The 113,463-nt window shown below is 68.2% G+C and carries 96 protein-coding genes, 1 tRNA gene and 1 pseudogene (2 of these 98 running past the window's edge); 50 read left to right on the forward strand and 48 right to left on the reverse strand.

What is annotated here, in order from left to right; translation table 11 throughout:
• On the reverse strand, window positions 1-2,122 hold the 5' portion of the coding sequence (locus AC3A3Q_RS05035) for a Tex family protein (RefSeq protein WP_487585177.1). 239 nt of this gene lie to the left of the window's left edge; the window shows 2,122 of its 2,361 coding nt (coding positions 1-2,122); the start codon lies at window positions 2,120-2,122; its stop codon lies beyond the left edge, outside the window.
• Window positions 2,123-2,274: 152 nt separating this feature from the next.
• On the opposite strand from AC3A3Q_RS05035, the gene AC3A3Q_RS05040 reads away from it, so the two are divergent.
• Complete coding sequence (locus AC3A3Q_RS05040; RefSeq protein ID WP_487585178.1) at window positions 2,275-3,003, forward strand: ThuA domain-containing protein; 729 nt, start codon at window positions 2,275-2,277, stop codon at window positions 3,001-3,003.
• A gap of 57 nt (window positions 3,004-3,060) precedes the next feature.
• Here the strand turns inward: AC3A3Q_RS05040 and AC3A3Q_RS05045 are convergent, their stop codons facing one another.
• The 7 genes from AC3A3Q_RS05045 to AC3A3Q_RS05075 all read right to left on the reverse strand — a co-directional run bounded on the left by AC3A3Q_RS05045 (window position 3,061) and on the right by AC3A3Q_RS05075 (window position 12,192).
• Window positions 3,061-4,155, reverse strand: a complete 1,095-nt coding sequence (locus AC3A3Q_RS05045) for an efflux RND transporter periplasmic adaptor subunit (protein WP_487585179.1) — start codon at window positions 4,153-4,155, stop codon at window positions 3,061-3,063.
• 26 nt (window positions 4,156-4,181) lie between these two features.
• Window positions 4,182-7,280, reverse strand: a complete 3,099-nt coding sequence (locus AC3A3Q_RS05050; RefSeq protein ID WP_487585180.1) for an efflux RND transporter permease subunit — start codon at window positions 7,278-7,280, stop codon at window positions 4,182-4,184.
• 220 nt (window positions 7,281-7,500) lie between these two features.
• A complete protein-coding gene (locus tag AC3A3Q_RS05055) occupies window positions 7,501-8,364 on the reverse strand; it encodes a LytR/AlgR family response regulator transcription factor (RefSeq protein WP_487585181.1) in 864 nt (287 codons plus the stop codon).
• A gap of 8 nt (window positions 8,365-8,372) precedes the next feature.
• Window positions 8,373-9,458: a sensor histidine kinase gene (locus AC3A3Q_RS05060; protein ID WP_487585182.1), complete on the reverse strand. Its 1,086-nt coding sequence runs from the start codon at window positions 9,456-9,458 to the stop codon at window positions 8,373-8,375.
• Window positions 9,459-9,564: 106 nt separating this feature from the next.
• Complete coding sequence (locus AC3A3Q_RS05065; protein WP_487585183.1) at window positions 9,565-9,912, reverse strand: EF-hand domain-containing protein; 348 nt, start codon at window positions 9,910-9,912, stop codon at window positions 9,565-9,567.
• A 44-nt stretch (window positions 9,913-9,956) separates the two neighbouring features.
• Window positions 9,957-11,144 (reverse strand): DesA family fatty acid desaturase, encoded by a 1,188-nt coding sequence (locus tag AC3A3Q_RS05070; protein WP_487585184.1) that lies wholly within the window; start codon window positions 11,142-11,144, stop codon window positions 9,957-9,959.
• A 172-nt stretch (window positions 11,145-11,316) separates the two neighbouring features.
• Window positions 11,317-12,192: a CHAD domain-containing protein gene (locus AC3A3Q_RS05075; protein WP_487585185.1), complete on the reverse strand. Its 876-nt coding sequence runs from the start codon at window positions 12,190-12,192 to the stop codon at window positions 11,317-11,319.
• A 63-nt stretch (window positions 12,193-12,255) separates the two neighbouring features.
• Here AC3A3Q_RS05075 and mutM point away from each other — a divergent pair, with 63 nt between their 5' ends.
• The 3 genes from mutM (at window position 12,256) to AC3A3Q_RS05090 (ending at window position 16,653) form a co-directional block, all read left to right on the forward strand.
• Complete coding sequence (mutM, locus tag AC3A3Q_RS05080) at window positions 12,256-13,068, forward strand: bifunctional DNA-formamidopyrimidine glycosylase/DNA-(apurinic or apyrimidinic site) lyase (RefSeq protein WP_487585186.1); 813 nt, start codon at window positions 12,256-12,258, stop codon at window positions 13,066-13,068.
• Between the two features lie 168 nt (window positions 13,069-13,236).
• Window positions 13,237-13,800 (forward strand): ECF-type sigma factor, encoded by a 564-nt coding sequence (locus AC3A3Q_RS05085; RefSeq protein ID WP_158731879.1) that lies wholly within the window; start codon window positions 13,237-13,239, stop codon window positions 13,798-13,800.
• Between the two features lie 21 nt (window positions 13,801-13,821).
• Window positions 13,822-16,653 carry a serine/threonine-protein kinase gene (locus AC3A3Q_RS05090; protein WP_487585187.1) on the forward strand — a complete coding sequence of 944 codons (2,832 nt, stop codon included), beginning with the start codon at window positions 13,822-13,824 and terminating at the stop codon, window positions 16,651-16,653.
• A 74-nt stretch (window positions 16,654-16,727) separates the two neighbouring features.
• Here AC3A3Q_RS05090 and AC3A3Q_RS05095 read toward each other — a convergent pair whose 3' ends face one another.
• The 4 genes from AC3A3Q_RS05095 to AC3A3Q_RS05110 all read right to left on the reverse strand — a co-directional run bounded on the left by AC3A3Q_RS05095 (window position 16,728) and on the right by AC3A3Q_RS05110 (window position 19,954).
• Window positions 16,728-17,351 carry a thymidine kinase gene (locus tag AC3A3Q_RS05095; RefSeq protein ID WP_487585188.1) on the reverse strand — a complete coding sequence of 208 codons (624 nt, stop codon included), beginning with the start codon at window positions 17,349-17,351 and terminating at the stop codon, window positions 16,728-16,730.
• Window positions 17,352-17,422: 71 nt separating this feature from the next.
• On the reverse strand, window positions 17,423-18,298 hold the full coding sequence (locus tag AC3A3Q_RS05100; protein WP_487585189.1) for a methylglyoxal synthase: 876 nt from the start codon (window positions 18,296-18,298) through the stop codon (window positions 17,423-17,425).
• Between the two features lie 113 nt (window positions 18,299-18,411).
• Window positions 18,412-19,134, reverse strand: a complete 723-nt coding sequence (locus AC3A3Q_RS05105) for an SEL1-like repeat protein (protein WP_487585190.1) — start codon at window positions 19,132-19,134, stop codon at window positions 18,412-18,414.
• Window positions 19,135-19,174: 40 nt separating this feature from the next.
• The gene (locus AC3A3Q_RS05110; protein ID WP_487585191.1) at window positions 19,175-19,954 is read right to left on the reverse strand and encodes a hypothetical protein; all 780 of its coding nucleotides are present in this window, start codon (window positions 19,952-19,954) and stop codon (window positions 19,175-19,177) included.
• A gap of 171 nt (window positions 19,955-20,125) precedes the next feature.
• On the opposite strand from AC3A3Q_RS05110, the gene AC3A3Q_RS05115 reads away from it, so the two are divergent.
• The 4 genes from AC3A3Q_RS05115 (at window position 20,126) to AC3A3Q_RS05130 (ending at window position 24,162) form a co-directional block, all read left to right on the forward strand.
• Window positions 20,126-22,105, forward strand: a complete 1,980-nt coding sequence (locus AC3A3Q_RS05115) for a UvrD-helicase domain-containing protein (RefSeq protein WP_487585192.1) — start codon at window positions 20,126-20,128, stop codon at window positions 22,103-22,105.
• An 8-nt stretch (window positions 22,106-22,113) separates the two neighbouring features.
• Window positions 22,114-22,503 (forward strand): SMU1112c/YaeR family gloxylase I-like metalloprotein, encoded by a 390-nt coding sequence (gloA2, locus tag AC3A3Q_RS05120; protein ID WP_487585193.1) that lies wholly within the window; start codon window positions 22,114-22,116, stop codon window positions 22,501-22,503.
• Between the two features lie 178 nt (window positions 22,504-22,681).
• On the forward strand, window positions 22,682-23,173 hold the full coding sequence (locus tag AC3A3Q_RS05125; RefSeq protein WP_487585194.1) for a GNAT family N-acetyltransferase: 492 nt from the start codon (window positions 22,682-22,684) through the stop codon (window positions 23,171-23,173).
• Window positions 23,174-23,241: 68 nt separating this feature from the next.
• On the forward strand, window positions 23,242-24,162 hold the full coding sequence (locus tag AC3A3Q_RS05130) for a 5'-nucleotidase, lipoprotein e(P4) family (protein ID WP_487585195.1): 921 nt from the start codon (window positions 23,242-23,244) through the stop codon (window positions 24,160-24,162).
• Window positions 24,163-24,400: 238 nt separating this feature from the next.
• Here AC3A3Q_RS05130 and AC3A3Q_RS05135 read toward each other — a convergent pair whose 3' ends face one another.
• From AC3A3Q_RS05135 to AC3A3Q_RS05150, 4 genes are read right to left on the reverse strand one after another with little or no spacing between them, the layout of a single operon-like run.
• Window positions 24,401-25,366 carry a Csu type fimbrial protein gene (locus AC3A3Q_RS05135; protein WP_487585196.1) on the reverse strand — a complete coding sequence of 322 codons (966 nt, stop codon included), beginning with the start codon at window positions 25,364-25,366 and terminating at the stop codon, window positions 24,401-24,403.
• A complete protein-coding gene (locus AC3A3Q_RS05140) occupies window positions 25,366-27,723 on the reverse strand; it encodes a fimbria/pilus outer membrane usher protein (RefSeq protein WP_487585197.1) in 2,358 nt (785 codons plus the stop codon). The genes AC3A3Q_RS05135 and AC3A3Q_RS05140 overlap by 1 nt, the downstream gene beginning before the upstream one ends.
• The gene (locus AC3A3Q_RS05145; RefSeq protein ID WP_487585198.1) at window positions 27,701-28,414 is read right to left on the reverse strand and encodes a fimbrial biogenesis chaperone; all 714 of its coding nucleotides are present in this window, start codon (window positions 28,412-28,414) and stop codon (window positions 27,701-27,703) included. The genes AC3A3Q_RS05140 and AC3A3Q_RS05145 overlap by 23 nt, the downstream gene beginning before the upstream one ends.
• The gene (locus tag AC3A3Q_RS05150) at window positions 28,414-28,911 is read right to left on the reverse strand and encodes a Csu type fimbrial protein (protein ID WP_487585199.1); all 498 of its coding nucleotides are present in this window, start codon (window positions 28,909-28,911) and stop codon (window positions 28,414-28,416) included. Before AC3A3Q_RS05150 ends, AC3A3Q_RS05145 begins: the two co-directional genes overlap by 1 nt.
• A 340-nt stretch (window positions 28,912-29,251) precedes the next feature.
• On the opposite strand from AC3A3Q_RS05150, the gene AC3A3Q_RS05155 reads away from it, so the two are divergent.
• The gene (locus tag AC3A3Q_RS05155) at window positions 29,252-30,148 is read left to right on the forward strand and encodes a hypothetical protein (RefSeq protein ID WP_487585200.1); all 897 of its coding nucleotides are present in this window, start codon (window positions 29,252-29,254) and stop codon (window positions 30,146-30,148) included.
• Window positions 30,149-30,174: 26 nt separating this feature from the next.
• On the forward strand, window positions 30,175-32,994 hold the full coding sequence (plsB, locus tag AC3A3Q_RS05160) for a glycerol-3-phosphate 1-O-acyltransferase PlsB (RefSeq protein WP_487585201.1): 2,820 nt from the start codon (window positions 30,175-30,177) through the stop codon (window positions 32,992-32,994).
• Here plsB and AC3A3Q_RS05165 read toward each other — a convergent pair.
• A complete protein-coding gene (locus AC3A3Q_RS05165) occupies window positions 32,978-33,670 on the reverse strand; it encodes a hypothetical protein (RefSeq protein WP_487585202.1) in 693 nt (230 codons plus the stop codon). The genes plsB and AC3A3Q_RS05165 overlap by 17 nt on opposite strands.
• A 244-nt stretch (window positions 33,671-33,914) precedes the next feature.
• On the opposite strand from AC3A3Q_RS05165, the gene AC3A3Q_RS05170 reads away from it, so the two are divergent.
• Entirely contained in the window at window positions 33,915-36,698 is a 2,784-nt protein-coding gene (locus tag AC3A3Q_RS05170) for a tetratricopeptide repeat protein (protein WP_487585203.1), read from the forward strand.
• A gap of 12 nt (window positions 36,699-36,710) precedes the next feature.
• Here the strand turns inward: AC3A3Q_RS05170 and AC3A3Q_RS05175 are convergent, their stop codons facing one another.
• Entirely contained in the window at window positions 36,711-36,920 is a 210-nt protein-coding gene (locus AC3A3Q_RS05175; protein WP_487585204.1) for a YdcH family protein, read from the reverse strand.
• Between the two features lie 105 nt (window positions 36,921-37,025).
• Here AC3A3Q_RS05175 and ttcA point away from each other — a divergent pair, with 105 nt between their 5' ends.
• The 3 genes from ttcA (at window position 37,026) to AC3A3Q_RS05190 (ending at window position 39,891) form a co-directional block, all read left to right on the forward strand.
• Window positions 37,026-37,928, forward strand: a complete 903-nt coding sequence (gene ttcA, locus AC3A3Q_RS05180; RefSeq protein ID WP_487585205.1) for a tRNA 2-thiocytidine(32) synthetase TtcA — start codon at window positions 37,026-37,028, stop codon at window positions 37,926-37,928.
• Window positions 37,929-38,085: 157 nt separating this feature from the next.
• Window positions 38,086-38,991, forward strand: coding sequence for a recombination-associated protein RdgC (locus tag AC3A3Q_RS05185; protein WP_487585206.1), 906 nt, complete (start codon window positions 38,086-38,088; stop codon window positions 38,989-38,991).
• A gap of 99 nt (window positions 38,992-39,090) precedes the next feature.
• On the forward strand, window positions 39,091-39,891 hold the full coding sequence (locus AC3A3Q_RS05190) for a M48 family metallopeptidase (RefSeq protein ID WP_487585207.1): 801 nt from the start codon (window positions 39,091-39,093) through the stop codon (window positions 39,889-39,891).
• Between the two features lie 65 nt (window positions 39,892-39,956).
• Here AC3A3Q_RS05190 and AC3A3Q_RS05195 read toward each other — a convergent pair whose 3' ends face one another.
• Together AC3A3Q_RS05195 and hemH are read right to left on the reverse strand one after the other, a co-directional pair.
• Window positions 39,957-40,826, reverse strand: coding sequence for an alpha/beta fold hydrolase (locus tag AC3A3Q_RS05195; RefSeq protein WP_487585512.1), 870 nt, complete (start codon window positions 40,824-40,826; stop codon window positions 39,957-39,959).
• 14 nt (window positions 40,827-40,840) lie between these two features.
• A complete protein-coding gene (gene hemH / locus AC3A3Q_RS05200; RefSeq protein WP_487585208.1) occupies window positions 40,841-41,866 on the reverse strand; it encodes a ferrochelatase in 1,026 nt (341 codons plus the stop codon).
• A 239-nt stretch (window positions 41,867-42,105) separates the two neighbouring features.
• Here hemH and AC3A3Q_RS05205 point away from each other — a divergent pair, with 239 nt between their 5' ends.
• From AC3A3Q_RS05205 to tatC, 4 genes are all read left to right on the forward strand, one after another.
• Complete coding sequence (locus AC3A3Q_RS05205) at window positions 42,106-42,993, forward strand: lipid-binding SYLF domain-containing protein (RefSeq protein ID WP_487585513.1); 888 nt, start codon at window positions 42,106-42,108, stop codon at window positions 42,991-42,993.
• Window positions 42,994-43,105: 112 nt separating this feature from the next.
• Window positions 43,106-43,342 carry a Sec-independent protein translocase subunit TatA gene (gene tatA, locus AC3A3Q_RS05210; protein ID WP_200607839.1) on the forward strand — a complete coding sequence of 79 codons (237 nt, stop codon included), beginning with the start codon at window positions 43,106-43,108 and terminating at the stop codon, window positions 43,340-43,342.
• Window positions 43,343-43,376: 34 nt separating this feature from the next.
• Window positions 43,377-43,865: a Sec-independent protein translocase protein TatB gene (gene tatB, locus AC3A3Q_RS05215; RefSeq protein ID WP_487585209.1), complete on the forward strand. Its 489-nt coding sequence runs from the start codon at window positions 43,377-43,379 to the stop codon at window positions 43,863-43,865.
• On the forward strand, window positions 43,862-44,638 hold the full coding sequence (gene tatC, locus AC3A3Q_RS05220) for a twin-arginine translocase subunit TatC (RefSeq protein ID WP_487585210.1): 777 nt from the start codon (window positions 43,862-43,864) through the stop codon (window positions 44,636-44,638). The genes tatB and tatC overlap by 4 nt, the downstream gene beginning before the upstream one ends.
• A 78-nt stretch (window positions 44,639-44,716) precedes the next feature.
• Here the strand turns inward: tatC and AC3A3Q_RS05225 are convergent, their stop codons facing one another.
• Together AC3A3Q_RS05225 and AC3A3Q_RS05230 are read right to left on the reverse strand one after the other, a co-directional pair.
• Window positions 44,717-45,619, reverse strand: a complete 903-nt coding sequence (locus AC3A3Q_RS05225) for a hypothetical protein (protein ID WP_487585211.1) — start codon at window positions 45,617-45,619, stop codon at window positions 44,717-44,719.
• Window positions 45,620-45,681: 62 nt separating this feature from the next.
• On the reverse strand, window positions 45,682-46,419 hold the full coding sequence (locus AC3A3Q_RS05230) for a glutamine amidotransferase (RefSeq protein WP_487585212.1): 738 nt from the start codon (window positions 46,417-46,419) through the stop codon (window positions 45,682-45,684).
• A gap of 136 nt (window positions 46,420-46,555) precedes the next feature.
• Between AC3A3Q_RS05230 and glyQ the strand changes: the two genes are divergently transcribed.
• The 5 genes from glyQ (at window position 46,556) to AC3A3Q_RS05255 (ending at window position 55,829) form a co-directional block, all read left to right on the forward strand.
• Complete coding sequence (glyQ, locus tag AC3A3Q_RS05235; protein ID WP_200607848.1) at window positions 46,556-47,464, forward strand: glycine--tRNA ligase subunit alpha; 909 nt, start codon at window positions 46,556-46,558, stop codon at window positions 47,462-47,464.
• A gap of 22 nt (window positions 47,465-47,486) precedes the next feature.
• Complete coding sequence (gene glyS, locus AC3A3Q_RS05240) at window positions 47,487-49,553, forward strand: glycine--tRNA ligase subunit beta (protein ID WP_487585213.1); 2,067 nt, start codon at window positions 47,487-47,489, stop codon at window positions 49,551-49,553.
• A gap of 80 nt (window positions 49,554-49,633) precedes the next feature.
• The gene (locus AC3A3Q_RS05245) at window positions 49,634-51,421 is read left to right on the forward strand and encodes an autotransporter assembly complex protein TamA (protein ID WP_487585214.1); all 1,788 of its coding nucleotides are present in this window, start codon (window positions 49,634-49,636) and stop codon (window positions 51,419-51,421) included.
• 7 nt (window positions 51,422-51,428) lie between these two features.
• On the forward strand, window positions 51,429-55,310 hold the full coding sequence (locus AC3A3Q_RS05250) for a translocation/assembly module TamB domain-containing protein (RefSeq protein WP_487585215.1): 3,882 nt from the start codon (window positions 51,429-51,431) through the stop codon (window positions 55,308-55,310).
• A 6-nt stretch (window positions 55,311-55,316) separates the two neighbouring features.
• The gene (locus AC3A3Q_RS05255; protein ID WP_487585216.1) at window positions 55,317-55,829 is read left to right on the forward strand and encodes a GNAT family N-acetyltransferase; all 513 of its coding nucleotides are present in this window, start codon (window positions 55,317-55,319) and stop codon (window positions 55,827-55,829) included.
• 256 nt (window positions 55,830-56,085) lie between these two features.
• Here AC3A3Q_RS05255 and AC3A3Q_RS05260 read toward each other — a convergent pair whose 3' ends face one another.
• On the reverse strand, window positions 56,086-56,652 hold the full coding sequence (locus AC3A3Q_RS05260; RefSeq protein WP_487585217.1) for a M48 metallopeptidase family protein: 567 nt from the start codon (window positions 56,650-56,652) through the stop codon (window positions 56,086-56,088).
• On the opposite strand from AC3A3Q_RS05260, the gene AC3A3Q_RS05265 reads away from it, so the two are divergent.
• A complete protein-coding gene (locus tag AC3A3Q_RS05265) occupies window positions 56,651-57,205 on the forward strand; it encodes a DUF2058 domain-containing protein (RefSeq protein WP_487585218.1) in 555 nt (184 codons plus the stop codon). The genes AC3A3Q_RS05260 and AC3A3Q_RS05265 overlap by 2 nt on opposite strands.
• 18 nt (window positions 57,206-57,223) lie before the next feature.
• Here AC3A3Q_RS05265 and AC3A3Q_RS05270 read toward each other — a convergent pair whose 3' ends face one another.
• On the reverse strand, window positions 57,224-57,871 hold the full coding sequence (locus tag AC3A3Q_RS05270; protein ID WP_487585219.1) for an alternative oxidase: 648 nt from the start codon (window positions 57,869-57,871) through the stop codon (window positions 57,224-57,226).
• A 139-nt stretch (window positions 57,872-58,010) separates the two neighbouring features.
• Complete coding sequence (locus tag AC3A3Q_RS05275; RefSeq protein ID WP_487585220.1) at window positions 58,011-58,679, reverse strand: TetR/AcrR family transcriptional regulator; 669 nt, start codon at window positions 58,677-58,679, stop codon at window positions 58,011-58,013.
• A 208-nt stretch (window positions 58,680-58,887) separates the two neighbouring features.
• Here AC3A3Q_RS05275 and AC3A3Q_RS05280 point away from each other — a divergent pair, with 208 nt between their 5' ends.
• The 5 genes from AC3A3Q_RS05280 to AC3A3Q_RS05300 are packed head-to-tail and all read left to right on the forward strand — an operon-like array spanning window position 58,888 to window position 64,929.
• Window positions 58,888-60,372 carry an efflux transporter outer membrane subunit gene (locus AC3A3Q_RS05280; protein ID WP_487585221.1) on the forward strand — a complete coding sequence of 495 codons (1,485 nt, stop codon included), beginning with the start codon at window positions 58,888-58,890 and terminating at the stop codon, window positions 60,370-60,372.
• 11 nt (window positions 60,373-60,383) lie between these two features.
• The gene (locus AC3A3Q_RS05285) at window positions 60,384-61,967 is read left to right on the forward strand and encodes an MFS transporter (RefSeq protein ID WP_487585222.1); all 1,584 of its coding nucleotides are present in this window, start codon (window positions 60,384-60,386) and stop codon (window positions 61,965-61,967) included.
• 4 nt (window positions 61,968-61,971) lie between these two features.
• Entirely contained in the window at window positions 61,972-63,012 is a 1,041-nt protein-coding gene (locus AC3A3Q_RS05290) for an HlyD family secretion protein (RefSeq protein ID WP_487585223.1), read from the forward strand.
• Window positions 63,013-63,041: 29 nt separating this feature from the next.
• Window positions 63,042-63,695, forward strand: coding sequence for a TetR/AcrR family transcriptional regulator C-terminal domain-containing protein (locus AC3A3Q_RS05295; RefSeq protein WP_487585224.1), 654 nt, complete (start codon window positions 63,042-63,044; stop codon window positions 63,693-63,695).
• Window positions 63,667-64,929, forward strand: a complete 1,263-nt coding sequence (locus AC3A3Q_RS05300) for a TetR/AcrR family transcriptional regulator C-terminal domain-containing protein (protein ID WP_487585225.1) — start codon at window positions 63,667-63,669, stop codon at window positions 64,927-64,929. The genes AC3A3Q_RS05295 and AC3A3Q_RS05300 overlap by 29 nt, the downstream gene beginning before the upstream one ends.
• Here the strand turns inward: AC3A3Q_RS05300 and AC3A3Q_RS05305 are convergent.
• From AC3A3Q_RS05305 to AC3A3Q_RS05320, 4 genes are all read right to left on the reverse strand, one after another.
• The gene (locus AC3A3Q_RS05305) at window positions 64,881-65,567 is read right to left on the reverse strand and encodes a class I SAM-dependent methyltransferase (protein ID WP_487585226.1); all 687 of its coding nucleotides are present in this window, start codon (window positions 65,565-65,567) and stop codon (window positions 64,881-64,883) included. The two genes, AC3A3Q_RS05300 and AC3A3Q_RS05305, sit on opposite strands and share 49 nt — an antisense overlap.
• Window positions 65,568-65,721: 154 nt before the next feature.
• On the reverse strand, window positions 65,722-66,153 hold the full coding sequence (locus AC3A3Q_RS05310; protein ID WP_487585227.1) for a GFA family protein: 432 nt from the start codon (window positions 66,151-66,153) through the stop codon (window positions 65,722-65,724).
• On the reverse strand, window positions 66,150-67,463 hold the full coding sequence (locus AC3A3Q_RS05315) for a hypothetical protein (protein ID WP_487585228.1): 1,314 nt from the start codon (window positions 67,461-67,463) through the stop codon (window positions 66,150-66,152). Before AC3A3Q_RS05315 ends, AC3A3Q_RS05310 begins: the two co-directional genes overlap by 4 nt.
• Window positions 67,464-67,507: 44 nt before the next feature.
• On the reverse strand, window positions 67,508-68,275 hold the full coding sequence (locus tag AC3A3Q_RS05320; protein WP_487585229.1) for a nuclear transport factor 2 family protein: 768 nt from the start codon (window positions 68,273-68,275) through the stop codon (window positions 67,508-67,510).
• Window positions 68,276-68,406: 131 nt separating this feature from the next.
• On the opposite strand from AC3A3Q_RS05320, the gene AC3A3Q_RS05325 reads away from it, so the two are divergent.
• Window positions 68,407-69,276, forward strand: a complete 870-nt coding sequence (locus AC3A3Q_RS05325; protein ID WP_487585230.1) for an AraC family transcriptional regulator — start codon at window positions 68,407-68,409, stop codon at window positions 69,274-69,276.
• A gap of 2 nt (window positions 69,277-69,278) precedes the next feature.
• Here AC3A3Q_RS05325 and mnmG read toward each other — a convergent pair whose 3' ends face one another.
• Together mnmG and AC3A3Q_RS05335 are read right to left on the reverse strand one after the other, a co-directional pair.
• The gene (mnmG, locus tag AC3A3Q_RS05330) at window positions 69,279-71,168 is read right to left on the reverse strand and encodes a tRNA uridine-5-carboxymethylaminomethyl(34) synthesis enzyme MnmG (protein WP_487585231.1); all 1,890 of its coding nucleotides are present in this window, start codon (window positions 71,166-71,168) and stop codon (window positions 69,279-69,281) included.
• Window positions 71,169-71,839: 671 nt separating this feature from the next.
• A complete protein-coding gene (locus AC3A3Q_RS05335; protein ID WP_487585232.1) occupies window positions 71,840-72,412 on the reverse strand; it encodes a hypothetical protein in 573 nt (190 codons plus the stop codon).
• A 176-nt stretch (window positions 72,413-72,588) separates the two neighbouring features.
• Between AC3A3Q_RS05335 and AC3A3Q_RS05340 the strand changes: the two genes are divergently transcribed.
• The 4 genes from AC3A3Q_RS05340 (at window position 72,589) to AC3A3Q_RS05355 (ending at window position 76,745) form a co-directional block, all read left to right on the forward strand.
• A complete protein-coding gene (locus AC3A3Q_RS05340) occupies window positions 72,589-73,518 on the forward strand; it encodes a DMT family transporter (RefSeq protein WP_487585233.1) in 930 nt (309 codons plus the stop codon).
• Between the two features lie 9 nt (window positions 73,519-73,527).
• Window positions 73,528-74,526, forward strand: a complete 999-nt coding sequence (locus tag AC3A3Q_RS05345) for a pyridoxal-phosphate dependent enzyme (RefSeq protein WP_487585234.1) — start codon at window positions 73,528-73,530, stop codon at window positions 74,524-74,526.
• Between the two features lie 160 nt (window positions 74,527-74,686).
• Window positions 74,687-75,115 (forward strand): ketosteroid isomerase-related protein, encoded by a 429-nt coding sequence (locus tag AC3A3Q_RS05350; RefSeq protein ID WP_200607886.1) that lies wholly within the window; start codon window positions 74,687-74,689, stop codon window positions 75,113-75,115.
• A gap of 100 nt (window positions 75,116-75,215) precedes the next feature.
• Window positions 75,216-76,745, forward strand: a complete 1,530-nt coding sequence (locus AC3A3Q_RS05355) for an ArnT family glycosyltransferase (protein WP_487585235.1) — start codon at window positions 75,216-75,218, stop codon at window positions 76,743-76,745.
• Here the strand turns inward: AC3A3Q_RS05355 and AC3A3Q_RS05360 are convergent.
• The 7 genes and pseudogenes from AC3A3Q_RS05360 to bioB all read right to left on the reverse strand — a co-directional run bounded on the left by AC3A3Q_RS05360 (window position 76,715) and on the right by bioB (window position 83,014).
• Window positions 76,715-77,335 (reverse strand): hypothetical protein, encoded by a 621-nt coding sequence (locus tag AC3A3Q_RS05360; RefSeq protein ID WP_487585236.1) that lies wholly within the window; start codon window positions 77,333-77,335, stop codon window positions 76,715-76,717. The genes AC3A3Q_RS05355 and AC3A3Q_RS05360 overlap by 31 nt on opposite strands.
• Before the next feature lie 61 nt (window positions 77,336-77,396).
• Entirely contained in the window at window positions 77,397-78,389 is a 993-nt protein-coding gene (locus AC3A3Q_RS05365) for a multidrug resistance efflux transporter family protein (protein ID WP_487585237.1), read from the reverse strand.
• Window positions 78,386-79,300: a malonyl-ACP O-methyltransferase BioC gene (gene bioC, locus AC3A3Q_RS05370; protein ID WP_487585238.1), complete on the reverse strand. Its 915-nt coding sequence runs from the start codon at window positions 79,298-79,300 to the stop codon at window positions 78,386-78,388. Before bioC ends, AC3A3Q_RS05365 begins: the two co-directional genes overlap by 4 nt.
• Window positions 79,301-79,422: 122 nt before the next feature.
• Window positions 79,423-80,181 (reverse strand): annotated as a pseudogene (gene bioH / locus AC3A3Q_RS05375) (pimeloyl-ACP methyl ester esterase BioH); the annotation flags it as partial.
• A 66-nt stretch (window positions 80,182-80,247) separates the two neighbouring features.
• A complete protein-coding gene (locus AC3A3Q_RS05380; RefSeq protein WP_487585239.1) occupies window positions 80,248-80,679 on the reverse strand; it encodes an ACT domain-containing protein in 432 nt (143 codons plus the stop codon).
• Complete coding sequence (bioF, locus tag AC3A3Q_RS05385) at window positions 80,676-81,899, reverse strand: 8-amino-7-oxononanoate synthase (protein ID WP_487585240.1); 1,224 nt, start codon at window positions 81,897-81,899, stop codon at window positions 80,676-80,678. Before bioF ends, AC3A3Q_RS05380 begins: the two co-directional genes overlap by 4 nt.
• 2 nt (window positions 81,900-81,901) lie before the next feature.
• On the reverse strand, window positions 81,902-83,014 hold the full coding sequence (gene bioB, locus AC3A3Q_RS05390; protein ID WP_487585241.1) for a biotin synthase BioB: 1,113 nt from the start codon (window positions 83,012-83,014) through the stop codon (window positions 81,902-81,904).
• An 82-nt stretch (window positions 83,015-83,096) separates the two neighbouring features.
• Here bioB and AC3A3Q_RS05395 point away from each other — a divergent pair, with 82 nt between their 5' ends.
• The 3 genes from AC3A3Q_RS05395 (at window position 83,097) to AC3A3Q_RS05405 (ending at window position 85,958) form a co-directional block, all read left to right on the forward strand.
• Window positions 83,097-83,807, forward strand: coding sequence for a ComF family protein (locus AC3A3Q_RS05395; protein ID WP_487585242.1), 711 nt, complete (start codon window positions 83,097-83,099; stop codon window positions 83,805-83,807).
• Between the two features lie 81 nt (window positions 83,808-83,888).
• Window positions 83,889-85,334, forward strand: coding sequence for an Hsp70 family protein (locus AC3A3Q_RS05400; protein WP_487585243.1), 1,446 nt, complete (start codon window positions 83,889-83,891; stop codon window positions 85,332-85,334).
• A 72-nt stretch (window positions 85,335-85,406) separates the two neighbouring features.
• Window positions 85,407-85,958: an HdeD family acid-resistance protein gene (locus tag AC3A3Q_RS05405; protein WP_487585244.1), complete on the forward strand. Its 552-nt coding sequence runs from the start codon at window positions 85,407-85,409 to the stop codon at window positions 85,956-85,958.
• 4 nt (window positions 85,959-85,962) lie between these two features.
• Here AC3A3Q_RS05405 and AC3A3Q_RS05410 read toward each other — a convergent pair whose 3' ends face one another.
• Window positions 85,963-86,487, reverse strand: coding sequence for a Rid family hydrolase (locus AC3A3Q_RS05410; RefSeq protein WP_487585245.1), 525 nt, complete (start codon window positions 86,485-86,487; stop codon window positions 85,963-85,965).
• A 144-nt stretch (window positions 86,488-86,631) separates the two neighbouring features.
• Between AC3A3Q_RS05410 and AC3A3Q_RS05415 the strand changes: the two genes are divergently transcribed.
• Entirely contained in the window at window positions 86,632-87,186 is a 555-nt protein-coding gene (locus AC3A3Q_RS05415; protein WP_487585246.1) for an HdeD family acid-resistance protein, read from the forward strand.
• 82 nt (window positions 87,187-87,268) lie between these two features.
• On the opposite strand, the gene ubiA is transcribed toward AC3A3Q_RS05415, so the two are convergent.
• On the reverse strand, window positions 87,269-88,165 hold the full coding sequence (ubiA, locus tag AC3A3Q_RS05420) for a 4-hydroxybenzoate octaprenyltransferase (protein WP_487585247.1): 897 nt from the start codon (window positions 88,163-88,165) through the stop codon (window positions 87,269-87,271).
• A gap of 201 nt (window positions 88,166-88,366) precedes the next feature.
• Here ubiA and AC3A3Q_RS05425 point away from each other — a divergent pair.
• From AC3A3Q_RS05425 to zapE, 5 genes are all read left to right on the forward strand, one after another.
• Window positions 88,367-88,443 (forward strand) — tRNA-Arg (locus tag AC3A3Q_RS05425).
• Between the two features lie 103 nt (window positions 88,444-88,546).
• Entirely contained in the window at window positions 88,547-89,062 is a 516-nt protein-coding gene (locus AC3A3Q_RS05430) for a c-type cytochrome (RefSeq protein ID WP_487585248.1), read from the forward strand.
• A 149-nt stretch (window positions 89,063-89,211) separates the two neighbouring features.
• On the forward strand, window positions 89,212-90,936 hold the full coding sequence (locus AC3A3Q_RS05435) for an ExeM/NucH family extracellular endonuclease (protein ID WP_487585249.1): 1,725 nt from the start codon (window positions 89,212-89,214) through the stop codon (window positions 90,934-90,936).
• Between the two features lie 55 nt (window positions 90,937-90,991).
• Entirely contained in the window at window positions 90,992-91,684 is a 693-nt protein-coding gene (locus AC3A3Q_RS05440) for an alpha/beta hydrolase (protein WP_487585250.1), read from the forward strand.
• The gene (zapE, locus tag AC3A3Q_RS05445) at window positions 91,681-92,808 is read left to right on the forward strand and encodes a cell division protein ZapE (RefSeq protein WP_487585251.1); all 1,128 of its coding nucleotides are present in this window, start codon (window positions 91,681-91,683) and stop codon (window positions 92,806-92,808) included. The genes AC3A3Q_RS05440 and zapE overlap by 4 nt, the downstream gene beginning before the upstream one ends.
• Window positions 92,809-92,826: 18 nt before the next feature.
• Here the strand turns inward: zapE and AC3A3Q_RS05450 are convergent, their stop codons facing one another.
• On the reverse strand, window positions 92,827-94,176 hold the full coding sequence (locus AC3A3Q_RS05450) for an APC family permease (RefSeq protein WP_487585252.1): 1,350 nt from the start codon (window positions 94,174-94,176) through the stop codon (window positions 92,827-92,829).
• A gap of 125 nt (window positions 94,177-94,301) precedes the next feature.
• Between AC3A3Q_RS05450 and AC3A3Q_RS05455 the strand changes: the two genes are divergently transcribed.
• Window positions 94,302-94,895: an HAD family hydrolase gene (locus tag AC3A3Q_RS05455; protein ID WP_487585253.1), complete on the forward strand. Its 594-nt coding sequence runs from the start codon at window positions 94,302-94,304 to the stop codon at window positions 94,893-94,895.
• Between the two features lie 78 nt (window positions 94,896-94,973).
• Here AC3A3Q_RS05455 and AC3A3Q_RS05460 read toward each other — a convergent pair whose 3' ends face one another.
• Both AC3A3Q_RS05460 and AC3A3Q_RS05465 read right to left on the reverse strand, forming a co-directional pair.
• Window positions 94,974-96,884 carry a M61 family metallopeptidase gene (locus tag AC3A3Q_RS05460; protein ID WP_487585254.1) on the reverse strand — a complete coding sequence of 637 codons (1,911 nt, stop codon included), beginning with the start codon at window positions 96,882-96,884 and terminating at the stop codon, window positions 94,974-94,976.
• 137 nt (window positions 96,885-97,021) lie between these two features.
• Window positions 97,022-97,633, reverse strand: a complete 612-nt coding sequence (locus AC3A3Q_RS05465; protein ID WP_487585255.1) for a DUF938 domain-containing protein — start codon at window positions 97,631-97,633, stop codon at window positions 97,022-97,024.
• 141 nt (window positions 97,634-97,774) lie between these two features.
• On the opposite strand from AC3A3Q_RS05465, the gene AC3A3Q_RS05470 reads away from it, so the two are divergent.
• The 3 genes from AC3A3Q_RS05470 to AC3A3Q_RS05480 are packed head-to-tail and all read left to right on the forward strand — an operon-like array spanning window position 97,775 to window position 98,966.
• Window positions 97,775-98,071, forward strand: coding sequence for an I78 family peptidase inhibitor (locus AC3A3Q_RS05470; protein ID WP_487585256.1), 297 nt, complete (start codon window positions 97,775-97,777; stop codon window positions 98,069-98,071).
• A gap of 11 nt (window positions 98,072-98,082) precedes the next feature.
• Window positions 98,083-98,529, forward strand: a complete 447-nt coding sequence (locus AC3A3Q_RS05475; RefSeq protein ID WP_487585257.1) for a guanyl-specific ribonuclease — start codon at window positions 98,083-98,085, stop codon at window positions 98,527-98,529.
• Complete coding sequence (locus AC3A3Q_RS05480; RefSeq protein ID WP_487585258.1) at window positions 98,526-98,966, forward strand: barstar family protein; 441 nt, start codon at window positions 98,526-98,528, stop codon at window positions 98,964-98,966. The genes AC3A3Q_RS05475 and AC3A3Q_RS05480 overlap by 4 nt, the downstream gene beginning before the upstream one ends.
• A 3-nt stretch (window positions 98,967-98,969) precedes the next feature.
• Here the strand turns inward: AC3A3Q_RS05480 and AC3A3Q_RS05485 are convergent, their stop codons facing one another.
• A complete protein-coding gene (locus tag AC3A3Q_RS05485) occupies window positions 98,970-100,238 on the reverse strand; it encodes a TCR/Tet family MFS transporter (RefSeq protein ID WP_487585259.1) in 1,269 nt (422 codons plus the stop codon).
• Window positions 100,239-100,718: 480 nt separating this feature from the next.
• On the opposite strand from AC3A3Q_RS05485, the gene gltB reads away from it, so the two are divergent.
• From gltB to AC3A3Q_RS05500, 3 genes are all read left to right on the forward strand, one after another.
• A complete protein-coding gene (gltB, locus tag AC3A3Q_RS05490; RefSeq protein ID WP_487585260.1) occupies window positions 100,719-105,185 on the forward strand; it encodes a glutamate synthase large subunit in 4,467 nt (1,488 codons plus the stop codon).
• Window positions 105,186-105,190: 5 nt separating this feature from the next.
• Complete coding sequence (locus AC3A3Q_RS05495; RefSeq protein ID WP_487585514.1) at window positions 105,191-106,681, forward strand: FAD-dependent oxidoreductase; 1,491 nt, start codon at window positions 105,191-105,193, stop codon at window positions 106,679-106,681.
• Between the two features lie 173 nt (window positions 106,682-106,854).
• A complete protein-coding gene (locus tag AC3A3Q_RS05500) occupies window positions 106,855-107,244 on the forward strand; it encodes an endonuclease domain-containing protein (protein WP_487585261.1) in 390 nt (129 codons plus the stop codon).
• A 69-nt stretch (window positions 107,245-107,313) separates the two neighbouring features.
• Here AC3A3Q_RS05500 and folE read toward each other — a convergent pair whose 3' ends face one another.
• From folE to AC3A3Q_RS05520, 4 genes are all read right to left on the reverse strand, one after another.
• Window positions 107,314-107,904 (reverse strand): GTP cyclohydrolase I FolE, encoded by a 591-nt coding sequence (folE, locus tag AC3A3Q_RS05505; protein WP_487585262.1) that lies wholly within the window; start codon window positions 107,902-107,904, stop codon window positions 107,314-107,316.
• A gap of 217 nt (window positions 107,905-108,121) precedes the next feature.
• Window positions 108,122-109,630 carry an efflux transporter outer membrane subunit gene (locus tag AC3A3Q_RS05510; protein WP_487585515.1) on the reverse strand — a complete coding sequence of 503 codons (1,509 nt, stop codon included), beginning with the start codon at window positions 109,628-109,630 and terminating at the stop codon, window positions 108,122-108,124.
• Between the two features lie 49 nt (window positions 109,631-109,679).
• Window positions 109,680-112,850, reverse strand: a complete 3,171-nt coding sequence (locus AC3A3Q_RS05515; RefSeq protein WP_487585263.1) for an efflux RND transporter permease subunit — start codon at window positions 112,848-112,850, stop codon at window positions 109,680-109,682.
• Between the two features lie 116 nt (window positions 112,851-112,966).
• A protein-coding gene (locus tag AC3A3Q_RS05520) for an efflux RND transporter periplasmic adaptor subunit (protein ID WP_487585264.1) crosses the window boundary here: on the reverse strand, window positions 112,967-113,463 show its final stretch. It continues 697 nt past the right edge of the window; only the last 497 of its 1,194 coding nucleotides appear in the window; its start codon lies beyond the right edge, outside the window; it ends in the stop codon at window positions 112,967-112,969.

Here is a 113,463-nt window from a genome sequence, read left to right on the forward strand (position 1 = left end):
CGCCGGCCTTCACCACTTCGCGCGGATCCTTGACGTACTTGTCCGACAGCGCCGAGATGTGGATCAGGCCGTCCTGGTGCACGCCGATGTCGACGAACGCGCCGAATGCAGCGACGTTGCTGACCACGCCTTCCAGGATCATGCCTTCGCGCAGGTCCTTGATGTCCTCCACGCCGTCGGCGAAGCGCGCGGCCTTGAACTCGGGGCGCGGGTCGCGGCCGGGCTTCTCGAGTTCCTTGAGGATGTCGCGCACGGTCGGCACGCCGAAACGTTCGTCGGTGAACTGCTCGGGCTTGAGCCCGCGCAGCAGGGAGGCATCGCCGATGACCTGCTTCACTTCGCGACCGCACTGCTTGAGGATGCGCTCGACCACCGGATAGGCCTCCGGGTGCACCGAGGAGGCATCCAGCGGCTGGTCGCCGTCGCTGATGCGCAGGAAGCCTGCGCACTGTTCGAACGTCTTGTCGCCCAGGCGCGGCACCTTCAGCAGCTCCTTGCGGCTCTTGAAGGCACCGTTGCTGTCCCGGTAGACGACGATGTTCTCGGCCACCGTCGACGACAGGCCGGACACGCGCGTGAGCAGTGCCGCCGAGGCGGTGTTGACATCGACGCCGACGGCGTTCACGCAGTCCTCCACGCGCGCATCAAGCGTGCGCGCCAGGCGGAACTGGTCGACGTCGTGCTGGTACTGGCCCACGCCAATGGCCTTGGGCTCGATCTTGACCAGCTCGGCCAGCGGATCCTGCAGGCGTCGTGCAATCGACACCGCGCCGCGGATCGATACGTCGAGGTTGGGGAACTCCTTGGCCGCGAACTCGGAGGCCGAGTACACCGACGCGCCGGCTTCGCTGACCACGATCTTCTGCATCGACAGCGTCGGTGCGAGCTTGATCAGGTCACCAGCGAGCTTGTCGGTCTCGCGCGATGCAGTGCCGTTGCCGATCGCGATCAGTTCGACCTGGTGCTTGATGCACAGCTGGCGCAGCAACGCCAGCGACTGGTCCCACTGGCGCTTGGGCTCGTGCGGGTAGATCGTCGCGTGGTCGACGAACTTGCCGGTGCGGTCGACCACGGCAACTTTGACACCGGTGCGCAGGCCCGGGTCGAGGCCGAGCACGGCCTTGGCGCCGGCCGGTGCGGCGAGCATCAGGTCCTTGAGGTTGTCGCCGAAGACATCGATGGCTTCGGCTTCGGCCTTCTCGCGTGCCTGCGCGAACAGGTCGAGCAGCAGGTGCAGGTGCAGCTTGGCCTTCCAGGTCAGGCGGCAGCAATCGAGCAGCCACTTGTCGGCGGGGCGGCCCTGCGCCTTGATGCCGGCGTGCACGGCGACGCGGCCTTCTGCCTGCAGATGACCGGCCGCGGCATCGGTGCCCGGGTCGAGGTCGAGGAACAGGAACTCTTCGCGACGGCCGCGGAACAGCGCGAGCAGACGGTGCGAAGGAATCTTCGCCAGCGGTTCGGCATGGTCGAAGTAGTCGCGGAACTTCTCGCCGGCCAGCTCCTTGCCCTCGGCGACCTTGGCGCGGATCACGCCGACTTCGTGCAGCCAGCCGCGCAGTTCACCGACCAGTGCCGCGTCTTCGCCCCAGCGTTCCATCAGGATCGCGCGTGCGCCGTCGAGCGCGGCCTTGACGTCGGCCACGCCCTTTTCGGCGTCGACGAAGCCGGCGGCGAATTCTTCAGGCACCTGCGTCGGATCGGCCAGCAGGCCATCGGCGAGCGGCTCCAAGCCGGCTTCCCGCGCGATCTGCGCCTTGGTGCGGCGCTTGGGCTTGTATGGCAGGTAGAGGTCTTCCAGGCGCGACTTGCTGTCGGCCGCCTCGATCTCGCCGCGCAGTTCGTCGCTCAGCTTGCCCTGCTCCTCGATGCTGGCCAGCACCGCGGCGCGGCGGTCCTCGAGTTCGCGCAGGTAGGTCAGGCGCGTTTCGAGGTTGCGCAGCTGGGTGTCGTCGAGGCCGCCGGTGACTTCCTTGCGGTAGCGCGCGATGAACGGCACGGTCGCGCCTTCGTCGAGCAGCGCGATGGCGGACTGGGCCTGTTGCGTCAGGGCGCCGATTTCCTCGGCAATCAGGCGGGCGATCTTGCCCGCGACTTGGGCGGCGACTTGCTTGTGGTCCTGCATTGCATCCAATCGTGAAAACCCGGAATGCCGGGGAGAAGGCGATTGTCGCAATGCGGGCGCTGGCGCGTAACCCGTTGACACGGCGTCGCTGGAGTGCGTGCGCCCTCTCTGCCCTGTTCAGATGCGCCGGGTCGGCATGGCATGATCCGCGAATGCGCCGACTTACCCTTGCCTGGCTGTGCACGTCCATCTTGCTGCTTGCCGGTTTCGCGTCCGCCGCGACGCCGGAGCGGGCACTGGTGTTCACAAAGACCACCGGATGGCGGCATACGTCGATTCCGACTGCGGTGGCCACGCTGCAGCAGCTGGCGGGCGCAGAAGGCCTCGCCGTCGACCACAGCGAGAATGCGGCGGACTTCAACGCCGCCAACCTGGCGCGCTACAAGGTGGTTGTGTTCGCCAGCACCACCGGCGACATCCTCGATTCCGATCAGAAGCTGGCGCTGCAGGCCTTCATGCAAAGTGGCGGCGGCTTTGTCGGCGTGCACTCGGCCGCGGATACCGAACACGACTGGCCCTGGTATGGGCAGCTGGTCGGCGCCTGGTTCAAGTCGCACCCGAAAGGCCTGCAGGCCACGCTGGTGCGGCCGGAGCTGGACGGCAGGCGCAAGGGCAAGACCTGGCCGATCACCGACGAGATCTACAACTACGACCGCAATCCGCGCGACCAAGTGCGCGTGATCGCCACGGTCGACGAGTCGTTGTACGAAGGCGGCACGATGGGCACGGACCACCCGATCAGCTGGTGCCACGCCTTTGAAGGCGGGCGCAGCTGGTATACCGGCTTGGGCCATGACGAGGCCGTTTACACCGACGCGAACTTCCTGCAGCAGCTTCGGGCCGGCCTGCGTTACGCGACGGGGAAATCAGACGACTGCTGATGCGCTCCGCGTTCGGCAACGAACACGCTAGTTGCGGGCCAGGGCGAACTTGCGTGGCTAGCGGACCGACACCGCCCGCGACAGGTCCTGGATCGTCACCGACTGGCCGGGTTCGACGCGCTCGCCGCCGCGCACGATCAGGCGATCGCCCGCTTTGACGTTGCCGCTGACCTCGACGAGGTCGCCAACTTCGGTGCCGGTCTTCACCGGCAGTCGCTCTGCCTTGTTGTCGCCGCCCACGCGCAGGACGAAGTCGCCCTCGCGGCGCAGGATCACCGCATCACGGGGAACCGCCACGACCGCGCGCCTGGCCGCGCTCGGCATGCCCACTTCCACCGCGGTGCCGACCGGGAACTCGCTCGCATCCATCTTGATGCGCAGCTCCAGCTGCCGCGAGGCTTCGTCACCGACCGGAACCAGCGCGCTCACCGGATGCCCGCGCTCGCTGTCGCCCACGCGCACCTGCACCGGCGTACCGACGGAGAGATGGCGGGCAAGGTCGACCGGAGCGCGCACGCGAACTTCCTGCTCCGCGGTGTCGACGACGCGTGCCACCGCATCACCGGTGTTCACGAACTCGCCAAGCTCCACTTCGCGCTCGGCGACGACACCGTCGAACGGCGCGCGCACCAGCATCTGCGTGCGCTGGTGGCGGGTCTGTTCGAGCAGCGCCTGGGCGCGGGCGCGTTCCTGCACCAGCATTTCGCGGTCGGCCTGCAGCTGTTCGTGCTGGGCGCGGGCGATGTTCTGCTGCTGCGCCAGCAACGCATAGCGCTGCTCCTGGCGCGTGGCCATGTCGAGCTGCGCCTGGATGCGCGCGAGGTCGGCCTGCCCCTGGCGCTCGCTCAGGCGCAGCGCGGTGTCGTCGAGCACGGCGATGGGCTCGCCGGCGCGCACGTTCTGCCCGACCTCGGCGACCTGGATCACGCGGCCGTCCTGTTCGCTGGCCACGTGGGCGTCCTGGCGGCTGATCACGCTGCCCGGGGCCCAGTGCCGCGGCGCCAGCTCGGTACTGACCGCGGCGGCCACGCTGACGATCGCGGGCGGCGCCTCGGGGGGAGGTGCGCTGGCGCCGGCATCCAGGTCAAGCAGCGGGACGGTCAGGACCACGGCCAGCGCCGCGGCAATCAGGGTTTTGTGCAGGGTGCGCATGACGATCTCCGGGGGAGGAGTGGCATTCAGGGGGAGGTTTGCGGAACAGGCATGGCGTTGATGCCGTCGACAGCCGTCGCGGCCTGGCGACGCGAGTCGGCCAGTCGCAGCAGCGCGGGAATCAACACCACCAGGAAGACCAGGCTCAGTGCGACGCCGCCGACCGACACCGCGGCGAGGCCACGGTAGATCACCGCGCCAGGACCGGGATTGATCGCCATCGGCAGTGCGCCGAGCACGCCGGTCAGCGCGCCGATCAGGATCGGCCGCAAGCGCTGGTCGAGCGCCTGGTGCAGGGCGGCGTCGAGCGTGGCGCCGGCGGCCTGCGCATCGCGCGTCTGCGCGACCAGCAGGATCGCGTTGTTGATCACCATGCCCAGCAGCATGATGAAACCGATCATCGACAGCAGGTCGAGCGTCTGCCCCACGGCCAGATCGAGCACGCGCAGGCCGAGCACGCCGCCGAGCACCGCCATCGGCAAGGTCGCCATGACGAACGCGCTGTCGCGCACCGAGCGGAACATCGCCGCCATCAGCATGAACAGCACCACCAGCGCCATCGCGAAGTTGATGCCCATGCTGCGCACCACTTCACCGAGACGGTCGGCGCTGCCGGAGACGCGGATCTCGGCATCGGCCGGCAGCGATTTGCGAAGCGCGGGGACGACATCGGCATCGACGATGTCGAGCGCTTCCTGCAGCGACATCGCCGCCGGCGGATCGATGGTCAGCGTCACCGTGCGACGGCGGTCGATGCGGCGCAACTGATTGGGGGCAAGCACGGTGTCGACCTTGGCCAGCTCGGCCAGGCTGAGCACGCCGCCCTGCGGCGTCGCCAGCGGCGCGGCGCCCAGGCGCGAGATGCTGCTGTCGCGGTCGGTGCGCAGGATGATCGCCAGCCGCCGGTCGCCGTCGAAGTGTTCGCCCAGCCATTGGCCATCGCCGAGCGTGCGCACGACGGTGCCCAGTTCCGGACGGCGCCAGCCGACTTCGGCGAGGCGGCGGTCATCGGGATTGATGCGCAGCTCCGGCGTGCCGGCATCGGCGCTGGGCCATGCCTGCACGTTGGCACCGGGGAAACGTTCGGCCAGCAACTTGCGGCCGGCCTCGGCGGCGCGCGTGAGGGCGTCGCCGTCGGCGTGCTGCAGGTGGATCGCGATCGCTCGCGCCGAGCCGCCGAAGCTGCCGAACAACTCGCCTTCGCTGGCGAAGGCGCGGGTATCCGGGAATCCGACTACCACCTCGTCGCGGACGATGCGCTCGAGTTCGCCGATGTCGTCCGGGTCGACCACGCGCGCACCGATCGTGCCGCCGCCGGGCCACAGCAGCAGGTACCAGTTGCTCAGTTGCGGGCCCTTCTCGCCGTCCATGTACGGACGCATGCGCTCGAGCACGCTCGGTGCGATCTCGCGGTCGACGCGCTCCGGGCCCATGCCGGGCGGGAAGTTGAAGATCGCATCGACGGCGGCACGCTTCACCGGCGGCAGGTAGTCGATCTTCGGCATCAGCACCGCCGCCAACAGCGCCGGCGCGAGCACGAGGCCACCGACCCAGGCCAGCTGGCGCTGGCGACCGGCGGTCACGCGCATCGCCCAGTCGCTGACGCGCGACCATGCACGGTGTTGTTCGCGGGCGTCCTTGCGTTCGCGCAGCCAGCTGCCCGCGGCGGCCGGCAGTACGGTCACCGCAACCAGCAACGAAATGCCGACCGCGATGGAGATGGTCAAGGCGAGGTCGGCGAACAGCTGCCCTTCGACGTCTTCCATAAAGATGACCGGCACGAACACCGCGACCGTGGTGATCGTGGACGCCACCAGTGCGACGGCGACCTGGCGCGTGCCTTCGAGCGCGGCCTGGCGCCCGGGCATGCCTTCCTCGCGCAGGCGCACGATGTTCTCGGCGACGACGACGGCCGCGTCCATGACCATGCCGACCGCGAAGGCCAGGCCCGCCAGCGAGATCACGTTGAGGCTGCGGCCAGTGAGCTGCAGGACGATGAAGGTAGCCAGCAGCGAAATGGGAATGGCGCAGGCGATCAGCGCGGTGGCGCGGACGTCGCGCAGGAACCACCACAGGCAGCCCACCGCCAGCAGCACGCCGGCGAACAGGCTGCCCGAGAGCAGGCTGATCGCGCGGTTGATGAAGACGGAGGCGTCGAAGCTCTGGGCGATGTCGAGGCCAAGCGGACGCAGGTCCTTCTCGCGGACGTCCGCAACAACACGCTTCACTTCATCTAGCGTGTCCAGCACGTTCGCGCCGGTCTCGCGGATGATGCGCAGGCCGATCGCGGGATTGCCGTTCTGGTAGGCGAAGAAGCGCTGCTCGGGCCGCTTGACCTCGACCTTGGCGACATCGGCCAGGCGCACCGGGCGGCCGTCGCGCCAGGCCAGGATCAGGTTGCCCATCGCTTCGGGCGAGTAGCGTCCGGCGAAGCGCAGCACGTACTCGCGACGACCGGCCTCGACCACGCCGCCGGACACGTCGGTGGCGCGCGCGGCCACGGCGGCCACTTCCGGAATCTGGATGCCCATTGCCGCGGCGCGTTCCAAATTGAGGCTGATGGTCAGCTCTTCCGGCGCACCGCCGTTGATCTCCACGCCGGCCACGCCTTCGACCGCCGACAGCTTCGGCACGATGCGGTCCTCGATCATCTGCCGGAAATCGAGGATGTCGCCGGGCGTGCCCGGCAGTTTCTGCACGAAGAAGTAGGTGAGTGAGTTGTTGGCGTTGTCGGCACCGCTCTGCACCACCGGCGGCGTGGCATCGCGCGGCAGCGGCTGCAGGCGGTTCATCCGCGACAGAACTTCCACCAGCATCGCGTCCATGTCGGCGCCGACGGCGAAGGTCAGGTTGATGAAGCTGTTGCCGGCGTTGACGTTGGACTCGATCTCCTCGAGTCCGGGCAGGCCCTGCATCACCGCCTCGATCGGCTCGACGATCTCCGATTCCATTTCCTGCGGCGAGGCCGCGCGCCAGCTGGTCTGCACCGACATCTGCGGGCGCTCGATGTCGGGGAACAGCTGCAAAGGCAGCTTGAACAGGCTCATCAGCCCGAATGCGCAGACCATGGCCACGATCACCGCGACGGCAGCGGGGTTTCGTAGCGAGGCGTCGGTGAGTTTCATCGGCGTGATCCGCGGGGGGAGTGCGGAGCGCACGATGCGCCGCGGCGGTTACCGCGCAGATGGCCCGTAAGTCACGCGGCCGCAGACTTTGCGTTGAATGGTGGTTGGGGCGCGCTGAAGCGTTTTGGCGGCACGGAGGTGGCAAATGTGGCCCGCTTCTTGCCACGGGCGACGTGAATGGGCACCGCTACGGATCGGCTGGTCGCGAGCGAGCTCGCTCCTACAGCAGCAAATCGAGCTTGTCGCGATGGCTGCGCGACAGCTTCAGCTCCTGCCCGCAGTCCAGGCGCAGGTAGCCTTCGCCGTTGGTGTGCGGGCGCATTTCGACCACGCGACGGGCGTTGACTATCGTCGAGCGGTGGATGCGCGGGAAGCGTTGCGGGTCCAGCTGCTTCTCGAGGTCGCGCATGGTCGCGCGCAGCACCAGCGTTTCGCTGTCGGTGTGGATGCACATGTAGTCGCCGGCCGCGTCGATCCAGCGGATGCTGCCGAGGTCGACGCGCACTGTGCGCCCGCCATCGCGCACGGCGAGCTTGTCTTCGCGCCGCAGCTGTTCGAGCGCATCCGGCTTCAGCGCCTCGTCCAGATCGAGCATCGGGTGCCCGCTGAGTTCGCTCAGCAGGCCCAGCAGATGGGCGCAGTGACCGCTGGCTTCGCGTTGCGAATGCGCCTGCCTGACCTTGGCCAGCGCCTGGTGCAGGCGGGCGTCGTCGACGGGCTTGAGCAGGTAGTCGGTGGCGGAGGCTTCGAACGCGCGGATGGCGTAGTGGTCGTAGGCGGTGACGAACACGACCAGCGGCATCTCCACCGCGGGGATGCTGCGCAGCGTCTCGAAACCATCCATGCCGGGCATCTGCACGTCGAGGAACATCAGGTCCGGGCGGTGCTCGCGCAGTCCTGCGATCGCCGCCGCGCCGTCGCCGTACTGGCCAACGAGTTCGATGTCGGCGTGATCGGCGAGGCGGATCTCCAGGCCACGTCGCGCCAGCGGTTCGTCGTCAACCACGATCGCGCGCAGCTTCGTCGTCGCCTCGGCCACGTGATGCGCGCCGTTTCCGTTGTGGCCGTTTCTAGCGCGGTCCATGCTCACTCTCACTCACCGATCGTCTGGGAGGTTTCGAACGGCAGTCGCAGCGTGACCTCGATGCCGCGCTCGCGGTTGCGCACGCCGAAACCGCTGGCTTCGCCGTAGAGCACGCTCAGGCGCTCGCGTGTGTTGCGCAGGCCCACGCCCTTGCCCGCCGGCAGTTGGCCGCCTTCCAGGGAATCACAGCCCGGGCCGTCGTCGATCACGCGCAGCACCAGCTGCGCGCCTTCGCGCTCGGCCTCGATGCGCAGCAGGCCGCCGGCGATCTGCTTGGCCACCGCGTACTTGATGGCGTTCTCGACCAGCGGCTGCAGCAGCAGGCTGGGCAGCAGCGCGCGCCAGCAGTCCTCGTCGATGGCGGTCTCGATGCGCAGGCGCTCGGCGAAGCGGATCTTCTCGATGTCCAGGTACAGCGTCAGCGCATCGAGCTCCTGGCGCAGCGTCACGCGCTGCATCGGATCGTTGTCGAGCGAGTGGCGAAGGAATGCCGACAGGCCCTGCACCATGCGATTGGCGGTGGCGTTGTCGCGGTCGAGGATCAGCGTGGAGATCGCGTTGAGCGTGTTGAAGAGGAAATGCGGGTTGAGCTGGTAGCGCAGCATCTTCAGCTGCGCCTGGTGGGCCATGGTGCGCGCCGCCAGAGCGCGCCGGGTTTCGTCCTGCAGCTGGCCGTAGTACTTCACGCCCAGGTACAGGCCGACCCAGGCGAGCACGACGTAGATGTAACTCAGCGCGTAGGCGACGTAGGCGGCGCGGTTGGCCGGGACGCAGGTGTCGCAGAACTCGACCAGCACCGTGCGCGTGGTCAGGTCCATCACCGCCGAGCTGGCGAGGATGGGCAGCACCATCACCATCATCAGCCGCCGCGGCGGCAGGCCCCAGCAGGCGCGCAGCAGGTAGCGCAGGCCGAGCGTGGCGATCGCGCCGGTGGCGGCCGCGGTGAGCGGCACGATCCAGTAGCCCGATGGCTTGCCGTGGGCGATCGCGGACAGGTAGCCCAGCGAGAAATAGGCGATCCAGCCGCCCAGGTGGAGCAGCCAGAACAGGTGCTGGCGTGGCAGGTCGAGCGGGTGCGATGCAGCGATGGCCATGGGCGCAGCGGGTCTGACGGTACAGGACCCAGATGCTACGCCTGCGCGGGTGGGGGGCTGGCAACGGCTCGGCGCAGGGGAGGCACGGTTCGCCGCTTGGGTGCGATTACTGCGGTGGCGACGCCAGCTCGCGTGCGTCCAGGTAGCCGTCGCGATTGCGGTCCTGGCGGCCGAAGGTGATCGCCAGCGTCTGCCGGTGCTCGGCCAGGCTGACCGGCTTGCCGCGGCCGCCGGGAAGTTCGGCCGGGACCAGCACGCCGTCGCCGTCGACATCCATGCGGGTGAAGGCGTAACTCATCCAGTCCTGGTACTCGGGCAGGGCAATGCGGCCGTCGCCATCGCTGTCCATGCGCGACAGGTAGTCGCCTGTTGCCTGCACCTGCGCCGATGACATTGCCGGCGTCAGCACCATCGCCAGCAGCAGCGCAAAAGAAACGCCCGCACCTTTCGGCACGGGCGTGTCATTGCGCAACACCGGCGGCATCACGCGCGAGGTGCTCAGGCGTGTGCCGGTGCGAGGGCGTAGCCCTTCAGCCGCGCCGAAAATGCCTGCAGTGCCTGGTTGCCACTGGCCTCGGCCTCGGTGCACCACGCGTGCAGCTTGGCCAGCGTGGCCTGGGCGTCGTGCGAGCGCTCGTCGAGCACTTGCGCCAGGCGCTGACGGAAGTCCGCCAGCGTGGCCATGCTCGGGCGCTCGGCGAGCCAGGCCTGCAGCTTGGCGCGCTTGTCGTCGTCGAGCCAGCGGCCGTCGTCGGCCAGGCCCTGGCGCAGGCTGCGCGGCAGCTTGAACTTGGCCTCGCGCAGCGCCGGCAGGGTGACGTTGCGGTAGTAGTCGGTCATCGCCTGGAAGCGGATCGCGAGCAATGCCTTGAGCGTCTCGCCGTCGGGCATGGCGATGTTCGGGCGCACGTCCAGAGTCGGCGCGACGCGCAGGACCTTGGCCAGGCCGACCGACTCGAGCAGCTTGATCGCGCTCCAGCCGATGTCGAACTCGAACTTGCGCAGCGCGAACTTGGCCGAGCTCGGGAAGGCATGGTGGTTGTTGTGCAGCTCTTCGCCGCCGATCCAGAAACCCCACGGGGTCAGGTTGGTCGCGGTGTCGGTGGTTTCGAAATTGCGGTAGCCCCACCAGTGACCCAGGCCGTTGACCACGCCCGCGGCCCAGAACGGGATCCACAGCATCTGGATCGCCCATACGGCGACGCCGGCGAAGCCGAACAGGGCGAAGCTGGCGAACAGCAGCACCACCGGACCCATCGTCGCGTGGCGGGTGTAGAGGTTGCGCTCGATCCAGTCGTCCGGGCAGCCCTTGCCGTACTTCTCGATGTCGTCGCGCTGGCCGCGCGCTTCGCGGTACAGCTCGACGCCACGCCACATCACCGTGTCGATGCCCTTGAACTGCGGGCTGTGCGGGTCTTCCTCGGTCTCGCACTTGGCGTGGTGCTTGCGATGGATCGCCGCCCACTCGCGCGTGATCATCGAGGTGGTCAGCCACGTCCAGAAGCGGAAGAAATGCGCCAGCACCGGATGGAAGTCGACGGAGCGATGCGCCATCGAGCGGTGCAGGTAGAGCGTGACCGAGAAGATGGTCAGCTGGGTGACGACCAGCAGATAGACGAGCAACTCGACCCAACTGGCCTGGAGGATGCCGCCGGCAAGGAAATCGAGCAGGGATGAAACGAACATTGAAATAACTCCCGAAACGCACAACTGGATCGCACAGTCAGACCGGCAAACACGCGCGGTCCTGTCGCTGATCATGCCAGTCCGGGAGCACCCTGCGCGCCGGTATGGGCGGAAGATGTGATGGGGTCGTTCACATCGACCCGCAAGGTCGACCCGCCAGTCAGCGACCAGATCAGCGACGAACGGTCGAAATCCGCTTGCGCAACCGCGCCAGCGCCGGTTCGGCGTAGGCGCGAAGGGCGCGCCGGTGCTCCTTGCTGAACGGGGATCCCTTGCCGCAATGGTCCAGCAACAGGTTCAGGTCCTGCGCCTCGCCCAGGCGCTCGGTGGTGCGTTTGTCGAAGACCTCAGGCTCGCTCGCCGAAACGTTCACGCCCACCGCTTCCAGCGCGCGCCGTTGCTGCGAGGCGCGACGCGCGCGACGGCGCCAGCGGTGCCAGTCGCTGTCGCGTCCCTTGCGCAGGGCGATCTCGCGTGCGGCCTGACTGCGGTCGTCGCTGTCGGCCAGCGCCATCCGCGCCGCCGATGGAGTCAGGCGCTTCCAGTCGAGCGCTGGCACGGCCGCCGCCAGCACCTCGATCAGGCCGCGGCGTTGGCCCAGGGCCGGGTCCATCGACAACTCCACTTCGCTGATGGCCGTGCGGGCGGCGACGGCATCGGCCCGCGCCTGGTCGAACAGCTGCCGCGTGTCGTCCTTGCGCGCGCGTTTGTGCATCCGCTCCAGCGTCTCCACCAGGGCATGCGCGTCGCGCAGGCCGGACAAGCCGGTGTTGAGGTGCTTGATCTCGCGATCGATCAGGGTGACACCCGGGCCGAGGATGCCGTCGCCCAGCGCCAGGGTCGCGCGCACGCGGCGCAGGCCTTTGCGGGCACGGTGGATGCCTTCGTGGATATCGTCGCCGGGCTGGCCCAGTGCCTGCAGGGCGGCGTCCAGCTCGGCCAGCACGTAGTCGCGCAGGGCCGGACCCGGCGAGGGCAACGGCAACACGGGAGCGGCGGCGGCCTTGAGGCCGTCGGCAATGCTGGACGGATCCGCGCTCGTGCCCATGCGGCCTTGCCCCCCGCGTGACGGGACCCCACTCATCGGGTGTCCCGATAGTACGCTCGCCCCATGCCCGAGTTGCCTGAAGTAGAAACCACCCGTCGCGGCCTGGCACCGCACGTCGAAGGCCGTCGCGTGGTCACCGCCACCCTGCGCCGGCCCGACCTGCGCTGGCCGATCCCGGACGAGATCCGCCAGCTCCTGCCCGGCCAGCGCATCGACCAGGTCCGGCGTCGCGCCAAGTACCTGCTGCTCGACACCGTTGCCGGCAGCGCGCTGCTGCACCTGGGCATGTCCGGCAGCCTGCGGGTGCTGCCTGCCGACACCCCGGTGCGCGCCCACGACCACGTCGACCTGGCCCTGGACTCGGGCCAGGTGCTGCGCTTCAACGACCCGCGCCGCTTCGGCAGCCTGCTCTGGCAGGGCCCGGACGAAACCCACGAACTGCTGGCGGGCCTGGGCCCGGAGCCGCTGTCGGACGACTTCGACGGCGACTACCTGTTCGCGCTCAGCCGCGGCCGCAGCGCGCCGGTGAAGACCTTCCTGATGGACCAGAAGGTCGTCGTCGGTGTCGGCAACATCTATGTCGCCGAGGCCCTGTTCGCCGCCGGCGTGTCGCCGCTGCGGGCGGCCGGCAAGGTATCGCGTGAGCGCTACCAGCAACTGGCCGAACAGATCCGCCGCATCCTCGGCCATGCCATCGACCGTGGCGGCACCACGCTGCGCGACTTCATCAGTCCGGAGGGTGCGCCGGGGTATTTCGAACAGGAACTGTCGGCTTACGGCCGCGGTGGCGAACCCTGCCCGCGTTGCGGACGAGCACTGAAACAGGCGGCAATTGGCCAGCGCGCCACGGTGTGGTGCGGAACTTGCCAGAGGTAAACGAGGCTCGTCATTCCCGCGAAGGCGGGAATCCAGGGACGTGCTCCGAGGGCCTTACGTCCATGGATCCCCGCCTTCGCGGGGATGACCAATAGTGTGAAGGCCTTCCTGCACAGGCCAAAACAGTGAAACGCGTTATAGTCCGGACCACTGCGGAGGGGGCTCCCTATGGCCGAAACTGCCGATATCACTTTGCTGCTGGATGCTGCACGTGAAGGCGACCGTGGCGCGTTGGATCGCGTCCTGGCCACCCTCTACCAGGAACTCCACACGATGGCCCGGCGCCAGCTCGCCGGCCAGCACGGGCAGACGCTCGACGCCACCGCGCTCGTGCACGAGGCCTATCTCAAGCTGATCGGACGGCGTGAGGCGCAGTTCGACGATCGCGCGCATTTCTTCGCCTACGCCGCCTCCGCGATGCGTTCGGTGGTGGTCGATTACGCCCGCCAGCGCCTGGCGCAGAAGCGCGGCGGCGACCTGCACCGCGTCACCGAACTGCCCGACGATGTCGAAGGCGGTCTGCGCCTGGACGAGGACACCCTCGGCCTGGATACCGCGCTGACCAAGCTGGCCGCGGTCGATCCGCGCCTGGCCCAGGTAGTGGAATTGAGGTATTTCGCCGGCCTGTCGGAACTGGAGATCGCCGCGCTGCTGGAGCGTTCCGAGCGCAGCATCCGTCGCGACTGGCAGAAGGCGCGGCTGTTCCTGCTGGCGTCGCTGAAAGACTCCTGAGGCCAGCACAGGGGCAGCCCCGTGGACACCGAGCGCTGGCAACGGTTGTCCCCATTGCTCGACGCGCTGTTCGAGCTTGATGACCAGGCGCGCGAACAGCGCCTGCAACGCCTGCGCGAAGAAGACCCGGCGCTGGCCGACGAACTGCAGACGCTGATCACCCTCGACGAGCACCACGAGGATTTTCTTTCCGAACCGCTGATCGCCCCGCTCGCCGGCCTGCGCGCCGGTGGCGAGGTGGGCCCTTACAAACTCGAACGGCTGCTGGGCGAAGGCGGCATGGGCCAGGTATGGCTGGCCGCGCGCGCCGACGGCCTCTACCAGCGGCGCGTCGCGCTCAAGCTGCTGCGCCCGGGCCTGGCCGACAGCAACCTGCGCGTGCGCTTCTCGCGCGAACGACAGATCCTGGCGCGCCTGGCGCATCCGCACATCGCGCGCCTGCTCGACGCCGGCGTCACCAGTGACGGCCTGCCCTATCTCGCACTGGAGTTCGTCGAAGGCGAGCCGATCACCGATTACTGCCGCAACCACCAGCTGCCGATCGAGCAGCGGCTGCGGATGTTTCACCAGATCTGCGATGCGGTCAGCCACGCCCACGCCAACCTGATCGTCCACCGCGACCTCAAGCCGTCCAACATCCTGGTCACGCCCAGCGGCGACGTGCGCCTGCTCGACTTCGGCATCGCCAAGCTGCTCGACTCCGACGCACCGATGATCGAGCAGACGCGCACCGGCGTGCGCGCCTTCACCCTGCACTACGCCGCACCGGAACAGGTGCGCGGCGAGCCGGTCACGACGATGACCGACGTGTATGCACTGGGCGTGGTGCTGTTCGAACTGCTCACCGACACCAAGCCCTACCGCCTCAAGCGTCAGACCGATGCCGAGTGGGAGGAAGCGATCCTCGCCGCCGATCCGCAACGTCCGTCGCAGACGCTGCTCCACCGGAGCGAGGACAGCGGCGCCGATGTGCATGGTTTGCGCCGGCAGGCGCGCATGCTCGCCGGCGACCTCGACAACATCGTCCTCAAGACGCTGTCCAAGCGACCCGAGCAGCGCTACCCCTCGGTCGAGGCGCTGGCGCTGGACCTGACCCGCTACGAGGCCGGTCGCCCTGTGCAGGCGCGGCCGCAAAGCGTCGGCTACCGGTTCGGCAAATACCTGCGACGCCATCGCTGGTCATTGGCGTCCGGTGGCTTGATTGCCGTCGTGCTCAGTGCCGCGCTGGCCATCGTCGCCTGGCAGGGCCGGCAGGCGGTGGCCGAAGCCGGTCGTGCGCAGGCGATGCAGGACTTCATGGTCGGCGTGTTCGAGAGCGCGCGCGGCACACCCGAAGGCCAGGCGCTGGACCTGCGAGGCCTGCTCGATGGCTCCCTGGCACGCGGCAACCGCGAGCTGGCACGACAGCCTCGGGCGCGCGCCGAACTGCTTGGCGTCATCGCGCGCCTGCGCATGGGCCTGGGCGACTACCGCGAAGCGCTGGTGCTGTTGAACCGCCAGGCAGGCGTGCTGGCCAGCACCAGCGACATCCCGGTGAGCCTGCAGATCGAATCACTGACCCAGCGCGGCCAGGCATTGCGCCTGCTCGGTGAGCCGCGGCAATGCATCGACCTGATGCTGCCGGCACTGACCACGGCGCGGCGCGAACAGGCACAGCTGCCGCCGCAGATCAGCGAGTACTACTCGCAGTTCGGCCGCTGCCGCCGCGACAACGGCGAGCTGCAGGGCGCGCGACTGTTGTTCGAACGCTCACTGGCGCTGCGCCGCGATGATCGCGATGAAGTCGGCACGGTCGAGAACCTGATCGACCTGGCCAACCTGCAGGCCGATGCCGGCCAGACCGGTGCCGCATTGCAGGGCTATGGCAAGGCACGCACGCAACTGCGGCAGAAGGTCGGCGAACGCCACGCCCTGCTCGCCGAGATCGGCAGCCGCGTGGCGTCGCTGCGACAGGGCCTGGGACAGGTCGATGCCGCCGAACGCGAGGCCAGCGAGGCCTTCGCCATCGCCCTGGAGGTCTATGGCGCCCAGCATCCGGTGACGCTGTCGCTGCGCCGGCAGATGGCGATGCTGCACATCGACCAGGGCCACTACCGCCAGGCCGAAACCGAACTGCGTGCCGCGATCGCCGCGCTGCAACGCCGGCTGGCGCCGGAGGGTGTCGATCCGGCCGAGACTCGCCGAGGGATGATCGAACTGGGCGGCCTGCAACGGCGCCTGGGCCAGGTGGCGTGGGAGCGGGGCGAGATCTCCACCGCGCTGACCGCGTTGCAACGCGCGGTGGTGATCGCGCGGCGGCAGAACGACAACGCCCATCTGGGCGACGCGCTGTACGACTACGCCCGCGTGCTGCACGCGGTGGGCCGCGATCGCACCGCACTCAAGGCCGTGCAGGAGGCGCACGAGTTGCGCCTGGCGCAGATGGGCCCGCGCCATCCGCTGCTCGGCGACACCGAGCGCCTGCTGGGCCAGATCGAGATTTCACTGGGCCAGCGCGAGCAGGGCATGGCCCACCTGGCGCAAGCGGTCACGCTGACCCGTAGCGGCTATGGCGCCACCCACCCGAACACGCGCGAAGCCGAACTGGCGCTGGCACGGCAGCAGGCGCTCGAAGGCGACGACAGTGCATTGCTCCGGCTCGATGCGCTGGCGGGTATGCCGCACAGCGACCGCGACCTTCGCCGCACGGCCTGGCGCGCGCAGGCGTATGCCGCGCAGTTGCGCTGCCATGGCCCGGACCGCGAGCCGGCGCTGGCGCGGCTGGGCACGCTGCAGGACCAGTTGAAGACCGCGCAACCGGACGGCGGGGCGATCCCGCGCGAAGTCGGCGCGATCGTGCGCGGGTGCGGTTGAGGGCGGGCCTGGGGTCCGCGTTGCCCTCTCCCCTTGTGGGAGAGGGACAGGCGCAAAGCGCCAGGGAGAGGGAATCAGCCCAGCTGCAGCGACTGCTGCGCAGGCTCGATCGTGCCCTCACCGCGCATGATCTTCTTGTACTCCGCGCGGGACACCGAGATGTAGCGGTCGTTGCCGCCGATCTCGACCTGCGGGCCTTCGTGCACCGCACGGCCCTGCGCATCCACGCGCACGACCATCGTCGCCTTCTTGCCGCTGTGGCAGATGGTCTTGATCTCGGTCAGTTCGTCGGCCCAGGCCAGCAGGTGCTGGCTGCCTTCGAACAGTTCACCGCGGAAGTCGGTGCGCAGCCCGTAGCACAGCACCGGGATGCGAAGCGCATCGACCACTTCGCTGAGCTGCCAGACCTGCGCCCGATTCAGGAACTGCGCTTCGTCGACCAGCACGCAGTGCAACGGGCCGTGGGCGAGGATGTCGGAACGGACGATCGCTTCCAGGTCGTCGTTGCGCTCGAAGGCGATGCCGTCGGCGCGCAGGCCGATGCGTGAGGCCACCGTGCCGCTGCCGGCGCGGTCGTCCAGGCGCGGGGTCAGGATCGCCACGCGCATGCCGCGCTCGCGGTAGTTGTGCGCCGACTGCAGCAGCGTCGTGGTCTTGCCGGCGTTCATCGCCGAATAATAGAAATAGAGCTTTGCCATGCGTGCAGTTTAATCGCTGCCAGCATTGGCGAGATGCATCCCGGCGTTCGCCGGGATGACGCTGGACGATGTCAGCGGCGCCTGGCGCGCTCCGCCGCCGCACTCGCCCAGCGCTGGGCCACGGCCGGGGCGGTAATGCACACCGCTTCGTCGGTCACCGTGGTCACCGCGCGCTCGAGCAGCTGGATGTCGGCCTCGTGCTGGCGCGCCACATGCGGGTCCTCGAAGAAGATCGCGCGCTGGCAGCGCCGCTCCAGCACCAGGTCGGCGATCTGGGCGTCGCCGCCCATCGGACCGCTCTGGTAACGATGCACCCACGACCGCCCCTGCGGCCAGCCGCGGCTCCAGGCCAGCTCGTTCAGGCGCTGGCCGGTTGTGCCGGTGGCGACACGGCGGGCGAAGCGCGAGAGCAGATCGAAGTTCTCTGCGGCGAACGCCATCATCTGCGGCTTCATCGCGTCGTGGGCGATCAGCGCCAGGGTCTGCCCCTCCAGATCGTGGAGGCGGTCGGCGGCCGGGTCGGGAAGGAAACCGGCGCGGATGCGCTCCAGTTCGATCCAGTCGCGGGCCGAGGCGACGGTGGTGATGTAGGGCTTGCCGTGAATCACGCACTGGCGCTTGAGCGCGGCCGCTTCGGGGAACACCGACGAGGGGTCGACCGGGTCGATCAGGTAGATCGCGCCATCGAGGGTGCGCTCGTCGTGATCGACGCCGACCACCTCCGCCACCAGCTTCATCAGTCCACCCTCGCGCCCGTACGGGTAGCGTCGCAGGCCCGGATAGCCCGACAGCATGCCGGCGGCGGCGATGGCGTCATGGGTGCGCCCGACCACGTGCAGGCTGATCTGCAGTTCGCGGATGCCCGGCTCGCAGGCGCGCAGCCAGCGGAACAGCGCCGCGTCTTCGCTGAGGTGATGCAGGCGGTTGGCCGCCAGGCCCAGGCGCATGTGTGATCCCCTGAAGTTGATAGCGGGCGTCGCCGGCGACCGGTGTCGGTCGCCAGCGAGCTGGTGATTACCTTAGGGGTTTTGCGATCGGGCGTGGGGAACTTCGCCCGCCATCATTTGCCGTTGCTGACCGGCCCGACCTCGACGTTGCCGTGCGTCCAGATCGCGTCTTCCACCGCCCAGTACTGCTGGGCGTCCCAGCGCCAAGTGGCGTACATCGGCGTCATGTCGATCGTGTCATGGCCAGCACCCAACCCCTCGCCGTTGCCACGCGGCGCGATTACTTCGAGGTTGCCGACGTAGCCCAGATGGCTGCCGGTGATCTGGCGCTTGCCCTGGGCCATGACGCGCACGAGCCGCGGCTTGGCGACCTCGTCGCCGTACTCGTCATAAAGCGCATGCCCTTCGCGCAGGGCGCGGTCACGCGTGGGCTGGTCCAGTTGCTCCCACATCTTCTCGCGCAGGACCAAGAAGCTGGGGTACATGCGTTCGGCGGCGAGGTCGGCCCAGGCGTAGGCCAGGGCCGGGTCCCGCGCCACGCCCACGCCATGCCAGTACATCAGGCTGATGCGGTGCTGCGAGTACTTGTCGCCGTAGCGCGCGGCCTGGCGGAAGTGCCTGATCGCATCCTCCCATTCGCCGCGCGCGGCCGCGTCGCTGCCGTAAAGGCGCCACAGTTCGTTGGGATGCGTCCTGGAAAAGCGCGTGCGCTCGTCGTACTGGCGCGCGTCCATCGTGTCGGTTTCGGCCACCACCGCGATCGTGCCGTCGACCGGCGCGGCGCTCGGGGCGGCGGACAGTGCGGCGCCCAGCATTACGGACAGCAGCGCTTCCATGACGATCTCCTTCCTGTGTAAGTGAGTGCGACCGTTTCGATCAGTTCCTGGGCTTCTCGCGCGCCGGCACCATCGGGCCGACGCCGACGCTGCCGATGCCACTGCCCAGTTCGGCGTCCTGCGCCTGCCAGTACGAAGCCGTCTGGGTGCGGTCGTCGGCGTAGTACTGGTCGCCGGTGGTGTGCCCGACCACCTGTTCCGAGGCGGCCAGCATGCCCGGCGTGGTATTGCCGAACGAGCCATTGATCGGTCCGCCCTGGGCGATGTCGATTGCCTGGTTGCGGTACCCGATCCGGCTGCCGGTCATGGTGCGGGCGAAGCGGCGGATCTCGACGTCGGCGCGCGGCTGCGCGACTTCGTCGCCGAATCTGGCGTAGTAATCCGGGCCGAGCTGTTCGACCTGCTTGCGCTGCTCCGGCGTCAGGCCTTCCCACATCTTTTCGCGTATCACCAGCAAGCGGCGCACGCCACGCTCGGCGGCCAGGTCGCTCCAGATGTAGGCCCGCACCGGATCGGCGGGCACGCCCTGCCCGTACCAGTACATCAGGCTCAGGTAGTGCTGCGAATGCTTGTCGGCGTAGGACGCCGCATTCTCGAAGCGCTCGACGGCCTCGTCGTAATGGCCGTCGAGGTAGGACTTCAGTCCGTTCAGGCGCCAGGTCTCGTTCGGGTGGCCCATGGCCGACTTGAGCTGGCTGTCGATCTGCATGTAGCTGGCACTGACCAGCTTCAGCGGCTCGTCGGCGGCGGCGGAGAAAGCCAGCGCGCACAGCACCATGCCCGTCCAGCCTGCCCTGATGATGTTTGCCTTGCGGTTCATGGCGATCTCCCGGCGCCGGCACGCGGCGCATGCAATGGCATCCAGTTGGGAGCTTTGCGACCGGGACCCTGCCAGGCGAGGGCGAAGGGCCTCGAGCCGAAGAGCACCGCCTCGCAAGGGGGCGGTTACGGCACAATACGCCGCCGCAACCGCGGCAGCAAACAGCCTTCAATGCACGGTCTCAACCCCCCCCAACGCGCTGCCGTCCTGCACACCGACGGCCCCTTGCTGGTGCTCGCAGGCGCAGGCAGCGGCAAGACCCGCGTCATCGTCGAGAAGATCGCGCACCTGATCGCATCCGGGCGGATGCCGGCCAAGCGCATCGCCGCGATCACCTTCACCAACAAGTCGGCGAAGGAGATGAAGGAGCGCGTCGCCAAGCGCATCAAGGGCGACGCCGCCGAAGGCCTGACCGTATGCACGTTCCATGCGCTGGGGCTGCGTTTCCTGCAGATCGACCACGCCAAGGTCGGCCTGCGTCGCGGCTTCTCGGTGTTCGACAGCGACGACAGCGCCGCGCAGATCAAGGACCTGCTGCCGCCGGGCAGCAAGAACGACGTGATCGACAACGCGCGCAACCTCATCTCGCGCGCGAAGAATGCCGGCCTCTCACCCGATGAGGCACTGGCTGCATCGCAGAGCCCGCGCGAGATGGAAGCCGCACTGCTTTACCAGCGTTACCAGGCGCGCCTGTCGACCTTCAACGCGGTCGACTTCGACGACCTGATTCGCCTGCCGGTGCAGATCCTGGAAGCCGACGAAGACGTGCGCCTGGCCTGGCGCGAGCGCATCGGCTACCTGCTCGTCGACGAGTGTCAGGACACCAACGACGCCCAGTACCGCCTGCTCAAGGCGCTGGCTGGCGACAAGGGCCTGTTCACCTGCGTGGGCGACGACGACCAGTCGATCTACGCCTGGCGCGGCGCCAATCCGGACAACCTGCTCAACCTGGGCAAGGATTATCCGGCGCTGGAGATCATCAAGCTGGAGCAGAACTACCGCTGTTCCAATCGCGTGTTGCGCACGGCCAACACGCTGATTGCGCACAACCCTCACGAGCACCCCAAGACACTGTGGAGCGACCAGGCCGACGGCGAGCGCATCCGCGTCTGGGAGTGCCGCGACAACGCACACGAAGCCGAGAAGGTCGCCGCCGAGATCCATTTCCTCGCCACCGCCAAGCAGGCGCCGTGGAGCGACTTCTGCATCCTGTTCCGCGGCAACCACCAGAGCCGTGCGCTGGAGAAAGCACTGCAGTTGTTGCGCGTGCCATACCACCTGTCGGGCGGCACCGCGTTCCTCGAGCGCGGCGAAGTGAAGGACGCGCTGTCGTGGCTGCGCCTGATCGCCAATCCCGATGACGACGCGGCGTTCCTGCGCGCGGTGCAATCGCCCAAGCGCGAAGTCGGCGCGACCACGCTGTCCAAGCTGGCCGAGATGGCGCAGCACGCCGGCATGCCGATGTCGCGGGCGGCCGAGCAGATCGGCATGCTCAAGCAGCTGGCACCGCGTGCCGGCAATGCGCTCGACGGCTTCGTCAACATCATCCGCCACCTGCGCGGCGAGGCGTTCAAGATTCCGCCTTCGGAACTGGTGCGCGTGCTGGCCGAGAAGAGCGGCCTGCTCGCGGCGATCCGTGCGCAGTGCAAGGACGAAGCCACCTTCCAGCGCCGCAAGGAAAACCTGGAGGAACTGGCCGACTGGTTCGATGGCGGCAAGAATTCCGGTCCCGGCGAACTGGCCGCGCAGCTGGCCCTGCTGTCGCACGCCGACAAGGGCGATGCCGGCAACCAGGTGCGGTTGATGTCGCTGCACGGCGCCAAGGGCCTGGAGTTCCGCTACGTCTTCATCGTCGGCATGGAAGACGGCACGTTGCCCCACGAGATGGCGCTGGAAGAAGGCAGCCTGGAGGAAGAGCGTCGACTGCTCTACGTGGGCATCACCCGCGCCAAGGAACAGTTGTGGTTGTCGCACTCGCGCGAGACGCAGCGCTGGGGCGACAAGATCCGCCTGCAGCCGAGCCGCTTCTTCGAGGAACTGCCCGTCGCCGAGATCCAGCGCGATGGCGCCGACCCGGTGGCCGATGCGGCGCGCAAGCAGGAGCGTGCCGTGGCCGGGTTCGCGGCGATCCGCGCGCTGCTGGACGAGTAGCCGCACCGATGCAGCTCACCCGGATCCACCACGTCGCCATCATCTGCGCCGACTACGCGCGCTCGAAGCACTTCTACACGCAGGTGCTTGGCCTGCGCGTGCTGGCCGAGGTGCATCGCCCGGCGCGCGACTCGTGGAAGCTGGACCTGGCCCTGCCCGATGGCGGACAGCTGGAACTGTTCTCCTTTCCTTCGCCGCCGCCGCGTCCGTCGTACCCGGAAGCCCGGGGCCTGCGTCACCTCGCCTTCGAAGTCGCCGACGTCGCCGCAGCAGCCGGGGAGCTGCAGGCGCAGGGGGTAGCGGTAGAGCCCATTCGCATCGACGAGTACACCGGCCGGCGCTTCACCTTCTTCGCCGATCCGGACGAGCTTCCGATCGAGTTGTACGAGGCGCCCTGACCGCGCGCAGCATCGGCGCCGTCGGGTCCCGGTCGGGCCGGAACATGGCCCGGGGACGCCGAGACAGGGAGTCCAGACCCGCACCTCGAGAAGCGACCAACGGCGCGGCGCGTCTCCACGGTTCCCTCGGTGTCGCTGGCTGCGGCACCATGGAACGCCCTGCCCTGCGAAGATTTCCATGGACCTCGTCCTGCGTCCGGCCCAGGCCTGCGACCACCCCGTGATCCTGGCGCTGAACCTCGCATCGGAGGAAATGCTCAGCCCACTGGATGCGGCGGGACTGCTGCGGCTCGATGCGCAGTCGGCCTACCACCGCGTGTTGTGCGAAGGCGATCGCGTCGTCGCGTTCCTCCTCGCGTTTCGCGAAGCCGCGCTGTACGACAGCCCCAACTACCTATGGTTCGCCGCCCGCTACCCGCGTTTTCTCTATGTCGATCGCGTTGTGGTCGCGGATTCGCACCAGGGGCGGGGCCTGGGCGCCAGGCTCTATCGCGACCTGTTCGACTTCGCCCGCAGCAGCGGCGTAGATGCGGTGACGTGCGAGTTCTACACGGTGCCGCCGAACGAGGCATCGCGTCGCTTCCATGCCGGGTTCGGCTTCGCCGAAGTGGGACAGCAGTGGGTCGCCGGCGGTCGCAAGCAGGTCTCGCTGCAGGTCGCCACGCCCTGACCGTCGTGTCATCGCGCGTGCGCCTGGCTCGGCTACACTCGCCGCCCGACCAGACACCAGCGAACGCAATGAAACAGCGCGCCCTCACCCTGTCCGCTCTCGCCTGCGCGCTCGCGCTGGCTGCCTGCCAGCGCGCGCCTGCACCTGCGCCCAAGGCCGAGCCGTCCGCTGCAGCCCCGACAGACGCGGCAGCGACAGCGAAGCCTGCGACGGTCGCAGCCGACGACAACCTCAACGCGGTGCTGTGGATGCAGGCATCGGCCGAGTACCAGGCGGCAACCACCACCGTCTACCGCGCCGCCGCCGACAAACTGGGCGTAGCGCTGGCCGAGAAAAACTGGGACGCACTGGTGCCCGACGAGCGCGGCAACGCCGCAACCGGTTTGAAGCCAGCCGTGATCATGGACGTCGACGAAACCGTGCTCGACAACTCGCCGTACCAGGCGCGCCTGGTGCGTGACGGCAAGACCTACGACGAAGTCAGCTGGGATGCCTGGGTCGCCGAGAAGAAGGCCAAGCCGGTGCCCGGCGTGGTCGAGTTCGCCAAGGCCGCCGCGGCCAAGGGCGTGACCATCGTGTACCTGTCCAACCGCGCCGTGCACTTGAAGGACGCGACCATCGCCAACCTCAAGGCGGTCGGCATGCCGGTCAAGGACGACAGCGTGTTCCTCGGCTTGGGAACCGTCGTCGACGGCTGCGAGCAGAACGGCAGCGAGAAGAACTGCCGCCGGCAACTGGCCGGCCAGCAGTACCGCGTGCTGATGCAGTTCGGCGACCAGCTCGGCGATTTTGTCCAGGTCGTGGCAAACACGCGCGAAGGCCGCACGCAGCTGCTCGACGAGTACGGCGACTGGTTCGGCGAACGCTGGTGGATGCTTCCCAACCCGAGCTATGGCTCGTGGGAGCCGGCGACGTTCAACAACGACTGGTCGCAGCCGCTGGAAGCGCGCCGTACGGCCAAGCGGGCGGCGCTGGACGTGGCGCCGTAAAGCGGTCGGCGCCGATCGCTGGCGCATCGCAGCATCGAGTCTCGTTGTAAAATCAATTAGTTGCGTCGCAATTCTTCAAGCATTGCATTAACTGCGGAGGGCGGTTAGTCTGCCCTCCGTCCGGCGCGAGCCGGAGCCATGCCACAACTCGACGTCCATCCGGCGCCAGCCGGATTTGAAGGAGGCCCACGGCCTCCTTTTTCTTTTGTACTTTCGGCAGGCGCGTGCGCCGGGTGCCTCAGAACTCGACGGTGGCCGTTACCACGTCGCTGTAGTTGCCGGCAGTGAAGGTCGGGGTGATCGGCACGCGGCCATAAACCGTAAGGGTCTGCGCCGAGCCCTGCCCCGCGCCGGTGCCGGTGCCGATGACGGTGGAACCGGTCGCGGTTCCCCAGACAGTGGTCCTGGCGGCGGAGGTGTAGAGGTTGTAGTTGATGAACGTAGGTCCGACGACGCCATTGAGGTACATGCGCCGGGCAGCGACATTGCCCGAACGTCCAGCGTCGAGCTTGACCGTGTAGGCCGTGCCGTTGGTGCAGGTAACCGTCAGGTTGGCCTGCGCATCGCGGGCCGCGGCCAGGGAGGTGTAGGTGCCAAACGCCATGTTCTGGGCTGCGATCAGGCAGCTGCCCTGCAGCGTGGCGCGCGAAGTGAAAGTGTAGTTCGGCGACGCCGGCGCGACATTGGTCGCGCAGTTGGCATTGTTGTCCGCCGAGTAACCCCACACGGCGCTGATCGCTTCGGTGTAGTTGCCAGGCGTCGGCGCCGGTGCCGTGGGCTGCACGGTCGACACCCGTCCGTACAGCGTGATCGGCCTGCTGATCCACGTGTTTCGCGAGGTGATCGTGATCGTGGTCTGGGCGTTGTAGGTGTAGTTCGCCGGCTGGGAGTAGGTCGCGTCGGTATAGATGTCGTAGTAGAACGAAGCCGCTGGCGTGGCGGTACGTGCCATCGTGCGGGGCGTGCCGCCGTTGTTGGTGCCGGCGCACACCAGGACGGAGTCTCCAACATCATTGTTGCCTCCCTGGCAACTGACATTGACGGTCACAGTCGACGTCGACGCCCCCACTGGCAGCGTCAGCGTGCCGAAGTTCAGGTCGGTGGCGTTGTCGATACGGCAGGTTATCGCCGCCGACGCCGTTCCCGGCATGAGCAACGACAGCAGCAAGCCAAGCAGGGCCAACGCAATGGAGTGGCGACGCATCATGGTGTGTCCTCGCTGCGGCATTTCACCGTCAGTTTTTGCTGTGCCGAACTGCTGGGCAGCGCCGGGGCCACCGCGGAACACGTGACGCCCGCGCGGGTCCAGGTAAGGCTTTCGCCGGGAGTGTATCCATCAAGCCAGAGCGTTCCGTCGAAGCCGACGATGGCCGGACTTCCGTCCTGGCGCACCACCCGGGTGCCGGGCTCGACGTGCTTGCCCTCACGGTCGAGCAGCTCGAGATTGGCGCTGTGCACCTGCCGGATCGGGAACGGCACGTGCACGCCGCTGCGGTCTGGCGGTGTCACCAGGCGTTCCACCGAAAGCACTTCCAGGTCCGGCGCCAGGCCGTCGGGGTCGATCGCAATGCGGTTGCGCTGCCAGCCACGCAGCTCCGGCAACAGCAGGAAGCCGTCGGAATTGGTGCGGCCGGCGACGCGGTTCTCGTAGAGGATCGGTACGTCGGCGACGCCGTTGGTGGACACGACCGCGAACGAGTCCGTGACGGCGCGGCTGGTGAACAACTGGCCGCCCATCAGCACCACGCTGCCATTGCCTTGCCCGTAGACACTTTCCTGTCCGCTGAACCTGTCCACGCCGCCCCAGACGTCGCCTGCGCGACCGCGCCAGCCGACGCCCAGCACGCCATCGCCGCCGTCGCGTGCCTGCACTTCCCAGCCCAGGCCGCCGCCGTAGGGCAGCGGGCGCCGCAGTGCCGCGGCGACATCGGTGTTGCCGTTCTGCCGGTCTACCGACAGCGAGGCGTCGATGTCGCGACCCAGCGGAACGTTGATCGACAGTGAGACACCGTGTCCCGAACGATCGTCATCGAACGCGCTGATGGTCCAGGCGAAGCTTCGGTAGCTCTGGTTGAAGCCGATGCCCTTGGTGCGGCTGGTCGGGTTGTCGTGATCCTGGTAGCGGATCCACGAAAGCGAGATCGAGCCGCGCGGGATCGACAGCCAGGCCGATGCGCGGTCCTGGCGCAGCAACGGCAAGCCGCCTTCTTCCAGCGAACCCAGGTCGCGGTATTCCTCGGTGGCGCGCTGACTGTAAAGATCGAAGCCGACGCGCTGGCCGAACCACTGGTAGCCGCCACCGTACTGGTGGCCGCTGTGCCAGTTGGAGCTGTGCGCGTAGTTGCCGGTGAACACGCCGTAGCGGCCCAGCGGCGACCAGGCAAAGCCGATGCCGCCCAGACTCAGCCGCTCTCCATACTCGGCATGGAACTCGCCGGTGAAATTGTCGGTAATGCCGCGGCGCATGCTGGCGCTGGCGACCGGGTGCTGGCCGTAGTCGTCCGACTCCTGGCTGTAGTTCCGGCGCAGCAGGCCCGCCTCGAGCGAGAAATCGCTCAGGCCGCGGGCCAGGCGCTGGTAGTCGACATACAGCGGGACACTGGTCTGGGTGGTGCGACCCAGTGCATCGGTCACCACCACCACGGCCTGTCCTGCACCGGCCAGGCGTGGAAAGTCGCTGAGTACGAACGGGCCCGGGTCAACCTGGCCGCTGTACTGACGCACGTTGTTGACGTACAGGTCCACAGCCGACGGCACCGCCGCGCTCGCACTGAATTCCGGCAGTGGATAGATGATCAGGTCGGGGCGGACGCTGAAATTGCGGCGCCACTGCAGGCCGCCCATGCGAACCGGCCGGCTCCAGGCAAGGCCACCGGAAATCAGGTCGCCGGCGGTCCAGGTCGTCATGCGCTGCGGGTCGGAAATCGTCCAGCGCGTATCCAGGCGCAGGTAGCCGTCGTCCTGGTCGCCGCTGCGGCTGACGCCATAGCTCTGCAGGCTCCCGAAGCGGCCGAACCAGCGCAGGCCTGTGCCCAGCGACGCGGTGTCGCTGTCGTCGGAATGACGGCCATACGCGTCCCAGTCCAGGACCAACCCCTGGTCGCGATTGACCGAGATGGGTGCCGGCGCCTGGTAGCCGAGACGGTTGGCGCGGCGCATGTGCGCGGCAGGAAGCAGCGTGACCTGCTGCATCGAGGCGTCATACAGCGCACTGAGGCCCTCGATCGCATCGAGCGCGACACGGCCGTTCGGGTCGGCAGTCACGTTGTCGGGCATGACCAGGCCGATCGCGTCCAGATCGGCCGGATCGACCGACAGTCGACCTTCGAGCATTTCGAATCGAACCAGCGGCCGGACGATCTGGCCGTCCATGACGATGTCGAGGAAGAGTGCCTGCGGTGCGGCGATCAGCGCGCGCTGCGAGGCGGTGGTCGGCGCCTCCTCATCTCGGCCCGCCGGCAATCCCGCTGCCGCCCAGGTGGACGGTGCGCAGATCGCAAGCAATGCGATCGCCAGCGCTTGCGCGAGGCGATGGTCTCTAACGCCCGGACGACAGTTCAATGCTTGCCGGCTGACCGTTCAGCCGGACCTCGAGCGTCTTCCATCCTTGAGCGGAACCGAGCTTGTCGCTTTCAAGCGTGAAACGCCGGGAACTGCCCGCCAGTACGTAGCCCATGAGGCCAGGGGTCAGTTCCAGGCTGCTCCCGTCGGCCGACAGCAGGCGACTTGCGCCCAACTGGGCAGCGACACCGCCCGAGTTGGAGCAGGCCAGCACCGTGGCTTCCAGACTGCACTTGAGAGCGACCGGTGCCGGATCGGCAACACGGACGAACACGGGAATCAGGTAACGCATCCGGACGTTCACCGCACTCTGGGTCGAGGCGGCGGGATCTCCGGGCAACTCATCCACCACTACCCGGTAAGCCAATTCCTGCCGGGGCGCTGCTTCGGAGTTGCGGACAAGTCTGATCAGCTGGTCTGCACCACCGGCGATTTCCACCACCGGCGGGCTGACTGTCAGATCGTTGCTCGGCTCCAGGACATCCTGGTCACCGTCCTGCGTCCACGCGTATATGCGGATCTGCGCCGCCACCGGGCTGTCGCCGCCATTGCCAAGCACCAACCGGCCGCCGCGTACACCGGGCGGCATGTCGACGCTGGTCTGTCGGGCCTGCAACTGGCCGCGGGCATGCGCGACCCCACCCAACAGGGTGAGGGCCACGAACGCCGCAAGTGGGAGGCGCAGGTTCATCAGAACGAGACGGTAGCGGTGACGGTGTCGGTGTAGACACCAGCCGGCTTCGGGTTCTGCGAACCAAACACGCGGCCGTAGACGTCGAACGTGGTGGTGCCCGAGGTGTTGCCGGCCAGCGTGACGTTGCCGGTAGTGCCGTCGCCGATGACGTTGGCGGTGGTGCGGGCGCTATCGGTGTACAGCGAGTAGTTGATGGTGTTCGCCGCCGGGCCCGTCATCTTGCGCGAAGCGAAGGTGGCAGCCGAGCCGCCGCCGGCGCTCAGCGAAACGGTGTACGGACCGGCCGACACGCAGGTGACGGCGACGGTGGTCTGCGCGTCGATATTGGCGGCCAGCGTGGTCTGGGTGTTGAAGTTCAGCGGGTTGGCGGCAACGGTGCAGCTGTTGTTGAGCGTCAGGGTGACGGTCATGTTGGCGGTGGCGGTGCCGGCCATCGCCATCGGGGCGGTAGCGAGCAGTGCAACAGCGAGAAGCGACGACTTGAGCAGGTTCATTCCAGATTCTCCGGGGGCGCGATCTGCGCTTTGGCGTGCCGGCGGAAATGCCGGGTTCTTGGCTAGGAAGCAGAAAGTGTGCCAAGCGTCGCAAAACCGTCTTCGTGACGTGAAATCGACGTTAAGGCCGCCAACTTTGACAAACGTGAACGAGATTCAGATCACACTTTTGACCTAAAGGTCAGAAGGTGACAATCGAGGTCACGTTGTGGCGCCTGACTTTATGAACGGGGAAATTCGAGGCGAAATCCCCTGAATCTGCGTTCCGGGACATAGTCGGCTTGCCCCCGACCCGGCCGCCGGCCAAGATTCGGACCCAGCGACAGGGGAACCGCACCGCATGCCATTGATCCGACGCGCCTCTGCCGCGCTGCTCCTGGTTGCCGCGTTGGCGATGGCCGGATGCGAGCGCGCGCCCGCGCCGGCGGCAGCGCCCACCCCGACCGAGCCTGCCCAGGCGGTCGAGCAGCTGATCCAGGACCTGCGGCGCAACGACTTCGCCTCCTACGCCCGTCACTCGGTGCCGCCCGCCCTCCACGCCAGGCTCGACCAGGCCTGGAACGAAGGCCGGACTCGCTGGCCGCTGACCGAGTTGCCGCTGGACGATCGCCTGCCCGCCTTCCTTTCGGCGCTGGCCGCGCCGGGTGCCGAAAAGCAGTTGCTGACCACTTACAACCGCCAGTTTTCCGGCGCTGGTGCGGAGTTGCGTTCGGCCGCCTCGACCCTGGGCCTGTTCGCCACCCAGTACCTGCGCAAGGAAGGCGACTACAGCGCCGACGAGCGCGCCCACTACGCGCAGCTGGTCGCTGCGTTGAGCCGTTGGGGCCAGAAAGCGCCGCTGGGCGACCCGCAGCGCGCGCGGCGGACGATCCCGCAACTGGTCGCGGCGGCGCGGCAGACCGGACTGGCCGGCGGCCCCGACACCTTCCGGCAGCTCGGCATGCAGCGCAGCCTGGAGCGGTTCGGTCCGTTCTTCGCCCGCTTCAAACAGGTGCTCACCACCTACGGACTGGACGTTGACGCCGACCTGGCCAGCGCCCGGGCGACCCTGGTCGAACGCGACGGCGACCGCGGCCGGGTGCGGCTCGATTACACGCTGGCCGGGCAGAAGATCGAGGCGCACCTGGCCGTCGAACGCCACGATGGCCACTGGTACCTCAGCGACGCCCTGCGCCATGCCGAAACCCAGGCAAGCGCTCCGGCGCCGCCTCAACCGGCAACCCAGCCGACCCGCTGAACGCGATTTCGACCGCGATAGGCATAATGCCCGCGATGCCGAATCAGACTCCCCTGCCTTTCCCGGAACCCGCCAAGGACGTGTCGGCCACCGACGCGACGCCTGCCAGCGCATCCGAAACCGTGCCCGAAGCCGCTGCTGAAGCGACTGGCGAAGCTGCACCCGACGCCGCGATCGACCCCGTGCCGGAGGCCCCCGTGCCGCCCGTCGCCGAACCGGATCCGGCCCAGCCAGAGCTGCCCATACCCGCCGTCCCGACTGCGGCTGCGGCTGCGGCTGTTCGCCCCGAGCGCCGTCGTCCGGCCGGCACGCCGCGCCGTCCGTGGTGGGCCAAGCTGCTCGGCCGCCTCATGGCGCCGTGGGTGCAGCTGACCATCGAGCCGCGCAATCCGGCCGCCGAGATCCCGGAAGAATGGACCGGCCGGCCGGTCTGCTACGTGCTCGAGGACTACGGCCTGAGCAACGCCCTGATCCTGGAGCGCGCCTGCCGCGAAGCCGGCCTGCCTTCGCCCTTGCAGCCGCTGCCGGGTGATCCGCTGCGCCGCAAACGCGCGTACCTCGCGCTGTCACGCCGCAACGTCAACACGCTGGCGCAGCTGCAGGCGCTGGCCGGCACGGCAGAACCGACCACCAAGAGCCATTCCAGTTCGCTGGCGCGCCTGCTCGATGCGCACCGCAGCGATCCGACGCTGGACGTGCAGCTGGTGCCGGTGTCGATCTTCGTCGGCCGCGCGCCGGACAAGAACAGCGGCTGGTTCTCGGTGCTGTTCTCGGAAAACTGGACCCTGGTCGGCCGCTTCCGCCGCCTGCTGGCCATCGCCCTCAACGGTCGCGACACCCTGGTGCGTTTCGCCCCGCCCATTGGCCTGCGCGCGATCGTCGACGAGGGCCTGCCGGCCGAGCGTACGGTGCGCAAGCTCTCGCGCGTGCTGCGCGCGCACTTCCGCCGCATCCGCGCGGCGGTGATCGGCCCGGACCTGTCGACCCGGCGCCTGCTGGTCGACCAGGTGCTGACCTCGGCCACGGTGCGCGAGGCCATCGCCGACCAGGCCCGCCGCGACAACTCCAAGCTCGCCGATGCCTGGAAGAAGGCGCACACCTACGCCTACGAAATCGCCGCCGACTATTCGCATCCGGTGGTGCGTTCGGTCAGCTTCCTGCTGGCGCCGGTGTGGAACCGCATCTACCGCGGCGTGCTGGTGCACCACCTCGACCAGCTCAAGGACGACGCGCCCGGCCACGAAGTGGTCTACGTGCCCTGCCACCGCAGCCACATGGACTACCTGCTGCTGAGCTACCTGCTGTACACGCGCGGCATCGTGCCGCCGCACATCGTGGCCGGCATCAACCTCAACCTGCCGGTGGTCGGCACGCTGCTGCGCAAGGGCGGCGCGTTCTTCATCCGCCGCAGCATCCGCGGCAGCGCGCTGTATTCGGCGGTGCTCGGCGAGTACGTGGCGCAGCTGGTGTCGGGCGGTTATTCGATCGAGTACTTCGTCGAAGGCGGTCGCTCGCGCACCGGCCGGCTGCTGCAGCCCAAGGGCGGCATGGTGGCGATGACGCTGCGCGCGTTCCTGCGCCAGCCCACGCGCCCGGTGCTGTTCCAGCCGGTGTACATCGGCTACGAGAAGCTGATGGAAGGCACCAGCTACCTCGACGAACTGTCGGGCAAGCCGAAGGAAAAGGAATCGATCTGGGCGCTGCTGTGGGGCATTCCGAAGGTGCTGCGCAGCAACTACGGCCAGGTGGTGGTGAACTTCGGCGAGCCCATCCGCCTCAACGACGTGCTCGCCGAGCACGCGCCCGACTGGGACGGCAAGCCGGTCGGCGAGGACGAGAAGCCGGCATGGCTGTCCGGCGCCGTCGACGCGCTGGCCGACCGGATCCAGGTCAACGTCAACCGCGCCGCCGACGTCAATCCGATCAACCTGCTGGCGCTGGCACTGCTGTCCACGCCCAAGCACGCGATGGGCGAGGCCGACCTGCTCGCGCAGATCACGCTGAGCAAGACGCTGCTGGCGACCTTGCCGTATTCCGACCGCGTCACGGTCACGCCGCACTCGCCGCAGGAAATCGTCGCCCACGGCGAGGAGATCAACGTCCTCAGCCGCACCGCGCATCCGCTCGGCGACGTGCTCGGTGTCAGCGGCGACAACGCGGTGCTGTTGAGCTACTTCCGCAACAACGTGCTGCATCTGTTCACCGCGGCGTCGTGGATCGCCTGCTGCTTCCAGAACAACCGCCGCATGAGCCAGGCTGGCGTGCTGCGCCTGGGCCGCAACGTTTATCCGTTCCTGCAAGCCGAGCTGTTCCTGCCGTGGAGCGAGGACGAGTTCTCTCAGCGCCTGGCCGACACCATCGAGGTGTTCATCCGCGAAGGCCTGCTCGAGCGCATCAACGAGGAAGAAGGCGGCATCCTCGCCCGCAATGCCGGCCAGACCGACGAGGTCTTCCGCCTGCGCGCGATCGGCCACTCGCTGCAGCAGGCCTTCGAGCGCTACTACATCGCCATTTCGGTGCTGGTGAAGAACGGTGCCGGCACGCTCACCGCCTCGCAGCTCGAAAGCATGTGCCAGCTGGCGGCGCAGCGGTTGTCGCTGCTTTATGCACCGGCGGCGCCGGAGTTCTTCGACAAGACCCTGTTCCGCGGCTTCATCCAGAAGCTGCGCGAAATGAAGCTGGTGTGGCCGGACGAGAACGGCAAGCTGGCCTTCGATGCACGACTGGACGCGTGGGCCAAGGACGCCAAGGTCATCCTCGGCCGCGAGCTGCGCCACACCATCGAGAAGATCAGCCCGGAAACGGCGAAGGCCGAACCGGTCGCAGAGGTCACCCCGGCGAGCTGAGCCGGGACCCACCCTGCAGGGCAGCCTGGACGATGCGGCGATACAACGTCGCCGCATGCCAGGCTCCGTCACACAGCGCGCGCCGCTGCGCGCCTTCGTAGGCCTGCTGCCATAGCCAGCGCCAGTCGCAGCCGTCGTCGGCAGCCAGCAGGCGGTGCAGCAGGTAGGTGCAGCCTCGCACCGGCAGGAACGAGCGTTCGAGCACGGCGATCAGGGCCTGGCGGGCCATGCCGCCGGTGACCGCCTCGTGCAGCGCGATCGCACCGAGTACGCGATAAGGCCGCTGACGACGGTGCCGCTCGACGAAATCGCGCCAGGGTTCGGCCGTGACCGGCGCGATGGCGACGATGGCGTCGGTGCGGCGCACGTCTGCCGCCGCCATCCGTTCCCAGTCGCGCATCTTGGCCGTGCGTTCGTCGGCCCATTGCCGCAGCGCCGGCGAGGCCAGGGTCGGCGCCATCGACTCCAGGACGAAGGCACCGGTCCGGCATAGCGCGTTCTCGGCCGCCAGCCAGCGCAGGTAGCTGTCGCGATCCAGTCCGTCTCCGCCAATCAGCAGGGCCAGGTCCTCGGCGAGGTCGTGCTGGGCGGTCTGGATCGCCTCCTGCCAGCGCAGTGCGGCTGCGTTGTCGCCGAAGTGCGCCTGGCCGCGGCTTCGCCTGGATCCGGTTTGCATGGCGTCCCCTCCCCCTCCCCAAGGGCCGATGCTCGATCGATGTCGCCGCGGACGGTGGCCGCGGCGATTGGTCCGGCATCGTGCCGGGACCGGGCGGCACGAATCCTTGCCCGGTCCTGAAGAGTTCTGAAAGCTTGTGAATCGCCGGCGCCGATTTGTGATCGCGCGTACCGCCGGGCCGGCCCGCCCCCTTGCCGGCCGCGCTGCCACTTGCCAAAGTGCAGCTTCCGCGACGGAGGGGGCCGTGGCCGAGTCGCCGTCATCACTGAACATGTCGCCATCGCCGGGCATCTGGCGGTACGGCGAAGTCGTGCTCGACGAGCGCATTGCCGCGGTCCGGGTCGGCGCGGTCGTGGCCGAACTCGACCGCAGCAGCTACGACGTGCTGCTGGCGCTGCTTCGCCACGCCGGCGAGGTGGTGACCAAGGACGAGCTGCTCGAGTCCGGCTGGCCGGGACGCGTGGTGTCCGAGAACTCGCTGGTCAAGGCGATCGGCCGCCTGCGCCAGGCGCTCGGCGAGGACGGCGCGGCGATCCGGGTCGTCCACGGCTACGGCTACCGGCTGGCGGCGGCGGTCCGGTTCGAGGCGGTTGCCGTGGAGAAGGTGCACGCCCATCCGCACGATGCCGAGCGCCTGCGCGATGGCGACCGGTTGCCGCACCGTCCGGGCTGGCGCCTGGTCCAGCGCCTGGGCGAAGGCAGTGCCGGCGTCATCTGCCTGGCCCGCTCCGACAGCGGCGACACCCGCGCAATCAAACTGGCGACCAGCGAGAGCGGACTGCGCAGCCTCAAACGCGAGATCGCGCTGGCACGCTACATCCAGGCGGTGCGCGCCGACCTGCCGGCAGTGGCGCCGGTGCTGGGCTGGAACCTGGCGCAGCCGCCGTTCTTCCTCGAAATGCCGTACTACCCGCACGGGCACCTGCGCGACTGGGCGCAGGCGCAGGGCGGGCTGGTCGCGCTGTCGTTCCAGCACCGTGTGGCGCTGTGCGTGCAGCTGTGCGAGGCGGTGGCCGCGCTCCACGAAATCGGCATCCTGCACAAGGACCTCAAGCCGGAGAATCTCTACCCGGTCGCCGATGAGCAGGCACCCGGCGGTTGGCGCATCGTCCTGGCGGACCTCGGCGCCGGCGAAGCCGCCCTTGCGCCGCAACTCGCCGAACTCGGCCTTACTTACAGTCTCCTTGACGGCACCGGCCTCGTCGATGGCAGCCACTCGCTGTCGTCAGCGCAAGCCGGCAGCCTGCTCTACATCGCTCCGGAAGTGATCGCCGGCGAAATGCCGACCCAGAGCAGCGACGTCTACGCACTTGGCGTGCTGCTGTACCAGTTGCTGGTCGGTGACCTGCGCCGCTCGCTGGCACCGGGCTGGGAGGCCGCTCTCGACGATCCGCTGCTGTGCGAGGACATCGCCCAGGCCGCGGCGCTGGATCCGAAACAGCGTCTGCTCGATCCGCGCATGCTCGCCACGCGCCTGCGCACGCTCGACCAGCGCCATGCCGAGCGCGAGCAGGAACTGCGCAGACACGTTGAAGACGAGCGCCGCGCGCGCCGCCAGGCCAGCGAGCGCACCCGCCTGCGCATGTGGGCGGCCGTCACCGCCGCCCTGCTGGTGGGCCTGGTCGCGACCACCGCAATGTCGGTGCGCGCCGATCGCGCACGCCTGCTTGCCGAGGAAAGCGCCCGGCAGCGGCAGACGGTGCTCGACTTCGTCACCAGCGACGTGCTGGCGCAGGCTGATCCATATTCTGGAAGGAGTGCTTCGGGCAGGGGTGTCGGCGCCAACCAGGTCAGCGTTCGCGATGCCGTCGATCGCGCCGCGGCGCAGGTGGACCAGCGCTTCGCCGACGATCCGGCGGCCGCAGCGACCGTCCACGCGCTGGTCGCCACTGTCTTCTTCGGCCAGGACCGGCACGCGCTGGCGATCGGGCACTACCGCCAGGCCCGCGCGCTGTACCGCCGCCTGGGCGCCGACCAGCTGCCGGCACTGATCCGGGTCGAGACCGGGCTATGCGACGTGCAGCGCATCGCCAACGATCTGGCCGCAGCGGAGGAAGCCTGCGCCTCGGCACTGCGCCGCAGCGAGGATGCACCCGCCCAGCGCCCGTTCGCGACCCTGAAGATGGGCCAGCTGCGCACCGAACAGGGCCGCTACCGGCAGGCGCAGGCGATCCTGCAGCCGCTGCTGGCATCGCAGGCGCTCAAAGGCGATGCCAAGGCGCAGGGCGAGCTGTACTGGTCGCTGGGCCTGTGCGCGCGCGGTCTTGGCGAGTACGGGCAGGCGCGCAAGCACTTCGAGAACCTGCTCGCGCTATACCGCAGCTCAGGCGAAACCACGACCTGGACGGCGTGGGCGTACAACTCGCTGGGCAGCGTGCTGGTCGAGACCGGCGATTACGATGCCGCCGAACCACTCCTGCTCAACGCACGGCGCATCTTCGAGCAGACCCAGGGCGTGGGCCAGGTCGAGGCACAGATGCCCAACATCTGGCGCACCGAGAGCCGCCTGCGCCGCGGCCAGTGGCACGAAGCCCGCACGCTGCTGCAATCCTTGCTGGACAGCTGGTCGGGCGCGCTCAAGCCCGATCACCCGCTGCCGCTGCGCGCGCAGGCCAACCTGGCGTGGGCCGAAGCGATGAGTGGCGACCGCGATATCGCCCTGTCGCGCCTGCAGGCGGCGATGCGCGATCGCGTCCATCTGTTCGACCAGCCCGGCGATCGCGTCGTCCCGCGCGTGCTGCGCTGGGTGCGCGCCGCGCTGGCGCTGGACCGGCTCGACGATGCCGCCACCCTGCTGGCGATCTACGACGCGCGTGCCGGCGACGAGCTCCCCGCCGCGCATCCGCTGCGTGGCGAAGGCGATTGCCTGCGTGCCCAGCTGACCTTGCGGCAGCACGACACCGGCCAGGCACGCCCGCAGGCGGCTGCCTGCGACGCGATGCTGCGCACGTTCTATGCGCCGACCCATCCGCTGGTGCGCGAATCGGCGTCGTTGCTGCAGCAGGTGAACCGCGCCGATCGGGGCTGAAGCCGCGCCCGCTCAGGCCGGCTCGTCGGGAATCAACGCGCTTTCCAGCCGCGCGATGCAGTCCTTCAGCCACAACTTGCGCTTTTTCAGGCGCTTGACCGTCAACTCGTCGGCATCGGGCTCGCGCACCAGGCGCTCGATCGCCACGTCCAGGTCGCGGTGCTCCAGACGCAGCTCGGCGAGCTGGCGTGCGAGGACGGCGGGATCGTCGCTTTCGATCATCCGCGAAGCTTAACGCGCCCGCGTTGCAGGCGTCACCGCCAGCTCCTGGCAGGACCCTCGTGGCATAAGCCATGCCCGTTGGACGCCCGGTAGAATGGCCGTCCGATGAGTACCGTCCTGCCCCTTCTCGAACCACGACCCCACGTGCGCGCCCCGCAGCGTCGCGCGCACGAGAACAACAAGCTGGCCAAGCGCCTGCGCCACCAGGTCGGCCGCGCGATCGCAGATTTCGGCATGATCGAGGATGGCGACAAGGTCATGGTGTGCCTGTCCGGCGGCAAGGACAGCTACACCATGCTCGACATCCTGCTGCAGCTGCAGGCCAAGGCGCCGGTGAAGTTCGAGCTGGTCGCGGTCAACCTCGACCAGAAGCAGCCGGACTTCCCGGAGCACGTGCTGCCGACGTACCTGGAATCGATCGGTGTCCCGTACAGGATCCTCGAGCAGGACACCTACTCGGTGGTCACGCGCGTGGTGCCGGAAGGCAAGACGATGTGCTCGCTGTGCTCGCGCCTGCGCCGCGGTGCGCTGTACGCCCATGCCGCCGAGCACGGCTTCACCAAGATCGCCCTGGGCCACCACCGCGATGACCTGGTGTCGACGTTCTTCCTGAACCTGTTCTTCCACGCCAAGCTCGCCGGCATGCCGCCCAAGCTGTTGTCCGACGACGGCCAGCACGTGGTCATCCGGCCGCTGGCCTACGTGCGCGAGGACGACATCGAAGCCTACGCGCAGGCCCGGCAGTTCCCGATCATTCCCTGCAACCTGTGCGGCTCGCAGGAGAACCTGCAGCGCAAGCAGGTCAAGAAGATGATGGCCGCGTGGGAGCGCGAGACGCCGGGCCGCATCGAGACCATTGCCCGGGCGCTGGGCAACCTGCGCCCTTCGCAGCTGGCCGATCCGACCGTGTTCGACTTCCTGTCGCTCGGCCGCCGCGGCGACGCGCCGCTGCCGGATGCGCGTGCATGGCTGGCGGGTGAACCGCAAGGCGAAGACACGCCGGCCTGATGCGTCTGCAACCTGTTACCGTCAATCCCATGCCTGTGACCGTCACTCCCGCGAAGGCGGGAACCCAGGGGCTTTGCTTTCGCGCCACCGGAGCGAAAGACGCTGGGTTCCCGCCTTCGCGGGAATGACGGTTTTTCCTCTCTTTCCAGGATCTTCGATGTTCTTCCGCAACCTGACGCTGTTCCGCTTCCCCACCACCACCAAACTCGATGAACTCAACACCGGCCTGGGCGAATGCCTGCTCAAGCCGGTCGGCCCGCTGGAGCTGTCCAGCCGCGGCTTCATCTCCCCGTTCGGCCGCGGCGACGACGAGCTCTCGCACACCCGCGGCGATGCCACCTGGCTGGCGGTCGGCGGCGAGGACAAGATCCTGCCCGGCTCGGTCGTCAACGACATGCTCGCCAAGAAGCTGGCCGAGATCGAACAGAAGGAAGGCCGCAAGCCCGGCGGCCGCACCCGCAAGCGCATCAAGGACGAGCTGATCACCGACCTGCTGCCGCGCGCCTTCGTCAAGCCCAGTCGCACCGATGCACTGATAGACCTCGGCCACGGCGTGGTCGCCGTCGACACCTCCAGCCGCAAGAGCGGCGAGAACGTGGTCAGCGAGATCCGCCGCGCGCTGGGCAGCTTCCCGGCGTTGCCGCTGAACGCCGAGATCGCGCCGCGCACGGTCCTGACCGGCTGGGTCGCCGGCGAGGAAATGCCCGAAGGCCTGTCGCTGGGCGACGAATGCGAACTGCGCGATCCGATCGACCAGGGCGCCGTGGTCAAGGTGCAGCGCATGGAACTTCAGAGCGACGAGATCGCCAAGCACCTGGAGTCGGGCAAGCAGGTCACGCGCCTGGCGCTGACGCTCGACGACCATGTTTCCTTCGTGCTCGGCGAGGACCTGGTGGTGCGCAAGTTCAAGTTGCTCGACGGTGCCGTCGACGAACTCGAATCGACCGAACGAGAGGACCTGCGTGCCGAACTCGACGCCCGCTTCGTGCTGATGGCCGGTGAGTTCAAGCGCCTGTTCACGGTACTCGAAACTGCGCTCAAGCTGTCGCGCGCCGAGCTGTGATGGCGCCGGCGCGCGGCCGTCACCGCCTCGAAACCTGCGACGGCCGCGAGCACGTATGATCGGACGCAACCGCGTTCGTACCCCACCGAGCCGTCCGCCATGCCTTCCCAGTTTCGAATGTTCGGTCGCCTGCTCGCGCCGAAACCACGCACGATCGAGCGCGAAGCGCTCGAGGTCGAACTGGATGGCGGCCGCACGATAGTCCTGCAGCGCGTGCGTGATCCACGCTCGCGCAGACTGAAGTTGTCGGTCGATGAGCGTGGCGCACGTTTGACGATGCCGACCCGCTGCAGCATCGCCGCCGCCGATCGATTCGTCGCCGAGCATCGGCAATGGCTTGCGACGCAACTGGACCGCTACGGCATCGATGGCGTGCCGGTGCTCGAGCGCGACATCACCACGCAGCTGCCGTTGCGCGGCGCGATGCTGCCGCTGCAATGGCAGCCGGGACGATTCAGCCGGCTTGAATCGCACGGCGATTCGCTGGTATTCACCTTGCCGGCGCGTGCCGGGGATCTGGCGATCCGCCGCGCCGCCCGCGACTTCTATGAGGCGCAGGCACGCGCCGACGTCGGCCGCTGGCTGCCGCGCTACCTGCCGTCGCTGCCGCGGGCACCGCGGCGGGTGACGTTCAAGATGATGTCGTCGCAGTGGGGTTCGCTGGCGCCCGATGGTTCGATGGCGCTGGACCTGTCACTGGTGCTGGCACGGCCGAGCGCGTTCGAATATGTCGTGGTGCACGAGCTGTGCCATCTGATCCACGCCGATCATTCGCGTTCGTTCTGGCGCGAGGTGGAAGCGCGCTGTCCGCACTGGCGCGATGAGCGCGAGTACTTCCACGGCGAAGGACGGCAGTTGAAGGCGACGCTGCGGGCGTTGTGCGGGAAGGCTGCGGCGTAGATTGCCGTCGCCGTCCCCACTCACCGTCATCCCCGCGAAGGCGGGGATCCAGGGACGTTGCCCTTTCAACCGTCGCGCGGCACCGCCAGGAAATCTCCGATCGCAGTGGCCACCATCTCCGGATCTTCCATATGCAGATGGTGCCCACCCTCGATCACGATCAACTCGCCGCGTGGCAGCAAGCCGGCGCGCTCGCGCCGCAGTTCGTCGGGCAGGTAGGGCTGCGCCGGACTGGCGAATATGACGCGCGTCGGGCACTCGATGCCCGACACCAGGTCGCGAACCTGCTGCTCGGTCAAGCGCTGCATCGACGGCAGCGTCAGGCGCGGATCACTGGACCAGACAAAGCCGCCCTCGACCGGAACCACACCACGCTCGACCAACATCCTCGATGCCGATTCGCTCAACCGGCTGCCGACCTGGGCACCGGCGGCCATGCGCGCACGCACCGCCACCATCGGATCGGGGAACACGCGCAACGACTTGCCCGGCAGCGCGCGCATCGCCGCGACCGCATCGCGCAGGCGCGAGACGGTGCGCTCGGGCACTTCGGCCAATGCGCCCAGGGCCTCGATCGCAACCAGTCGCTCCACCCGCTGCGGGCAGGCGGCGGCGACCAGGCTGGAAATGCCGGCGCCCATCGAATGTCCGAGCAGGGCGAAGCGATCCCAGCCCAGCGCATCGGCGACGTCGAGCACCGCATTGACTGCCGCGGCGAACGAATAGTCCGCGCCCGGCGGCAGGTGCGCGCTGGCGCCATGGCCGGGAAGATCCACCGCGACCAGATCGATGCCGTGCAGGTGCTCGGCCAGCGGCACGAAGCTGGCGGCGTTGTCGAGCCAGCCGTGCAGGGCCAGCACGCGCGGGGCGCCTGGTTTTCCGCCGCGCAGGCCGGTGATGCGGCCCAGCGGAGTGTCGAGGACGATTTCCTGCATGGGGTGAACGGGCATCAGTGCCAGGCCTCGAGGCGCTTGCTTGCGATGGCGGCCAGCACGCGGGCGTGGTCGCGACGGTCATTGAGGCACGGGATGTAGCGCAACGTGCCGCTGCCATCGGCGAACTGCTCGGCGAAGTCCTCGGCCAGCATCATCGCCACCTCTTCCAGCGTTTCGATGCAGTCGACCGGAAAACCCGGCGCGACCACGTCGACGTTGCGCACGCCGCGTGCGGCCAGCGCGCGCAACGTGCCCTGGGTGCTCGGTTCGAGCCAGCGGTCGCGACCGAATCGCGACTGGTAGCTCAGCGTCCACGCGTCGTCGGCCAGCCCCAGGCGCTGCGCGATCGCGCGCGCACTGGCCTGGCACTGGCTGGCGTACGGATCGCCGGCATCGACCAGGCGCTGCGGCAGCCCGTGGAACGAGAACAGCAGGTGCTCGCCGCTGCCGTTGGCCGCGCGGTGGTCGGCAATGGAAGCGGCCACCGTATCGACCCAGCCCGCATCGAGGTGGTAGTCGTCGACCATCCGCACCTGCAGGCCATCGCCCGAGTCGGCCAGCACATCGGCCACCGATGCGGTGGTGGTGGTCGAGTACTGCGGATACAGCGGCAGCACGAGCACGCGGCGCACGCCTTCGCTGCGCAGCTGGCGCAGGCGCGCGGCCAGTGACGGCCTGCCATAGCGCATCGCGTCGATCACGCGCAGGCGCGGCAGTTCGTCCTGCACGACCCTCGCCAGGCGGCGCGTGTACACCGCCAGCGGCGAGCCGCCATCGTCGCCGGGCACCCAGATGCTGGCGTACTTCCTGGCCACGGGCTTGCAGCGCAGCGGCAGGATCACCAGGTGCAGCAAGGGCAGCCACAGCGCTCGCGGAAGGGCGACAACGCGGCGGTCGGAAAGGAATTCGGCCAGGTAGCGACGCACCGCCGCGGGTGTCGCGGCGTCGGGCGTGCCCAGATTGACCAGCACGAGTGCCGTGTCAGGGGTATTGGAGGGAGGCGCGTCGTCGCCGACGGCGATGCTGGCGGGGGCTTGCATCCGCATAGGATGACAGCTGGCCGCGAGGTTGCCCACGCTGTCGGGGCATCGAAGCCTTCGCCGATCTGCCGTGGGATCTTTCAGCTTATGCGACGCAGCGCCGTTTGCGTGCTTTTACTTTCGCGCCGATTCGGTGAGGATTCATCGCCATATAACTAGCCTGAAGCGACTGCCCACTTTGGCGGTCGAGTCCACATCCCCTGGAGTCCGCCATGTCCCCCCGTCTGCCGTCACGCCGCTTGCCGCGCCTCGCCGTCCTGATGCTCAGCCTCAGTCTTGCCGTGACCGCGGTGGCGGGCCCGACCGAGGACCAGCGTGCCGTCGACGCGGTCCGCGTGCTCACGCAGATCCAGCAGATTCCCGAGTCCGGCATTCCCGACAAGCTGCTCGACGAAGCACGCGGCATTGTCGTCGTGCCTGATTCGCTCAAGATCGGCCTGGTCCTGGGCGGTCGTCGCGGCCACGGCCTGCTGTCGGTGAAGAACCCCGACGGCACCTGGTCCAACCCCAGCTTCGTCAAGCTCACCGGCGGCAGCATCGGCTTCCAGGCCGGCGTGCAGTCGGCCGACATCGTGCTGGTGTTCCGCAGCGACCGCGGCCTGGATTCGATCGTCAACGGCAAGGTCACCCTCGGTGCCGACGCCGGTGTGGCCGCCGGCCCGGTCGGCCGCAATGCCTCCACCGCCACCGATGGCCAGCTCAAGGCCGAGATCTGGTCGTGGTCGCGCGCCCGCGGCCTGTTCGCCGGCATCGCCCTGGACGGCGCCGTGCTGTCGATCGACGATGCCGCCAACGAAGCGGTCTACGGCAACGACACCACGCCGCGCATGATCTTCGAGGGTCGTGCCCACGGCCAGCCGTCGTCGGCCGTCGTCGACTTCCGCGATCGCCTGGAGGAAGCCAGCTCGATCGCGCGCACCGCCCGCAGCAACGCCAGCGCCGATGCGCGCGCCCGCGGCACCGCGGCGCCTGCACCGGCAGCACACCCGGCCACGCAGCCGGCCACGCAGCCGGCTCCGGCAGCCACGACCGCGCCGATCCAGGCGCCGCAATCGGGCCCTGCGCAGGCCAAGCCGGGCCAGTTCGAGACCGTCGAAAGCCCGGTCAAGGCCGAACCGCTGCCCTGAACGGGTCGCCAGGCACTGGTCAAGCTGTTCTGGCGGGACTTCGCACAACCCGGTAACAACGTCGGCAACGGCGCTGGGGTATCCTGAGCATCCATTTCCTGCGGACATACTCATGGGCGGTTTGAGTCTTTGGCACTGGCTGATCGTGCTGGTGATCGTGGTGCTGGTGTTTGGCACCAAGCGCCTGGGCAACGTCGGCAAGGACCTTGGCGAGGCCGTGAAGGGCTTCAAGAAGGGCATGCACGACGAGGACGACAAGCCTGCCGCGCAGCTGCGCGATGACTCGCGCGACGCCGGGCAGCAGTCCAGCGACACGGCCAACAAGCAAGACGACCGCACGCCGCGCTGACGCGGCGTGCCCTGACCTGCGTCGGTAGCCGGCCATGTTCGATATCGGCTTTTCCGAGCTGTTCGTCATCGCGATCGTCGCGCTGCTGGTGCTGGGGCCGGAGCGCCTGCCCAAGGCAGCGCGCTTCGCCGGCCTGTGGGTGAGGCGCGCCCGCGCGCAGTGGTACTCGGTGAAGTCCGAGCTCGAGCACGAGCTGGCCGCCGAGGAGCTCAAGCGCAACCTGCGCGACACCGAGCAGACGCTGCGCGAAGCCCACGACGAGCTCAAGACCGGCCTGGACGAGGCCCGCAACCGCCTCCAGCGCGAGGGCGATGCGCTGCGTCGCGGCGTCGACGAGATCGATGCCGAGATGCGCGCGCCGGCTGGCGAAAGCGGCCCCGCCGCCGACAGCAGCAGCGATGGCGCGACGGCCACCGATGCGTCAGCCGATCCGTCAGCCGATCCATCGGCGACCGAGCCCCACCGCGGCCCCGAGCCCCATGACCCCTCCCCGGCCGCGGACGACGCGGCCGAGCGCCGATGAATCACGATCCCGCACACGCGCAAGCCGACCATGACGCCGGCGCCGAACCGCGCCTGATCGACCACCTGATCGAACTGCGCGCGCGCCTGTTGCGGGCGGTGGTCGGGTTGCTCGCGGTGTTCCTGGTGCTGATGCCGTTTTCGGCGGACATCTACGGCCTGCTGGCGGCGCCGCTGCTGGCGAACCTGCCGGCGAGCGGCCAGCTGGTCGCCAACGACCCGGCCGGCGGTTTCTTCGTTCCGATCAAGCTGGCGTTTTTCGCCGCGCTGTTGATATCCGTGCCGTGGCTGCTCTACCAGGCGTGGGCCTTCGTCGCTCCGGGCCTGTACCACCGCGAGAAGCGCCTGGCCGTGCCGCTGCTGGTGTCGGCGGTGGCGCTGTTCTACATCGGCTGCGCGTTCGCCTTCTTCCTGGTGCTGCCGTCGGTGTTCGGCTTCCTTGCCAAGTTCACCCCGGATGTCGTGGCGATGATGCCCGACATCGGCAAGTACCTCGATTTCGTCCTGGTGATCTTCCTCGCCTTCGGTGCCAGCTTCGAGCTGCCGGTGGCGCTGGTGATCCTGGTGCTGCTGGGCTGGGTCACGCCGCAGCAGCTGAAGGAATCGCGCGGTTACGCAGTGGTCGGCGTGTTCGTGATCGCCGCGATCATCACCCCGCCCGACGTGGTCTCCCAGCTGATGCTGGCGATCCCGATGTGCCTGCTGTACGAAGTCGGGATCATCGCCGCGCGCTGGCTGGTGCCGCAGAAGACAGAGGGCGACGCCACCCCGTAGCCTCGCTACCGGAAGTGAAAAAAAGCCCCGCTTCCGCGGGGCTTTTCGTTGCCGGTGCCAGGAAGGCCGGGGTCGGGCTCAGACTTCGATGCTGTCCAGGCTCGGCGGCACCGCCACGGTGGCCTCGTCGCCGAACGTGTCGCGCCATGCGTAGTAGCTGCCGGCGACCAGGACCACCAGCACCGCGGCGCCATAGGCGATGTACACCATCAGCACCAGCACCGCGCCGATCAGGCCGCCGATCAGCGACAACATCGCCGACACCAGCAGCAGCACCAGTGCGCTCAGCGCGACGCTGCAGATGAACAACAGCGCGGCCAGCGCATTGGCGCCGACATTGGATACCGATGCGCGCAGGCTGTCCTTGACCGCGGCCGAGAGGTTGGCGCCGGCGAACAGGATCAACGGCACCGAGAACAGCATGATCGCATAGCTGAAGTAGTTGAACAGCAGCTGCGCGGCCATCAGCAGGCCCGGGTGGTCGGGCTGCGGCATGACCGGAACCGAGCCACTCATCGCGCCGCGAACGGCGGACATGTAGTTGGTCCAGTAGTCGCTGCCGGCGAGCAAGCCGACCAGGGCACCGCCAGCGATCGCCAGCACGATCTGGATCAGGCCCATCAGCGCCAGCGCGCCGGCCTTCTTCTGCCGGATAGGCGCGAACAGGTCACGCGCACGGACCGGTCGCCCGGCTTCGGCCTCGCGCACGACATGCATCATCCCGCCTAGCAGGATGGGCAGCAGGAACACCATGCCGACGAACACTGCCGCGATCGCGGGAATGATCTGCCCCAGGTCCGGCTGCCCGGAACGGGCCATCAACGCCACCGGCACCACCAGGATCAGCCCGACGCCGTACAGCGTGCAGATGAACAACAAGGCGGCGCCGAAAATCGCCCGCGGACTGCGCCGTCCGACATTGATCGCCTGGACAAACCAGGCCAGGCCCTGGCGCACCGGTACTTTGCGAATCTGCGTCATCGCTCTCTTTCCAATTCTAGAAGTCGTCGTTGTGTATCGGTGCCGCGGTCGTCGACCTGGGCTCAATGATCGTGCAGGTTGCGCGCGTGGCGGACGAACCGGCGCAGCACGCGCCGCGCATGCGGCGTTGCGCTTACATCGCGCGCCATCGTCTTTGCACAACGGCCTTCGCGTTGCAGCGCGTCCTGCCTGGCCTGCACATAGCCACGCATGTGGGTGGCGCTGAATTCGGGATGGAACTGCACGCCCCAGGTGCGCTCGCCCCAGCGGAAGGCATGGCAATCGTCCTGCTGCGAGCGTGCCAGCACGGTCGCGCCTTCGGGCGCGCGCAGCACGGTCTGCAGGTGCGTGGCCTGCGCGGCGAACTGCGCCGGCAGGCCGGTGAACAACGGGTCGTGCTCGGCGTGCGGGTGCAGCTCAAGCCCGATCGTGCCCATCTCGCGCCCGGCCGGGTTGTCGCCAACCTCGCCGCCGAGCGCGTGCGCCAGCAGCTGGTGCCCGTAGCAGATGCCGAACAGCGGCATGCCCGCCTGTGCGGCGTCGCGCAACCACTGCGCGCTGCGCTCGCTCCAGTCACGGCGCTCGGTCACCATCGCCGCCGAGCCGGTGATGATCGTGCCGGCGAAACCTGCGCGGCCGGGCAACGCCTGGCCGCCTTCTACATTGACCACCACTGCCTCGTCGGCCTCGAGGCCGGCAGCGACGCGGATCCAATGGGGAAAGCCGCGATGGCGGCGCATCGAGGCGACGGGCTGGCCGGTTTCGACGATCAGGAAGGGTCGCTTGTGGCGGTGGGTCACGGTGCAGACAACACAGGCAAGGGTGGAACGACTTCCGGCGCAAAGCGCCGTGGCGCAGGCAGGAAGGGCAAAAAATCCAGCGGCATCAAGGCCCGCGGCTATACTAGCGCGCTTTGCAGCACGTCAATCGGGAACCATGGCCGCACCTACCTTCCAGGAACTGATCCAGCGACTGAACGCCTTCTGGGCGGACCAGGGCTGCGTGCTGATCCAGCCGCTCGACCTGGAGGTCGGCGCAGGCACGTTCCACCCGGCCACGTTCCTGCGTTCGCTTGGCCCGGAGCCGTGGAATGCGGCCTACGTGCAGCCTTGCCGCCGCCCCACCGACGGCCGCTACGGCGAGAACCCCAATCGCCTGCAGCGCTACTACCAGTACCAGGTGGCGATGAAGCCCAGCCCCGACAACATCGTCGAGCTGTACTTCGACTCGCTCAAGGCGCTCGGCGTGGACCCGCTGGTGCATGACCTGCGCCTGGTCGAGGACAACTGGGAATCGCCGACCCTCGGCGCCTGGGGCCTGGGCTGGGAAGTCTGGCTCAACGGAATGGAAGTGACGCAGTTCACCTATTTCCAGCAGGCTGGCGGCATGGAATGCCGTCCGGTGCTGGGAGAGATCACCTACGGTCTCGAGCGCCTGTGCATGTACCTGCAGAACGTCGACAACGTTTTCGACCTGGTCTGGACGCATGGGCCGGACGGAACGCCGGTGACCTACGGCGACGTCTACCACCAGAACGAAGTCGAGCAGAGCGCCTACAACTTCGAGCACGCCGACGTCGCGGAACTATTTCATCGCTTCGACGCCTGCGAGGCCGAAGCACAGAAGCTGATCGAACTGGGCCTGCCGCTGCCGGCCTACGACCAGGTCTGCAAGGCCAGCCACAGCTTCAACCTGCTCGACGCGCGCCGCGCGATCAGCGTGACCGAGCGCCAGCGCTACATCCTGCGCGTGCGCCGCATCGCCCAGGGCGTGGCCGAGGCGTATTACGCGCAGCGCGAGAAGCTCGGCTTCCCGGTGCTGAAGAAGACGCAGCAGCCTGCGTAAGAAGAACGAGAAACGTGACGACATGAAACCGCTGCTGATCGAACTGGGTACCGAAGAACTTCCCGTCAAGGCGCTGCCCGGCCTCGCCCAGGCCTTCTTCGACGGCGTCATCGATGGCCTGCGCAAGCGCGGCGTCGCCTTCGCCCGTGGCGAATCCAAGCCGCTGTACACACCGCGCCGCCTGGCCGTTCTTCTTCCCGGCGTCGCCGACGAGCAGCCGGAGCAGAAGTCCGAGGTGCTCGGCCCGTACCTCAACATCGCCCTCGACGCCGACGGCCAGCCGACCAAGGCCCTGCAGGGCTTCGCGGCCAAGGCCGGCATCGACTGGACCGCGCTGGAGAAGACGACCGACGGCAAGGGCGAGCGCTTCGTCCACCGCGCCGTCAAGCCCGGTGCGCGCACCAGCGAGCTGTTGCCGGAGATCGTGCGCGACGCGATCGCGGCCATGCCGATCCCCAAGCCGATGCGCTGGGGCGATCACGATTATGGCTTCGCCCGCCCGGTGCACTGGCTGGTGCTGTTGCACGGCAAGGACGTGGTCGATGCGCAGATCTTCGGCGTGACCAGCGACCGCATGAGCCGTGGCCATCGCTTCATGCACGACAAGCCGGTCTGGTTCAGCACGCCCGGCGACTACGTCGAATTCCTGCGCGGCGCCAAGGTGCTGGTCGATCCGGACGAGCGCCGCGAGCGAATCGTGCTGGAAGTGAACGCTGCAGCGACCGCGGCCGGTGGCAGCGCGCGCATCGACAGCGGCATCCTCGAAGAGGTCAACGGCCTCACCGAGTGGCCCAAGGCGGTGTCGTGCAGTTTCGAGCGGCAGTTCCTGGCGGTGCCGCAGGAAGCGCTGATCGCGACCATGGAAACCAACCAGAAGTTCTTCCCGGTGCTCGATGCCGAAGGCAAGCTCAGCGAGCACTTCATCGGCATCGCCAACATCGAGTCGCGCGACGAGAGCGAAGTGCGCAAGGGCTACGAGCGCGTGATCCGCCCGCGCTTCTCCGATGCGAAGTTCTTCTTCGTCGAGGACATGAAGCAGGGCCTGTCGGCGATGAACGACGGCCTGAAGACGGTCAAGTACCAGGACAAGCTGGGCTCGATCGCCGACAAGGTCGCGCGCGTGGCGACGCTGGCCGAACTGGTGGCCGCGCAGGTCGGTGTCGACCCGCAGCAGGCACGCGAGGCCGCGCTGATGGCCAAGGCCGATCTGCAGTCGCGCCTGGTCGGCGAGTTCCCGGAACTGCAGGGCATCGCCGGTCGTTACTACGCCGCGGTCGAGAACCATCCGCTGGAAGTCGCGCACGCGCTGGACGAGGCCTACATGCCGCGTTTCGCCGGCGATGCGATCGCGCCGAGCCCGCTGGGCCAGGTGCTCGCGATCGCCGAGCGACTGGACACGCTCGCCGGCGGTTTCGCCGCGGGCCTCAAGCCCACCGGCAACAAGGACCCGTTCGCGCTGCGTCGCAATGCGCTGGGGCTGGCGCGCACGCTGCTCGAAGGCGGGCACGACGTGGTGCTGCACGACCTGGTCGAGCGCGCGCTGTCGCTGCAGCCGGTCGCTGGCAAGGACATCAGCAGTTTCGACATCACCAGCTTCGTCTACGACCGCCTGCGCGGCTATTACGCCGACCGTGGCGTGGCCAGCACGCAGTTCGATGCGGTCGAGAACGTAGCGCACGATTCGCTGCCGGACTTCGACCGTCGCCTCAATGCCATCGGCGAGTTCGCCAAGCTGCCCGAGGCCGAGGCACTGGCCGCGGCCAACAAGCGCATCCGCAACATCCTGCGCAAGGTCGAAGGCGAAGTGCCCGACGCAATCGATCCGGCCCTGTTCGTCGAGCCGGCCGAGCGCGAGCTTGGCGAAGCGGTCGACAGCGCGGTGGCCGATACCGATCCGCTGCTCGACGGCCGCGATTACGTGGCCGTGCTCGGTCGCCTGGCGCGTCTGCGCCCGCAGGTCGATGCGTTCTTCGACGGCGTGATGGTGAACGTCGACGATGCGAGCATCCGCAACAACCGCCTCGCCCTGCTCAAGCGCCTGTCCGAGCGGCTGGGCAGCGTGGCCGCGATCGAACACCTGTCGATGTAACCGTGGCCGCGGCTGCAATGCCGCGGCCGGCTCACGGATTGTTCACTGGCTGACGGATGAAGCCCGGTTATCCTGCATTGATGCGCCCCACGTACCGTCTGTTGGCCACCGCCGTGTTGACGATCGCCGCAGCCGGGACCGCCCAGGCGGCGAAGGTCACGGCTGTCGATATCCGTGGCCTGGGCGAAGTGGAAACGCTGAACGTGCGTGGCGCCCTGTCGCTGGTGCAGGCGATCGGCAAAGACCTGTCCGGACGCCGCCTGGGCTACCTGGTGCGCGAGGCCGATGACGAGACGCGCGAGGCGCTGGAGCCGTTCGGCTACTACTCGCCGAAGATCGAAGTCACCCGCGAAGGCAGCGGCGACAACACCAAGGTGATAGTCACTGTCGCCCTCGAGGAGCCGGTGCGCGTGCGCCGCGCCGACATCGCCATCATCGGCGATGGCAGCGAAGACAGATACCTGAAGGAAGACCTGGCGGCGTTCCGCCCGCAGGCCGGCGACATCTTCGACCACGCGCTGTACGAAGCCAGCAAGACCAAGATCACCCGGCGCCTGGCCGAGCGCGGTTACTTCGATGCCGACTTCACCTCGCGCAGGGTCGAGGTCACGCGTGCGCAGCACGCCGCCGACATCGACCTGGTCTGGACCAGCGGCGGCCGCTACGACATGGGCCCGATCACCTTCGTGCAGACGCCGCAGACGATCATCCGCAACAGCCTGCTCGACAAGCTGGTGTACTGGGAACAGGGCAGCTACTACCACCAGGGCAAGCTCGACCGCTTCCGCGAGTCGCTGGCGCGACTGGACTACTTCTCCTCCATCGAGATCGAGCCCGATCCCGAGAAGGCCGTCGACAACCAGGTGCCGGTCGCCGTGACCCTCACGCCCGCCAAGCGCACCGTCTACACCGCCGGTGTCAGCTACGGCACCGACAGCGGTGCCGGTGTGCGGCTGGGCATGGAGCGCCGTTACGTCAACGATCGCGGCCACAAGGCGCTGGGCCAGATCGACTGGACAGAAACGCGCAAGACCGCGACGGTGCAGTACCGCATTCCCGCTTTTGCCTGGCTCGACGGCTGGTACACCTTCAGTGCCCAGTACTACGACGAGCAGAGCGATTACATCGACACGCGCAAGGTCGAACTGGTCGCCAGCCGCAGCGGCCAGATCAGCCGACGCCTCAATGCCATTGCCTCGATCCATGCACTGCGCGAGCGCTGGGCCTATGTCGCCGACGACGATGGCGACGTCAACACGCCGGTGCAGTACCGCAACGCCACGTTCCTGTATCCGTCGCTGCGCGGGGACTACATCGATGCCGACGACCGCATCTTCCCGCGCAAGGCAATCGGCATCACCCTGGAGGTGCGCGGTGGCCTGGAAGGCGTCGGTTCCGATGCCAACTTCCTGCAGACCTGGGGCGTGGCCCGCTGGTACCACGGCATGGGCGCGAACAATCGCCTGATCGTGCGTGGCGAAGCCGGCGGCACGTTCACCAACGCGCTGGTGGACATGCCACCGAGCCTGCGCTTCTTCGCCGGCGGCGACCGCAGCATCCGCGGTTACGCCTACCGCGAAGTCGGCCCTTCGACCATCGGCAGCGACGGCAAGAAGTACGCGCTGGGCGCCAAGAACGTGCTCACCGGCTCGGTCGAGTTCGAGCATTACTTCAACGACACCTGGGGCGCGGCCGGCTTCGTCGATGCCGGCGATGCCTTCGACGACACGCCCGACATCCACACAGGCGTAGGCTTCGGCGTGCGCTGGAAATCACCGGTGGGTCCGGTGCGGTTCGACATCGCCCACGGCCTGAAGGACCCGGACTCGCAGTACGAGATCTACCTCAACATCGGCGCGGACTGGTGAGGTGGTCATGAGCGAACAGACACCGCAAGGCAATAACCAGACGCCCCCCGACCCGCACGAGGAGCGCATCGCCGAGCTGCGCCAGCGCCGCCGCGCCCGCCTGCGCTGGCTGGCGATCCGTGCGAGCCTGCTGGCCGGCGTGCTGACCTTGGCGCTGGCCGCGTTCGTCTACTGGCTGCTGACCACGATCGGCGGGCGCGACCTGTTGCTCGCGCAGATCGTGTCGCGACTGCCGGAGAACGCGGCGCTTTCGTGGCGCTCGGTCGACGGCCCGCTGTCGGGCCCGCTGACCATGAACGGCGTGCGCTTCACCTACGACCGCATCGTGTTCACCGCCGATCGCGTGCACCTGGATCCGGCGATCCGGCCGTTGATCCGCAAGCGCCTGCGCCTGGACGCGCTGCAGATCGAGAATGCCCGCCTGGAGCTGCCCAGGAGCGACGAGCCGTTCGAGCTGCCGCGCTGGCCGGAAGTTCTGCCGGAGATCGCGCCACCGCTGGAGCTGCAGGCCGACGACGTGCGCGTCGATCGCTTCGTTGTCACCCAGGAAGGCGAGGAGCTGATCGACATCCGCACGTTGCGCACCGGCCTCGATGCGCAGCAGGGCAAGCTGCATGTGGAGCGCCTGTATCTCGACAGCAACTACGGCCGCTTCAACCTCAACGGCGACTACGTGCCGCGCGAGGACTACCGCACCAACCTGACCGCAAGCGGCCTGCTGGCCGCCGCTGAAGGCCGCACGCCGGCGCGCATCGGCCTGGTCGCGCGCGGCGACCTGTCGCGCATGAACGTCGCCATCGCCGGCCACGTGCCCGCGCCGCTGCATGCGAGCCTGGTGCTGCATGGCAAGGACGACCCGCACTGGAACGTGGTCGTCGACGCCGAAGGCCTCGACCTGGGCCTGGTGACGGCCGCCGAGAAGAGCGACGAGGACCAGCTGCTGATCGGCAGCTTCAGCGCCGACGGCGTGGGTGGCAACGCCAACCTGCGCGGCGAGTTCCGCCAGGGCGACCTGGTCGCAACCGTGCTGCCGTCGAAGGTGCGCCTGGAGAACCAGGTGCTCGACGTGCAACCGCTCGCACTGCGCGTGTTCGACGGTGCGGTGACGCTGCGTGGCCATGCTGATTTCAAGGATCCGGAGAACGCCAGCTTCCGCTTCGCGGTAAATGCCCGCGAGCTGAAGTGGGGCGGCGAGAAGACCACGGCGCAGACGGCCGGCGGCGCGGTGGAAGCATCGCCGATGATCGGTGCCGATGCCGACCTCGGTTTCGCCGGCACGCTCAAGGCCTGGGCAGCGATCGGCAATGCCACGCTCAGTCGCGATGGCGAGAAGGCGCTGGTGCAGTTCGACGGCCGCGGCAACGACGAGCGCATGCAGCTCAAGACGCTCAAGGCGACGATGCCCAGCGGCAGCCTCGATGGCAGCGGCAGCGTGGCGTGGGCACCTGCGCTCGGCTGGGACATCAATGCGCGCCTTGCCGGTTTCGATCCAGGCTATTTCGCACCGGACTGGAAGGGCTCGATCAACGGCCAGCTGGCGACCAAGGGCGCCACGCGTGACGACGGCGGTCTCGAGATCGGTGTCGACGCGACCAATCTCGGCGGCCGCCTGCGCAACCGCCCGCTGAAGGGACAGGGCCGCTTCGCCATGCACGGCGCCGGCACGGCCGGCGGCGAGACCGCCTACGAGGGCGACGTGGCGCTGTCGCTCGGCGGCAGCCGCATCGATGCCAAGGGCAAGGTCGCCGGCAACCTCGACGTCGACGCGAAGTTCTCGCCGCTGGTACTGAGCGACCTGCTGCCCGACAGCGCCGGCACGCTGCGCGGCACGCTCAAGCTAAGTGGTCCGCGCACCGCACCGGACGTAGTCGCAGACCTCACCGGCAGCGGCCTCAAGTACGGCGACTACCGCGCCGATTCGCTGAGCGCGAAAGGCCGGCTGCCGTGGCAGCGCGGCAACGGCGCGATCGCGGTGCGCGCCAGTGGTCTCGACGTCGGCGTGCCGGTGTCCTCGCTGACGGTCGATGCACGCGGCGCCGTCGAGGCGTTGCAACTGCAGGCGCAGGCGCGCGGCGACATTGGCACGCTCGAGTTGTCGGGCAATGCGAACAAGCGCGGCGCGACGTGGGAAGGCGCACTGGCCAGCTTCCAGCTGGCGCCGGCCAAGGGCGCATCCTGGCGCCTGCAGCAGGCCGCGCGCTTCCGCTGGGATGGCCGCAACGGTGCATTGAGCAACAGCTGCTTCGCCTCCAGTGGCGGCGGCTCGCTGTGCGCCAGCGCCGACTGGCCACGTCGCGGCCTCGACCTGCGCGGCCAGGGCCTGCCGCTGAGCCTGCTGGTGCCCTACCTGCCCGAGCGCGAGGAGCGCCGCCCTTGGCTGCTGCGTGGCGAGATCTCGCTCGACGGCCAGCTGCGCCCGGTCGGCAACGCATGGCGCGGCCAGTTCAACCTGCGCTCGGCCGGTGGCGGCCTCAAGAACAGCGAGCGCGCGCGCCGCGAGATGCTCAGCTACGACAACCTGGTCCTCAATGCGACCTTCGACCCCAGGCGCATCAACGCCGAGCTGAGCACCGCGTTCAACAGCGGCGGCCACATCGATGCGCGCATCACGACCGGCTGGGACGACTTCGCGCCGATCGCCGGCGAGGTGTCGGTCAACACCGACGAGCTGGTGTGGATGGAGCTGTTCTCGCCGGACATCGTCGAGCCCAAGGGCCGTCTCGATGCACGCATCACCCTGGCCGGCACGCGTGCGCGTCCGCAGCTGGGCGGCCAGGCACGACTTTCGCAGTTCACCACTGAATTGCCTTCGCTGGCGATCGTGCTGGAGGACGGCGACATCCGCCTCAATGCCCTGCCCGATGGCAGTGCACGCATCGATGGCCAGGTGCGTTCGGGCGAAGGCATCCTCAACGTCGACGGTTCGCTCAACTGGCAGAACATGGATGCGCCGCTGGCGCTGACATTGCGCGGGCAGAACGTGCTGGTGTCGGACACGCGCGACCTGCATGCCGTGGCCAGCCCCGACATCCAGGTGCGCTACGCCGCCGGGCAGCCGCTGCAGGTCACCGGCACTGTGACCGTGCCGTCGGCCAAGATCGATCTGGAGCGGCTCGACCAGGGCGTGTCGGCATCGCCCGATGTCGTCGTGCTCGATCCGGAGGACCCGGAAAACACCGGCGCCACCCCGCTGGAGCTCGACCTGACCCTGGCGCTGGGCGACGACGTGCGCCTCAACGGCTTCGGCCTGGACGGCAGCCTGGGCGGCAAGATGCGCGTGCGCTCGCATCCCGGCCGCGAGATGACCGCCAGCGGCCAGCTGAGGGTGCAGGGCCGGTACAAGGCCTACGGGCAGGAGCTCGACATCACCCGCGGCGAATTGTCCTGGTCGAACGGCCCGGTCGCCGACCCGATCCTCAACATCCGCGCCGAGCGCGTCGTCGGCGATGTCACCGCCGGCGTCGACATCCGCGGCCGCGCCAGTGCGCCGACCGCCAACGTCTGGTCGGATCCGGCCAGTTCGCAGTCCGAGGCGCTTGCCTACCTGACGCTCGGCCGCCCGCTGGCCAGCGCCAGCACCGACGAAAGCAAGCAGCTCAATGCCGCCAGCGCGGCGCTGTCGGCCGGCGGCAGCCTGATCGCCTCGCAGCTCGGCGCCAAGCTCGGCCTCGATGATGCCGGCGTCAGCGACAGCCGCGCACTCGGCGGCAGCGTGCTGGGCATAGGCAAGAACATTTCACCGCGCCTGTATGTCGGCTACGGCGTCTCGCTGCTCGGCACCGGCCAGGTGGTGATGCTGAAATACCTGTTGCGCAAGGGCTTCGACGTGCAGATCGAATCGAGCACGCTGGAGAACCGCGCGTCGTTGAACTGGCGCAAGGAGAAGTAGGTACGCATGACGGTGATCCTGCAGACGCAACGGCTCAACCTGCGCGAGCTCAATGAGTTCGACGCGCCCTTCATCCTCGAACTGCTGACCGATCCGTCGTTCCTGGAGAACATCGGCGACCGCGGCGTGAGCGATCTCGACAGCGCGCTGAATTACATCCGCACCGGTCCTGGCGACAGCTACGCACGCAACGGCTACGGCCTGTGGCTGGTGGAGCTCAAAGAGTCCGGCATTCCGCTCGGCACCTGCGGCCTGATCCGGCGTGACACGCTGCCGGCTGCCGACATCGGCTATGCGTTCCTGCCGCGGCATTGGGGACACGGTTATGCGGTGGAGGCTTGCACGGCGGTGCGCGACCACGCGCTGCGGACGCTGGCGATGCCCCAGTTGCTGGCGATCGTGTCGCCCGGCAACGATGCTTCGATCAAGGTGCTGGAGCGGATCGGATTGAGCTTTCGCGAGATGGTGCAGCTGGGTGCGGATGCAGAACGGTTGAAGCTGTATTCGCTGGAAGCGTGACGAACAGCGATCGCGGCTAGTTCGCCAGCAGTTTGACCAGCCCGGCGATCAGGCAACCGCTCCACAGAACCGAAAGCGTTACCCGTTTGAATCGACGCTCCATTTCCGATCCCCCTGACCTGCGAATTCCTGCGCACGTTGTACCCAAGGATTGTGTCCTTCGGTAGGCAGGCGAGACTTATTCTCATAAGGACGAGGGAAGTCGGCACGCCCGCCGAGCGTGATGTCCATCTCACTTCGCCGGCGCCGCGGAGGTTCACCTGCCCGCATCGAGATGCGTCAGGAACAACCGCAGATCGAACTCCAGCTGGTGGTAGTCCGGCTCCATGTGCGTGCACAGCTGGTAGAAGGCCTTGTTGTGGTCGGCCTCCTTCATGTGCGCGAGTTCATGCACGACGATCATCTTCAGGAACTCGGCCGGCGCATCGCGGAACACCGTGGCGATGCGGATCTCGCGGCTGGCCTTGAGCTTGCCGCCATGCACCCTGGAGATCGCGGTATGGGTGCCCAGCGCATGCTTCATCACTTGCAGCTTGCTGTCGTAGACCACCTTGCCCAGCGGCACCGCCTTGCGCATGTGCCGGTCCTTGAGCGCCTGCACGTATTCATACAGCTGTCCGTCGCTGCGCACGGCGTGGGCCTGGCCGTACTTTCCGGCGAGCATCGCGCCCAGACGATCCTGCTCGATCAGCTCGCGCACCCGCTCCTGGACGTGTGGCGGATAGCCAGCGAGGTACTTCAGCGGTTCCATCGGTACGGGGCGGGTGCGAAGGGGTCGGAGGGTATGATGGGCCCGAAATCCCCAGGCACGAAACAGCGACATGGCGAAGGCGAATCCCCTTCAGGAACAACTGCTCAAGGCGGGACTGGTCAAGAAGTCCAAGGTGGCCGAGGTCGCGCGCGAGCAGAACAAGGCCCGCCATGCCAAGGCACCGTCCGGCCCCGGCGAGATCCAGCTGGAAGCCGAGCGCGCACGGGCCGAGAAGGTCGAGCGTGACCGAGCGCTGGCGGCAGAGCGCAAGGCGCAGCTGCGCGTCGCCGAACTTCGCGCCCAGGCGCGACAGATCATCGAGGACAGGAAAGTCCCGCGGTCGGGCGAGAGCGAGTACCGCTTCACCGTGGACGGCGCCATTCGCACGCTGCTGCTGAATGCGGACCTGAGGAAAAAGCTGTCCCTCGGCGCACTTGTGATCGCCCGCGTGGACGATCGCTTCGAGTTGTTGCCGCGCGAGGCCGCCGACAAGGTGCGTGAACGCGACGCCGCCATGATCGTGCTCGACCACGGCCAGGACACCGGCGCCGAACCTGCCGCCGCATCGTCCGAGGACGATGCGTACTACGCGCAGTTCCAGGTGCCTGACGACCTGATCTGGTAGTCGCGCTCTCCGGCCGCCTTACAGTGGTTCGGTAATTGGCACCGGACGCCCCTGCTGGCCGGCGATGGCGTGATTGACGTCGCGGTGGCCGGCTTCGTCGTCGCGGACCGCGATGACGACCTCGCGCAGTCGCGCATCGGCCGGCAACTTCCAGTACTCGATCGCGATCGCCGGCGCCGGCACGTTGTCGATGCGACCGGCGTCGATCTCTTCCAGGTAGCGCGTGTAGCTCACCACCGCCTCTTCCTCGAAGTAGCCGACCAGGCGGTGGGCAGTTCGCGAAGAGACGATGTAGAGCAGCAGGTAGAAGGTGAAGAACAGCGCCTGCGCGATCAGCACCATCATGCGTTCGAACCAGCTCGGCTTCGCGATCTCCATGAACGTCATCAGGTGCATGCGTTCGTTGTCGGCTTCGTCCAGCAAGGTGCGGATCCAGCCCTTGTCGTCGCGCATCCAGCGCAGGCAGCGCAGGTGCAGGAATGCGCCACCGACCATGCCCGGCACGGCGGCGACCGTCTCCAGCACGATCGCGCGGTTGCCGTAGCGCTTGGCGAACAGGGTGTCGGCGAAGAAGCGCAGGAAGCGCGTCGTTCCGTAGGCGACACGGTCCGACAGGGTGCTCACGGGGTGGTGCAGATCGACCGGATGGGTGGATCCAGCGTTCATCGGGAATCTCCGGACCGGAGGATGTTCCGGCCGATGGCAAGGGAATCTAGGTGACGCGGTCATTGGCGACCAGCCATGCCCGTGGACATGCGCTGTTGAGCTGCGGGCACCAATCGACAGTGCCTATGACGTGGAGCGCTCATGACGCCTTGCGCGTCGTGCGCGCTCCATCCAGAAAGATGTCCACGGCCTGGATCACGCGTGGACTCCACTCGTGCTCCGCCAGCGGCGGGCGCACGCCCAGCACGACTTCGAGGTGCGAGTCGTCGCGAAGCATGCCGATGAAATGCTCTGCCGCTTGCGCCGGACTGGCGAGCGTGACCACTCCGGCCTGCGCGTAGCGCTCCAGCAACCGCGCCAGGCCAGACGCCGCACGGCCCGAACCGTTCTTCAGGAAGGCGTTGGCCAGGCCCGGCATTCGCGCACTCTCGGACACGACCAGCCGGTAAACCGCGACGGTCCTGGGGTCCATCAGCACCTGCATCACGGCACGGGCGAAACGGATCAGCGACGCGCGCACGTCGTTGCCGACGTCCTCGTCGGCGTCGGGTATCGCCTGCAGCGCCGATTCGGACAGGTTGGTCACCATCGCCGCGAACAGGTCGTCCTTGCCGCCGAAGTGGCTGTAGATCGCGCGCTTGGAGCCGCCGACCTTCTCGATCACCGCGTCGATGCTGGTGTTGGCATAGCCATCGCGCAGGAACAGCTCGCTCGCGGCCTCGAGTATCTGGTTGCGCAGCTCGTCGGAGCTGCGGCGCGGCCGACGGGGAGCGGTCTGGTCGGCGGCGTCGGGCGGGAGATTGGGCATGGGGACCTCCGGTTCTTGACACCTACGGTACTGTCCATTACCTTTAATCGCAATGGTACTACCCGGTACCACACAGCCACCGCGACCGCCGCCACAGGTGCTTCATGGCGATTCCCCCTCCCCAGGCAGGAGCGAATCCCCCGCTCCCGTTTCTCCAGGGACCCTGCTGTGCGGCGCTGGCGGCGGACCGAGCCAGAGGAATCGCGCCATGACCCCGTCACCGTCCCGACGCCCACATCGCGCCGGCGCGGCCCTTTGCCTGGCCGTGCTCCTGCCCGGCTGCATGGTGGGCCCGGACTTCGTCAGGCCCGACGACGGCCTCCGGGACGCCGTGCTGACACCCCGGATCGAACACGTCGACGTGGCGCAGCCGACCGCTTCCGGCGTCCCCGTGCAGTGGTGGACGCTGTTCAACGACGCATTGCTGTCGGACCTGCAAGCGCGTGCGCTGGCCTCCAATCCCGATCTGCTCACCGCCGCTGCGCGCATCGAGCAAAGCCGCGCGCAGCTCGGCATTGCCTCCTCGGCGCTGCTGCCCAGCGTGAGTGCCGGCGCCAGCTACTCGCGCGAGGCCCTGAGCGAACACGGCAAGTTCGCCGCGCTGGGTGCGCCTTCCACGCCGAGCGATTTCTGGCAGCTTGGCTTCGACGCCAGCTGGGAAATCGATCTGTGGGGACGCGCCCGCCGCGTCCGCGAAGGTGCGCGCGCAAGCCTGGATGCCGCGATGTACGAACGCGAGGCCACGCGCGTGGCCCTGTCTGCCGAGGTCGCCAGGGCGTACCTGCAGTTGCGCGGACTGCAGGCGCAACTGGACATTGCCGAACAGAACAAGGCCATCGGCGAACGCACGCTCAGCCTGGCCGAAAGCCGGGAGCGCAATGGCGTCGCCACGCGCTTTGAAACCTCTTCCGCTCGCGCGCAGCTGGCGACGGTCAATGCCCTGGTGCCCGAGCTGGCGCAGCGCCGCAACGCCCAGATGAATGCGCTTGCGCTGCTGCTGGGCGCGCCGCCCCGCACGCTGGATGCGGAACTGCGCGAAGCGATGCCGCTGCCTTCGCTGCCGGTCAATGTGCCGGTGGGCGTCTCCTCGGAACTGGCGCGCCGACGACCCGACATCCTGCGCGCCGAAGCCAAGTTGCACGCCGCCACCGCCGCGATCGGCGTGGCCAGGGCCGACTTCTATCCGCGCATCGGCCTGAAGGGCCGGATCGGCGTGGAAGCATTCGAAAGCGGGGATCTCGACAGTTGGGATTCGCGATTCTTCTCCGTCGGCCCGACGGTGTTCCTGCCGATCTTCCAGGGCGGCAGGCTGACGCGCCGCCTGGAGTTGAACCAGGCGCGGCAGAAATTCTCCGCCCTCGCCTACCGGCAGACCGTGCTGCGCGCCTGGCACGAAGTGGACAACGCCCTCGATGCCTGGGCCGCGCAACAGCGACAGCACGCCGAGCTGCTCATCGCGTTCGAGCAGAGTTCCGAAGCGTTGCGCGTCGCCGAGCGGGGATATCGCGAAGGCGCCGCCGACTACCTGAGCGTGCTGACCGCGCAGCGCAACGTGCTGGCGAGCCAGACCAGCCTCAATGCCAGCATGACCGGCGCCGCGCTCACGCTGGTGAACCTCTACAAGTCGCTGGGCGGTGGCTGGAATCCGGACGACGTCGAACTCGCCTCGGCTCCGATCGGATCCGGACAGTGACCTGCGCGGCGTTGCCAGCATCGCCGCTGGTCCCGGTCGCGCAGGCCGCCGCGGGCAGGCCGTCGCCGCGTCAGATCGGCGCACTGCTCGGCATCTTCATCGCCGCAATGATGGCGGGACTGAACAACCGCGTCGGCGCGCTGGCACTGGCGGACGTACGCGGCGCGCTGGGCTTCGGCCTGGACGATGCGTCCTGGGTATCCACCGCCTACACCGCCGGCGAACTCATCGCGATGCCGTTCGCGGCATGGTTCGCCATCACGCTTTCCGTTCGTCGCATGCACCTGTGGATGGTGGGCACCTGCGCCGTGCTGGCGTTGCTGCTGCCCTTCGTCGAGAACCTTGATCTGCTGATCGGCCTGCGCTTCGTGCAAGGCATCAGCAGTGGCACGTTGATTCCGATCCTGATGATGGCGGCGCTGAAGTTCCTGCCGCCGCACATTCGCCTGCATGGGCTGGCGCTCTACGCGATGACGGCGACCTTTGCGCCGAATCTTGCGATCTGGCTGGCCGGGCAATGGACGGACGCCGTTTCGGATTGGCGCTGGGTGTACTGGCAGATCCTGCCCTTGGCGCTCATCGCTGCGTTGCTGGTGAGCCGCGGGCTACCGGTCGAACCGATCCAGACGCCGCGATTCCGCCAGGCCAACTGGCCCGGCATGGCCATCGGTGTGCCCGCGCTGGGGCTGATCACGATCGCACTCGACCAGGGCGTGCGGCTGGACTGGTTCAACTCGCCCTTGATCAGCTTCGCGCTGCTGGCGGGCCTGGTGCTGTTGTTCGCCTACCTGCTGACGGAGTGGTACCACCCGGCACCGTTCCTCAAGCTGCAGATCCTCGGACGGCGCAACCTGGCGCTGGGCTGCATCCTGTTCGTGCTGCTGCTCGTGGTGCTGCTGTCGGGATCGCTGCTGCCGACCAACTACCTGGGGCAGATCCAGAACTACCGCGCCATGCAGACCGCGCCGATCGGGCTGATCGTGGCCCTGCCGCAGCTGGTGCTGGGATCGCTGGTCGCACGGCTGCTTTACCGGAAGTGGGTCGATGCACGTTTTGTGTTCGCCTCCGGGCTGGCCCTGATCGCACTGGCCTGCCTCGCTGCCGCGCAACTGGACGCCGACTGGAACTGGAAGCAGTTCGTGGTTGCGCAGACCTTGCAGGCCTTGGGCCAGCCCATGGCGGTGGTGTCGATGCTGTTCCTGATCACCAGCGTGGTCCAGCCGGCGGAAGGCCCCTTCATCTCGGGCACGATCAATGCGCTGCGCGCGTTCGGCTCGATGCTGGGCGTGGCAGTGGTGGCGCAGCTCACCACCGTTCGCGCCCGCTTCCACGCCGAGATGCTGCTCGACCATGCGGCGCTGGTCGGCAACTCGCTGCCTCAGGCGCCGGAGCCATCGCAACTGATGCCGATGATCGCGCAGCAGTCGCTGGTGCTGTCGACCGCCGATGCCTATCGCGTGCTCGGCGTGCTGGCACTGCTGATGATTCCGCTCGTCCTGCGCCTGACCCATATCCCCGCGCCCGCGATGAGCGCGCCATTGCCCGCTTCGCCCGTGCCTGCCGAACCTCCCGTTGCATCCCTTTCACACGGATAACCCCATGGCCTTGCCGAAGACAGCAAGGATCACCGTTGCCGCACTGCTGCTCGCAGTGGCCGTCGGCGGAGTGATCCTCCTCAACCGCCACGAGTCCGGTGCATCGACCCAGTCCACCGACGATGCCTACGTACAGGCCGACTTCACGACCGTGGCGCCACAGGTATCGGGAACCGTCGATGCCGTCCTGATCAAGGACAACCAGGTCGTGAAGGCCGGCGACCTGCTCGCCACGATCGAGGACAGCGACTTCATCGTTGCCGTCAACGCAGCCGGGGCCCAGGTCCTTGGCGCAAAGGCCACCATTACCGGCCTGGAAGCCCGCCTGGTGCAGCAGGAAACGGCGATTCGCCAGGCGCAGGCGGCGCTGGATGCGGACAACGCCTCGCTGAAGCTGGCGCGCACCAATCGCGCGCGTTACAGCAATCTGGCTGCCGACGGCTCGGGCACCGTGCAGGCGCTGCAGCAAGCCGAAGCGCAATTGGGCATCCAGCTGGCGGCCGAAGAGAAGAATCGCGCGGGGCTGCAGTCCGCACGCGAGCAGGTAGGCATCCTCAAGGCGGATCTCGAAAAGGCCCGGGCGGCGTACTCGCAGGCGTTGTCCGGCCAGGCTTCGGCGGAGCTCAAGCTCTCCTATACCCGTATCCGTGCGCCGGTCGGCGGCACGATCGGGCAGAAGTCCGTGCGCGTTGGCGCCTTCGTCAATGCCGGCAAGCCACTGCTGGCGATCGTGCCGCTCGATGCGGTCTATGTCGCCGCGAACTTCCGCGAAACCCAGCTGGCGCGCGTGCGACCCGGGCACAGGGTCGACATCGAAGTCGATGCACTGCCGGACCAGATCCTGAAAGGCAGAGTGGAGAGCCTGGGCCCGGCCAGTGGTGCCAGCTACTCCGCCGTTGCGCCGCACAACGCCACCGGCAACTTCACCAAGATCGTGCAACGACTTCCCGTTCGCATCAGCATTGATCGCGGCCAGCCGGCGGCGGCGATGCTGAGGGTGGGGATGTCGGTCACGCCGATGATCCTCGTGGGCAAGCAGGACTAGACGCACAGCCGTTCGCAACCAACACAAGCATGAAAGCAACCATGAGCATTACCCCGCGCAAGTCATCCGGCGCACGTCGAGACGCGATCCTGCAAGACCTCGCCGAAGCCATCCGGAACGTGGATGGCGATCCGACCAACATCGAGAGCGTCATCGCCGCAAGCAGTACCAGCCAGCAAGAGGTCATCGCCCGGTTCGGAAGCACCAGCGCCCTGCTCGTCGCCCTGATGGAGAAGGTCGCCAGGACGATGCTGCAGCCACTGGGCTATTGCCGTAACGAAGAGGAGTTCCGCGCGAGCCTGCGCGAGTTCGGCAACCGGATGACGGACGAGCATTCGGGATTGCAATTGCAGCGGCTGTACCGGATCGCGCTCACAGGCGTGATCAGGGACGCCAGTGTCGGTCGCGACGCCTACAGGCACGGCCCGGGACTGGTGAAGGATGAGCTTGCGCGGTTCTTCCGGGCCGCACAGGCGACCGGCATCGCCCTGAGCGGCGACAGCCACCGCCTGGCAAGCCACCTGATGGCGCTGCTGCGGGCGCGGTGGAGCCTTGCCGAGATCGCGCCGCGCACCGTCGCTGCCATGTCGCCACAGGACGAAGTCGAGCGGACCATCGCGCTGTTCTGCGCCGGCCTTCAATCGGAGGCGAGGAATGAGTACGTTGTTTCCCAGGTCGCTTGAGCCGGGCCACGACCCCGTCGCGCGGATTGCGCAGTTCCCTGATCTGTTGCTGGGTGAAGGCGTGCCTGAAGAGCTGGCAATCGAGGTCGACGGTAATGGTTCCCCGGTCACGATCAAGGCCGCTACCTGGCTGATCTGCTTCGTCCCGGGGCTGCGCCGGCAGTGGTGGCACCGCTTTGCCGATGCACGGCACAAGCATGTATTCGCATTGCGCGAGGTGGGCGACGGCACCTGGCTGCTGGTCGAGCCATGGTGGACACGGATGATGGTGAACGTGCTTACCGTCGATGAAGCAACCAAGTTCCTGCGCTGGGCAGCGGTGGGCGACATCCTGCAGGTACGTGAATCGATTCCGGGCCGCGGCAGCCAGATGCGCGGGTGGTCGAACTGCAGCGTGCAGATGGCCTACCTGCTCGGCCGTTCGTACCGGACATGGACGCCCAACGGCCTTTACCGGCGGCTGCTGCGCGAGCCCGACACACGCCGCGTCGATGCGTCGGCCTTGCTCAGGAAGCATTTCCAGTTCGTGGCGAACGCGACCGTCAACACGATGCTCAGGGCGATCGCCAGACGCCGGGACGAGTCGCTCGACGCGACGTTGCTGGCACTGGGCATCGGCGTGATGACGGCCATGACCTCGGCATCGGCGACCGGTCTGTACAAGGTCGCGGTCTCGGATTCGACCCGGTTCAAGGACGCGGCGGAGATGTTCTGGGCGCTCGGTCCCGGGCGCGCGATCGGCCGCGTCCGCGAAGCGCTGGAGGATGCCAGGCACCGCGGCGAAATCGACGTCGACGACTGCCATGTCGCCGCGCTGCAGTTCATGGCGATGCTGCGCGGCAATCTTTACCTGGAGATCGTGTTCGGCTTGCGCGGAGCGCCGGGGGCCAGCGAGATCGGCGACCACGTGCGCTCGGTCGTCTCTGTCTTCCTGCACGGAGCGCGACCGGCAATCGGCGATGGAGGCGACGGCCACTGCGTCCGGGAGATATCCCCGCTGCAGGCGCTGAGCGCAGCCGGACTGATCCGCGAGATCGGCGAATCCGCGCGCGAGATCATCAATGGCGACGACTGGCAGCAAGTGGCCGGTTGGGCAGAAGGCGTCTGGCGTGGCTATTCGGACTGCACCGGCCTGCCATGGGAGCAGGCCTCCTCGCGCATCCACGAGGTTTGGAAAGCGACGGGTTACGCGGACAGGTCGTCCACGAGCGGCGCGGCCTTGGTGCGCGAGTAGTGCAGCAACCGGCCGCGGAACGGAGGCAGGTCCTCGTCGTCCATCGGACAGCGCTCTTCGATCAGCGCGAATCCCTGCGCCGCCAGCAGACGAGTGAAACGCGTGCTGTGGCCACGGCCGGGGTCGGTGACCACCACTTCGGCCGTCGGCTGCGCATGCCGTTCGACGACGCTGGACAGCAGCAGGGCGTGATCGAGTTCGTACAGCACATCGCTGGCGATGATCAGGTCGAAGTGCCCCAGCGTCGGCAGCGGCACGTCCCATCGCATATGGCGATAGTGCAGCGCCGGCAGCGCGTTGAGCGCTGCGTTGTACGCCAGGAACGACTCGGCCAGCGGATGCATGTCGGAAGCAACCACATTGGCGCCACGGCCTTGCAGCACCAGGCTGGCCAGTCCGATGCCGCAACCGAGTTCGAGCACGCGCTTGCCGGCAACGTCGAAGCGGTGCATGGCCTGCGCGAGCAGGCGTCCGGCCGGCCATATCTGGCCGAACAGGCTCCATTGCGCGGACGAGATGCCCAGCCGCTCGCCATGGCCGTCGGGGTCGGAGAACTGCTGTTTGTCGCTGAGAACGCGCAGACGGTAATCGTGCCCGCCGATGGGGACGACCTGATTCCGGGTGGTATAGCCTGGCACTGGCGCTCCCGGCCTCGTGAAGAGGCAGGTGGACTCACATGAATGGGAGCGAGGCGTGCGGGCGCCGAGCGGCAGAGCAGACGCGCGGGTCACGGCGCGTGCTTGAGAAACATCCTACACCCCACAGGCTTGCGAGCCGGGACCGTGGCGGCGTCTACACGACCTCGATCCGCACGTCGGCGAACCACAGTTGCTGCCAGCGCAGCGGCTTGTCCTGCGCGCTCAGCAATCGCGGTTGAGCAACCTGCTCTGGCGCGAAGTCCGATGGCCCGTCGATTGCGCGCACGTTGAGGGCGGCGAACAGGCGGTCCTCGCTCCAGTAGGTCGCCATCACCAGCACGCCGCATTGCGAGCAGACGATGAACTCGGCCTGGTCGGAACCCTGCCGGTAGTGCACGGCGGCGTCGCCGCCCCGCTGCTGCAGGATCAGGCTTCCCGCCGGATCGGTCAGCCAGGCCGCGCCGTGCTTGCGGCAGAAGTCGCAATCGCAGGCGCGCGGCGCGTAGTCATGCGCGGGTCGGGTCAGCGTCGCCTGCATGACCAGGTTGCGGCAATGGCAACTGGCATGGACGACGGACGCGGTCACGGCGCCAGCCGGTAGTGCTGGCCCTGCAGGCGCGGCTTGCCGTCGACGACATCGGTCCAGACCACGTAGGCACCGTCTTCGCCGAGCGCGAGCTGGGCGAAACCGGTAGCCCGTCCGCGACCTTGCAGGCGCGCGACTTCGACGCGTTGCTGTTCGCGTGCGAGGTCTGGTGTGTAGCGTGCGAGATGCAACGATTGCACGCCGGCCTCCTCGCGCATCCACAGCATCCAGGCACCGTCCGCATCGAGCGCGAGGTCGACCCGGCCCTGCACCGGCATGCCCTTGTCGACTGTCAGCGGCGCGGCGAAGGTGTCGCCGGCATCGTTGCTGCGCGCCAGCTTCAGCGCGGGCATGTCGCCGGCCGCGGTGTACCAGGCCACGAGCGCGGCATCGCCGTCGGCGGCGACGGCAGGGCCGTTGACCGGGCAGGCAGGCATCTTCCAGCCATCGGCGTGGACCGCGTGCGCCGGTGTCCAGGCGTCGCCCTGCAGGCGGGTGATGGCGATGTCGCGGATCTCGTCCGGCGTGCGATCGCGGTAGACCAGCAACGGTCCGCGGCCACCGAGGGCCACATCGGTCTGGCAGCAATCGCAGGTCATCGTGTCGATCTCGCGTTCGCCCTCGCGCTTGAGCGACGCGTCGAACAGCGAGGCGCGCAACGTCATGGCGCCGCCGCCGTGGCCTTCGTGACCGCCGTGGCCATGGCCGCCGCCGCTGTCGCGACCGTCGAGCCAGGCGATACCGAGGCGATCGCGCGCTGCCGGCCACAGCGACACGAAACCGTGTTCGGTCGGCGTGCCGTCATCGTTGACCAGCACCGGCTGCGACCAGGTGCGGCCTTCATCGCCCGAGCGGACCAGCGCGACGTCGTACGCGTACGGCGCCTTGGCCGACTTCTTCAGCCAGTGCGCCCACAACGCGCCATCCGGCGTCACCGCAAGGTGCGGCGTGTCGGCCCAGTTGACGAACCAGTCGTTGCCGCGCGCGATCTGCTTCACTTCGCTCCACGCGCCATTGCCGTAGCGGGCGAACTTGAGTGCGTGCCCTTCGCCTTCGGTCTCGATCCAGGACAGCAGGAGCGAACCGTCCGGCGCGCGCACGAGATCGGGCTGCGCGGCCAGGCCCTGGCCCGCCGGCAGTGACCACGCCTCGGCCATTGCCTGGGTAGCCACGGCTGGCGCGGTTTGCGTCGCCGTGGCCGCCTCGGTTTGGGCGGGCGCGGCGGTGGTCGGCGCTGAGCGGTCGCAGGCGACCGGCAGCAGCAGCAGCAGCGGGAGGATCAGGGCGGGTTTGACAGGGGCTCGCTTCATCGCGCAAGCCTAGCGCGCCGGGCGAGGCGATGGGATGCCTGCCGTCAGAACTTGCCGTTGCCGTTCTTCCACTGCTCACGCGGCGGGATCGCTTCGATGGTGTCCCAGTGCTCGGCGATCTTGCCGTTCTCGATGCGCCACAGGTCATAGAAGGCGACGTGCTGGCTGCCCATCTGGCCCTCGCTGACGGAGAGAATGAAGTTGCCTTCGCCGAGAACGCGGTGGACGCGCTCGTACTTCATCGCCCTGCCCTGCTGGGCCATCGCATAGAGGGCGCTGCCGAGCGCCGACAGTCCGTTGGCGATATGCGGGTTGTGCTGGATGTAGCGGTCGCCGTCGAAGTAGCCCGCCAGCCGTTCCATCCGCCCATGGACGAGGATGTCGTCGAGGAACGAGCGCACCAGCGCCTTGTTCGTCGCGGTCTGTTCCAGGTCGACTACCAGCAGCGTGCCGTCGGTCATGCTGTGGCCGCTGGGGTTGGGCGTGTCGGGCTTGTCCTGCAGGTTGTCCCAGTGTTCGACGATCTTGCCCTCGTCGAAGCGGAAGATGTCGAAGCCGATCTTCGGCCCGAAGAAATCGTAGTCGGTGTGGGCGAAGACGAAGTCGCCGTCCTGGAACACGCGCACCGTGTTCACCCGGGCGCTGCCCTCGGGAAGTTGCTGGAGCAGTTCGCCGAATCCGGCCAGGCCGTCGCCGACGGCCAGGTTGTGCTGCACGTAGCGACTGGGATGGATATAGCCGACCGGGTGGGCATCACCGGTTTCTATGCTCTTCAGAAGCAGCGCTACCTGCGCCTTGGGGGACATGCTCATGGTCGCGTTTCTCGTTCGATGCGGTTGGTGGTCATTTTCCGCAGCGGGCCTATGATTCACAGGTCAATGGACGACAGCCAGCTGTGAATTTCGGACATCCTGAGATGCGGAAACGGCAAGGCGGCAGCATCATGCGAGTCGCGTACCAGCCGCCTGACGAGTACGGGCTGGACGTGGAGGTTTTCACGGTGGCTGACTTGCGCGGCCGCGTCGATGACGCTCACTTTCGTGTCACGCAACGCATCGATTTCCACATGCTGATCTGCGTGACCGACGGGCGCTTCGATTACACGGTGGATTTCACCTCGATCCCGTGCCGGCCCGGTTCGTTGCTGGCGCTGCGGCCGGAGCAGGCGCTGCACTTCAACATGCAGGCCAACTGGAACGGCTGGGTGGTGATCTTTCGTCCCGAGTTCCTGGCGCCGTTGCAGACCACGGTGCGGGTCGACGAACTCAAGGCGCACGCCGGCCTGCAGTCACTGCCAAGTCACATGACGCTGGAAGGCGACGAGCACCGCGCGGTGCTCGACACCATCACCCGCATGCACGCGGACTCGGTGTCGGGCTGGCCCTCCGGCGAGCTTCATCCGTTGCTGCGCCACCAGTTGTACTCGCTGTTGCTGCGGCTGCACCTGAGCCACGGCCGGCAGGAATCACAGTCGGGCGCTTCGGTGGCGAGCCTGCAACGGTTTCGCCGCTTCCAGCAGATGCTGGAGGCGAACTTCGCCCACCAACACCAGGTCGCCGCCTACGCCAAGGCGCTCGGGTGTTCGGAACGCAGCCTGACGCGCACGACGCTGGACGTCGCCGGAGTGCAGGCCAAGGCATTCATCGCCGCGCGCATCAACCTGGAAGCCAAGCGCCTGCTCGCGCAGACCGCGCTGCCGATAACCACGATCGCCGAGCAGCTCGGCTTCGACGAGGCGGCCAACTTCATCAAGTTCTTCAAACGCGACGCCGGCTGCGCGCCGGGAGAGTTCCGGCGCCAGCATTCGTCCTGAGCTCAGGCGACGCGGGAGCGTCGCGCGCGGGTCAGGTGCACCAGCAGCAGCGAGATCGCCGCCGGCGTCATGCCGGGGATGCGCTGTGCCTGGCCGATGGTCTGCGGACGCACGCGCTCGAGCTTGCCCTGAACTTCGGCCGAAAGGCCGCGCACGCCGGCGTAATCGAAGTCGTGCGGAATCGCCGTGGTTTCGTGGCGCTGCTGGCGCTCGATTTCCTCACGCTGGCGATCGAGGTAACCGGCGTACTTGACGCCGATCTCGACCTGCTCGGACACCGCCGGGTCTTCCACCGCCGGACCAAGCGACGGCACCTGCATCAGCTTGGCGTAGTCGAGTTCCGGACGCTTGAGCAGGTCCAGCGCGCTTGTCTCGCGGCTGATCTCGATGCCGAGCACGGCCATGGCCTCGCGACCCAGTGCATTGCCCGGCGCGGCCCAGACGGCTCCAAGGCGAGTATTTTCGCGCGCGACGGCTTCGCGCTTGGCGTCGAAGCGGGCGAAACGGGCGTCGTCGACCAGGCCCAGTTCGCGACCGACCGGCGTCAGTCGCGCGTCGGCATTGTCCTCGCGCAGCTGCAGGCGGTACTCGGCGCGCGAGGTGAACATGCGATACGGCTCGCTGGTGCCGTGGGTGATCAGGTCGTCGACGAGCACGCCGAGGTAGGCCTCGTCGCGGCGCGGCGACCAGCCCTCCAGGCCCTTGGTGAAGCGCGCGGCGTTGACGCCGGCGAGCAGGCCCTGCGCGGCGGCTTCCTCGTAGCCGGTGGTGCCGTTGATCTGGCCGGCGAAGAACAGGCCCGACATCGCCTTGGTCTCCAGCGTCGACTTCAGGCCGCGCGGGTCGAAGAAGTCGTACTCGATCGCGTAGCCCGGACGGGTGATGTGCGCGTTCTCGAAACCTCGGATCGAACGCACCAGCGCCAGCTGCACGTCGAACGGCAGCGAGGTGGAGATGCCGTTGGGGTAGATCTCGGCGACGTCCAGGCCTTCAGGCTCGACGAAGATCTGATGGCTGGGCTTCTCGGCGAAGCGCACCACCTTGTCCTCGATCGAGGGGCAGTAGCGCGGGCCGATGCCTTCGATCTGGCCGGTGTACAGCGGCGAGCGGTCGAGCGCGCCGCGGATGATCTCGTGGGTCTGCTCGCTGGTGTGGGTGATCCAGCACGAGACCTGGCGCGGATGGTCGGCGTGGCTGCCCATGAAGGACATCACCGGGCGCGGATCGTCGCCGGGCTGCTCTTCCATCACCGAGTAGTCGAGCGTGCGGCCATCGATGCGCGGCGGCGTGCCGGTCTTGAGGCGGTCAACCACGAACGGGCCTTCGCGCAGGCGCGCGGCCAGGGCGACGGCGGGCGGATCGCCGGCACGGCCGGCGGCATACGTGGTCTGGCCGACGTGGACCTTGCCGGCGAGGAAGGTGCCCGCGGTCAGCACCACGGCGGGGGCTTCGAAGCGCAGCCCGGTCTGGGTGATGGCACCGGCGACGCGGCCGTCGGCGAAGACGATGTCGTCGACCGCGGCCTGGAACAGGGTCAGGTTCGGCTGGTTCTCGACCGCCCGACGGATGAAGCTGCGATACAGCGCGCGATCGGCCTGGCAGCGGGTCGCGCGCACGGCCGGGCCCTTGCTCGCGTTGAGCCGGCGCCACTGGATGCCGGCCGCATCGGCGGCGCGCGCCATGATGCCGCCCAGTGCATCGATTTCCTTGACCAGGTGGCCCTTGCCGATGCCGCCGATGGCCGGGTTGCAGCTCATCGCACCGACGGTCTCCACCGAGTGCGTCAGCAGCAGCGTGCGTGCGCCGGCGCGGGCAGACGCAAGCGCCGCTTCGGTGCCGGCATGGCCGCCGCCGATCACGATCACGTCGTACTGGTAGAAGTTCTGGCTCATCGGGTCCTGGGGATCTTGCCGGCGCATCGGGTTCGCACCGCTGGCGAATTTTAGGCCACCACGGTTTGCCCTGCCGGTCAGTCTGAATGCCGCGTGAAAGTTGGCACGGTTCCTGCTTTGTACTTATTGCACCCAGCGGGGCAGGCGCTCATCGCCGGCCGGATTTGGAACAGGGGCTGGCCAAGCGCTCGCGGGGGAAGCCGGGGGGCCGAATGTCGGGGGACGTTCGGCCCCCTTTTTTTTGGCTGCGCCTGCAAAAAACCCAACGTTTGCTTTGCAAACCTTGGGCCCCGGGGCTGAGCCTCCAATCCCTGCGCCTGCCGCCGCGCCCCCTTACTAAGGGGGCTGCCGATTCTGTTGGGTTGTCCAGGCCGCGTTCGACGCATTCCTGGAACTTGTCCTCTCAAACGTCGCGACCCCGCCTGGGCGGGGTCGGAGGGACGTTCTTGCGCCTCTGCGCGTGGCGCGCGGGGGCCGGAATGGGCGCCGACGCCCGACGGGGACGGAACAGGGGGGATCCGTGGTTCCTCGCCGGGCGCCGACATGGAAGCTGGGCTGCTTTGCTGTTTACGTCCAAAAGCGACGTAATCGGTCAATAGGCGCAGATTGCCGTCAGTCGAGCCGCGACGCAAGCGGAAAAATGTGAATTGCGGCCAGCTTGCGCAACCCCATCAGGGCTCGTGTCGCGGTGCGCGCTCACGACCTGACGACGGACGGCGCGGGGCGTCGTTGCGGGGCGCCTGACGCGGCTCGTTGCTCGCATTCGGGTCGGTCGGTCGAACCGCCGAACCGGGGCGACCGCCCGGTCGCGGACCCGGCTGCACGCCCGGCTGCGGCCTCGGACCCTGGCCGCTCCAGCCGGGGCGGTTCGGGTGGTTGCCGTTGTTGTAGTAGCCGTTGCCGTAACCATGGCCGCCGCCGTGACCGCGGTAGCGCGGGTAGTTGTAGTACGGCGCCCGGTAGCCCGGGTAGCCGTACGGGCCGTAGCCATGGCGGTACGGGTAGGCATAGCGATAGGGATAGCCATAGCCGTAGCGATACGGATAGGCGTACGGGTAATACCCGCCCCAGCCGCCGTAGTAACCGCCATAGCCGCCGCCGTAGCCACCGTAATAGCGGTACTCGACGCTGGGTCGGCCGTAGTAGTAATCGCCCGAGCCACCGTAACCGCGATAGCCGTAGTCGGTGATGCAACCCGCCAGCAGCGTCGCGGCGAGTGCAGGTATCAGTAGTTTGCGGATCATGATGCGGAACCCCCCGGGTCAGGCCGTCAGCATCAGGCCGCGGAATTGAACTCGGCCTTAATTTTTCCGGCTCTTCCCTGCTGCGGGTTAACGGAGCTGCAAGAAGACCGCGCATTGCCCTATCCGGGCACCGGTGCCAGCATGCCACGCTTTGTTTCCACCCCCCGAGAGCGTCGATGACCCTGCACCGTGCGTCCGGCCAATGGCGGCTTGGGCTGCTCCTCACTCTGGTCACCGCGCTGTGCTGGGCGACGCTGCCGGTCGCGCTGAAGCTGGTCCTGGAGGTCCTCGACCCGATCACCCTGACCTGGTTCCGCTTCCTCGTGGCGGCGGTCGTGACCGGAGCCTGGCTCGGCGCGCGCGGCAAGCTCGGCGGCTACGCCCGGCTGGGTCGCCGCGGCAGCGCGATGCTGGCGCTGGCGGCGCTGATGCTGGTCGGCAACTACGTCTTCTATCTGCTCGGCGTGCAGCACACCACGCCGGCGAACGCCCAGTTGCTGATCCAGCTGGCACCGCTGCTGATGACACTGGGCGGCGTGTGGGTGTTCGGCGAGCAGTTCCGCGCCGCGCAATGGTTGGGCCTGGCCCTGCTGGTGACCGGCATGGTGCTGTTCTTCGCCGACCAGCTGGCGGCCAGCGCACGGGCGCCGGGTTACGTGCTCGGATCGGCGCTGGTGATCGTCGGCGCGATCGTCTGGGCGGTGTACGCGCTGCTGCAGAAGCAGCTGCTGCTGCGCCTGGGTTCGATGCAGGTGCTGCTTTTCATCTACGCCTTCGCCAGCGTCGCGCTGCTGCCGTTCGCGCATCCGGCGGCACTGCTGCAACTGGACGCGGTGCACTGGGCAATGCTGCTGTACTGCGCGTTCAACACCATCGGCGCGTATGGCGCGTTCGCCGAGGCACTGGCGCACTGGGAGGCATCGCGCGTGTCGGCGATCCTCGCCACCACGCCCCTGCTGTGCATAGCGGCAGCCACCGCCGTGCATGCGCTGTGGCCGCAGTGGCTGGCACCGGAACGGATCACCACTCTGGGCTGGATCGGCGCGGCTTTGGTGGTGGCAGGCTCGGCCGCGGTGAGCCTGCTCAACCGGCCTGCGGCGCGCTAGCATCGGCGCATGACAAACGCCGCCCCTGCCCAGCCCGCCACCCGCGCCGCCACCCTGCCTGATTTCGACGCGGTCCTGGCCGCTGCGGCGCGCATCGCGCCCCATGCCCACGTCACCCCGGTACTGCGCGCGCACAGCCTGGATGCCCTGGCCGGTTGCGAGCTGCACTTCAAGGCCGAGCACCTGCAACGCGCCGGTGCCTTCAAGTTCCGCGGTGCGTGCAATGCGATCTGGTCGCTGACGCCGGACGAGGCCGCACGTGGCGTGGTCACGCATTCCTCGGGCAATCACGGCGCCGCCCTCGCCCTGGCTGCGCGCACGCGTGGCGTGGCCTGCCATGTGGTGGTTCCCGAAGGCGCCGTCGCCGCCAAGGTCGCAGCCATCGAGGCCTACGGCGCGGTGCTGCACCGCTGCGCGGCCACCATTGCCGCGCGCGAAGCCAAGTGCGCCCAGGTCCAGGCCGACACCGGCGCCGAGCTGGTGCACCCGTATACCGATTTCCGCGTGATCGCCGGCCAGGGCACCGCGGCGATGGAGCTTCTGGCCAACGACACCGCATTCGATGCGCTGATCGTGCCGGTCGGCGGTGGCGGCCTGGCCGCGGGCACGGCGCTGAGCGTGGCCGCGTTGTCGCCACGCACGAAGCTGTTCCTGGCCGAGCCCAGCGGCGCGGCCGAGACCTGGGCATCGATGCAGCGCGGCGAGCGCGTCACCGAATTCACTCCCGATACCGTCTGCGACGGCCTGCGCGGCACCCTGGGCGATCCCAACTTCGTCATGCTCCACCAGCACCGCGCCGAGGTCCTCAAGGTCGACGACCGCGACACCATCGCGGCGATGCGCCTGCTCTGGCAGCGCACCAAGCAGATCGTCGAGCCGTCCTCGGCGGTCGCGCTGGCGGCGGTGCTGACACGCAAGGACCTGTTTGCCGGCCAGCGCGTCGGCATCGTGCTGTCGGGCGGCAACGTCGATCCAGACGCACTGCCGGAGCTGTTCGCGCGCGGCTGACGGCGCCGATGCCGGAATAGCGTTAACGCTAACGCCGGTCGCCATGAGGGTTGGCGGCACCGGTCACGTTCGCGACCACCCGCTGCGCCGCTATTATCCCCATGCCGGCCCTTCGCCGGCGTCGCCATGCCGGCCACCCCCGCCGCAAGGACACGCGATGATGAAGATCGACGGAACCCGCAGTCACGACCGCGCCACGGAGCTGATCCTGGCGTACTACGCGGCGTTCAACCGTGGCGATTGGGACGCGATGCTGGCCCTGCTTGGCGAGGGCATCATCCACGACCTCAACCAGGGCCCGCGCGAGATCGGCCACGAGGCCTTCGCTGCGTTCCTGCAGCGCATGGCCCGCAGCTATCGCGAACAGTTGCACGACATCGTGGTGATGGTGTCCCCCGATGGAGCGCGTGCCGCGGCCGAGTACATCGTCCATGGCGAGTACGTGGTCAGCGACACCGGCCTGCCAGAAGCGCGCGGGCAGAAGTACGTGTTGCCCGGCGGCGCGTTCTTCGAGGTCAACGACGGACGCATCCAGCGCGTGAGCAATTACTACAACCTCGAAGACTGGATCGCCCAGGTCGGCGGCTGAAGCGTCACCAGGACAGCAGCCGCAAGCCGGCTGTGTTCCGACAGCCCCCTTACGTTTGACGCCGTAGAGTCGGGGCACCCGCACGAGCCAGCGAGTCCGCATGCCCCGCGTCCTGCGTTCACCGTCGCTCTGGATCGCCGTGATGGCGACGGTGCTGGCGCTGTGCTTCCTGGGTACGCGCGGGATGTGGGATCCGGACGAGGGCCGCTACACGAATGTCGCGCTGATCATGCTCGACAGCGGCGACTGGCTCAATCCGCATCGCAACCACGAGGTCGGGCACTGGACCAAGCCGCCGCTGACCTACTGGACGATCGCCTCCAGCATTGCGGTGTTCGGCGCGAATACCTGGGCGGCGCGACTTCCGGCAGCGCTGTCGTACCTGTTCTGCGTCTGGCTGACCTGGCGCATCGCGCGCAGGTTGTCGCCCGGCAGCGAGAATGCCGCGGCGCTCGCTTACGCCAGCATGTGGTTCACCGTCGGCGCATCGCAGCTGATCACCACCGACTACGTCCTGGCGGCGTGCGAGACGCTGGCGATGTGGGCCTTCGTCGAGGCGCGCTTCACCGGCACTGCTGAAGGCCAGTCGCCGCATCCGCGTCGCTGGATCGCACTGATGTGGGCCGGCTTCGCGCTGGCCTTCATCACCAAGGGGCCGGCCGGACTGGTGCTGTTGCCCGTCGTGCTGTTGTTCGATTACCTGATGCCGGGCCGGCACCGGGTTTTGCAATGGTCGGGCATCGTGCTGTTCGCGGTGCTCGCCTTGCCGTGGTACCTGGCGGTGTTCCATGGCAACCCGGGGCTGTTCCACTACTTCGTCGGCGACGAACTGGTGAATCGCATGACCACCGGCGAGTTCGGCCGCCACGCCGAGTGGTACGGCTGGATCGAAATCTACCTGCCGACGCTCGTGGTAGGGACCCTGCCCTGGACGCCGACGTTGTGGCGATGGGCGCGAGGGCTGCCGGCATTGGCGAAGCCCTGGCGTGCCGATCCCGCGCGACGCCAGGCCGACGCGCACTGGCTGCTGCCGTGCCTGTGGCTGCTGTTGCCGCTGCTGGTGTTCTGTTTCGCGCGATCGCGGATGCCGCTGTACCTGCTGCCGCTGTTCGTTCCCATGGCGTTGATCGTGGCGCTGCAGTGGCAACAAGAAGGCAGGCCGCTGCCGCGCTGGCCGTGGCTGCTGGCGTGGGTGGCGTTGCTGCTGGCGCTGAAACTGGCGCTGGCGTGGTGGCCGACGCACAAGGATGCGGGAGCCTGGGCCGACGCCATCCGCGAACGCTCGCGCGTGCCGGTGGAGGAAGTGGTGTTCGTCGAGGACATGGCGCGCTACGGCCTGCACCTGCACCTGGGGACCGGCACCGAGGTGGAGAAGATCTCGCTGGAGACGTTGCAGCAGCCGCGCTTCAATCCGACCTACGACGAGCCGCTGGTGGTCGAACTGGCCGAACACGAGAGCGGCGTGGTGTGGGTGTGCAAGCAGGTCGACTGGCCGGTCGTGCAGGCACGCATCCACGCGCTCGGATACCGGGCAACGCTACTGGGTACGCCGTACGAGCGCCGCGTGATGTTCGAGGTGCATCGCCGGGACGAAACCGGTCAGCGTGCGGCGCCGGCCACGGCCAGGTAGTCCAGGCCCTGGCTCAGCAGCAGGCGCATCACCGACGCCCGCTCGGTGATCGGCCGCGTCTGCAATGCATCGAGCAGCGCGCCGACCGAACGGCATCGTGCCGGATGATCGCTGCCGTTGAGCCCGGCGAGGAAACCATCGTTGAGGATCGCAGCGCGGACACCGGCGGCCTTCAATGCCTGCAGTGCCAATGCCGGGTCGTAGGGTTGCGGCGGGTTCTGCGCGGAAGCGACGAAGAAATCGGCAACGGCGTTGGCGAAGCGCACGCGGCTGGCCTGGCTCAGTTGCGAGGCGATTTCGTTGTAGCCATCGACGGTGCGCTCGGCGTCGGGATCGAACAGCTCGCACATCACGCGCGAGTCCTGCGGCGACTGCGCGCCGGCATGGATCGCCTGGAACAGGCCGTCGACGCTGGCATCGGGAGCGCGCAGCAGCATCTGCCGGCTGTCGCCGAGCAGTGCACCGGCATCGATGCCCCATTGCTCGAGCGATCCGCTCTGGGCGAATGCGGGCGGGACGAATGCGCACGCGCCGGCGAGCAGTGACAGGGCCAGCAGCGGACGGTAAGCGAGGCGGGTGATGGGCGGCATGGATGGAAATCTAACCAGCGGCACCTGAACGTGCGCGGGGCTTCGGCAGCCCCGCCGGCAGCTACGCGCCGCGGTCGCCGCGCAGCTCCTGCGTCGCGCGCCGGTCGCCGGCCGCCGAGCGCGCGGCGACCAGGCTGAACACCACGATGCCGACCACCACCAGCACCGCGCCGCCGAGCGCACGACCCTGCGGCCACTGCTCGCCCAGCCAAAGCACGCCGATCAGGGTGGCGAACAGGATCTCGGCCGCCTGCATCGCTTCGGCCGCGGCCAGCGCCGTCGGATCGTTGCGGACCATGCCGGTGGCCTGGAAGAACAGGATCGTGGCAATCACGCCGGCACCCAGGGCAACGCCGCCGGCGAGCCAGACCTGGCCCGTCGATGGCAAACCGGTGCCGGTCCACGCCAGAGCCGCCACGGCCAGCCACATCGGCTGGCTGGCCAGGGTCATGCCGAACACGCGCTGGGTCGCGTTGAGCTCGACGCCGGCCTTCTCCAGGTGCAGCAGCAGGCCGCGATTGCCGAGCGGATAGGCGAAAGCCGAGACAGCGACCAGCACCAGTGCGATCCAGCCGTCGCGATCCAGTCCGCCGCCGCCGTGACCGAACTGCATCAGCAGCACGCCGGCCACGACCAGCAGGCCAGTGAGCAGCGCCGGCATCGGTATCCGCGCACGCTCATCGCGATAGAGGAACGGTGCGCACAGCATCCCTGCGATCACGGTGAGCTGGAACGTGCCCGCCACCAGCCACGACGGTCCACTGGATGCGGCGAAGCTCAGGCACAGGTAGAACAGGACGAAGCCAATCCCGCTCCACAGCAGCCATGGACCCGGGTGCGCGCGGATCGCGCGCCACACTGGTGCCATGCCGCCCTGCCAGCGCATCACCGGCAGCATCAGCGGCAGCGTGATCAGGTAGCGCAGCGATGCCGTCCACGCCCAGTGCCCGCCCTCGACCGCGGCGGCGCGGTTGAGCACATAGGTGCAGGTGAAGAAGAACGCCGACGCCAGGGCAATGGCGACCGCGGCCAGCGCGACGCGGCGCATGGTCATGGGCGCTTCCGGATCGGGATGCGGCTCACCGGCACCTGCACTTCGTCGACGCCGCCGACGCGGATCGGCGTGCCCGGTTGCGGGCCCCAGGCGTGTGCGTAGATCACTTCCCAGGTCGCCGGCAGGCGGCCGTCGCGCCGCCACGGCTCGTACGCCTGCGCGGCGCGGGCGAAGCGCTCGCGGCCGGTCAGGCTGCGGCGACGGTCGATGTTGGCGTTGGTCGCGCCGAGCGTGCGCAGCTCGCGCATCAGCTCGCCCAGGTCGGCATGGCCGAGCACGAACTCGTCGCGGTCGAGTACCGGGTTCTTGAAGCCGGCGGCGATCAGCGCGTCGCCGAACTGCGCGATCGTCGCGAACGCACTCACGTGCGGCACGTTGTCCGCCTCGGCGAAGGCGCCGCGCAATTCGTGCAGCGTATCGGGACCGAACGTGGACACCAGCAGCAGGCCATCGGGCTTGAGCACGCGGCGGAAACCGGCGAACACCGCCGGCAGGTCCTCGACCCACTGCAGGCACAGGTTGGAGAACAGCACATCGACGCTGCCGTCGCGCAGCGGCAGCGCGCGCGCGTCGGCGCAGAGGGCATCGGGACGCGCGCCGCCGAGGAAGCGCGGACGCCAGCCGCCGGCGTTGTGGCGGGTTTCGCGCAGCATCGGCAGGGCCAGGTCGAGCGCGACCACCTGCGCCTTCGGCCAGCGCTTCTGCATGGCGATGCTGGCGTGACCCGGGCCGCAGCCGATGTCGAGCACCACCTGCGGCGGTGCGCGACCGTGCGCGGGATCGTCGAGGTAGTCCAGCTGCTCCATCAGGCGCGAAGCGACTTCGCGTTGCAGCGCGGCGGCGTTGTCGTAGCCGTGCGCGGCGCGGGAGAACGCGCGGCGGACCTGGCGGTGGTCGAAGAGCTCGGTCATTCGTGCACCTGCGCCACATCCTTCGACCCGTCATCCCCGCGAAGGCGGGGACCCAGTGGCGTTGCTTCCTTTTCTGTCGGGGTCAACGTCGCTGGGTTCCCGCCTTCGCGGGAATGACGGCCTATCGCGGCCATGAACGCATCGATCTCGTCAGCCACCTGCTCCGTCGCGCCCAGGAACGGCGCATGCCCGGCATGGGCGATCACCACGCTGCGCGCATCCGGCGCCAATGCCGCCGCAGCGGGCATCGCACCTGCCGGGACCAGGCGGTCGCGGCGACCGGAGATCCACAGGCTCGGCACCTGCAGCCCGGAGAGCTCGTCGCGCAGGTCGAGGCCGTCGAGCAGCGCCAGGCCTTCCTGCAGCGCGCGTTCGGCCGGTTCGCCGCGCTCGAACGCCTGCACCTTGAGGCTGCGCAGTTCTTCCTGCGCGTGTGGCGAACCCAGCGCCTCCAGTGCGAGGAATCCTTCGAGCGTGCCGCGAAAATCGCGGCGCAATGCATCGCCGAAATCGCCGAACAGTTGCGGCGTGACGCCGTGCGGCCAGTCCGTGCCGGCGACGAAGCGCGGCGACGAAGCGATCATGATCAGGCCGCGGACGCGCTCGGGGAAATCCAGCGCGGCGCGCAGTGCGAACTGCCCGCCCAGCGACCAGCCCAGCCAGACCGCGTCGGGCACGCGCGCGACCAGTTCCGCGGCCAGCGCTTCGGGCTGCAGTGCAGTGGCGTCGTCGCGCGAATGGCCGTGGCCGGGCAGGTCGACCAGGTGCAGGGTGTAGTGGTCCGCCAGGCGCTCGGCCAGGGGCGCGAACAGGCCGCCGTGCATGGCCCAGCCGTGGATCATTGCCAGCGCGGGACCGTGCCCGCGCGTCTCGATGTACATGTTGTTGCCTTGAAATGCCTTGGAACAACGCCTTGCGGCGTGGGGGATGTTCCGGTGTCCGGAGCTCTAACCGGACCGATTATCCGGATTCACGGGCGCGCCCGCCTGCACGGAAAGCGCCGAAAGCACCGCAAGCGCGTCCTCGCGCCTTTCCGTGGGGACCAGCAGGTGATCGTGGTGGAAGCCGGCCAGCACGTTGCAGGCGATGCCATGCCGCGCCAGCGCGCTGGCGACCGCGGCAGTCAGGCCGACCGCATCGAGCGCCGAATGCACGCCCAGGCTGAGCCAGGCCGCGCGGAAGCCGTAATCGAGACGCAGCGCATCGGCCTTTGCGCGGGGCAGCACGTAGGTGACGCCTTCTTCCTCGCGAACGCTGGCTTGCGCCAGCGCGGCCAACCCCGGATCAGGCCCGGGGCGGCTGACGAAGACGTACTCACCTTCGCGTGCAGTCACCTGCAACCCGGCGAGCAGGCGCGCAAGATCGCGCTGCCCGCTCATCGAACCAGTGCGAGTCCGCGCTCGGGCAGGCCGGTGCGGCCAATGTTGGCGCGGTCGCGGGCGTAGGCGATGGCATCGACCAGGCCGTCGACGTCGCCGGCACCGTGCAGCGCCGACAGGGTCACGCGCAGGCGCGCGCGGCCTTCGGGCACCGTCGGCGGCCGGATCGCGGCGACCCAGTAGCCAGCCTGCTCGAGCGACTGCGCCATCGACAGCGCGCGGTCGTCGTCGCCGCACATCACCGGCTGGATCGGCGTCTGCGAATCGAGCAGGTCCAGGCCAAGGCGCTGCGAGCGCTCGCGGAAGCGGCCGGTCAGCTCTTCGAGCTTGTTGCGGCGCCAGTGTTCGTTGCGCGCCAGCTTGACTGCCGCCAGCGTCGCCGCGGCCTGGGCCGGTGGCAGCGCGGTGGTGTAGATGTAGCTGCGCGCGGTTTCGGCGAGGTGGCCGATCAGGTCGGCATCGCCGACCACGGCCGCGCCGTAACCGCCCAGGGCCTTGCCCAGCGTGGCCAGCTGCAGCGGGACATCAGTGGTTCCGAGCTTGGCCGCGGCGACGGTGCCGCGCCCGTCCGGGCCGGCCACGCCGATGCCATGGGCATCGTCGACGTAAAGCAGTGCCTTCTGCACGCGGGCGACCAGGGCCAGCTCGCGCAGCGGGGCGACGTCGCCGTCCATGCTGAAGACGCCGTCGGTGGCGATCATCGCCATGCCTTCGGGCATCCCGCGCAGCTGGCGGATGGCGCCCTCGGCGTCGGCATGCGGGTAACGGCGCAGGCGGCAGCCGGCCAGTCGCGCGGCGTCGATCAGGCTGGCGTGGTTGAGACGATCCTGGACGCAGACATCCTCATCGCCGAGCAGGGCCTGGATCACCGCCAGGTTGGCGAGGTAGCCGCTGCCGAACAGCAACGCCCGCGGCGCGCCGAGCCAGTCGGCCAGTTCGCGCTCGAGCGCGTCGTGGATGGCGTGGTGGCCGCAGACCAGGTGCGAGGCAACGCCGCCGGCGCCCTCGCGCGAGGCCGCGTCCTGCAACGCGCCGACCACGGCGAAGTGCTGCGACAGGCCGAGGTAATCGTTGCCGCAGAAGTTCAGAAGGGACCGACCGTCGACCACGCAGCGCGCACCATCGCGCTGGGTGACCGTGCGGCGCACGCGGACGCGCGCGCTGGCGACGCGCTGTTCGCGCGCTGCATCGATGCGCTCACGCCACGTCGCCCGGGCCATGGTCAGGCCGCGCAGGTCGGGGTGGCTGAACGGAAAGACGACGACGACGGGTCGCCGTCGATTTGTTCGACGATTTCGGCGTGCACGGTTGTCCCCTGTTGAGTGACCTGCATCGGTCGCAGGCCCAGTCGGGCAAACAATGCCATATCCCGCTCCGTGTCGGGATTACCGGTCGTCAGCAATTTCTCACCGTAGAAGATGGAATTTGCCCCGGCCAGGAAGCAAAGGGCCTGCAACTCGTCGCTCATGGCCTCGCGGCCGGCCGACAGGCGGACCATCGAGCGGGGCATCAGGATCCGGGCCACGGCCACGGTCCGGACGAATTCGAACGGGTCCAGCTGCTCGGCCCCGGCCAGCGGGGTGCCCTCGACCTGGACCAGGCGGTTGATCGGCACCGAGTCCGGGTGGGCCGGCAGGTTGGCCAGGGTCTGCAGCAGGCCGGCGCGCTGCTCGCGCGACTCGCCCATGCCGACGATGCCGCCGCAGCAGGTCTTCATGCCGACGTCGCGGACGTGGGACAGGGTATCGAGCCGGTCCTGCATCTCGCGGGTGTGGATGATCTGGTTGTAGAACTCCGGCGCGGTGTCGAGGTTGTGGTTGTAGTAGTCCAGGCCAGCCTCGCGCAGCGCCTGCGCCTGGGTGCCCGAGAGCATGCCCAGGGTCGCGCAGGTCTCCAGGCCCATGGCCTTCACTTCCGAGATCATGGCGGCCACCTTCGGGATGTCGCGGTCCTTCGGCGAGCGCCAGGCCGCGCCCATGCAGAAGCGGCTGGCGCCGGCGGCCTTGGCCTGGCGGGCCTTCTCGATCACCGCCTCGGTGCTCATCAGCTTCGTGGCTTCGACGCCCGTGTGGTAGCGGGCGGCCTGCGGGCAGTAGCCGCAGTCCTCGGGGCAGCCGCCGGTCTTGATCGACAGCAGCGTGCTGACCTGGATTTCGGCCGGGTCGAAGGTCTCGCGATGGACCTGGCCGGCGCGGTGCAGCAGCTCCGGGAACGGCAGGTCGAACAGGGCGCGGACCTCGGCCCGCGACCAGTCGTGGCGCAGGGCGCTGGGGTCGAGGGTGGGTGCGGCTTGTGAGGGCGCAGACGAGGAGGGGGCGGCGCTGACGGCTGACATGGGGCTTTTCCGACGGTTGCAGCGGGACAGGGCCGGCAGTCTGGAAAGGGTGGCGGATGCTGTCAACCAAACAGGGGGCGACATGGTTGACGGCGCTTCGCGAGGCTGGCTGCGGCGCCTCGGCGCGGCCCTGTGGCCGTCTCGCTGCCTGCTTTGCGGCGAGCTTGCCGGCGGTTGCGGACTGGACCTGTGCGACCCCTGCCATGCCGCCCTGCCCTACAACCGCCAGGCCTGCCATCGCTGCGGCCTGCCCCTGCCGATCGCAATGACCCGCTGCGGCGCATGCCTGCGGCAGCCGCCGCCGCAATCGGGAACACGCGCGGTCTTCATCTACGCCGCCCCGATCGACCGGCTGCTGCCGCGAGTGAAATTCCACGGCGATCTGGCCAGTGCCCGCCTGCTGGCGACCCTGATGGCGCGCAGCCTCGCCGATGCCGAGCGGCCGCTGGCGCTGGTTCCCGTGCCCCTGCACCGCTCGCGGCTGCGCGGCCGCGGCTACGACCAGGCACTGGAACTGGCTCGGCCGCTGGCGAGGTCGCTGCAGCTGCCGCTGCGCGACGACGTGCTCATGCGACGACGCGCCACCGCGGCGCAGTCGACACTGGATGTCGATGGTCGCCGTCGCAACATGCGTTACGCCTTTGCGATCCGTGCCGATGCGGTGCTGCCGGCGCATGTCGCCGTGATCGACGACGTGATGACCACCGGCGCCACCGCGCGCGCCGCGACCCTGGCGTTGAGGCGTGCAGGCGTGGCGCGCGTCGATGTGTGGGTCTGCGCGCGGGTGGTCTGACACGCAGGGTTCGTCAGCGCGGCAGGTTCACGTCAAACTGGCGGGTCACGAATGGCAGTGCATTACCAGTAGAGCATCACGATGCGGATTGGAATCGACTTCGGGACCAGCTATTCGGCCGCGGGCGCCGTGGTCGATGGCCAGCTGCAGCTGATCCGTTTCGGCGACGACCGGCAGTTCCGCACGACGGTGTTCTTCCCGCTGCGCATGCCCGACGTCTCGCAGTTCGAGCTGACACCGGAACTGGACGACCAGGTGCGGGCGCTCGTTGCTGGCGCGAAGCGCGACCAGAGCCAGGAACAGGCGCGCGTGCAGCGCCTGCGCGAGGAAGCCATGCGGCGGCCGGCGCATCTTCGCGACGAGGCGCTCGCGCTGGTGCCAACGGCGCGCAAGCAGTCAGATCACGAAATGCACCGTGCCGCGGTCGTGGCCGTGCGCCGGCAATGGGCGGCCAACGAGATCCGCAGGGCGATGGAAGCCGGCGCCGACGTCGAGAACGCGCTGTACGGCGACGAGGCCGTCAAGGCGTACATGGCCAGCGGCACCGGCCATCTGGTGGTCTCGCCCAAGTCGATGCTCGGCTACAAGCTCGAAGGCAATGCGCGCGAAGCACTGCTGCGGATCGCCACGCAGCTGCTTCGCCATATCCGCACCACCGCATCGGCGCAGCTTGGCACCGACGTGCGCGCGGCGGTGATGGGCCGGCCGGTGCGCTTTCGCAGCAGCATGAAGGAAGCCGGCGGCGTGCAGGCGCTGGAAATCCTCACCGATGCCGCCTACGCGGCCGGATTCGATTCGGTCGAGTTCCTCGAGGAGCCGGCGGCGGCGGCGTACGACTATCACCGGGCCGTGGCAACGCCACGCCGGACACTGATCCTCGACATCGGCGGCGGCACGACCGACATCGCGCTTGCCCACGTCGGCGGAACGGCCGCGGCACCGGTCATCGACGGCTCGTGGGGCGACCCGGTCGGCGGCACCGACGTCGACATCGAGCTGAGCATGCGCGGCGTCATGGCGCTGTTCGGCAAGGGCGTGACGACGACGGCCGTGCATCGCTACTACGAGGCCTCCACCGTCCACGACCTGGAGCGCCAGAACCGGTTCCAGCACGCGTCGTTCAAGCATGTGCCGGCCCCTTACGGCGAGCGCCTGGAGCAGCTCAAGCACCCAGGCCACACCGTGCGTCTCAACCGATCCGTAGAGCAGGCCAAGATCCGCCTGAGCGACGAGGACCGGGTCGCGTTCGATCTCGATTACATCGAGGACGGTTTGCAGGTGCACCTGGACAAGGAGCGGCTGCGCGATGCAGCCAGCCCGTTCCTGCGCCACCTTGGCGATCTGATGCGTCGGGCAAAGGCGGAACTGCCTTACGAACCGGAAGTGGTTTACCTGACCGGTGGCATGTCGCGCTCGCCTTACGTGCCGCTGGCGGCGAGGGAGGTCTTCCCGGGGGCGGAGATCGTCAGCGGCGATGCGTCGCTTGGGGTCGTGACCGGCCTGGCACACGCGGCTGCGGCCTATTGAGAATTCGGCCGACTTGACCTGACTGCGCGCGCGCCGTATCCCTGCTGCGACTCTCACCGACAGGAGCGGGCGATGGGCAGGATGGCGGAGGATTCGGTGGCGCGCAGCGGCTGGGTGTTCGTGCTGTACGGCGTCATCGCGCTGGCATTCGGCGTGGCGATGCTGAGCTGGCCGCAGCGCACCGTGCAGGTGATGGTGATGGCCTTCGGCCTGCTCGCCCTGATCGATGGCGCCGTAAGCCTGCTCAGCGTGTTCCGCAAGGACATCGCGCTGCCGAACTGGCTGCTGCTGGCCTATGCAGTGGCGTCGATAGGCCTGGGCGCGCTCGCCCTGTACCAACCGATGTGGCTGGCCGAGGCGATGCTGTGGCTGCTGGCGTTGTGGCTGATCGTGGCCGGCGTGGCGCGGCTTGTCTTCGCCTCGATGCTGCGCAAGCTGGTCAGCGGCGAATGGCTGCTTGCCCTGAGTGGCGCCCTGGCGATCGCGCTGGGCGTGCTGTTCCTGGCCAAGCCCGACATCGGCCTGGCCACGATCGCGCTGTGGGTGGCGATCGGTGCGCTGCTCTATGGCGCCTTCCAGCTGCTGATCGGCTGGCGCCTGCTGCGGCGCCAGACGACCCACTGACACGTCACTGCTTCTTCGGCCTGGCGATGTCGGCCTTGGGCCGTGCGCCCGAGCCGATGATCGCCTCGGCACGGATCTCCATCGGCGCGCCCTTGGAGAACAGCGCGGTGGTGCCGACCGCGGTCCATGCCGGGTAGTGGTCCTTGAAGAACTCTCGGTGCACCTTCAGCACCGGCTCGACCACGCGGCGGAACTCCTCGTGGTCGCGCGCGACATGGAAGCTCTGCAGTTCGACCACGTCGGCCATGGTCGCGCCGACCGTGGCCAGGTGCGCCTGCATCTGCTGGAACGCCCAGCGGACCTTCGCCTCGTCGGTATCGCCGACCGCGGCGGGAATGCCGGAAATGATCACGCGATCGCCGATGCGCACGACCGGGGTGTAGTGGATGTCATGGTAGGAGTCTTCCCAGCCGGACGGGGCGAGGTGTTCGCGCGTCGGCGCTTGCTGGGCGGGCGCTTGCTGGGCATGACCGGGCTGGATGCCGGCGGCGGCACAGATCAGGAACAACGACAGGCACAGGCGACGCATGGGCAGGCTCCGGCACTGGGGTGAATAAGCCGATTCCAGCGCGATTCCGCCGCCGGCGCCAGTCACGAAAGTGCATTTGGGCTTCACGCGCCCCAGACCGGGCTGAGTCCACCCTGCCGGCCACCACGCACACGGAGATCGGCGATGAGCAGCACGGGACTGTTGGCAAGCCTTGGACGCAGCTGGTGGGTGCTGGTGGTGTACGGCGTGATCGCGGTGTTGTTCGGCATCAGCGCGTTCGTCTGGCCCGGCAGCACCGCCGTTGCGATTGCCTGGGCGTTCGGCGTGATGGCGCTGGCCGAAGGCGTGATCAGCGCGATCGCGCTGTTCCGCAAGGACGTCACCGTGTCCAAGGGTTGGCTGGCGCTGTATGCGATCGCCTCGATTGTTTTTGGCCTGATGGCGGTGATGCACCCGCTCGCCGTTGCCGGGATCCTGCTGCTGCTCCTGGCGGTGTGGCTGGTGGTCGCCGGCATCTGGCGCATCGTCCTGGCGATCCGCGTGCGCAAGGAGATCGAAGGCGAATGGCTGATCGCGCTCAGCGGCGTGCTGGCGATCGCGCTGGGCGTGATGTTCTTCGTCCACCCGGCCGCGGGGCTGGTGACCGTGGCGTTGTGGATAGGCGTGGCCGCGCTGGTCTATGGCGTGCTGCAGATCATCGCCGGCTTCCGCCTGCGCAAGCTGGTCAAGGCGTTCTGAGGCGAAGCTTGCTTGTGGGAGCGAGCTTGCTCGCGATCGGGCGCATCCATGCCGGTCGCGCCGGTCGCGAGCAAGCTCGCTCCTACTTCAGCGCGAAATCGACCGCGATGCCGGCGAACACCGTCAGCCCGACCCAGTGGTTGTGCAGGAAGGCGCGGAAGCAGGCCTTGCGGTCACGCGTGCGGGCGATGACGAACTCGTACACGACCAGCGCCGCGGCCACCGCCACGCCGGCCCAGTAGTACGAGCCCATGCCGGCGCGCTGGCCGACCAGCACCAGCGCGCTGAAGAGCAGCGCATACAGCACGCCCTGCGCAACCAGGTCCATGTCGCCGAACAGGATCGCGGTGGACTTGCTGCCCATGCGGATGTCGTCTTCGCGGTCGACCATGGCGTACCAGGTGTCGTAGGCGGTCGCCCAGACGATGTTGGCCGCATACAGCAGCCAGGCCAGCGCCGGCACTTCGCCGCGCACGGCGGCGAAGGCCATCGGGATGCCCCAGCCGAAGGCGAGGCCGAGATAGACCTGCGGCAGGTAGGTGTAACGCTTGAGGTAGGGGTAGCTGGCCGCCAGCAGCACGCCGATGAAGCTCATCCAGACGGTCAGGCGGTTGAGGGTGAGCACCAGGGCGAAAGCCGCCAGCATCAGCACAGCGAACAGGACCAGCGCCTCACGGCCGCGCACCGCGCCGGTCGCCAGCGGGCGTTCCTTGGTGCGTTCCACGTGCGGGTCCAGCCAGCGGTCGGCGTAATCGTTGATCACGCAGCCGGCCGAACGGGTCAGCCAGACGCCGGCGCTGAACACGAACAGCGTCCACAGCGGCGGCATGCCCTCGGCGGCCAGCCACAGGCCCCACCAGGTCGGCCACAGCAGCAGCAGCCAGCCGATCGGGCGGTCGCCGCGGACCAGCTGCCAGTACAGCGACAGGCGCGCCTTCCACGGGGCGACGGCGGGGGTTTCGAAGCGTTCGTAACTCATAGTCCAGCGACAGATTCTGACCGATGCAGGGTCGGTTGTTGGTTGATTGGCGCCCGGATGGCGCCAAATGCGGCTCCCGGCGGGCCGCGGCAGCCCGGGCGAGCCCGCAAACGGGGCAATTGCAGATAGAATGCCAGCCCCGCGCGGAGCGACTGTGATCGGATTCATCCGGTCCGGCCATTCGCGCAGGATCTTAGCCAGGCGCCCGTAGCTCAGCCGGATAGAGTAGTGGCTTCCGAAGCCATTGGTCGGGGGTTCGAATCCCTCCGGGCGCGCCACTTCCCGTGTCATGCCATGTTGGTGGCACGGGGGCGGGCTTTATACTGGCCACTATTCGTCGAAGCTAAGCGCACCCGCGGGGTGCGTGCCATAGGTGGGTTTGTGCGCAATTACGACCTTGAGTTCCTTAAGAAATTCTCGATGGTGATCGGCTTCCTCATGCTGGTCACCGTGGGCCTGATGGTCGCTGCGATGTACGTGCACGACCAGCTGCCGCCGGAAATCAACCCCGATGTGGCCAAGCGCACCGCCGAGCGCATCGCGCCGGTCGGCGCGGTCTACGCCGGTACCACCGGTGCCGCGGCCCAGGCTGCCGCTTCGGCCGCTGCCGCTGCCAAGGCCGCTTCGCAGGTCGCCTACGGCGGCACGACCGACGGCTCGGTGATCTTCAACAACCTGTGCACCGGCTGCCACACCTCCGGTGCCGGCGGCGCGCCGACGATGGACAAGGCCCACTGGGCCGAGCGCCTGCCCAAGGGCAAGGACACCCTGCACAAGCACGCCATCGAAGGCTTCACCGGCACTGCCGGTGTGATGCCGGCCAAGGGCGGCAACCCGGCCCTGACCGACGAGCAGGTCATCGCCACGGTCGACTGGATGCTGGGCAACCTGAAGTAAGTCCACCGCAACTGCTTCGCACGACGCCGCCTCCGGGCGGCGTTGTCGTTTCTGGCTTCCGGGCCGGGTGCCGTGCTCCCGGCGGGCAGCGACAAGCCGTTGTCGCCTGCGCTCGTGATAATGCGCGACCGCCCCCTGCCAGACGCGCCATGACCCGTCCCCGCCCGTCCTCGTTTGTCCTGCTGCTGGCACCGTGCCTGCTGGCCGGCTGCAGCACCCTGTCCGGTGCCGGCACGGGCGCCATCGCGATCGGCCGCGTGCAGGGAACCGGGGCGCAAAGTCCGCTGCTCGGCCAGACGGTGACCGTCGAAGGCGTGGTCAGTGCGCGCGACGGCAGCAGTGGCTGGTACCTGCAGGATGGCGGCGATGGCGATGACGCCAGCTCGGACGCGATCTTCATCGCCGATGCGGGTGAATCCCTCGAACCTGGCGACCGGTTGCGTGTTCGCGGCGTGGTCGCCGAGCAGGCCAGCGGCCGCGCAACCCGCACCGCCATCGAACAACCGGTGGTGCAGCGCCTGGGCCGCGGCACGCTGGTGCCGGTTGCGATCGACGAAGCCGCACCGGACTGGGAGCGCCTGGAAGGCATGGCGCTGCGTTTCGACCTGCCAGTGCTGCTGGCCGACAGTGGCGAGCTGGGCAAGCGCGGCCGCGTCCTGGCCAGCGTCGGTGAGCGCCTTTGGCAGCCCGGCGAACGCGCCGAGCCCGGCAGCGATGCCGCGCGTGCCGTCAGTGCCGACAACGCGCGCCGCCAGCTCTGGCTCGAGGCGAACGGCGACACGGTGGCATGGCCCGCCGGACTGGCGCAGGCACGCAGCGGCAGCCGCCTCGACGCCGTCACCGGCGTGCTCGACCAGGCCGGCGCGGAGTACCGGCTGCAACTGACCTCGGCCCCCATGCTGCAGGCGACCGCGCGACCGCAACCGCCGCACGTATCCGGCGACCTGCGCGTGGCGGCACTGAACCTGGAAAACCTGTTCAACGGTGATGGCAAGGGCGGCGGTTTTCCGACGCCGCGCGGCGCGCGTACAGCGGCCGAGCTGGCCGAGCAGCTGACCAAGCACGTCGCCACGATCAATGGCCTGGATGCCGACATCGTCGCGCTGATGGAGCTGGAGAACGACGGCTACGGCCGCGATTCCAGCATCGCCACGCTGGTCGACGCGCTCGATGCCGACGGCCACGCAGGCAGCGCGAACTGGCGCTACATCGATGCCGGCCAGGGTCCGGGCGACAACGCAATCCGCGTCGGGCTGATCTACCGCAAAGACCGCGTCCGCCCGCAGGGCAAACCTGCGACGCTGCAGGCCGGCCCGTTCGGGACGCACAGCCGCGTGCCGCTGGCGCAGGCGTTCGTGCCGATCAAGAACGGCCGCATCGACGGCGCCGTGTTCGTCATCGTCGCCAACCATTTCAAGTCCAAGGGCTGCAGCGGCGCCGAAGCCGGCGACCGCGACCAGGGCGACGGCGCCGCGTGCTGGAACGCGACGCGCAGCGAATCGGCGCGCCTGCTCGACGCCTGGCTCAAGCGCGATCCCACCGGCCACGGTGGTGCGCGCACCCTGCTGGTTGGCGACTTCAATGCCTACGCCCGCGAAGCACCGCTGCGCGTGCTGGAAGACGCCGGCTGGCGCGATGCGTTCGCCGTCGCCGGTGTCGCCTCACCCTACAGCTATGTCTATGACGGCCAAGTGGGCCGGCTCGATCACGCCATGCTCAGCCCGGCCCTCGCGCAACGCCTGCGCGGCGCGGCCGAGTGGCACAGCAATGCCGACGAACCCGACAGTGCCGGCTATCGGGCCGGCGGTGCCGGCCCGTGGCGCAGCTCCGACCACGATCCGCTGCTGCTCGGCTTCGACCTGCGCGGTCGATAGCCCGACACCGGGGCGGATTACGGAGACTGAACCCGCCGCCCCGTATCATGGCCGCATGAACAGTCCCGCGTTCCCCACCGCCGCCGCCACGACGTTGCTGCTGGACGGTCCGGTCGGCGTGCTCGAAGCCACGGTCGAAGCCGCCGAGGCGCCTGCACGTCCGGTCGTCGCCATCGTCTGCCATCCGCTGCCGACCGACGGCGGCACGATGCACAACAAGGTCGTCACGATGACCGCGCGCGCGCTGCGCGAGTCGGGCGTGGCGACGGTGCGTTTCAATTTCCGCGGTGTCGGCGCCTCCACCGGCCACTTCGACCACGGCAACGGCGAAGCCGACGACCTGCGCGCGGTCGCCGCGTGGGTGCGCGAACAACGTCCGGACGCGCAGCTGTGGCTGGCCGGTTTCAGCTTCGGCTCTTACATCACGATCAAGTGCGCCGCCGAACTCAAGCCGGGGATGCTGGTCTCGATCGCACCGCCGGCCGCCGGTCGCAGCTGGGACTTCAGCACGCTGGTGCCGCCGGAGTGCCCGTGGCTGGTGATCCAGGGCGAGTCGGACGAGATCGTCGACCCGCAGGCGGTCTACGCCTGGATCGACAGCCTCAAGCAGCTGCGACAGCCGCCGGAGCTGGTGAAGATGCCCGACACCAGCCACTTCTTCCATCGTCGCCTGATTGACCTGCGCGGCGTGATCAAGCACGGCGTGAAGCCCTACCTGCCACCGGAACAGGCACCGCAGGACGCATGAGCACCGAGGCATTGGCCGCTCCGGCGACGCCGTCCGCGCTGTACGCCGCCGGTGTCGCCCGCGGCGACTGGAACGACGATCCCGCCCAGCATGCGGCGTTGCGAGAACTCGACCGCGTCCATGCCGCGCTGCTGGCGCCGCGCAAGCGCGGACTGCTCGACGGCCTGCTCGGTCGCAAGCCGGAGACGCCGAAGGGCCTGTACCTGTGGGGCGGCGTCGGTCGCGGCAAGACGTTCCTGATCGACATGTTCTACGACTCGCTGCCGGCACAGGATCGGGACGACGGTGCGATCGGCAAGCGCCGCACCCATTTCCACCGCTTCATGCGCGAAGTCCATGCGCAGCTGCGCGCGCATGCCGGCGAAAGCGATCCGCTGGCGGCGATCGCGCGCAAGTGGGGGCAGGAGCTGCGCGTGCTGGTGCTGGACGAGTTCTTCGTCAACGACATCGGCGACGCGATGCTGCTCGGACGCTTGCTCGAGCGCCTGTTCGCCGAGGGCGTGGCGCTGGTCACCACGTCCAACACCGAACCGCGCAACCTCTACAAGGACGGCCTGCAGCGCGCCAGCTTCGTGCCGGCGATCGCGCAGCTCGAGCGCCACTGCCGCGTGCTCCATCTCGACAGCGCCCACGATTACCGCCTGCGCGCGCTGACCCGCTCGCCGGTGTACCGCGCGCCGCTCGACGCCGCATCCGACACCTGGCTGGGCGAACGCTGGCACGAGCTCACCGCAACGTGTCCGCGCGAGGAAGGCCCACTCGTCATCGACGGTCGCGAGATCCCGGTGCGCGCACTGGCCGAAGGCCACGCCTGGTTCGACTTCGCCGCGCTGTGCGAAGGCCCGCGCGCGGCCAGCGACTACATCGAGATCGCCACCGAGTGCCACACGGTGCTGGTAGGTTCGATTCCGCTGTTCGACGGCAGCAACGACGACCCGGCGCGACGCTTCGTCCACCTGATCGACGAGCTCTACGACCGCCACGTCAACCTGGTCTGCACCGCGGCGGTGGTCCCGACTGCGCTGTACGCCGGCAACAAGCTTGCGCACGCATTCGAACGCACCGCCTCGCGGCTGATCGAGATGCAGTCGGCCGAGTACCTGGCGTTGGAGCATCGAGGCTGAAGCCTCGGAGCGGAGACCTCAGATCACCGACTTGCGCGCACCGCGCCCGCGCATCGCCGCCAGCACCGCGTAGACCATCACCAGCGCCGTCAACGACAGCGCGATGGCCAGCCATTCGTTCTCGCTGAGCGTGGCCAGGATCGCCGCCATTGTCAGCACTGCCAGCCCCGGCACCAGCGGGCCGCCGGCCAATACCAGCGGCTCGCCCTGCCCGCGCAGGTCGATCTGCTGCGCGCGCCAGGCCGACACCGCCACTGCCGCGAACACCAGGCAGATCGCGCCGCCGGAGATCAGCGCCAGCGTCTCGAAGCTGCCGGCCACGGCCAGCACGATGGCGATACCGGCGTGGGCGAACAGGCCGAGCATCGGCACGCGATGGCGCAGATCGACCAGGCCGAACTGCCGCGGCAGGAATCCGTCGCGACCGAGCGCGAACAGCAGTCGCGACGACGAGAACAGGTTGCCCATCAGGAAGCCGAGCATCGACACGCACGCGGTGACCAGCAGCAAGGTGCGACCGGGGCTCCACAACGCGTGTGCGGCGTCGGCGATTGGCGCGTCGCTGGCCGGCAGGTCGGCGCCGAGCACGCCCTGGCACACGGCCTGGATGCCGATATAGAGCAGGACCACGATGACGATCGCACTCATCGTCGCCCGCGGCACGTGCTTGGCCGGGTCGCGCACTTCCCCGGAAGGCACCAGGGCCGTTTCCATGCCGGCGTAGGCGAACACCACCAGCACCAGCGACGAACCCAGCGCCGGCCACGACGGCACCGCGGTCCAGTCGAAGCTCACGTGCTGCCAGTCGATGAAGAACAATCCCAAGGAGGCCAACAGGAACAGCGGCGTCAGTTTCAATGCCGCCAGCACCACGATCATGCGCGCGCCGAGCTTGACGCCGAACGCGTTGAGCGCGAACAGCGCGCTGTACACGGCGGCGATCAACAGCGCGCGCGGCGAGGCATGCGAGAACTGCGGAAACGCCTGCGCGACCTGGCTGCTCAGCGCCGCGGCGACGCCGGCGCTGGAGGCGACGTTGCAGATCCACATCAGCGCGCCGGTGAGGAAGCCTGCAAACGGACCAAAGCATGCGGTGACATAGGTGTAGGGCCCGCCGGTCGCCGAAGCGCGACTGCCGACGGCGGCGAAGCACAGCGCGATCGGGATGATCGCCACCGCACCGGCGACGAAGGCCAGCGGCGCGACCTTGCCCATGCGCGCGGCCAGTAGCGCCGGCAGCATGAAGATGCCGGCGCCGACGATGATGTTGATGATCGAAGCGCCCAGCTGGAAGGAGCCGAGCGAGCGCACCAACGCGGCCTCGCCCCGTTGCGACGACTCGGGGGCGGTGCTGGCGGTTTCCGTCATTGGGCTTGCATCGGTCCGGGGTTGCGGGGGAGGGTCGCACACAGGCACCGGGCATGTCTAAGCTTGTGCTGCCCCCACACCGCTCCCTCCCCCCTGCGGGAGGGAGACTCAAGGACGATTCCCCCGTGAACCTTGCCCTGTTCGATTTCGACGGCACCATCACCACGCGCGAGATGTTCGCCGACTTCATGGGCCACGCCGTCGCGCCCAGGCGACTGGCCATCGGCCGGATCGTGCTGGCGCCGATGCTGGTCGGCTACAAGCTCGGCATGGTCAGCGCCAACCGCGTGCGCTCGCGCGTGGTCGACTTCGGTTTCCGCGGCGCCGACCTCGCCCATGTCCAGGCGGCGGGCGAGCGCTTCGCGCGCGAAGTTCTGCCGGCGGTGCTGCGGCCGAAGGCGCTGGAACGCATCGCCTGGCACAAGGCGCAGGGTGACAAGATCGTGGTCGTCTCCGGCGCGTTCGACCTGTATCTGTCGCACTGGTGCGCGCAGCACGGGCTGGAGCTGTTGTGCTCGTCGCTGGAATCCAGTGATGGGGTGATGACCGGGCGCTACGACGGCGAACAGTGCGCGGGCGAGGAGAAGGCGCGGCGCGTGCGCGAGCGTTACGACCTGGCCCACTTCCCGGTCATCTACGCCTACGGTGACACGCATGAAGACCTGGATCTGCTGGAGCTTGCAGATCGCAGGTACTACCGGTGGCGCGAAGTGGCGTGAGCGTCCGCAGCAACGTCCCTGGATCCCCGCCTTCGCGGGGATGACGGGGATCAGGCGACGCCAACCGGATGTCAGCAGTTACTTCGGCGCGAGGATCTTCGAAAGCCGATCCTGCGTGCCTGCGATGCGCTCCAGGTGCGGATACTTCAGTCCCTCGCGGTAATCCAGGCGCACCGTCCGCACCACTTCGCCATGCTTGACCACCAGCTCGATCGGCTTTGAACCGTCGCGGTTGGCCTTGATCGCATCCTTCAGGCGATCGTTCTCGAAGGCATAGCCATTGACCGCCAGCAGCGTGGCACCAGGCGCGATGCCGGCGTCGAACGCCGGACCGTCCCAGCGCACACCGCTCACCGTCGCATCCTTGTTCGACACCGACATGCCGAGGGATGCGCTGAAATCGGCCGACTTTCGATCGCCCTCGACGCCCTTCTGGTACTCGCTCGGCGTATCGGTATAGACCAGCTTCCAGCCGCTGGCGGCCAGACCATCCAGCGGCGCGGCATTGGCATCCACGCGCTCGCGCAGGAACGATGCCCAATCGTAGGCAGCCACCCCGTTGAGCGTGCGCGCGACCTCGTCGAAGTCATAGGTGTTGACGTCCCAGTCGCCGTCCTTGACGCCGAAGAACGCCTTGGCGAAATCATCGAGCGAGCGCTTGCCACCGCTGAGATCGCGCAGCTTGCTGTCGACCGCCAGCCAGATCAGCTGACCGGCGCTGTAGTAGTCCTCGCTCATCTGCCAGCTGCGGTACGCCTGCGGCTTGCGCGAATTGATGATCGGATCGAGCGTGGTGTCCTGCACGTTGCGCCAGGCGAAACCGGGGCGATCGGTGCTGTAGGTGGAGGCGACCAGTGCCAGCGCATCGCGCGCCTGCTCCGCGCTCCACAGACCCGAGCGCGCCGCCAGCACATACCCCCAGTACTGCGTCTGGCCCTCGTACACCCACAGCAGCGTGTCGCTCATCGGCACGTTGAAGTTTGGCGTCGTCAGATCCGCCGGACGACGGTACTTGCCGTTCCACGAATGCGTGAACTCGTGCGGCAGCAGATCGCGATCCGCCGCGTTCTTGCCCCACTCGGTGAAGTACTCGGGGCCAACGCCGTTCTCGCTGGAGCGCTGGTGCTCCAGACCGTTGCCGCCCATCTGGTCCGACAGCGAGAACAGGAAATCGTAGTGATCGTAATGACGCGCGCCGTACAGCTTGTAGGCCTGGTCGACGAGCTTGCGATGCGCCTCGATCTGCTCCGGCTTGGCTTCCAGGTACTTCGGATCATCGGCGACGATGTTCAGGCGCACCGGCACCTTCGCACCCGGGTCGAGATCGACCTGCTTGAAATAGCGGCCGGCGTAGACCGGCGAATCGAGCAGCGTGTCGAACGGCACCGGCTTGTAGCGCAGCGTGTCGCCCTCCTTCGAGGCCACCTCCAGCGCCGTACCGGCCTGCCAGCCGCTGGGCAGCTTCAACGCCGGCGCGATCTGGATCTGCCGCGCGTAGTGGCCGGCCGGGTACAGCGCGACCTGGTTCCACTGCAGGTTGAGCATGTCCTGGGTCATGGTGATGCGGCCCTGGTCGCCCGCTGTCGGCGTGAGCACGTCGAAGCTGACGTCCAGCGTGCTGACGCCCTCGGGCACGACCAGCTTGAAGGCGTAGACATCGAGCGGATCGCGACGCCAGGCGATCGTCTGGCCGTTGCCGCTGAACTTCAGGCCGGCGACGCGATTGACCGGGCCGCTGGGCGAGTGGTTGCCCGGGATCCATTGCGGGTACAGCAGCGTCAGCGGACCGGGCTGCACCGGGATCTGCTGGCTGGCGCGGAACACGCGATGGCTCAGGTCGGTGGCATCGATGGTCAGCGACAGCGTGCCGGGCCAGGCCACGTCCTGCGGCGGCGCGGTCTGCGCCTGGGTGACGGGAGCGGCGAGCAACAAGGAAACCAGCAGCGACAGCGCGCGCAGACGCGGCGCAGCAGACGAACGACGAAGCATGTAACCAACCCCTATGGGAGACGGTGGAAGACGGCCAACCCCGCATCGTTACGAGGGTTGACGCCAGCACACCCCTGCCATTGGGCACGGTCGGGCGTGACCACGGGCACGTTCGCCACAATTGGCAAAGTGACGCGCTAGCGACGCCACACCAGGCAGCGGTTGTTGGCTGGCATCGCCACGTCCTCGACCAGGCGCAGGCCAATGGCGGCGGCCAGCGCGTCGACGTCGGCCGCGTCGCGGATGCCCGAACGCGGATCGCGCGCCTTCAGCCAGCCATCGAACTCGCGGTTGCTGTCGCTGCTGTATTGGCCATCGTAGTTGAACGGTCCGTACACGATGACGACCGCGTCCGGCGCGAGCACCTGCCCGAGACCGGCGAAGAATGCCTGCACTTCGGGCCAACCCATGATGTGCAGCGTGTTGGCGCTGAACACCGCATCGAAGCGGCCATCGCCGTTGCCGTCGACACGCGGCCACGGCCCTGCCGATACATCCAGTTCGACCGGCGCGGGTGTGTTGCGCAGCGCCGCCTCATCGAGCCACATGCGGATGCCCGGCAAGGCGTCGGCCTGGTCGCTGCACTGCCAGCGCAACCACGGCATCGCCGCGGCGAAGTACACGGCATGCTGACCGGTGCCACTGCCCACTTCGAGCACGTCGCGGCGGTCGGCGAAGTGCCGGCGCAGAACGTCGAGGATCGGATCGCGGTTGCGATCGCAGGCGGGGGCGTAGGGGCGCTCGGACATGACTGGCTTTATAACGCACGCCGTCGCTGTCACGACCAACCGGCTATCCTCCCCCGCGTTTACACCCCGCACACGGCAGCGGGCGCACGGTGCGCCCGTCACGCCGAACCCATGTCGGTCAACCCAACCGGAGAATCCCCCATGTTCCGCACTCTTGCCTTCGCGGCGATCGCCTTGACGCTTGCCGGCTGCGCTTCTGCACCTCCCGTTGCCGGTGGCGCCGTGCCGCCGTCAGGCATCTGCAATGTCGAGGCCGCGCGCTGGGCGATCGGCCAGGGCGTCAACGACGACATCGTCAACCGCATCCTGCGCGACACCAGCAGCCGCGACGCGCGCGTGCTGCGCCCGGGCCAGGCAGCGACCATGGATTACCGCGAAGACCGCATCAACGTCGACGTCAACGACCGCGGCGCGATCACCGGCCTGCGTTGCGGCTGATCGGCGACACCATGCGCCGTCGCCACCTGGGCCTGCTGGCCGCGATCGTCCTCATCGGCCTGTGGCTGTGGACCAAGCGCTCCGACAACGGCGACCTGCACCCGCCGGTGGCGACACCGGCCGGCCAGGTGGCTGCACCGGCGCCGGCGCCGGCGACAACGGCGCAGTACCCCGACTTCCTGCCGCGCGAAGCGCATGACGTTCTCGCCCGCATCGCGCAGGGCGGTCCTTACGCCTACCGCCAGGACGGCAGCGTGTTCCAGAACCGCGAGAAGCGCCTGCCCGCGCAGCCGCGCGGCTATTACCACGAGTACACCGTCGAGACGCCGGGCTCCGACGACCGTGGAGCGCGCCGCATCATCACCGGCGGCGATCCGCCGGTGGAGTACTGGTACACGCAGGACCACTACCGCAGCTTCCGCCGCTTCGAGCTGCCGCCGCTGGAGGCACGTCGATGAGTGCGACCGACCTGCGTTCGATCCTGGCCGATCCGGCCCACAGCGGCGCCTACTTCATCGATGCGCGTGACACCGAATCGATGGCGCAGGCTGGCGAAGCGCTGGATTACGCGGTGCTGCGCGTCGACCTGGCCGATTGCGCCGACAAGGCCATGCTGATGCAGCGATTTGCCGACGCGGGGCAGTTCCCGGACTGGTTCGGCGGCAACTGGGATGCACTCGCCGACGCGCTGGCCGACCTGTCGTGGCGCCCGGCCCCTGGCTATCTGCTGCTGGTCGAACACGCCGATGGTTGGCGCGCCGCAAACGGCGAGGACTTCGACACGCTGCTCGACATCCTCAACGAGAGCGCATTCCGCTGGGCCGGCAACAACACCGCGTTCTGGGCGTTGCTGCCGTTTCCCGCCGAGCAGCTGGCGGCGCTTGAAGAAGACTGAGCCTCAGCCCGCCTCGGCCGCCGCCACCGGTGCGGCCTGGCCCGGCACGCGCGCGTAGCGCCAGGCGATACCCACCGCGACGAACAACAGCACCGAGGCGATCAGGAACGGCGCGCCCGGCAGGTGCACCGGTGCGCGGTCGTCGATGAAATAGCCGAAGCTGCCGGCGAACACCGCCGGGCCGATGATGCCGGCCAGGCTCACCAGGCTCATCAGCGCACCCTGGATGCGGCCCTGCACGTCGGCGCCGACCTGGCGCGTGATCAGCGCCTGCGTCGACGGTGCTGCCAGGCCCCAGATCGCCGAGATCGGCAGGCCGATCAGGAACACCCAGCCGACATTGGCGAAGCCGTAGATGGCGAATCCGACCGCGCCGAAGCACAGGCCGATGATCAGCGCGCGGCGCTCACCGATCGCATGCACGATGCGGCCAACCAGTCCGGCCTGCACGATCACATTGAGTACACCCACGATTGCCAGCACGTAGCTGACCTCGCGCGGACCCCACTGGTACTGGTAGTCGGCGAACAGCACGAACACGCTCGGATAGACGTAGTGGGCGAGGTTGGCGATGAACACCACCGCGGCCAGCCCGAACACCTGCGGGTAGCGCTTGAGCAGCACCAGCGAGCCGAGCGGATTGGCATGCGACCAGTCGAAGCGCGCACTGCGCTTTTCCTTCGACAGCGACTCGGGCAGCACGAACCAGCCGTAGCAGAAGTTGACCAGCGCCAGGCCGGCGGCGAACCAGAACGGCAGGCGCAGGTCGATTTCGCCCAGCTGCCCGCCGATCAGCGGACCAACGATGAAGCCCACACCGAACGCCGCGCCGAGCAGGCCGTAGCTCTTGGCGCGCTTGTCGGCCGGGGTGACGTCGGCGACGTAGGCATTGGCGGTGGTGAAGCTGGCCGAGGTGATGCCGGAAATGATGCGGCCCACCAGCAACCAGGCCAGCGACGGCGCCAGCGCCATGAACACGAAATCCAGGCCCAGTCCCAGGCACGAGATCAGGATCACCGGCCGGCGGCCGAAGCGGTCCGACAGTGCGCCCTGGATCGGCGAGGTCACGAACTGGATCGCCGCGAACAGGAAGCCGAACGCCGCCACCCAGTAAGCCGCGTGCGCGGTGTCACCGCCGGCGAACTGCTCGATCAGGTGCGGCAGCACCGGAATGATCAGCCCGAACGAGAGCACGTCAATCAGGATGGTGACGAAAATGAAGGCGAGCGCGGCGCTACGGCGAGCGCCGCCGGCAGGAATCGTATCGGTCACGGATGGGCCGCAGGGGCGTGTGTCGGGAATGAGCAGAGTTTATCCCGGCGACGCACCGTCCTCCCGGCCCTCAAGTCATCCCGCCCCTCACGTCATCCCGGCGCACGCCGGGATCCAGGCCCACACCGTCCCAGCCCCCCGCTCGTCATCCCGGCGAAAGCCGGGATGACGTGAGGGACGTGATGCGCCATGTCCATCAGACAGCGCCGCGCACTGCCGAAAACATTGGTTTCAAGCGTTACCAAAATCACCCGGTTACTGGCGAAATTCCCCAGCACCTTCAATGCCTTAGCGCCTCCACGCCGGTGACAGTCCGCATGCGTATCGCGCAAATTGCCGCATCGCACAATTTGTGCTTTATTCGGATGAAACAGTGTCAAGGCAGGCCGGACTGCGCGAGCGGACCGTCATGCCCCGTCGCTGCGAGCCAGGTTTCGTTGTCCAACGATTTCAAGCTGCCAGTACAGCGACGGAGTAACGATGGAGCAGCAGTACCGCACCGGCCCAGTCGGTCTTTACGACCCCCGCGACGAGCGGGACGCCTGTGGTTTCGGACTGATCGCGCAGCTCGACGATGCCCCGAGCCGTGCGATCGTCGATCGCGCCATCGATGCGCTGGTACGCATGACCCATCGCGGCGGCATCGCCGCCGACGGCCTCAGCGGCGACGGCTGCGGCCTGCTCATCCGCCAGCCCGATGCCTTCCTGCGCGCGCTCGCACGCGAAGCCGGCATCGCGCTCGGTTCGCACTACGCATCGGGCCTGGTGTTCCTGCCGCATGACGAAGCCGACGCTGCACGAGCGCGCGACACGCTCAACGCACAGCTGCAGCGCGAACGCGTCGACGTCGCAGGCTGGCGCGTCGTCCCGGTCGACACCAGCGCCTGCGGCGAACTCGCCAAGCGCACCATGCCGCGCATCGAGCAGATCTTCGTCAAGCCCGCCGGTGCATTCGATGCGGCGATCTTCCAGCGCTCGCTGTTCCTCGCCCGGCGCCGCGCCGAGCAGGCTCTGCGCGAGTTGGCCGACTTCTATGTGGTCAGCCTGTCGGCGGCGAGCATCGGCTACAAGGGCATGGTCCTGCCCGATCGACTCGCCCAGCTTTATCCGGACCTGCAGCGAGCCGACCTGACCGCCAGCGTCGTGGTGTTCCACCAGCGCTTCTCCACCAACACCACGCCGCGCTGGCCGCTGGCGCAGCCGTTCCGCCTGCTGGCGCACAACGGCGAGATCAACACCATCGCCGGCAACCGTGCCTGGGCGCAGGCGCGCGTGCATGCCTGGCACACGCCAGCGCTGGACCTGACCGAGTTCGACCCGGTGATCTCCACCGACGGCTCCGACTCGCAGTCGCTCGACAACATGCTCGAGCTGCTCCAGGCCGGCGGCATGGACCTGCTCAAGGCGATGCGGATCCTGATTCCGCCGGCCACGCAGTCGCTGGAATACAAGGACGCCGACCTCGCCGCGTTCTACGAGTACTACGCGCTCAACACCGAGCCGTGGGACGGCCCGGCCGGCATCGTCACCGTCGACGGCCGCTACGCCGCCTGCACGCTCGACCGCAACGGCCTGCGCCCGGCGCGCTGGCTGCGGACGCGCGACCGCCACTTCCTGATTGCCTCCGAAGCCGGTGTGTGGGAACTCCCGGCCGAGGAGATCGAAGCCAAGGGCAAGCTCGGCCCGGGCGAGATGATCGCCGCCGACCTTTATCTCGGCGAGCTGCTCGACTCCGACGCGATCGACCGCATCAACCGCGCACGCGCGCCGTACAAGCGCTGGCTCAAGCAGGGCATGACCTACCTGCAGACCGAGCTGATCGACCCGCAGCTGGCGGCTGAGCCGTTCGACGCCGAGACGCTGTCGGCCTTCCAGAAGCTGTTCCAGTTGACCCGCGAGGAACGCGAGCAGGTGCTGCGTCCGCTCGCCGAGACCGAGCAGGAAGGCATCGGCTCGATGGGCGACGACGTGCCGATGGCGGTGCTTAGCCAGCAGGTGCGTCCGCTGTACGACCAGTTCCGCCAGGCCTTTGCCCAGGTCACCAACCCGCCGATCGATCCGTTGCGCGAGGACTGCGTGATGTCGCTGGCGACGCAGCTCGGCCGCGAGGGCAACGTCTTCGCCGACGGCCCGGGCAACGTCGGCCACGTCCATCTCAACTCGCCGGTGCTGTCGCAGCGCAAGTTGCGCCAGCTGCTGGCGATGGCGCCGTACGACGAGTCTCATGCGCTGATCCACCTGCACTACGCGCCGGAAGAAGGCCTCAAGGCCGCGCTCGAACGCATCTGCACCGAAGCCGAGGCCGCCACGCGCGAGGGCAAGGTACTGCTGGTGCTCAGCGACCGTTACCCACAGCCCGACCGCCTGATGGCGCACGCGCTGCTCGCCACCGGTGCGGTTCACCAGCACCTGGCCCGCGCCGGTATCCGCTGCGAATCCAACCTGATCATCGAGACCGGCACCGCGCGCGATCCGCACCACTTCGCCTGCCTGCTCGGCTTCGGTGCCACCGCGGTGTACCCGTACCTGGCTTACCAGACGCTGCACGACCTGGGCGTGCGCGGCATCCTCAAGACCAAGCACGGCGAGGTCGCGCAGATCGGCCGCAGCTACCGGCGCGGCATCAAGAAGGGCCTGCTCAAGATCATCTCGAAGATGGGCATCAGCACCATCGGCAGCTACCGCGGTGCGCGCCTGTTCGAGATCGTCGGCCTCGACCGCGAAGTGGTCGACCTGTGCTTCGCCGGCACGCCGTCGCGTATCGGCGGTGCCGGCTTCGATGACCTGCATGCCGATGCCGTCCAGCTCGCCGACCACGCCTGGAACGTCAACGCCCTGCCCGCCATCGGCGGCCTGCTCAAGTACACGCCCGGTGGCGAGTACCACCTTTTCAATCCCGACGTCGTCACGCGCCTGCAGCGCGCGGTGACGACGGGCGACTGGAACGACTGGCAGAGCTACGCCGAAGCGGTCAACGAGCGACCGACCGCGGCGCTGCGCGACCTGCTCGATGTCGATGCATCGTCGGCGACGCCCATCTCCATCGACGACGTCGAGCCAGTGTCGGCGATCGTCCGCCGCTTCGACTCTGCGGCGATGAGCCTGGGCGCGTTGTCGCCGGAAGCGCACGAAGCACTGGCGATCGCGATGAACCGCCTCGGCGGCCGCAGCAATTCCGGCGAAGGTGGCGAGGACCCGGTGCGTTACGGCACCGACAAGGTCAGCAAGATCAAGCAGATCGCTTCGGGCCGCTTCGGCGTCACGCCCGAGTACCTGGTCAACGCCGAGGTGCTGCAGATCAAGATCGCCCAGGGTGCCAAGCCCGGCGAAGGCGGTCAGCTGCCCGGTCACAAGGTCAATGAGCTGATTGCGCGACTGCGCTACGCGATGCCCGGCATCGGCCTGATCTCGCCGCCGCCGCACCACGACATTTATTCGATCGAGGATCTCGCGCAGCTGATCTTCGACCTCAAGCAGGTCAATCCGCAGGCGCTGGTGTCGGTGAAGCTGGTCTCGCATGCCGGCGTCGGCACCATCGCGACCGGCGTGGCCAAAGCCGGTGCCGACCTCGTGACGATCTCCGGCCACGACGGCGGCACCGGTGCCAGCCCGCTGTCGTCGATCCGCTACGCCGGCACGCCGTGGGAGCTGGGCCTGTCGGAAGCGCGGCAGGCCTTGATCGCCAACGACCTGCGCGAGCGCGTGATCCTGCAGACCGACGGCGGCTTGAAGAGTGGCCTGGACGTGATCAAGGCCGCGCTGCTCGGCGCCGAAAGCTTCGGATTCGGCACCGCGCCGATGATCGCGCTGGGCTGCAAGTACCTGCGTATCTGCCACCTCAACAACTGCGCCACCGGCGTGGCCACGCAGGACGACGCGCTGCGCCGCGACCACTTCACTGGCCTGCCTGAACGCGTCGAGAACTTCTTCCGCCTGCTCGCCGAGGAAGTGCGTATGTGGCTGGCGCAACTGGGCGTGCGCACGCTGGGCGAGCTGGTTGGCCGTACCGACCTGCTGCGCCAGGTCGACGGCGACAGCGGTCGCCAGCACGGCCTCGACCTGGCACCGCTGCTGGCCGGCACCGGCCTTGCGCATGGCGGCCACTGCGGCGCGCCACAACCGGCTGCGGAGCCGGAAGGCCTCGCCGCCCGACTCGATGCCGAGCTGGCGGACGCGATTGACCACAAGCGCGGCGGCGAGTATCGCCACGCCATCCGCAACACCGACCGCAGCATCGGTGCGCGCCTGTCCGGGCGCATCGCGCGCGTGCACGGCGATCGCGGCATGAGCGATACGCCGCTGACACTGCGCTTCGACGGCACCGCCGGACAGAGCTTCGGCGCCTTCAACGCCGGCGGCCTGCACTTCGAACTCAATGGCGAAGCCAACGACTACGTCGGCAAGGGCATGGCCGGCGGACGCATCGTGATCCGGCCGCCGCAGGGCGCGCGTTATGTCGCCCACGAAACGCCGATCCTCGGCAACACCTGCCTGTATGGCGCCACCGGCGGCGAACTCTATGCAGCAGGTCGTGCCGGTGAACGTTTCGCCGTGCGCAACTCCGGTGCGACGGCCGTGGTCGAAGGCGCCGGTGACCATTGCTGCGAGTACATGACCGGCGGCGTGGTTGCCGTGCTTGGCCGCACCGGCCTCAACTTCGGTGCCGGCTTCACCGGCGGCATGGCCTACGTGCTCGACACCGAGCGCGACTTCGTCGACCGCTACAACCACGAGCTCATCGACATCCTGCGCATCGCCGCAGACGGCTTCGAGAACCACCGCTCGCACCTGCGCGAACTGCTCGAGTCGCATATTCGACTGACCGGCAGCGCCTGGGCGCAGCGCATCCTCGACGAGATGCGCGACTACCTGGGCAAGTTCTGGCTGGTGAAGCCGAAGGCTGCGAGCCTTGAGTCGCTCGCCGAGAATCTGCGGAGGGCAGCGTGAGCAAGATGGACGCAAAGAAGCCCGTGTTCGCTTTCCGCGAGACCCCCCGGCAGATGCCGGAACGGATCCCGCTGGAGCTGCGCCAGAGCGGCGACTGGAACGAACTCTATGGCCGCTTCGGCGAGGCCGAGGCCAAGCATCAGGCCAGCCGCTGCCTCGACTGTGGCAACCCGTATTGCGCGTGGAAGTGCCCGCTGCACAACTACATCCCGAACTGGCTGGAGCTGGCGCGCGAAGGCCGCATCCACGAAGCCGCCGCGCTGGCGCACGAGACCAACCCGCTGCCGGAAGTGTGCGGACGCGTCTGCCCGCAGGACCGACTGTGCGAAGGCAGCTGCACGCTCAACGACGGCTTTGGCGCGGTCACCATCGGCGCCGTAGAGAAGTACATCGCCGACCGTGCGCTGGCTGATGGCTGGCGACCGGATCTCTCGCGCGTCGTCGCCACCGGCAAGCGCGTGGCGGTGATCGGCGCGGGTCCCGCGGGCCTGTCGTGCGCGGATCGCTTGGCCCGCGCCGGCATCGAAGCGACCGTGTTCGACCGCTACGAACAGATCGGCGGCCTGCTGCACTTCGGCATCCCCAGCTTCAAGCTCGACAAGTCGGTGATGGCCACGCGCCGCGACGTGCTGGAAGGCATGGGCGTGAAGTTCCGCCTCGGCGTAGAGATCGGCCGCGACATTGGCCTGGACACGCTGCTGGCGGAGTTCGATGCGGTGTTCCTCGGCCTGGGCAGCTATCGCTACACCGATGGCGGCCTGCCGGGCCAGGACCTGCGCAACGTACTGCCTGCATTGCCGTTCCTGGTGCAGAACGGGCGCCTGGTGCATGGCGAGAATGAAGTCGACGGCAAGCCGATCGCCGGCTGGGAAGACCACGTCGCGCTGCCCGACCTGCGCGGCAAGCGCGTGGTCGTGCTCGGCGGCGGCGACACCGGCATGGACTGCGTGCGCAGCGCGGTTCGCCTGGGGGCGTCGCGCGTGACCTGCGCCTATCGTCGAGACGAAGCCAACATGCCCGGCTCGGCGCGCGAAGTGGCCAACGCGCGCGAGGAAGGCGTGCAGTTCCTCTTCAACCGGCAGCCGCTGGCGTTGCTCGGCGAGGACGGTGACGTCACCGGCGTGCGCGTGGCCGAGACGCAACTGGGCGCGCCGGATGCGCAGGGTCGTCGCAATGCCGAGATCGTCGCCGGCAGTGAATCGGTGCTGGCAGCGGACGTGGTGATCATCGCGTTTGGCTTCCAGCCCGATCCGCCGGAGTGGCTGTCGGCGCATGGGATCGAGCTGGAGGGCAACGGAAGGATTCGCGTGCAGGCGGCGGCTTCGGGCTGCGGGTCGCGGAATAAGGTTGCCGATGGTGCCGGGTTGCCGTTCCAGACGGCCAATGCGCGCGTGTTCGCCGGTGGCGACAGTGTGCGCGGGGCGGATCTGGTGGTGACGGCGGCGTATGAGGGGCGCGAGGCGGCTGCGGGGATTGTGAAGTTGCTAATGGGGTGAGGGTGCCCCTCTCCCTGGCCGCGTTCGCGGCCTGTCCCTCTCCCACAAGGGGAGAGGGAGGAGCCTGACGGACGCTGACGGGACCTCGGGGTTAGCTTTTCACCTCTCCCCTTGTGGGAGAGGTCGACGCGCGGAGCGCGTCGGGAGAGGGGTAGCCGGGCAAGGAGCGCCTGATGTCAGATCGATTGCTCACGCACGCGAAAAGGATGCGCGTCGAGCAGACCGAAGCCGAGGCTCGCTTGTGGCGTCATTTGCGCGCCCGTCGCTTCGGCAGTTTCAAGTTCAAGCGTCAGCAGCCACTGGGCCGCTTCATCGTCGACTTCGTCTGCTTCTCGCGGAAGCTGATCGTGGAGATCGATGGCAGCCAGCATCTCGATGCAATGCCGTACGACCAGTCTCGGACCGCCTGGCTGGAGTCACAGGGCTTCCGCGTGCTGCGGTTCTGGAATGATGAGGTGTTGGCCGGCACCGAACTGGTGCTTGAGGTCATCTGGGCCGAGTTGCACAGCCCTCTCCCTCGCCGCCTTCGGCGGCTTTCCCTCTCCCACAAGGGGAGAGGGTAGTGCATTGCCCTCTCCCCTTGTGGGAGAGGGACAGGCCGCGTCAGCGGCCAGGGAGAGGGGGAAGGCGCGTCAGCGCCCCGGCCCCACATCAATAAACTGCAAGAACTCCGCCCGCGTCCGCGCATCCTCGCGGAAGCTCCCCAGCATCTTCGACGTAATCATGCTCACCCCGCGCTTGTGCACCCCGCGCGTGGTCATGCACTCGTGCGCGCCCTCGATCACCACGCCCACACCGCGCGGCTGCAACACATCCTGGATCACCTGCGCGATCTGCGCGGTCATCTTCTCCTGCACCTGCAACCGCCTCGCATAGGTCTCCACCACGCGCGCAAGCTTGCTGATGCCGACGACCTTGCCATCAGGCAGGTACCCGACGTGCGCCTTGCCGATGATCGGCGCCATGTGGTGCTCGCAGTGGCTCTCGAACTCGATGTCGCGCAGCACGATCATCTCGTCGTAACCCTCGACTTCCTCGAAGGTGCGCTTAAGGTAATCGGCCGGGTCCTCGGCGTAGCCGCTGAACCAGTCCGTGTACGCCTTGGCCACCCGCTTGGGCGTGTCGAGCAGGCCTTCGCGTTCCGGGTCGTCGCCGGCCCAGCGCAGCAGGGTGCGCACGGCCGCTTCGGCCTGTTCGCGGGACGGCTTGTCGTTGTCGGCCATGGCGCGGCTCCTGTGGGGGACGCAAATGCTACTCCACCGGGGTGGAGAGGATAAAAAAATGCCGCAGGGACGGGATGAGACCCCTGCGGCAAGCAAAAGGCTGCGAGGAGCCTGCGGAATGCGGTGGTCCGCGCCGATCAGCCGATGACGTCACGCTCGAGGGAGGGGAAAGCGTGCCGCCACCGGCCGTCGGGTTGGATGGGGGGAACCTGTTGTCTCAGCGCTTGGCGACGTCCTCGCGAAGCGGCACGCGGGTCGGCCAGCCACCGGCCAGCGCCTTGTACAGCGCGACCGCGCCAGTGACGCTGCGGGTGCGGCCGTCGGCGAACGCTTCCTGGGCGACCAGCTGGGTGCGCTCGGCATCCAGCACTTCGAACAGGTCGGCGGCACCGGCTTCGTAGCGCACTCGCGCCAGTCGTGCCGCGGTGGCGCTGTCGATCGCGGCCTGCTCCAGGTGCTGGTCCTCGACGCGGGCACGCGAGTAGCGCACCAGCGCGTTCTCGGTGTCCTCCAGCGCCAGCAGTACGGCCTGCTCGTAGCGGGCCAGGTCGCCGGCGGCGTCGGCATCGGCCGCGGCAATGCGCGCACGCACCCGGCCGATGTCGAGGAACGACCAGTCGATGCCCAGTCCGACCAGGCGCGTCTCGCTTTCACGTTCGAACAGCGCGCCGGTGTCGATCGCCTGGCTGCCGATCAGTCCGAACAGCGTGAAGCGCGGGAACAGGTCGGCGGTGGCCACGCCGATCTTCGCCGTGGCGGCATGCAGACGATGCTCCGCGGCGATCACGTCCGGACGGTTGCGCAGCAGGTCGCCCGGCGTACCGGGGTCGAGACGTGCCGGCAGCGTCGGCAGCGCTTGCTGCGGCGTCAGGTCGGCAATCAGCGCTTCGGGCGTCTTGCCGGTCAGCACGGCGAGCCGGTGCATGCTCACTGCCACCTGCGCTTCCAGGTTCGGCACGCGCGACAGGGTCGCTTCGAGCTGGGCACGGGCACGCGAGGTGTCGAACTCGGTGCCGCGACCGGCATCGAATCGCGCCTGCACCAGGCGCAGGGTTTCGCGCTGGTTCTCCGAGTTGTCGCGGGCGACGCGCAGTCGTTCCTGTAGACCGCGCAGCTCGACGTACGTGCGCGCCACTTCACCGACGATCGCTACCTGCAATGCGTCCAGGTCGGACGCGGCGGCCCACACCTCGGCGCGCTGCGACTCGACATTGCGGCGAACGCGACCGAACAGGTCGAGTTCCCAGCTGGCATCGGCCTGCACGTTGTAGCTCTCGCCGTCGCGATCGTTGCGGCTCACGCCCGGCGCCTGATCCGAACTCGCGCGCGAGTCAGTGCCGGTGGCACTGGCGGTCACGGTCGGGAAGCGGTCGAGCTTGGCGTTGCGCAGCAGCGCGTTGGAACGGTCGTAGCTGGCCAGTGCGATGCGCAGGTCGTGGTTGGCGGTCAGCGACTCCTCGACCAGCCGCGTCAGCAGCGGGTCGTTGAAGCTGGTCCAGAACTCGGCGTTGGCCTGCGGGCTGGCTTCCTGGGCGACGGCGGCATCACCGCCACCCGTCGCCGTGGTGCCGGCGGAGGCGGCTTCGTCGCGGGCGAACGCCGCCGGCGTGGGCACGTCCGGCCGCACGTAGTCCGGGCCGACCGCGCACGCGGCCAGCGCGAGCGCCAGCAGCGACGGCGCGAACACCTTGGCGACTGCGGCGACGGTCAATCCTTGCGGTTGCATGGCTTGCACGATGGGATCCTCATTACGAATCAGGGCGGTGCTGGTCGGCTTACGCATGCGCCTTCCCAATCGAGCTCTGCTCGCTCACCCACTTCGGCGTCTTGTGCACCATCTTGCGAAGGGCGACGTAGAACACCGGCGTCAGGAACAGGCCGAACAGGGTCACGCCGAGCATGCCGGCGAACACGGTGATGCCGGTGGCCGAACGGACCTCGGCGCCAGCGCCGTGCGAGAGCACCAGCGGAACGGTGCCGGCGATGAACGCGATCGAGGTCATCACGATCGGGCGCAGACGCAGGCGGCAGGCTTCCAGCGCGGCTTCGACGATGCTCTTGCCCTGCATTTCCAGTTCACGGGCGAACTCGACGATCAGGATCGCGTTCTTGCACGCCAGGCCCATCAGCACGACCAGGCCGACCTGCACGAACACGTTGTTGTCGCCACCGGTGAGCCACACGCCGGCCAGGGCCGAGAGCATGCACATCGGCACGATCAGGATCACCGCCAGCGGCAGGGTCCAGCTTTCATACAGCGCCGCCAGCACCAGGAAGGCGAGCAGGATGGCGAGCGGGAACACGACGAGTGCGGCGTTGCCCTGCGTGGCCTGCTGGAAGCTCAGGTCGGTCCACTCCAGGCTCATGCCGTTGGGCAGCACCTTGGCGGCGATTTCCTCGAGCTGGCCCATGGCCTGCGCCGACGACAGCATGCGCGGGTCGGCTTCGCCGGCCAGGTCGGCCGCCGGGTAACCGTTGTAGCGCAGCACCGGGTCGGGACCGTAGGTCTGCTTGATGGTCACCATCGAACCGATCGGCACCATCTCGCCACGGTCATTGCGGGTACGCAGGTTGGCGATGTCCTCGACGCTGTCGCGGTACGAGCCGTCGGCCTGGGCGATCACCTGCCAGGTACGGCCGAACTGGTTGAAGTCGTTGACGTAGGCCGAGCCAAGATAGGTCTGCAGCGTGTCGAACAACTCTGTCAGCGGCACGCCCTGTGCCTTGGCCTTGACGCGATCCACCTCGGCGTCGAGCTGCGGCACGTTGGCCTGGTAGCTGCTGATGGGGAAGCCCATGCCGGGCGTCTGCGACACGGCGCCCTGGAACGAGTTCACCGCGTTCTGCAGCGCACCGTAGCCCAGGTTGCCGCGGTCCTCGATGAACAACTGGTAGCCCGAACCGTTACCGAGGCCGAGGATCGGCGGCGGCATGAACGAGAAGGTGAAACCTTCCTGCAGCCCGGCGATCTTGTGGTTGATCTCGGCGTTGATCTGCTCGGCAGTGCGTCCGTTGCGCTCGTTGAACGGCTTGAGCGGGAAGAACGCCACGCCGGTGTTGGGCGTGTTGGTGAACTGCAGGGCATTGAGGCCCGGGAACGCGATCGAATGCGCCACGCCGTCGGTGCTCATGGCGATGTCGCTGACCTTCTTCAGCAGCTCATCGGTACGGGCGATCGACGAACCCTCCGGCAGCTTGACGCCGGCGATCAGGTACAGCTTGTCCTGGATCGGGATGAAGCCGGCCGGCACGACCTTGAACATCAGGCCGGTGGCGACCAGCAGCACCGCATAGACCGCGAACACCGAACCGCGACGACCGAGCGTGCGCGAGACGGCGCCCTGGTACTTGTTGGAGCTGGAGTTGAAGAAGCGGTTGAACGGACGGAACACCCAGCCAAAGGCGCGGTCGATCAGGCGCGACGGTGCATCCTTCGGCGCGCCGTGCGGCTTGAGCAGGCGCGCGGCCAGGGCCGGCGACAGGGTCAGCGAGTTGATCGCCGAGATCACCGTCGAGATGGCGATGGTTACAGCGAACTGCTTGTAGAACTGGCCGGTCACGCCCGACAGGAACGCCATCGGCACGAACACCGCGCACAGCACCAGCGCGATCGCCACGATCGGGCCGGACACTTCCTTCATCGCCTGGTGCGCCGCATCCATCGGCGACAGGCCTTCCTCGATGTTTCGCTCGACGTTCTCCACGACCACGATCGCGTCATCGACCACGATGCCGATGGCGAGCACGAGGCCGAACAGGCTCAAGGTGTTGATGGAGAATCCGAGCAGGTAGAGCGCGGCGAACGTGCCCACGACCGACACCGGCACGGCGATCAGCGGAATGATCGAGGCGCGCCAGGTCTGCAGGAACAGGATCACCACCAGTACCACCAGCGCGATGGCTTCCAGCAGCGTGGTCACCACGGCCTTGATCGAGTCACGCACGAAGATGGTCGTGTCGTACACGGCCTCGTACTTGACGCCGGCCGGGAAGCGCTTGGACATCTCGTCCATCGACGAGATCACCTTCTCCTGGATCTCGAGCGCATTCGCGCCCGGCGCCTGGAAGATGCCGATGCCGACCGCGCTCTTGCCGTCGAGCTGCGAGCGCAGCGTGTAATCGCCGGCGCCCAGTTCCAGGCGCGCGACGTCGGACAGACGCACGATCTCGCCGTCGGCACCGCTCTTGAGCACGACCTGGCCGAACTCCTCGACGGTGCGCAGGCGACCCTGGGCGTTGATCAGGGTCAGGAAGTCGCTGTTGGGCATCGGCTCGGCGCCGAGCTGGCCGGCCGAGACCTGCACGTTCTGCTCGCGCATCGCGCGCACGACGTCACCGGCGGTGAGGCCGCGCGAGGCGATCTTGTCCGGGTCGAGCCAGGCGCGCATGGCGTAGTCGCCACCGCCGAAGATCTGCGCGTCGCCGACGCCCTGGATGCGGGCGAGCGCGTCCTTGACGTGCAGGCGGGCGTAGTTGCGCAGGTACAGCGTGTCGTACTTGCCGTCAGGCGAAGTCAGGTGCACCACCATCAGGAACGTCGGCGACTGCTTCTGCGTGGTCACGCCCTGTCGGCGCACGTCTTCGGGCAGGCGCGCGAGCGATTGCGCGACGCGGTTCTGCACGCGCACGGCCGCATCGTCGGCATCGGTGCCCGGACGGAAGGTGACTGTCATCTGCAGCACGCCGTCGGAGCCGGCGACGGACTTGATGTACATCATGTCCTCGACGCCGTTGATCGCTTCTTCCAATGGCGTGGCCACGGTTTCGGCGATCACCTTCGGGTTGGCGCCCGGGTACACGGTGCGCACGACGACCGACGGCGGCACCACTTCCGGGTATTCGCTGATCGGCAGGATCGGGATGGCGATCAGGCCGGCGGCGAAGATCACGATCGACAGCACGGCGGCGAAGATCGGTCTGTCGATGAAGAACTTTGAAAAGTCCATGAGGGGTTCCTGATGCGGCCTTCAGGCCGCAAAGTCCTGGGCGACGCCATGGGCGTCGCCAAAAGGGGTCTACGTTTTGCCCTCTCCCCTGCCAGGCAGGGGGAGGTGCACAGCGCTTACTTCATCGCCACTTTCAGCTCGGGAGCAGCCGCGCCCATCGCGATCTGCTTCGGTGACACCGGCATGCCCGGGAAGAACACCTTCTGCACGCCGTGCACGATCACCTTGTCGGTCGGCGCCAGGCCGGAATCGACCACGCGCAGGCCATCGACGATGCGACCGAGCTGCACATCCTTGCGGGTGGCGGCGTTCTTCGGGCCGAGCACGTAGACGTACTTGCGGTCCTGGTCGGTCAGCACGGCCTTCTCGTCGATCAGCATCGCCTTGACGCTGCTGCTGCCTTCGAGCTGGACGCGGGCGAACAGGCCCGGCGTGAAGATGCGGTCCGGATTGCGCAATACCGCGCGGGCGCGGATCGTGCCGGTGGCCGAGTCGACCTGGTTGTCGGTGAAGTCGACCGTGCCCTCGTGCGGATAGCCCTGCTCATTGGCCAGGCCGACGCGAACCGGGTTCTGCGACTGCGCACGCTTGCCGTCGCGGGCGAGCGCCTGGT

The sequence above is a fragment of the Lysobacter sp. Soil_C_59 genome (genome assembly GCF_057656415.1).

Excerpts from the sequence above, each read along its gene's own strand:
- AC3A3Q_RS05040 (WP_487585178.1), top strand. The coding sequence starts at position 2,275 with ATGCGCCGACTTACCCTTGCCTGGCTGTGCACGTCCATCTTGCTGCTT.
- AC3A3Q_RS05045 (WP_487585179.1), bottom strand. The coding sequence starts at position 4,155 with ATGCGCACCCTGCACAAAACCCTGATTGCCGCGGCGCTGGCCGTGGTC.
- AC3A3Q_RS05050 (WP_487585180.1), bottom strand. The coding sequence starts at position 7,280 with ATGAAACTCACCGACGCCTCGCTACGAAACCCCGCTGCCGTCGCGGTG.
- AC3A3Q_RS05055 (WP_487585181.1), bottom strand. The coding sequence starts at position 8,364 with ATGGACCGCGCTAGAAACGGCCACAACGGAAACGGCGCGCATCACGTG.
- AC3A3Q_RS05060 (WP_487585182.1), bottom strand. The coding sequence starts at position 9,458 with ATGGCCATCGCTGCATCGCACCCGCTCGACCTGCCACGCCAGCACCTG.
- AC3A3Q_RS05070 (WP_487585184.1), bottom strand. The coding sequence starts at position 11,144 with ATGTTCGTTTCATCCCTGCTCGATTTCCTTGCCGGCGGCATCCTCCAG.
- AC3A3Q_RS05075 (WP_487585185.1), bottom strand. The coding sequence starts at position 12,192 with ATGGGCACGAGCGCGGATCCGTCCAGCATTGCCGACGGCCTCAAGGCC.
- mutM (WP_487585186.1), top strand. The coding sequence starts at position 12,256 with ATGCCCGAGTTGCCTGAAGTAGAAACCACCCGTCGCGGCCTGGCACCG.
- AC3A3Q_RS05085 (WP_158731879.1), top strand. The coding sequence starts at position 13,237 with ATGGCCGAAACTGCCGATATCACTTTGCTGCTGGATGCTGCACGTGAA.
- AC3A3Q_RS05095 (WP_487585188.1), bottom strand. The coding sequence starts at position 17,351 with ATGGCAAAGCTCTATTTCTATTATTCGGCGATGAACGCCGGCAAGACC.
- AC3A3Q_RS05100 (WP_487585189.1), bottom strand. The coding sequence starts at position 18,298 with ATGCGCCTGGGCCTGGCGGCCAACCGCCTGCATCACCTCAGCGAAGAC.
- AC3A3Q_RS05105 (WP_487585190.1), bottom strand. The coding sequence starts at position 19,134 with ATGGAAGCGCTGCTGTCCGTAATGCTGGGCGCCGCACTGTCCGCCGCC.
- AC3A3Q_RS05110 (WP_487585191.1), bottom strand. The coding sequence starts at position 19,954 with ATGAACCGCAAGGCAAACATCATCAGGGCAGGCTGGACGGGCATGGTG.
- AC3A3Q_RS05115 (WP_487585192.1), top strand. The coding sequence starts at position 20,126 with ATGCACGGTCTCAACCCCCCCCAACGCGCTGCCGTCCTGCACACCGAC.
- gloA2 (WP_487585193.1), top strand. The coding sequence starts at position 22,114 with ATGCAGCTCACCCGGATCCACCACGTCGCCATCATCTGCGCCGACTAC.
- AC3A3Q_RS05125 (WP_487585194.1), top strand. The coding sequence starts at position 22,682 with ATGGACCTCGTCCTGCGTCCGGCCCAGGCCTGCGACCACCCCGTGATC.
- AC3A3Q_RS05130 (WP_487585195.1), top strand. The coding sequence starts at position 23,242 with ATGAAACAGCGCGCCCTCACCCTGTCCGCTCTCGCCTGCGCGCTCGCG.
- AC3A3Q_RS05135 (WP_487585196.1), bottom strand. The coding sequence starts at position 25,366 with ATGCGTCGCCACTCCATTGCGTTGGCCCTGCTTGGCTTGCTGCTGTCG.
- AC3A3Q_RS05145 (WP_487585198.1), bottom strand. The coding sequence starts at position 28,414 with ATGAACCTGCGCCTCCCACTTGCGGCGTTCGTGGCCCTCACCCTGTTG.
- AC3A3Q_RS05150 (WP_487585199.1), bottom strand. The coding sequence starts at position 28,911 with ATGAACCTGCTCAAGTCGTCGCTTCTCGCTGTTGCACTGCTCGCTACC.
- AC3A3Q_RS05155 (WP_487585200.1), top strand. The coding sequence starts at position 29,252 with ATGCCATTGATCCGACGCGCCTCTGCCGCGCTGCTCCTGGTTGCCGCG.
- plsB (WP_487585201.1), top strand. The coding sequence starts at position 30,175 with ATGCCCGCGATGCCGAATCAGACTCCCCTGCCTTTCCCGGAACCCGCC.
- AC3A3Q_RS05165 (WP_487585202.1), bottom strand. The coding sequence starts at position 33,670 with ATGCAAACCGGATCCAGGCGAAGCCGCGGCCAGGCGCACTTCGGCGAC.
- AC3A3Q_RS05175 (WP_487585204.1), bottom strand. The coding sequence starts at position 36,920 with ATGATCGAAAGCGACGATCCCGCCGTCCTCGCACGCCAGCTCGCCGAG.
- ttcA (WP_487585205.1), top strand. The coding sequence starts at position 37,026 with ATGAGTACCGTCCTGCCCCTTCTCGAACCACGACCCCACGTGCGCGCC.
- AC3A3Q_RS05185 (WP_487585206.1), top strand. The coding sequence starts at position 38,086 with ATGTTCTTCCGCAACCTGACGCTGTTCCGCTTCCCCACCACCACCAAA.
- AC3A3Q_RS05190 (WP_487585207.1), top strand. The coding sequence starts at position 39,091 with ATGCCTTCCCAGTTTCGAATGTTCGGTCGCCTGCTCGCGCCGAAACCA.
- AC3A3Q_RS05195 (WP_487585512.1), bottom strand. The coding sequence starts at position 40,826 with ATGCAGGAAATCGTCCTCGACACTCCGCTGGGCCGCATCACCGGCCTG.
- hemH (WP_487585208.1), bottom strand. The coding sequence starts at position 41,866 with ATGCAAGCCCCCGCCAGCATCGCCGTCGGCGACGACGCGCCTCCCTCC.
- tatA (WP_200607839.1), top strand. The coding sequence starts at position 43,106 with ATGGGCGGTTTGAGTCTTTGGCACTGGCTGATCGTGCTGGTGATCGTG.
- tatB (WP_487585209.1), top strand. The coding sequence starts at position 43,377 with ATGTTCGATATCGGCTTTTCCGAGCTGTTCGTCATCGCGATCGTCGCG.
- tatC (WP_487585210.1), top strand. The coding sequence starts at position 43,862 with ATGAATCACGATCCCGCACACGCGCAAGCCGACCATGACGCCGGCGCC.
- AC3A3Q_RS05225 (WP_487585211.1), bottom strand. The coding sequence starts at position 45,619 with ATGACGCAGATTCGCAAAGTACCGGTGCGCCAGGGCCTGGCCTGGTTT.
- glyQ (WP_200607848.1), top strand. The coding sequence starts at position 46,556 with ATGGCCGCACCTACCTTCCAGGAACTGATCCAGCGACTGAACGCCTTC.
- glyS (WP_487585213.1), top strand. The coding sequence starts at position 47,487 with ATGAAACCGCTGCTGATCGAACTGGGTACCGAAGAACTTCCCGTCAAG.
- AC3A3Q_RS05245 (WP_487585214.1), top strand. The coding sequence starts at position 49,634 with ATGCGCCCCACGTACCGTCTGTTGGCCACCGCCGTGTTGACGATCGCC.
- AC3A3Q_RS05250 (WP_487585215.1), top strand. The coding sequence starts at position 51,429 with ATGAGCGAACAGACACCGCAAGGCAATAACCAGACGCCCCCCGACCCG.
- AC3A3Q_RS05255 (WP_487585216.1), top strand. The coding sequence starts at position 55,317 with ATGACGGTGATCCTGCAGACGCAACGGCTCAACCTGCGCGAGCTCAAT.
- AC3A3Q_RS05265 (WP_487585218.1), top strand. The coding sequence starts at position 56,651 with ATGGCGAAGGCGAATCCCCTTCAGGAACAACTGCTCAAGGCGGGACTG.
- AC3A3Q_RS05260 (WP_487585217.1), bottom strand. The coding sequence starts at position 56,652 with ATGTCGCTGTTTCGTGCCTGGGGATTTCGGGCCCATCATACCCTCCGA.
- AC3A3Q_RS05270 (WP_487585219.1), bottom strand. The coding sequence starts at position 57,871 with ATGAACGCTGGATCCACCCATCCGGTCGATCTGCACCACCCCGTGAGC.
- AC3A3Q_RS05275 (WP_487585220.1), bottom strand. The coding sequence starts at position 58,679 with ATGCCCAATCTCCCGCCCGACGCCGCCGACCAGACCGCTCCCCGTCGG.
- AC3A3Q_RS05280 (WP_487585221.1), top strand. The coding sequence starts at position 58,888 with ATGACCCCGTCACCGTCCCGACGCCCACATCGCGCCGGCGCGGCCCTT.
- AC3A3Q_RS05290 (WP_487585223.1), top strand. The coding sequence starts at position 61,972 with ATGGCCTTGCCGAAGACAGCAAGGATCACCGTTGCCGCACTGCTGCTC.
- AC3A3Q_RS05295 (WP_487585224.1), top strand. The coding sequence starts at position 63,042 with ATGAAAGCAACCATGAGCATTACCCCGCGCAAGTCATCCGGCGCACGT.
- AC3A3Q_RS05300 (WP_487585225.1), top strand. The coding sequence starts at position 63,667 with ATGAGTACGTTGTTTCCCAGGTCGCTTGAGCCGGGCCACGACCCCGTC.
- AC3A3Q_RS05315 (WP_487585228.1), bottom strand. The coding sequence starts at position 67,463 with ATGAAGCGAGCCCCTGTCAAACCCGCCCTGATCCTCCCGCTGCTGCTG.
- AC3A3Q_RS05320 (WP_487585229.1), bottom strand. The coding sequence starts at position 68,275 with ATGAGCATGTCCCCCAAGGCGCAGGTAGCGCTGCTTCTGAAGAGCATA.
- AC3A3Q_RS05325 (WP_487585230.1), top strand. The coding sequence starts at position 68,407 with ATGCGAGTCGCGTACCAGCCGCCTGACGAGTACGGGCTGGACGTGGAG.
- mnmG (WP_487585231.1), bottom strand. The coding sequence starts at position 71,168 with ATGAGCCAGAACTTCTACCAGTACGACGTGATCGTGATCGGCGGCGGC.
- AC3A3Q_RS05335 (WP_487585232.1), bottom strand. The coding sequence starts at position 72,412 with ATGATCCGCAAACTACTGATACCTGCACTCGCCGCGACGCTGCTGGCG.
- AC3A3Q_RS05340 (WP_487585233.1), top strand. The coding sequence starts at position 72,589 with ATGACCCTGCACCGTGCGTCCGGCCAATGGCGGCTTGGGCTGCTCCTC.
- AC3A3Q_RS05345 (WP_487585234.1), top strand. The coding sequence starts at position 73,528 with ATGACAAACGCCGCCCCTGCCCAGCCCGCCACCCGCGCCGCCACCCTG.
- AC3A3Q_RS05350 (WP_200607886.1), top strand. The coding sequence starts at position 74,687 with ATGAAGATCGACGGAACCCGCAGTCACGACCGCGCCACGGAGCTGATC.
- AC3A3Q_RS05355 (WP_487585235.1), top strand. The coding sequence starts at position 75,216 with ATGCCCCGCGTCCTGCGTTCACCGTCGCTCTGGATCGCCGTGATGGCG.
- AC3A3Q_RS05360 (WP_487585236.1), bottom strand. The coding sequence starts at position 77,335 with ATGCCGCCCATCACCCGCCTCGCTTACCGTCCGCTGCTGGCCCTGTCA.
- AC3A3Q_RS05365 (WP_487585237.1), bottom strand. The coding sequence starts at position 78,389 with ATGACCATGCGCCGCGTCGCGCTGGCCGCGGTCGCCATTGCCCTGGCG.
- bioC (WP_487585238.1), bottom strand. The coding sequence starts at position 79,300 with ATGACCGAGCTCTTCGACCACCGCCAGGTCCGCCGCGCGTTCTCCCGC.
- AC3A3Q_RS05380 (WP_487585239.1), bottom strand. The coding sequence starts at position 80,679 with ATGAGCGGGCAGCGCGATCTTGCGCGCCTGCTCGCCGGGTTGCAGGTG.
- bioF (WP_487585240.1), bottom strand. The coding sequence starts at position 81,899 with ATGGCCCGGGCGACGTGGCGTGAGCGCATCGATGCAGCGCGCGAACAG.
- bioB (WP_487585241.1), bottom strand. The coding sequence starts at position 83,014 with ATGTCAGCCGTCAGCGCCGCCCCCTCCTCGTCTGCGCCCTCACAAGCC.
- AC3A3Q_RS05395 (WP_487585242.1), top strand. The coding sequence starts at position 83,097 with ATGGTTGACGGCGCTTCGCGAGGCTGGCTGCGGCGCCTCGGCGCGGCC.
- AC3A3Q_RS05400 (WP_487585243.1), top strand. The coding sequence starts at position 83,889 with ATGCGGATTGGAATCGACTTCGGGACCAGCTATTCGGCCGCGGGCGCC.
- AC3A3Q_RS05405 (WP_487585244.1), top strand. The coding sequence starts at position 85,407 with ATGGGCAGGATGGCGGAGGATTCGGTGGCGCGCAGCGGCTGGGTGTTC.
- AC3A3Q_RS05410 (WP_487585245.1), bottom strand. The coding sequence starts at position 86,487 with ATGCGTCGCCTGTGCCTGTCGTTGTTCCTGATCTGTGCCGCCGCCGGC.
- AC3A3Q_RS05415 (WP_487585246.1), top strand. The coding sequence starts at position 86,632 with ATGAGCAGCACGGGACTGTTGGCAAGCCTTGGACGCAGCTGGTGGGTG.
- ubiA (WP_487585247.1), bottom strand. The coding sequence starts at position 88,165 with ATGAGTTACGAACGCTTCGAAACCCCCGCCGTCGCCCCGTGGAAGGCG.
- AC3A3Q_RS05435 (WP_487585249.1), top strand. The coding sequence starts at position 89,212 with ATGACCCGTCCCCGCCCGTCCTCGTTTGTCCTGCTGCTGGCACCGTGC.
- AC3A3Q_RS05440 (WP_487585250.1), top strand. The coding sequence starts at position 90,992 with ATGAACAGTCCCGCGTTCCCCACCGCCGCCGCCACGACGTTGCTGCTG.
- zapE (WP_487585251.1), top strand. The coding sequence starts at position 91,681 with ATGAGCACCGAGGCATTGGCCGCTCCGGCGACGCCGTCCGCGCTGTAC.
- AC3A3Q_RS05450 (WP_487585252.1), bottom strand. The coding sequence starts at position 94,176 with ATGACGGAAACCGCCAGCACCGCCCCCGAGTCGTCGCAACGGGGCGAG.
- AC3A3Q_RS05460 (WP_487585254.1), bottom strand. The coding sequence starts at position 96,884 with ATGCTTCGTCGTTCGTCTGCTGCGCCGCGTCTGCGCGCGCTGTCGCTG.
- AC3A3Q_RS05465 (WP_487585255.1), bottom strand. The coding sequence starts at position 97,633 with ATGTCCGAGCGCCCCTACGCCCCCGCCTGCGATCGCAACCGCGATCCG.
- AC3A3Q_RS05470 (WP_487585256.1), top strand. The coding sequence starts at position 97,775 with ATGTTCCGCACTCTTGCCTTCGCGGCGATCGCCTTGACGCTTGCCGGC.
- AC3A3Q_RS05475 (WP_487585257.1), top strand. The coding sequence starts at position 98,083 with ATGCGCCGTCGCCACCTGGGCCTGCTGGCCGCGATCGTCCTCATCGGC.
- AC3A3Q_RS05480 (WP_487585258.1), top strand. The coding sequence starts at position 98,526 with ATGAGTGCGACCGACCTGCGTTCGATCCTGGCCGATCCGGCCCACAGC.
- gltB (WP_487585260.1), top strand. The coding sequence starts at position 100,719 with ATGGAGCAGCAGTACCGCACCGGCCCAGTCGGTCTTTACGACCCCCGC.
- AC3A3Q_RS05495 (WP_487585514.1), top strand. The coding sequence starts at position 105,191 with ATGGACGCAAAGAAGCCCGTGTTCGCTTTCCGCGAGACCCCCCGGCAG.
- AC3A3Q_RS05500 (WP_487585261.1), top strand. The coding sequence starts at position 106,855 with ATGTCAGATCGATTGCTCACGCACGCGAAAAGGATGCGCGTCGAGCAG.
- folE (WP_487585262.1), bottom strand. The coding sequence starts at position 107,904 with ATGGCCGACAACGACAAGCCGTCCCGCGAACAGGCCGAAGCGGCCGTG.
- AC3A3Q_RS05510 (WP_487585515.1), bottom strand. The coding sequence starts at position 109,630 with ATGCAACCGCAAGGATTGACCGTCGCCGCAGTCGCCAAGGTGTTCGCG.
- AC3A3Q_RS05515 (WP_487585263.1), bottom strand. The coding sequence starts at position 112,850 with ATGGACTTTTCAAAGTTCTTCATCGACAGACCGATCTTCGCCGCCGTG.